Source organism: Corynebacterium sp. TAE3-ERU2, from assembly GCF_019209955.1.
Taxonomy (GTDB): domain Bacteria; phylum Actinomycetota; class Actinomycetes; order Mycobacteriales; family Mycobacteriaceae; genus Corynebacterium; species Corynebacterium megadyptis.
Genome location: NZ_JAHUTL010000002.1, coordinates 57,672 through 173,014 on the forward strand (window position 1 = coordinate 57,672; position 115,343 = coordinate 173,014).

Sequence of the window (115,343 nt, forward strand, 5' to 3'; positions counted from 1 at the left end):
AAGACACCATCAGCGAGTATGAGCGCTTCCTCACCGGCACGGACACCGATTCCATTGCCGATCGCACCTTGCAACGGCCGGCGCTGGCCGATCCCGATTGCACTGACCCGGATATTGAAGAGTTCCACCACGAGTACTCCACGGCCAAGCGCTTCCTTAATCGCCTGAACTCCAAGCTGGAAACCCACGATACGATCCCGCAACTGGAGTCTTTGCTGGCGATCACCGATCGTCGTGCTGCCGCGCTCGAGGAGCGCTATCAAAGCGCCCGGCGCGCCGCACTTCGTCTCGGCCACGACTACAGCTAATCCTTACTCCTCCACTGGGTCTTCGCCGTCAATATATCCCCACTGGCGCAGCAGCGCTTGTGCCTGCTCGAGCGGATTGTCTGCGGCGTCGATCCAGGTGATACGCGGGTCGCGTTTAAACCACGAGCGCTGGCGGCGCACATAGCGGCGGGTGGCGCGCACCGTGTCTTCATAGGCCTGCTCGGCAGTGATCTCTCCGCGCAGATGCGCCAAGACCTGGGCGTAGCCGATCGCCCGCCCGGCCGTCGAGCCGGCAATAAGCCCGCGCTCGCGGAGGCTGCGGACCTCCTCAATGAAGCCGTGGTCAAACATCTCGTGGGTGCGCTGCTCGATACGCGGGCCCAGCCAGTCCATATCGACCGCTAGCCCCAGAAGGTGCGTGCCCCACCGCGGCGGATTGTCCTTCGGCGGCTGGGAGGCGGCATAGGGCTTGCCGGTCAGCTCGATGACTTCAAGGGCACGTACATTGCGCCGCGGGTCATTCTCTTCGATGATCTCCGCTGCCGCGGGATCCACGGCGCGCAGCCGCTCATGCATGCCGGCAGGGCCGATCTCTTCTTGCAGCGCCATATAGCGGGCCCGCACCTGCGGGTCGGTGGGCGGAAACTCCCACTGATCCACCACCGATTGCACATACATCATGGAGCCACCCACCAAGACCGGGACTGTTCCGGAACTCCGGAGATTCTCCACCACCCCGCGCGCGATCTCGCCGTATTCGGCCACCGAGGCGGTGTGGGTGACATCCCAGATATCGAGCAGGTGATGGGTGATTCCGCCGCGCTCTGCTGGGCTGAGCTTGGCGGTTCCTATATCCATTCCGCGGTAGAGCTGCATGGAGTCGATATTGACCACCTCGCCGCCGAGCTGCTGGGCCAGGGCGATACCGAGACTCGACTTGCCGGAGGCGGTGGGGCCAACAATGGCGAGGGGGGTGCACTGGCTCATGCGGCCATCTCCCACTGCGCCACGAAGCGGCCTACCCCGCCGGTGGTGTCTTCTGCGAGTAGCTGCTGCACCGTGGCCTGCTCACGCAGCGTCCACAACTGCCTCCAGGGCCGCGGATCGAGCACCCCAGCTTCAGAGAGAGCAGAGTAGTGCCACTGCTCGGGGGCATCGCCGCGAAGCAGCTCACGCACATAGCTTTGGGCATCCTCGGCCTCGGGGTGGAAGCCGCCGGGGGCCCGCTCGGTCAATGTCACGGGGCCATCGGCGAGCACGATCACCAGCTCGGCGTCGACAAGCGCCTCTATCTCCTCGGCACAGGCAGTGATCTTCTGTTCTTGCTCCCCCAGCAGGAGGCGGGCGATGATCTCGCCTAAGAGGTGTCCGCCCTGGGCGCGCGGCAGCTCCACCCCAGGCGCCCAGGCGCTGAGCGAACCGGTGAGCTCGGTGCGGCATTCTGCGGCCGCCGAGCGCACCACAGCGATGCTATCGACAGCGGCGGCGCGCGTGTCCAGGATGCTGCGGGCCGCCTGGCGCAGGCGCGCTGATCCCTCATCATGGGGAGAGACCCCCTCGATCAATGCTGGGGAGGAGGGAATGACCACGATGTGCCGCACAGACAACTCCAGACCTTGACTGATTTTTCCTCGGAAATTTAGCTTAAACCATAGGTGCCGCCACCTAGGGTTCTCCCCTACGTGCCCCCAGCAGAGGTGCTAGGGTTTTTGTCAGTTCGTGTTTATTGGCAGCCGTGCCGCGCGGCAGCGTTACAGACTTATAAGGATTCCTCACGCCATGACTACTCCCCCGAGCCCCACACCAGGTCCGCGTCCAGGCCCCCGCCCCGGCGTCACCCCCGGAGCCATGCCGGGAGCCACGCCCGCGCCGCGCCCCAGCGCGGTAGCACGGCCGGCGGCACCGCATGCTGTGCATATCCCGAAGTCGGATCCGTCCCGCTTCGGCCGCATCGACGAGGACGGCACTGTCGTGCTCATCACCAAGGCCGGTGAGCGCGTGATCGGCTCGTGGCAGGCCGGTTCCTCCGAGGCCGGTTTGGCCCACTACGCACAACGCTTCGCCGATCTTGCCACCGAGGTCGAGCTGCTCGAAGCCCGCCTCAAGGCGCATCCGGACGATGCCGCCAATATTCGCACCTCGGCGGCCGCGCTCCGGGAGTCCCTGCCCGAGGCCACCGTGATCGGCGATGTGGACAATCTCGATGATCGCCTCGCGGAGATCATGAACGAGTCCGTGGAGGCCGGTGAGGAAGCCAAACAGCGCAAGGCCGAGCGCCGCGCTCGGGCCATCGCCCGCAAGGAGGAGCTCGCCGCCGAGGCAGAGAGCATCGCCGCGGACTCCACCGAGTGGAAGGCCGCCGGGGATCGCCTGCGCGCCATCTTGGATGAGTGGAAAACCATCCGCGGTATTGATCGCGCCACCGATGATGCGCTGTGGAAGCGCTACTCCAAGGCCCGCGATAGCTTCAACCGCCGCCGCGGCTCGCACTTCGCGGAACTCGACCGCAACCGCGCCGCCGCCCGCCGCACCAAAGAGGCACTGGTGGCCAAGGCTGAGGAACTCAAGGACTCGACCGACTGGAACGCCACCGCTGGGGAGTTCCGCGAGCTGATGAAGCAGTGGAAGGCTGCCGGACGCGCCCCGCGCGAGGTAGATAATGCCCTGTGGGCCTCCTTCAAGGCCGCCCAGGATCACTTCTTCCAGGCCCGCAATGCCCTCAATGAGCAGCGGGACAAGGAGTTCCAAGCCAATGCCGAGGCCAAGGATGCGCTGATCGCGGAATACACCCCGCTGATCACCCCAGAAAAGGACCTCGAGGCCGCCCGCGCCAAGCTGCACGAGCTGCAGGAGAAGTGGGAGGCTATCGGCTACGTGCCGCGGGCGAAGATCCGCGAGTACGACTCCAAGATCAAACAACTCGAGGACAAGGTGGCACGCGCCGCTGATGAGCAGTGGCGTCGCACCGACCCCGAGGTGCAGGCCCGCGCCCAGCAGTTCCTCGACCGCGTGGAAGAGTTCACTAACCAGGCCGCCGAGGCCGAGAAGGCCGGCAAGACCAAGGACGCCGAGAAATACCGCGCCCAAGCCGCCCAATGGCAAGAATGGGCCGATGCCGCCACCCAGGCGGTAGACAACCTCTAGGCCCTCAAGCAGCGCTTCTTAACCCCGCCACCCACGAGACAGCCCACCCGGCTCTCTCGTGGGTGGTGGTCTTTGTGGCGGCAGGTGGCCGCCATGCAGCAGGCATGGGCCCACCGTTTAAGCTGGGTGGACGATGACTGTCTATCATTTCTCCCCCATCACCGCCCTGCCGCGCACCGATGCGATCAATACCAACCTCAAAACCCTCGCGCTGAGCGACGGTTTCCGGGCGCAGATGCTCGCCGGCACCGCTGATCGTTCCCTCTCCGTGGAGCGGCTGTGTTCCTGTCTCATCCCCGCCCCCGATGCGCGCAGCACCATCCTGCTGCTCAGCGCCGATCACGATCTGCAGCTCAGCCCCGCTGCCGCGCTGGATAACAGCGTGGCCCTGCCCACGGCCGCTGCGGGCGCGGCAGAGGCGGACACGGCTACGGCGCACGCCGTGGATGAGGTGGTGGATTTTAGCTATGGCATCATCGTCTCCCTGCCGCTGCTGGAAGACGGCTGCGCCGCCACCGTGGAGCTCATCGCCGATGTGGAGGAACTCGTGCTGCCCGGCGAGGAGATGAGCGAGCAGCAACGCCAGCGCTACTACTACGCACTCGAGCTGGCGCGGGTATTCGCCGCGCGTGCCGAACGCAGTCTGCTCACCACCTGGCTGGAGCAACCGCCCGTGGATACCGGCGATGATCAGGCCTCCACTGAGCTCCCCTATGCGCAGCTATTGCAGCACGCCGGGTTCTCCCCGGTGCTGCACACCGTCCAAGGCTATGTGCCGCTGCCCGTCACCGCGCCCACTGCGGCGAGCTGGGAGCGGCTGCACTCCGCCCTAGCTAAGGACGGCAACGACGCGCCGGTGCGCTTCGAGTACTTCTGCGATGAACTACCCAGCCATATGCGACAGCAGGTCACTGAGCTTTATGCGCTGGCGGATAGCGACGCGCCGCGGCGCGACTTCGTGGGAGAAAACGAGCGCTGGGACCGTGGCCGCTTAGATGCGATCACCCGCCTCGCCCAGGAAAACGGCACCCGCACCCACTTCGGTCTGCTCCTGAGCGGCCACGGCGAGGCGAGCAGCGTGCTGGCCTTAAGCGTGATCGCCCAAGCCACTGGTTCCCGCGAGGATGTGGCCGAGCAGAACGTCACCGTCACGGCGCGCTCGGTCCGCGGCTGTGGGGCGGGGCTGCTGGTGAAGCAGGAACTGCTGCGCACGCTGCATGCGAAAGACCCGCGGCTAGCGCGGGTCTATACCTCTGTGGAGGTGTCTAATAAGCCGATGCTGGCGGTGAATACGGCGTTGGGCTTCCACCCGATTAGTCGGGCCTCGGCCTATCAGCGTCGTCGCGCGCTGAGCGCCTAATCCTCAGCCTCGGTGGTGTCGGTGTTGCGGGGGCGGTGGCGCTCCGAGGCCTTCTTGCGGCGATCATCGACAAAAAGCGGGCTGTCCTCATAGCGGGAGAAGCGCCGCCCCACGCTCGCCTCACGCTGGGCATCGGCCACGGGATCATCCGAGCCGGCTTCGCGGCGGGCATCTTCAATATCGAGCTGTTCTTCGCTGCGGCGGAAGATCAGCCCCGTCATGATCAGCAAGAATGCGATGGCCACGATTCCGCTTAAAGCGGCACCAAACTCGGTGCCCGAGGAGCCCTCGGCGCGCAGCCGGGTCTGCCCCATCCAGATCATGAACATGGCCGCGGTGCCCGTGATGCCGGCGAATACCCAGTTGATGTAGGTCAGCAGCATGCTTCGCGACGCCACCACCGCGAGGTTGACCACCACCATCGACACCAGCCCCAGAATCACAAAGAGGCGTTCAAGCGGGGTGGCTCCAAATTCGAGGGCCTGATCGTTCATCACCAGAATGTCGAAGCCATTGGCTTTGCCGGTGAAGGGAAGGATAAGGGTGATGAGAAACAGCACGAAAACGGCGATCAGGCTGATCCACGTGGAGCCCATGTCCACCTTTTTCGCTGCCTGCTTCTCAAGGCCGGCGAGATCATCGGCCGAGAGTAGCTTCTTCTCGGCGGGGGTGTTCGCTTTATCCACTAGGGGTTCATCTCCACTGTGTAGTCGATTCCATCCACGTGCGCGACCACGTGGTGTGGCCTGCAGATACTAGAACGGAGGGCGCAGCGGGGTTGCCGGTGCGCACTCCCCACATATTGTAGGCGAGACTCGTCTCCAGCCCTAGGACGAGGGGCGGATACCCGGCAGGCCGAGGCCCACCCCCACTGGCTCGGTCGTGGGCCGCTTCCCGATCTCGGACATGTCGCCTGCCTTGGTGCGGCGGTGGCTCAGCACGCCGGCGTCGGCGAGCAGGAAGTGCGGCGCGGAGTCCGTGACGGTCACCGTCACCACATCGCCTGGGCGGATCTGTTCTGCCATATCCTCACCCTGGGCGTCGATGGGGCTAAAGTGCACCAGGCGGCCATCGCGGGCACGGCCCGAGACGCGCTTGGTGGCGCTGTTCTTCCGGCCACCGCCGGCCTGCACCAGCAGCTCTACCTCGCGGCCATGGAAGGCGGCGTTTTCCTCTTCGCTAATGCGCTCCTGCAGTGCCAGCAGCCGCTCATAGCGGTCCTGGACAATCTCCTTGGGGATCTGATTGGCCATCTCCGCAGCGGGAGTACCTGGGCGCGGCGAGTACTGGAAGGTATAGGCACTGGAGAAACGGGATTTCTCTACCACATCGAGAGTGGCTTGGAAGTCCTCCTCGGTTTCACCGGGGAAGCCCACAATGATGTCGGTGGTGATGGCGGCGTGCGGGATCTTCTCCCGCACCTCATCGAGGATGCGCAGGAACTTGCTGGTGCGGTAGCTGCGGCGCATCTTCTTTAACACCTCATCGGAGCCGGACTGCAGCGGCATGTGCAGCTGCGGGCACACCGTGGGGGTCTCGGCCATGGCGTCGATGACGTCGCTGGTGAACTCTGCCGGGTGGGGGCTGGTAAAGCGCAGCCGGTCCAGCCCTTCGATCTCCCCGCAGGCGCGCAGCAGCTTGGAAAAGGCGCTGCGATCGCGCTCGAGATCGGGGTCGACGAAGTTCACGCCATAGGCGTTGACGTTTTGCCCCAAAAGGGTCACCTCGGACACGCCCTGATTCACGAGGGCTTGCACCTCGGACAGGATATCGCCGGGGCGCCGGTCCTGTTCCTTGCCGCGGAGGCTGGGAACGATGCAGAAGGTACAGGTGTTATTGCAGCCCACCGACACGCTCACCCAGCCGGCATAGGCGGATTCGCGCTTCGCCGGCAGTACCGAGGGGAATTGTTCGAGGGCGTCGACGATCTCGACCTCGGCGTGGCGATTGTGGCGGGAGCGCTCCAGGAGTGTGGGCAGCGAGCCAATATTGTGGGTGCCGAACACCACATCCACCCACGGCGCTTTAGACACCACGGTGTCCTTGTCCTTTTGCGCCAAGCAGCCGCCCACGGCAATCTGCATGCCCGGATGCTTATCTTTCACCGAGCGCAGATTACCGAGGGTGCCATAGAGGCGCTGATCGGCATTATCGCGCACGGCACACGTATTAAACACCACGAGATCCGGGGTGGCGCCTTCTTCCGCCGGTACGTATCCGGAGTCTTCGAGCAGACCGGAAAGACGCTCCGAGTCGTGCACGTTCATCTGGCAGCCGAAGGTACGCACCTCATAGCTGCGGGCGGAGTCGGACACAAGGCTGGCTTTTACACTGTGCTGATTATGGGGGTGAGACACGGGTAGTCATTCTAACGATCTGGGTCGAGCCAACATAATGCGCCGATGGAGGGCCGATGGCCTCAAAGACAGACCACTCCAGAAGCACCCCTGCTATAGCGAGTAGATGGACGCCCCCGCAGGCCGGCGCCACAGCCATGAGGCTTTAGTCTTCGAGTTCTGCGATCCGGGCGTCGAGGGCGGCGATGGCAATACCCATGCTCATGTGTTGGGCGAAACCACGACGAGCGAGGGCGCCGACAATGCGGCGCAGGTACTTATTTCTTTCCGCGAAATCGGCGGGCGGCCGCGCAATAGAACGGGCTTTCTTTTCCGCCACGGCCTCGGCCACGCTGCGCTCATCGCTGTCATCGACCTGCTCCAGCGCCTCGGCGCGGGTATCGGCGGTGATTCCCTTATCTCGGAGTTCTCGGTTGAGGACGGCGCGGCTTTTGCCCTTGCGGTGGCGCTGCCGCACCCATTCCGAGGCAAAGAGGGCATCGTCGATGAGGCGTTGGGAGATGAGATCATCGATGACCGCGTCTACGACCTCGGGTGGGTAGTCATAGCCGAGTAGCCGTGTCCGCATCTCGTGTTCCGAGCGCATGCGGTGGTTGAGGAGAACAAGCGCCTTGGCGCGCACGGTCTGCCGTTCTTCTTCCGCGTGCTCGTCGAAGAGCCCGGGATTGCCCTCGCGCTCATAGCGTTCGAGGGCCTCGGCGAGCGCCCGCAGCTTAGCGTTTTTCTCCTCCCAAGACTCGGCGCTGTGCTGTGTCATTACTCTTCAGAGTCGTCTCCCAGATCGACATCATCAAAGTCCACATTGGGCACCATGTCCACCGGATCGTCGGTAAGCGCGTCATCGTCCTCGAGATTGGCGTATTTGCCCACCTTGAGCTTGCGCAGGATCTTATCCTCGATCTCATTGGCCAGCTCGGGGGTGTCCTTCAAATGCAGGCGCACCTTTTCCCGGCCCTGGCCGAGCTGATCGCCATCGTAGGTAAACCACGAACCGGACTTCTTCACGATGCCATTTTCCACGGCGAGGTCAATGATCGAGCCCTCGCGGGAGATACCTTCGCCGTAGATGATGTCGAACTCCGCCACCTTGAACGGCGGCGAGACCTTGTTCTTTACCACCTTCAGCTTGGTGCGGTTACCCACCGCATCCTGGCCGTCCTTCAGGGTCTGGATACGGCGCACATCGCAGCGCACCGAGGAGTAGAACTTCAAGGCCTTACCACCGGTGGTGGTTTCCGGCGAGCCGAACATCACGCCAATCTTCTCGCGCAGCTGGTTAATGAAGATCGCCGTGGTGCCCGCGCTGTAGAGAGCGCCGGTGAGCTTACGCAGTGCCTGGCTCATCAATCGCGCCTGCAGGCCCACGTGGCTATCGCCCATATCGCCTTCGATCTCGGCCTTCGGGGTCAGCGCGGCCACCGAGTCCACCACAATGATGTCGATAGCACCGGAACGCACCAGCATATCGGCGATCTCGAGGGCCTGTTCGCCGGTATCGGGCTGGGATACCAGCAGCTGGTCGGTATCCACGCCCAGTTTGCGGGCATAGTCCGGATCAAGGGCGTGCTCGGCGTCAATAAAGGCGGCGATACCGCCAGCGCGCTGCGCCTCGGCTACCGCGTGCAGCGCCACGGTGGTCTTACCGGAGGACTCCGGACCGTAGATCTCTACAATGCGCCCACGCGGGAAGCCGCCAATACCCAGCGCAATATCGATAGCGGTATTGCCCGAAGAGATCGCGCTAATCGGCGGGCGATTCTCATCACCCAGGCGCATAATTGAGCCCTTGCCAAAGTCCTTCTCAATCAGCGCCATGGCCGATTCGAGGGCCTTGGCCTTATCATTCGACGCACCCTTGGGGGTCTTCGACTTGGTCTTGCGTGCTGCCATTGTTGTCTTGTCTCCTGCTATCGCTTGGTTTTTTCATCGATGCGCCGTCTGGCGCCACGCTACCGGAGGGGTCGAGCCACCGATATCTTCTATAGACGTCTCCGGCTCCTGCAGCGGTTCCGCCACGCGAGTCTCCTCTGGTGGCACACTGGGCGGCGCGCTCGAGGATCACCCTAGCGCCCGCGTGCGACACTATCGAACAGATTACGGGCACACATGTTCTAATGCAACTTTCGTTATCCCAGTACAGCCCTTCTCGCCGCGCTAGTCATCCACACCCAATTGCCGTTCGGCTGGGACATCAAAATCCGCACACAGATGCCACCAGATATCACGCAGATCAGTGCCCTCTCCCTCCATGAGCTCGGCGGCAGTCTGCCCCCAGCGGCTGAGCACATGGGAACGCACGATCCACTGACCGTACTGCTGCCCGAACTCGTCTGTGACGAGCTTCAGGAATTGTGTTTCGCGCATAGCGCCCATCGTAACCCGCTCGACATTCTCGCCTACAGCGCCCCATCCAGTCCCGCGCGTTGTCGCGCCCCAGGACGGCGTCGATAAGCGCGAGGAAGTTCTTCGACCCCCATGTTCATAGGCGCTGTCAACGACTACAGTAAGACACACGTTTTGTTTCTTCTCAGGGGACACTCAGTCGCTGCCGCCTGCTGAGGGTGGCTGCGGTGTGCCGTGTCCGCTGAGATCCGCCCCCTATTGTGATTATGTTTTAAGGATTTCCCACTTATGGCCGCCTCTCCCTCCCGCTCTACAGTGCGCGATATCTCCTATATCGCGGTATTCACCGCGTTGATCATCGTCTTCGCGTTCGTCACTATTCCCGGCGCCGCCGGCGTGCCCATCGTGCTGCAGAACGCGATCGTGGTGCTCGCGGGCCTCGTATTGGGTGGTCGTCGCGGTTTCTACACTGCGGGGCTGTTCCTGCTCATCGGCATGCTGGGACTGCCGGTGCTGGCGGGCGGCCGTTCCACCCTCGCGGCGTTGGCGGGGCCGACGATCGGCTATCTCTTTGGCTATCTCTGCAGCGCGTTCATCGCTGGTGTTATCGCCTATAAGGCGCGGCCGCGCAATAAGAGCAACCTGGTGATCGCGGTGAGCTTCGGTGCCTTCGTGGGTCTGCTCGCCCAGTACCTGCTCGGCGCCATCGGTCTGTGGCTGCGCGGCGATATGGCCTTCGGTGAAGCCATCGTCATCCACGGCACCTTCCTGCCCTTGGACGCGCTGAAGTTCGCGGCCGCTGCCGCCATCGCCGTCGGCGTGCACTCCGCGTTCCCCGACATCATGGCCGAGGAGAAGCGCCGCCGCGAGCCCTCCCACACCACGATCTAGATGCCGCGCATCGTCTTTTCCTCCGCCAGCATCAGCTTTGATGGCGAGCGGGTGCTCGATCCGATCTCGGTGGAGCTGAAGGAGCAGCGCATCGGCATCATCGGCGCCAATGGCGGCGGCAAATCCAGCTTCATCCGGCTGATCAACGGCCTCGGCGAGCCCACCAGCGGGTCGGTGAGTGTCGACGGGCTCGAGGTCGCCACACACGGCAAGAAGGTACGGCGCAAAGTCGGCTTTGTCTTCACCGACGCCGAAAATCAGATCGTGATGCCCCGCGTGGAAGACGATATTCTCTTTTCTCTCAAGCGCCTCAAGCTCAGCTCGACCGAGCGTGATGCCCGCGTCGAGGAGGTTATGAAGCGTTTCGGGCTGAGCGACTATCGGGAGCACTCCCCGCATACGCTCTCCGGCGGGCAGAAGCAGCTGCTGGCTTTGGCTGCGGTGCTGGTGATGCGCCCGGAGGTGCTCATCGCCGATGAACCGACTACCCTCTTGGATCTGCGCAATCGCGAGCAGCTGCGCCACATTTTCGCCGAGCTGAGCCAGCAGGTCATCGTGGTCACCCACGATCTTGGCTTCATCCGGGACTTCGACCGCGTGCTGTGGATCGATAACCACACCATCCGCGAAGATGGCCCGCCGGCGGAGGTTATTGCCCACTATGAGCGCGCCATGATCGAGGGCTAAGCCCATGCGTTCGGTCCCGCTCAGCATCTACGTTCCCGGCCACACCCCCATGCACCGGCTGCCGGCGGCCGTGAAGTTCTTAGGCCTCATCGTCTTCGTTATCGCCGCCGCGGTGTGGGTCTCCTCCCCTGCCCGCGCCGTTATCGCCCTCGCGCTGGTCGCCGCCGGCTATCTGCTTGCCCGCATCCCCGCGCGCATCGCGTGGAATCAATTATGGCCCACACTGCCGCTCTTGCTACTTCTCGGCGGCTTCCAGTGGTGGCAGAACACGCTTATCGACGCCATCACGCTGGTTCTCCTGCTCTTCGCCTCCATCGCAGCCGCGGTGCTGCTCACCCTCACCACGACCATTGCCGAGATGATGCACTCGCTGGAGTCGATGCTCGCCCCCACCGCCCGCTGGGGTGTGCCAGTAGAGACCATTAGCTTGGCCATCTCGCTGACCATCCGGCTGATCCCGCTGCAGCTCAACGCAGTGAACGAGGTATTGGATGCCAGGAAGGCGCGCGGGGTTGATTTCTCCCTCACCGCGCTTGGCACCCCTGTGGTTATTCGTTCTATTCGCCGCGCCCGGGCCATCGCCGATGCCCTCTGGGCGCGCGGGGTAGGCGATTAATTCCTTCCGTAGACACACAAACGCTGGCCCGCACACATTCCGGTGTGTGGACCAGCGTTAATGCTTGGGGTTTAGCAACCCCCGTATGCCTTGTGCGCGCCCTGTGCGCGCCTCTCGCTGCCGCGAGGGCGGGCACGGGACGAGGAGTTATTCGCCGCGGATTTCTCGCATACGCTGCTGGATGGCGTCGTTGCTCACCGAGTTCGAGGAGGGGCGAGGCGACTCGATGGACTGCTGGGGAGAACCGGACTCGATGGCGTCGCCACGCATATCGGAGCGGATCTGCTCCAGCCGGGAGTGGCCTGCCATCTGTACACCGGCTGCTTCGACCTCGGCCATGCGGCCTTGGACGCTATTTTCTGCCAGCTCGGCGCGGCCCAATGCATTGGAGTAGCGGCGCTCGATCTTCTCGCGCACCTGATCCAGATTCGGGGTGTTGCCGCCAGCAGCCACGGAGTTCATGGACTCCAAGGACTCGGTGACCTTCTCCTGCATCTTGGCCTGCTCGAGCTGCGAGAGCAGCTTGGTGCGCTCGGCGACCTTCTGCTGCAGCACCATGGAGTTACGCTCCACGGCCTTCTTGGCCTGGGTGGCCTGCTGCAGAGCTTGATCGTGCAGCTTCTTGGTGTCCTCCACAGACTGCTCAGCGGTGACCAGCTGGGCGGCGAAAGCCTCGGCGGCGTTCTCGTACTCCGAGGCCTTAGCCTCATTGCCCTCGGCGCGGGCCTGATCGGCCAGCTTCAGCGCCTGGCGGGTATTGCCCTGGAGCTTCTCGATCTCGGAGAGACGACGGTTGAGCTGCATCTCCAACTGGCGCTGGTTGCCGATCACGTTGGCAGCCTGCTGCGAGAGCTCCTGGTGCTGACGCTGGGCTTCCTCAATGGCCTGCTGAATCTGAATCTTCGGATCCGCGTTCTCCTCGATCTTCGAGTCGAACAGCGCCATCAAGTACTTCCATGCCTTAGTAAAGGGATTAGCCATAACGCTTTCTCGTCAGCCTTTCTTGCCACAATGTGTATTCCTGCGCTGATTGTACGTCAGCAGGTATCGATCTGGCGCGCGCTCACAGCACTACGCACCACAGCGTCCATCGGTGTCGCACCTAGCTGGTATCGCTGAGCCTATCTGGCTCGGCGATAACTCTAGGCGCAGGGGGACGGTCTTACACTTTCGCCAAGTCCGCCTGCGCAGACTCCACTGCCATTGAGCCAGCGGCCTCGATGAGCACATCCGCGACACGGGTATCGAGTGCATAACAGACCGCAGCCAGCAGCTCGGAGGAGACCTCCTTGCGGCCTCGCTCCAATTCGGAGAGATAGCCTGGGGAGACACTGGAGGCCTCGGCGAGCTCGCGGAGGGTAATGCCCTTATCGGCGCGGAAGGACCGCAAGGCTGCCCCAAGAGCCTCGCGCAATAGCGGCTCCTCGGGACGCGAGGATGCCATGGTCTCCGCGTCTGCCGAGTCGGGGCGCACCCGAGGGGCGCCGAGCGGCTGATCTAAAAGAGCTGTGTAAGTTGCCATCACTTCTTCTAACGTCTCGTGGACACCTTTTGTTCCCCGCGCCATCATCGGCGCGGCACGCGGTGGTGGTTGTGCACCCACTGTAGTTGCTTCTCGTTCACCCCAGCGGCATAGCGTCGATATGCTCGCGGCCGAGGTCGATTGCCTCGGCCACCGCCTGCGCGCGAATCCCCTGCCTGCTATGGCAGCGCGGCGGCGACATCCGGCGCACCCGCACGGTGTGCTCGCCGCTGGCTACGGCCATCCATACTTCCCCGACGGAATGCCCATCTTGGCGTTCCGGGCCTGCCACGCCGGTGAGGGCGATGGCGATATCTGCCCCGCAGGCTGTGCGCGCTCCGCGTGCCATCGCGGCGGCACATTCCGGGGATATAGGGCCGAATAGGTCCAACAGCTGTGGGTCCACACCGGCGAGTTCGCTTTTCAGCTCAGTGGCATAGGTGACCAAGCCACCGCGAAGAACCGCAGAGGCGCCGCTGATATTGGCGAGCGTGCCGGCGAGCATCCCGGCACTCAAAGATTCACAGCAGGCCAGACTCAACCCGCGCCTCCGCAGCGCGTCGAGCAGCTCTGCGGCTGCGGCGTCGAGAGAGTCCACGCTCTTAATTGGCCTTGCGGCCGTCGATAATGTACTGCACACCTGTGACTACAGTCACCACCACGGCGGCCAGCATCACGACGAAGCTGGGGATATCCATCCACCCAGGCAGCGGCAGCAAATAGAGCCCCACGGCAATGGTTTGTAGCGCGGTCTTGAGCTTGCCGCCCTTGGAGGCCGGAACCACCCTGCCGCGTCGCAGCTGCACCATGCGCCAGAAGGTAATGCCCAGCTCACGCACCACGATGAGGATCGTGACCCACCACGGCAGCATGTCAATGAGATTGAGGCACACCAAGGAGGTGATCATCAGCGCCTTATCGGCGATGGGATCGGCGATCTTGCCGAATTCCGTGATCAGCCCACGTTTACGTGCGATGTCCCCATCGAGCTTATCGGTGAACATCAACAGGGCGAACATGATGAATGCGGCCCATTGCCAGCCATTATTCTGGCCTTGACTCGTCAGCACCAGCCACGCGAAGGCGGGCACGAAAATGATGCGCAGCGATGTCAATACATTCGGCAGATTGAAATTCGAGGGTCGCTGCACGGAGTTAGCTGCTGGGGTGCTGTTGCTCGGGTCCTTCACGCCTTCAACCCTACCTTGCGACCTATAATTTGAAACCATGAAGGTTTTCGCAGTGGAATACTCCTACTCCCCCAGCTCCGAGAAGATCGCCGAGATTCGGCCCGTACACCGCGAGTTTCTCGGCGATCTCAAGCAGCAGGGAAAGCTCATCGGCTCCGGCCCCTACACCGACGGCGAGGGTGGCGCGCTCATTCTCATCGCGCTCGAGGATGAGGCGCGTATCGACGATGCCCGCGCGCTCATGGACCGCGACCCCTTCTACACGGGCGGCGCACTGGAGTCCCGTTCCTTTAAAACATGGAACCCCGTGCTCAACGTCTTCGATATCTAGCGTGAGCTAGTCTCGCCGCCCTGCTCGGGCGCGGCCTCTACGCGGGCACGGCGCTGCGCGGCATCGCCGGTGGCGCTGTCCTCGTGCTTGCCCAAGAGCTTGTCTGTGGAGATAGCCACCGCGCCCTGGGCCTCATCGCGCTTGCCCTTGATCCAGGACGCAACAATGGTCAGCACCAACACGCCCACGATGAAGGCCAAAGACACCCAGGTGCCGATCTCGGGCACGTGCACATCCTCGCCGCCATTGATGAAGGGCAGGTTGTTTTCGTGCAAGGCGTGCAGGATGAGCTTCACGGCGATGAACGCCAAGATGATGCCCAGACCATAGGCCAGGTAGACCAAGCGATCGAGCAGGCCATCGAGCAGGAAGTACATTTGCCGCAGGCCCATCAAGGCCAAGGCATTGGCGGTGAAGACGATATAGGCCTCGTTGGTCAGCCCGTAGATGGCGGGGATGGAATCGAAGGCGAACATCACGTCGATAAAGCCGATCGCCACCAGCGCCATCGCCATCGGGGTAAAGAAACGCTTGCCGTTGACGCGGGCGGTCATCTTATCGCCGTTGTAGTCGTCCGTCATCGGAATGAAGCGGCGGGTGAAGCGGATAATCGCCATGTCCGCAGGATCGGTCGGTGGTGCATCCTTCGCCTCTTCCCACACGGTTTTGATCGCCGTGTAGAGCAAGAAAATACCGAAGAGGTAGAAGATATCCGACCAGGCATTAATGGCGGCCGCGCCCAGGAGAATGAATACGGTGCGGAAGACCAACGCCATGGCGATACCGAAGAGCAGCACTTTTTGTTGGTACTTGCGGGGAACATTGAAGGTGCCGATGATCAGCGCGAACACGAAGAGATTGTCCACGCTCAATGCTTTTTCGGTGACGTAGCCGGAGAGGAACTCCAGGCCGCGTTGGTGATCCCAGAACAGCCACACAAAACCGCCAAAAAGCATGGCGAGCACCACGTAGAAGGCGGTCCAAAAGCCGGCTTCTTTCAAGCTCGGCTCGTGCGGGGTTTTGACGTGGGTAAAGAAGTCGAATGCGATGAACGCAATGACAATCACGGCCGTGAGCACCCACACCCACAAAGGCACATGCATAGTGATTATCCTCCGGTGCGATAAGTAGTTACGTACCGGAGGTCTCCCCCACCGCGTAGTGGGCTGGTGGGACCGGGGCTGCTGCACGCCATCGCAGTGCAGCGGCGGCCGTGCTGACGATCACCACCATTTCAGGGGTACTCCCCTCCATGACGAACCCCACTATATACCAAAAACCCGCACACATTGATCTCCATGTGTGCGGGTGAGGTCCTAGAATACTCCGCCGGTGGGATTCGCCTCCACGGTCTTCACCTCGGGGCCGTCCTCCTCCTTCGGGGCTTCGGCGGGATCGGCGCCCTTGATCATCCACAGGATGGTGTCCAGCTCATCGGGCTTGACCAATACCTCGCGGGCCTTCGAGCCCTCGGAGGGGCCGACCACGCCGCGGGTTTCCATGAGGTCCATGAGCCGGCCGGCCTTGGCGAAGCCGATGCGCAGCTTGCGTTGCAGCATAGAGGTCGAGCCCACCTGGGCGGTGACCACCAGCTCCACGGCCTCGAGCAGATCCTCGAGATCGTTGCCGATATCCGGGTCGATATCCTTGCTGGCTTCCGCCGACTTATCGTCGGTGACGCCCTCGGTGTACTCCGGTTCGGCCTGGGCCTTGGCGGCCTCCACCACTGCCTGGACTTCCTCGTCGGTGACATAGGCGCCCTGGATGCGCTGCGGCTTGCCGGCGCCTTGGGGAATGAACAGGCCATCGCCCATACCGATGAGCTTCTCCGCACCGCCCTGATCCAGGATCACGCGCGAGTCAGTGAGCGAGGAGGTAGCGAAGGCCAGACGAGAGGGCACGTTCGTCTTGATCAGACCAGTGACCACATCCACCGAGGGACGCTGGGTGGCCAGCACCAAGTGAATGCCTGCGGCACGCGCTTTTTGCGTGATGCGCACGATACATTCCTCGATCTCCTTCGGCGCGGTCATCATCAGATCCGCGAGCTCGTCCACCACGCACACGATGTAGGGATAAGGCTCGATCACCCGCTCCGAACCCAGCGGCGCCTGGTACTCGCCGCTTTTGACCTTGCGGTTGAAGTCCTTGATATGGCGCACACGTGCCGACTTCATGTCTTGGTAGCGCTGTTCCATCTCATCCACCAGCCACTGCAGAGCGGCCGCCGCCTTCTTGGGCTGGGTGATGATCGGGGTGATCAGGTGGGGAATCCCCTCGTAGGGGGTGAGCTCCACCATCTTCGGATCCACCAGGATCAGGCGCACATCCTCCGGCCGGGCGCGGGTGAGCAGCGACACCAGCAACGAGTTGACGAAGGCGGACTTACCGGAGCCGGTAGAACCCGCCACCAACAGGTGCGGCATCTTCTGCACCGAGTGGGAGACAAAATCGCCCTCGATGTTCTTGCCCAAGCCGATAACCATCGGATCGGGATTGTCGTGGGTTTCTGGGCAGCTCAGCACATCGGCCAAGTGCACCATCTCGCGATCGGAGTTGGGCACCTCGATACCCACGGCGGACTTGCCGGGAATCGGGGTGAGCAGACGCACGTTATCGGTGGCCGCCGCGTAGGCCAGGTTGGACTGCAGGTTGGTCACCTTTGAGACCTTCACGCCTGGGCCCAGTTCCACCTCATAGCGGGTGACTGTGGGGCCGCGGGAGAAGCCCGTCACTTGAGCGTCCACCTTGAACTCATTGAAGACCTCGGTGATCGCCTCAATCATGCGGTCATTGGCCGCCGAGCGGGTCTTCGGCGCGCTACCTGCCACCAGTAGATCGGTGGAGGGCAGCTCATAGTCGCTGTCATTATTCGCCACCGGCGCCGGCTCGCGCGCCGGCTCCTGCCGCTTATTCAGCTCGCTGCGCGGTGTGGACGCCGGAATCGCCGCGGGGTCCACCGTCGAGGCCTCAGCCGCATCCGACTCGGGCGCGTCCGACTCGGGTGCAGCAGGCATTGAGGCAGCAGGTGTCGGCGCGGCAGGCTGCGGGGTCGCTGGACGCGGGCGAGACGCGGCGGTGCGAGCTGCGGCAGAGCGCCGCACCGCATCATGGGAGCGCTGTACGGCATCGTCGCTGCGCTCGGCTGCTGCGTAGTCCTCGTCCGCATAGTCATCCTCTGCCAGCTCGGGCTCTTCTGCCGGCAGCGGAGAGTCTGTGTCGATGGCCGCGAAGGAGCTGGTGGTGTGCGGATCACTCGGGGTGTAATCACGCGGCAGCACCGCGGTCGGCTCCGCCTCGCCCGCGGAATACTCGGGCTGCGGGGCCTGCTCGGTGTCCTCGGCGGCGGCAGTGTAGCGGGGGCGCGGGCTGGCGCTCGGGCGCGGGGCAGGCTGCTGCGGGCTGGCGGGCACACGGCGCGGAATCTCCGCGCTGTCTCGCTCGCGCTCGCGGCGGGGGCGATACAGCGAGGAGTCCTCCACCAAGGGGCTCTGTGCGGAAGGCTCGTCGAACTCGGATTCTGCAGCGGCGTCGATATCGAAGTCCTCCGATTCTCCGCGGCCGAGCTGTTCGCGGATCCACATGGAGCAGATATCCACGAATTCCCGCACGCTGATATCGGTGACGCGCAAGGCGCCGTAGATGATGACGAGCGTCAGAATCGGCACGGCCACATAGGAAGTAAAGCCTAGAGCCAGGACTCCGCCGAAAAGGGTGCCGATAATGCCACCGGAATCGGCGCGCCCCGCAGTAGTGGTGGGCTGGCCAGAGAAGATATGGATCTGCCCCAACATGCCCGCCACGATCAAGGCGGTGCCCACCAGCACACGCAGCCGATGGGTGGCCCTTGGGAAGGTGCCCATCATCACCACCACAGCTAGGGCGATCAGTGCGATCGGCAAGAGGTGCGCGCCGGCGCCGATAAGCCATTGGCTCGAGCCGGCGATGACACGGCCAACGGGGCCCGCCACGTTAAACCACATGCTGGCGGCGATCACCGCAGCCACGCCGATCAGGCTGAGGCCAATGCCATCGGAGTGACGCTCAATAAAGTCAGGGCCACCGGCGGTGTCTTTCGCCTCGGGTGCCTCCTCCGTATCCGGTTCGGAGGCGGTGGGCTCGGAGCCATAGGAGGAACGCGCGGGCCGCGGGCTCGCCGCATAACCGCTGGAGTCTGTTTCGTTGAGCGGGTAGGCCTCATGCGGGGTACGCGCCCGCCGCATCACGGTGGTCTCCGCCTCCGCTCCTTCGCCGGTATCGGCCTGCTCCGCCGCCTTCGCGGCTTTGGCGGCCTTACGCTGCTGGGAGCGCTCAGCCATACGAGCCTTGCTCTGGGCCAGCTTCGCGCCCATGCCGCGGGTGGCGTTCGCGGTAGCGCTGGCCATGGCGGATACCCCCTGCCCCACGGCCACCAGCGCACTGCCGGTGCGCTCGCCGGAGCTTTCCGCGGCGCGGTAGGCGGGGTGGGTGGAGGTCGTGACCACAGAGGTGGATCGGGTAGAACTGGCCGAGCGTGAAGAACGCCCAGTGCTCGAACTACGGCCTGGGCGCGAGGTGGAGCTAGAGGGGCGCTTCTTCTTCCTCCGGGAAGATCCGGTTTGGCTCGTGACAGTCATGCGTTTCAGTCTATCCCCTCGCACCCCTGTAGTCACAGCAGCAACACGGGCGTGGGGCCCGATCCGTGAAAAGAACTGTCACCCGCACCACCCCACTGGCGGCACCGGTGTTAGAGGCTTTTCTTCTTCACACCGGATTCATCACCAAGGATGCGCACATCTACCGGCTCGCGGCCGAAGAGCCACAGCACGATCTCGCCGATATCGCCAATCACGGTCACTACCTGATCCTCGGCGGAGGCGACCTTGCGCTTATCCCCCACCACGAAGCGCGAAAGCTCACTGGTGGTGGGAACACAGGCCACGGCCGAGCCCTTGGAGGAGACCATGGTGCGACCTAAGGTTTTGGCCACCTTGTAGAGCTCGTTTTCCTCGGCGGGACTCAGTTCCCGCTTGGTCCATCCTTCTTGGGCGCGGCGAACATCCTCGTGGTGTACGAAGTTCTCGGCGGTATTCATCACCGAGTCAAAGGGCTTGAGTAAGGTGGGCGGGCCGGCGGCCCACTCCTCCACGATCGTCTCATAGCCCTTATCTGCTAAAAGCTGCTCCACGGCGTCGTCGTGGGCGTCTGCTAATTGCGGGATCACAATGCCGCCGGCGGCGCGCACATTGGTCTCGCGGGCAAGCAGGTGCGCGGCTAAGTATTGGGTGTCCCACCCGGAGCAGAGAGTAGGAGCGGTGGGGCCGAGCTCTGTAAACAGCGCGGCGAGTTTCTGGCGTTCTGATTGAGAAAAAGACATACGCCCCATCCTAACCAGTTTCAGCTGGCTAGGACTGGGGCGTATCGCGTGCTCGCGCCTGAGCGCGGCTACTTTTTAGAGCGAGGGACGAGCGGCCTTGATGTCGTCGTCGTCAAGCGCATCGTCCTTCGAACGCATGGGGATGACGGTCGGCACGATCATCGGCTGGCGGCGCCACTTCTTCTCCACGAAGCGGGAGACGGTACGGCGCAGCTTCTGCACCATGCGGTAGGGGTCGCCTTCGCCTTCGCCGGCGAGATCGGTCATGGTGTTTTCCACCATCTCGGTGACCTCGCGCATCATGTCCTTGGACTCCTCGGAGAAGCCCTTGGCCTGGACGCGCGGCGTTTCCAGCAGCTGCCCGGATCGGTTGTCGATCACGGCGGTGATGGAGATCAGGCCGCCCTCGCCGAGGGAGGTACGATCGGCCAGCACCTCAGCGTCCACGTCACCCATGGTGACGCCATCGACGTAGAGATTGCCCACCGGGATCTGGCCCACAACCTTGGCGCGGCCCTGGTCCAAGTCCACGACCACACCGTTTTGGGCGAGCACGACGCGGTCGCGCGCCACACCGGTGGAGATGGCCAGTTCCTTATTGGCACGCAGGTGGCGCCACTCGCCGTGCACCGGCATGGCGTTCTTCGGACGGGCGGCGTTGTAGAGGAAGAGCAGCTCGCCGGAGTAGCCGTGACCGGAGGTGTGCACCTTGGCGTCGTGGCCGGTGATCACGGTGGCGCCGATCTGGGCCAGCATGTTGATCACGCCGAAGACTGCTTCCTCATTGCCGGGCACCAGCGAGGAGGAGAGGATGATGAGATCGCCATCGCGGACGGTGATCTGGCGGTGCTCGCGGCGGGCCATGCGCGACAGCGCAGCCATGGGCTCGCCCTGGGTGCCGGTGGTGATGAGCACAACCTTGTGCGGTGCCATACGGGAGGCATCGTCCATGGAGACGATGGTGCCCTTCGGCGCCTTGAGGTAGCCGAGCTTCTCGGCGATCTCCATGTTGCGGATCATGGAGCGACCATTGAAGGCCACCTTGCGGCCCGCGGCCACGGCCGCGTCCACGGCAGACTGCACGCGATAGACATTGGACGCGAAGGACGCGATGATAACGCGCTGCTTCGCCTCGGTCACCAGGCGCTTCAGCGTCGGCGCAATATCTGCTTCCGAACCGGAGACACCGGGGGTGGTGGCATTGGTGGAATCACAGAGGAACAGGTCCACGCCCTCGTCGCCGAAGCGAGAGATCGCGGGAAGATCGGTGGGACGACCATCCGTCGGGGTTTGATCCAGCTTGATATCGCCGGTGTGCAGCACCAGGCCGGCACCGGTCTTCAGTGCCACGCCCAGGCAGTCCGGGATGGAGTGGTTGACCGCGAAGAAGCGAAGATCGAAGGGGCCGCGCTTTTCGTGGGAGTCCTCGTTGATGATCGTCAGCTTCGGACGCTGGCGGTGCTCCTGGCACTTGGCGGAGATCAGCGCAGCGGTGAACTTAGAGGCCAAGATCTCCAGATCGGGCTTGAGCTTGAGCAGCCACGGAATCGCGCCGATGTGGTCTTCGTGGCCATGGGTGACCACGAGGACATCGAGGCGATCGAGGCGGGACTCGAGATACTCAAAGTCAGGGAGGATCAGATCCACGCCCGGCTCTCCCGAGGAGGGGAAGAGCACGCCGCAGTCGATGAGCAGCAGACGGTTGTGGTATTCGAAGACGGTCATATTGCGACCGATCTCGGAAATACCGCCGAGGGCGATGATGCGCAGCCCATCCTTCGGCTGCTTGGGCGGCTCCGGCAACGGCTGAGTGAGGTCGGCGCCCTGCATGGTGTGCACCACGGAGCGGCCGCCACGGTCGTTTCCGCGACCGCCGCGACGGTTATTATTGCCGCGGGAACCATTGCGGGAACCGCGCTTATTCGAGCCGTTGTTCTTGGAGTTCTTGCCTCCATTCCCGCCGTTAGAGTTGTTATTGTCCCGGTTATCGCCGCTCGCGGACTTCTTCGAGGAAGAACCGCCGGACTTGCCGCCAGTGGACTGTTTGCCGCCCTGGGAGTTCGATTTCTTCGAACCCTTCGAGTCGGACTGGGAGGACCCAGAGTTATCGGATTGGGAAGACCCAGAGTTGTCGGACTGGGAGGGGTTGGCTTCACCCGGGGCTTGGAATTCGACCTCGGGTGGTCCCGCCTTACGCGTCACCTTACGAGAGCGATTACGGGGTTCATTCATATTTATAAGACTCCAGCTTGTTCTAGATTATTTCGGAGCTCGGTCATGTCGTCGTCATTCGCGGGTATTTGCGGCAGACGCGGAGCTCCCACGTTAATTCCTTGCAGCTGTAATGCTGCCTTAGCCATGGAGACGCCACCCAATCGGCCTTGAGCGGCGACAAGGGGCGCGAGCGTTGCGTTGATCTCGCGGGCGCGTACAAGATCGCCTTCATCGAAGGCGGTGTACAAGTCACGGAGCTGTTGCGGTGCAACGTGCCCGATCACGGAGATAAAACCGCTGGCTCCAAGGGAGAGCCACGGAAGGTTGAGGGGATCATCGCCCGAGTACCATGCCAGACCGGTTTCGGCGATCAGAGTGGTAGCCCCAACGAGGTCGCCCTTGGCGTCCTTGACAGCCTGAACCTTCTCGTGCTCGGCTAGACGCCTCATAGTATCAGACTCCACAGGAATCGCAGACCGACCGGGGATGTCATAGATGCACACCGGCGCGTCGGTGCTATCGGCGATCGCGCGGAAATGCTGGTACACACCCTCTTGGCAGGGCTTCGAATAATACGGCGTGACCAGCAGAAGTGCGTCCGCGCCGGCATCCCGAGAGGCGCGCGCCAGCTCCTGCGAGGCGGCCGTGTTATTGGTGGAGGCCCCGGCCACAATGGCGATATCGTCGCCCACCTCGGCGCGGATTTCTTTAATAAAGGTGATTTTTTCTGCCTGCGTCGTGGTGGGCGATTCGCCGGTGGTCCCACCTAGGATGAGCGCATCCACGCCCCGAGACGTCAGATGAGCCGCGAGCTTTCGTCCGGTAGCCACGTCGAGGCGATTGTCCTCATCGAAGGGGGTGATCATCGCTACGCCCACGGTACCGAAGATATCGGTTCCGTTTTTCTCGGCAAATCCAGTGTTCATGCTGTATCTAGCTACTCTCTGTGTGTCGGGATCGTGTCTGCTTCCGCGGCGGAGAAAGGGAGTATATCGCCTGCCCCAAGCGTCTCCATTTTAGGACACGCCCACATAGGGGCTCGACGCCATGGGTGAACCATCGCTGAGGATGGCGATATCGAAATCCCCAAAGACCACGGGGGCGGCGTCCTTGAGTAATTCGAGGCAGCGCACGGCCACGGTCCGCATCTCCTCATCGGCGTGCTCGGTGGCGCGGGTGGCGATGAAGTGTCGCCATGCCCGGAAATTACCGGTCATCACGATGCGCGATTCGGTGGCATTGGGCAGCACCGCGCGCGCTGCTTGCCGGGCCTGCTTCTTGCGCAGCAGGGCATTCGGTTCGTCGGCGAGCTTCTCCTCTAAGGCGGCGAGCAGCTCATCATAGGCGAAACGGGATTCATCCATCGCCCGATCAAAGAGCCGCCGCAATTCGGGGTCGCGGTCGATCACGCTCGGCACCACCACCGTGGCCTGGTCGGGGTGCACGAAACGCTGCGAGAGCTGCGAAAAGGAGAACATGCGGTGGCGCACAAGCTCGTGGGTGCAGGCCCGCGAGATGGCGCGAATATACATCGTGGCCTGGGCGTGCTCGAGCAGCGCGGTATGCCCCACATCGATGATGTGGCGAATATAGGCCGCATTGCTCGCGGTGCGTGGATTCGGCTTATCGAAGCTCTCGTAGCAGGCCCGCCCGGCGAACTCCACGAGCGCCTCGGCTCCTTCTGCATCGGTGCTCCAGTCGATATCGCTCGGCGCCTGAAACGAGGTGCAGGCCACCAGCTGCACCGATAAATCCTTATGTGTTGCCACCTCTACCGTTCTTTCTTTTCTCGCTTATCGACGCATCCCTGGCTGCTATCGCCACTTAGAGCCCGAGGTAGTGCTCCAGTCCCACAGTGAGCCCAGGGTGCTGGGCATAGTTGCGTACGCCCACGAGCACACCGGGAATAAAGGAGGTGCGATCATAGGAGTCCTGCTTGATGGTCAGCGACTGGCCCTGGGTACCAAAGATCACGGTCTCGTGGGCCACGGTGCCGCTCATGCGCACGGCGTGCACCGGCACTCCCTGCACATCGGCGCCGCGTGCCCCCTCGAGGGACTGGGTGGTGGCATCCGGCTGGCTGTCCATACCGGCCTCGCGGCGGGCCTCGGCGATGCCCTCCGCGGTGTGGACTGCGGTACCCGAGGGAGCGTCCAGCTTGTTCGGGTGATGCATCTCAATCACCTCGGCCGATTCGAAGAAGCGCGCGGCCTGGCGGGCGAATTGCATGGTGAGCACCGCCGAGATGGCGAAGTTCGGGGCAATGAGCACCGAGGAGCTGGAGTTCTCCAGCCAGCCGCGCACGGTCTCGAGGCGCTCGGCGGTGAAGCCGGTTGTTCCCACCACCGCGGAAATATTGTGGGAGATCATAAACTCGAGATTGTCCATCACCACGTCCGGGGTGGTGAAATCCACCACTACCTCGGCTCCCGATTCGACGAGCTCGTCTAGGCTATCGCCCCGATCGAGTGCCGCGACCAGGCGCAGATCCTCGCTGTCCTCCACGCCTGCTACAACCGCCTGGCCCACGCGGCCCTTCGCTCCGAGGACGCCAACTGCAATGGTGGATTCTGCCATGATGTTCTTCCCTGCTCCTTGAGATAGCTAAAAGACTGGTGGGTTAATGTACCCCACCAGTCTAGGCAAGCGTCCCTGTTATGTGTGGGAGAACCTACCGTGCGCGCTCTCCACGATGCGTGCGCCCCAGCCCGGCATGGCGAGCAGGAACTCCGGCTGCGGGTAGCCGCGCTCCGCGGCGCGCTCGTTGATGGCCTCGACCAGCTCGGTTGCGGTGCGGATATCGATCAGCGCGATGGCCGAGCCACCGAATCCACCACCGGTCATGCGGGCGCCAAGCGCGCCGAACTCGCGGGCGGTATCCACCACCAGGTCGAGCTCCTCGGTGGAGACTTCATAGTCGTCCCGCAGCGAGGCGTGGGAGGCCCACATGTGCTCGCCAAAGCCCTGCAGGTTGCCGTCGACAAGCATCTGTACGGCCTCGGAGGTGCGCTCGATCTCACTGATGACGTGCCGCACCCGGCGGTGTACTACTTCCTGCCATTCTTCCTCCGTGCTGCCCTCGGGCACATTTTGTGCCGCCCACTGCTGGGCGACGGCGAAGGGATCCTCGACCTCGCGGAGGGTCGCAACGTGGGCGTGGGCGGTGACCCCGTCGATCACGGCGCGGCGGGAGGCGTATTGGCCATCGGCCAGCGAGTGCGGGGCGTTGGTATTGCACACCACCAGGGTGTAGCCGGCGGCACCGACGTCGAAAGGCACCAGCTGCTCGGAGTTGTCCAAGAAGTCGATGGCCAAGGCATTATCTTCCTGGGCAAGCAGGGAGATGCGCTGGTCCATGCCGCCGGTAGAGGCACCAACGACCTCATTTTCTGCGCGCATGGCGCACTCGACGAGACGGCGGCGACGACGCGGGGTCATCTCCATGCCCGCTAGGGCCATGGCGGCGGTGATGGCGGAGCATTCGATGGCCGCGGAGCTGGACAGGCCAGCACCGAGCGGAACATCGGAGACCATGGCCAGATCCATGCCCTGCTCCGGCAGAATGCCCGCCTCGATGGCGGCCCAGACCGCACCGATGACATAGCCGGCCCAGTTATCGGGATGCTTCGGGCCGACCTCATCGATCCGGCACTCCACCACCGCGGGATCGGCGCCAACGGAGCTTACGCGCAGCACATCGTCGGGGCGGGCCGCAGCGGCGATATAGGCGCGGTTGTGCAGCGCGAAGGGCACGCTGATGCCGCCGGCATAGTCGACGTGCTCGCCGATGAGGTTGACGCGACCCGGCGCAGCTACGACCACGCTCGGATCAGCATCGAAGATCTCACGGAAATGCTCCTTAGCGCGCTCAATGCCCTGCGGAGCCTCGAGGGTGTCCATCCACTGGACGCTCTGTGTCATTTACTTCTCCCCTGCCTCAAGAATCTCTCGGAAACGATCGGCAATGCGTTCAGGGGTGGTGTCCGAGATCCACGCCCCCATGCCGGATTCGGAGCCGGCCAGGAACTTCATACGGTTCGGGGAACGCATCATGGAAAATAGCTGCAGGTACAGGCGGCCATAGCGGCGGTCCTCGCCGATCGGTGCCTGATTCCAGCCTGCGATGTACGGGGTTTTCTCCACCCCGTCAAAGAAGTTGTCCACTGCCCCCAACAGGCGCAGATAGATGCGCGTGAGCTCATCCTTTTCCGCATCGTTGAGGCAGGCGAAGTCATAGGCCTCGGCGCGCTTGGCCATCACCATGACCTCCACCGGCCATTCTGCGGCGGCGGGCACGAAGGCGATGAAGTGCTCACCGTCGATGAGCACGCGGCGGCCACTGTCCTGCTCGGCGCTGATAATCGCGTCGAAAAGCGAGCCACCCTTGCTCTCCTCATAGGCCTTGGCCTGGGTGAGTACCGCTTGGGCGCGCTTCGGCAGATAGGGATAGGAGTAGATCTGGCCGTGCGGGTGCTGCAGCGTGACGCCGATTTCCTTCCCGCGGTTTTCGAAGGGGAAGACGATGCGCACGCCCTCGATCTCCGAGAGCTCCTTCGTGCGGTGTGCCCATGCCTCCACCACGGTGCGGGCGCGAGTAAAGCCGAGGTCCTTGAAGGACTTGCTGGGCTCGGGGGTAAAGCACACCACCTCGCAGCGGGCCTGGGCGGCACCGCGGGGATAGAGCTCGTTGTCATCGACATAGCCGGAAAAGTCCACATCCTCGGGGATGTGCAGCGATAGCGAGGGGAAGCGGTTTTCGAAGACCACCACGTTGTAGTCATTGGCCGGGATCTCGGTGGGGATCTCTCCGGGGGTGGTGGGCGCCAAGGGGTTTTCATTGGCCGGCGGCATGAAGGTGCGGTTCATACGGTGGGCGGCAAAAACCACCCATTCGCCGGTCAAGGGATCACGGCGCATCTCCGAGACCGTGCTCGCAGGGGGCAGCTCGCGGCTATCGTGCAGTTCGCGAGTAGCCTTCCCCGACACATAGTCCGGCTCGTCATCAAAGTAGATGAGCTCGCGACCATCAGCGAGACGGGTGCGGGTGATAGCCACCTCGGGGGACGCGGAGTCGGATACGCTCCTCGCGGTCTCGTCTGGCATTGCCATTGAACATTCACTTCCTTAAACGGAGAATTCGGCGACGCTCACAGCCACTCCCGTGAGCCTGCTCTGAGAGGGTGATGATGAAATTATGGAAAAGAAAAGCGTGTGTGGTGTGCCCTACCGCGGCCCGCACTGTACGCGCCGCGGCAGGATCTTCAACCGGGGCAGCCGAGCACACCAGTGGCCCCGGACTGTACCGCGAGGGACGATCGCCCCTCGCGGTGTGCGGTATTACTGGATGTCCTCGATGTCATCGGGGACGATGATCGGACGCATCTTCGCCCATGCGAAGAAGACGATGGCAACAACAGCCATCATAAGGCCGGTCCACAGGTTATAGGTGGCGTCCTTGGGCACGCCGGTGGAGGGATCCACACCGGGATCCAAGAGCAGCCAGGAACCCAAGAGGATCACAGCGTAGAGGCCGATAAGCCCGCCGATGACGTTGCGAATATCGAAGGCGCCAGCCTTGTGGGTATCTTTTTTAGCCATGGTTATTACTCCTTCCTTGATCTAGTGCTAGGCGAAGATCACGTTGAGCGCGATCACGAGAACCATGCAGAGGATACCGAGCGGCACCGTGCGGTTGTACCACGGCAGGCTGGCCTCAGCAGCGTCGGTGAGGTTCTCCTTCGGGGTCACGGACTTCACGAAGCCAACCAGCTCATGATCCGGCTTCGGCTTCGTCATCATGGAGACCACGATGGAGAAGGTGATGTCCACGATGAAGGCGATGGAGGCTGCCACGAACGCGGTGCCCTGACCGGGCAGGTTGAAGAAGCCCGACTCCACCGAGGAGAAGGTGGCGATGGCCCAGTAGGCCATGGCGGACAGAGTACCCATGACCAGGCCCACCCAGCCGGCGGTCGGGGTCATGCGCTTCCAGAACATACCGAGGATGAAGGTGGCGAACAGCGGGGCGTTGAAGAAGCCGAACAGAGTCTGCAGGTAGTCCATCACGTTGCCGAAGTTCTCGGCAATCAGCGCGGTGAACACGGCGATGAGGGTAGCCAGCACGGTGGCCATACGGCCGACCTTGGTGTAGTAATCATCCTGCTTATCTTTGACCACATAGCCCTGCCAGATGTCATAGCTCATCACGGTGTTGAAGGCAGAGATATTGGCAGCCATACCGGCCATGAACGCGGCGAGCAGACCTGCCAGTGCCACACCGAGCAAACCATTGGGCAGCAAATCACGCATCAGATAGAGCATCGCGTCATTCGGCTCGGCGCTGCCATTCATAATCGGGGTGACGGTGGCGCCAGCGATCATGCCGGGCACAACCACCACGAAGGGAACGAACATCTTGGGGAAGGCACCAATGATCGGGGTCTTCCGCGCCGAGGAGAGCGAATCAGCGGCCATGGAGCGCTGCACCTCCACGAAGTTGGTGGTCCAATAACCGAAGGAGAGCACGAAGCCCAGACCGAAGGTCAAACCGATCACCGAGACCACTGGGTTATCGAAACCGGAGATCTCCGTACCCGGCCAGGTGTGGAAGTGGCTTTCATTCTCCACAGCGTTCTTCAGACCCTGCCAGCCACCAATATTGTGCAGACCAATCAGGGTCAGCGGCAGCAGTGCGGCGATGATCACGAAGAACTGCAGCACCTCATTGTAAATAGCGGCCGAGAGACCACCGAGGGTGATGTAGCTGAGCACAATCACCGCGGCGATAACGAGGGTGACGATCAGCGGCCAGCCCAGCAGGGAGTTGACCACCTTGGCCAGCAGCAGCAGGTTAATACCGGCAATGAGCAGCTGCGCCACGGCGAAGGAGATGGCGTTGACCAAGTGCGCGCCGGGGCCGAAACGCCGCAGCATGAACTCGGGCACCGAACGCACCTTGGAGCCGTAGTAGAAGGGCATCATCACGATGCCGAGGAACACCATGGCCGGCACAGCGCCGATCCAGAAGTAGTGCATGGTTTGGAAGCCATACTGCACACCGTTGGCGGACATGCCCACGATCTCGACGGCGCCTAGGTTAGCGGAGATGAAGGCGAGGCCCGTCACCCACGCAGGCAGCGAACGGCCCGAGAGGAAGAAGTCGATGGAGCTCGACACGCGCGAGCGGGCGGCCCAGCCGATTCCGAGAACGAAGACGAAATATAACGCGACGATCGCGTAATCGACCCACGTGGCATCAAGCCGGAGCGCGGATTCAGCGACGATCATGTTGCTTTCTCCTTGGGTTGGTTGGTGGCTCCGCGAGCATTCTTCCGCAAAGCCTGCTTGGTTATGAGTGTCTATATTCAGTTAAAGAGCTTCTAGCCTGCCGCGATGGCGAAGTTGATGCTCAGGCTTTCTTCGGGATCTAACTCCGCCGCCCCGTGGGAGCGGAAAGCGTTGACCGGCGCCGACATCGGTTCCACCGCCAGGGCCCGCCCCACTCCGGGATAACCGCAGTCATAGGCGGGATCAGCCGTAAAGACCTGCAGCCACGGGGTGCGCATATCCGAACGCAGCACCACCGATGCATCGCTATCGCGATGCCGCAGGATGACTTCATAGGCAGAGGGCTGCTGGGGCTTGTCGACGCTGAAGCAGTGATCGAAGAACACCCCGTCCATTGCGATCCCCGTGGCCACATCCCCGTCCAGGCCGAGGTGAGTGGTCGCCGTCATCGGCCCCGCGGGAAGATTGCGTGTCGTTTCCAGGGGCAGATAGCTGCCACAGGGAAGGGTGAGTTCGCATTCGTCCAGCGGCGCACCGTGGGCGGTGATATACGGGTGGAAGCCCACGGCTACGGGCGCAGTGTCATCGCTGGCATTGCGCACTCGATACGCACAGCTCAATCCGGTGTTCTCATCAAGGCTCCAGGTCACGCTGTGGTGCAGCGCCCAGGGCCAGCCTTGGTGCTGGCCATCGTGCAGCTCGAGTGTGACGGACGCCTCGGAGCTGTCCACGCACTGCCACTCTTGGTAGTGCACGAAACCGTGAATAGCGTTAGTGCGCTGCGGTTCGGTGATCTCCAATTCATGGGTGGTGCCGTGGAAAATGAAGACTCCGCCGTCCACTCGGTTGGGCCAGGGGCTCAGAATATTGCCGGCATTCATCGGCGCATCCTCACCTGCCTCGTACCCGATGAGCAAGGGAGCGCCTCGATAGCTCAGGGTACGCACTCCCCCACCTCGCGTGGTGATCGTTGCGGTGTAATCGCCGGCTGTGAGGGTGATATCGCGGGTGGTCATGAGTGCGCGTCCCTTTCCGTGCATTGTGCGGGGAGCGTTGCCGCTCCACCGCGCCACTAGCTATGAGGTACCACACACACCTACAGGCACAGGTAATAATCAACAGCCTGTGAGTATGTGTGCTTCTGCACTCATGCTACGCCCACTTTTGCGGAAATGAACACCATCAATTCACCGCCATCTGAGAGCCCATGTTCCACTCTCCGGCCTCCTTATAAGCCCTGACCTGCGCGATAAGGGAGACATTTACGCACATCAAGCCCAACATCAGACGACCTACCTTCCTAGTTCGTGGCTAAGCTCACAGCCGCAACGTGCCCGCTTCCCTCATGTGGGGTTGCTTGGGGTAACGATCAGGGAATGCAGCCACTCGGGCGTGGTTATATCCTCTCTCACACTGGTCTTATCGTTGCCTCATCTGTGCCTGCAGCGGGCTGAAGCGGGCAGACATAGGCAACGCCCCGCAGTACACACCTAGGTGTGCTGCGGGGCGTTGTTATTTGAGCACTACGCGCCCGAGCGTCGGGCGCGGAGATCAGAGCTTAGCTCTCCTCGACGGGGATCAAAGAGATCTTGCCGCGATTGTCGATATCGGCGATCTCCACCTGGAGCTTGTCGCCCACATTGACCTCGTCCTCAACCTTCTCGATGCGCTTCTTGCCACCGAGCTTCGAGATGTGCACCAGACCGTCACGGCCCGGCAGCAGCGACACGAACGCACCGAAGGGGGTGGTCTTGACCACGGTGCCGAGGTAGCGCTCGCCCACCTTGGGCAGCTGCGGGTTCGCAATGGCGTTGATCTTCTCAATCGCCTGCTCCGCAGCCTCACCGGAGGTGGCGGAGATGAAGACCGTACCGTCTTCCTCGATGGAGACGTCTGCGCCGGTGTCCTCAGTGATCGAGTTAATCGTCTTGCCCTTGGGCCCGATGATCTCGCCGATCTTGGACTGCGGCACCTTCACCGAGGTGATACGCGGTGCGTAGTCGCTCATCTCATCAGGCTCATCGATCACATCGGCCATCGTGTCGAGGATGGTCAGACGCGCGTCGCGAGCCTGGGAGAGGGCGTCGGCAAGCACAGAGGACGGAATACCATCCAGCTTGGTGTCGAGCTGCAGCGCGGTGACGAAGTCGGCGGTGCCGGCCACCTTGAAGTCCATGTCGCCGAAGGCATCCTCGGCGCCGAGGATATCGGTGAGCGCCACATACTCGGTGGAACCCTTGACCTCGCCGGAGACCAGGCCCATGGCGATACCCGCGACGGGTGCCTTCAAGGGCACACCAGCGTTGAGCAGCGAGAGCGTAGACGCACATACCGAACCCATGGAGGTAGAGCCGTTGGAGCCCAGCGCCTCGGAGACCTGACGGATGGTGTAGGGGAAATCCTCGCGGGAGGGGATCACCGGGATCAGGGCGCGCTCGGCGAGCGCACCGTGGCCGATCTCGCGGCGCTTCGGCGAACCCACGCGACCGGTCTCGCCGGTGGAATAGGGCGGGAAGTTGTAGTGGTGGATATAGCGCTTGGAGGTAGTGGGAGTCAGCGAATCGATCTGCTGCTCCATCTTCAGCATGTCCAGGGTGGTCACGCCGAGGATCTGGGTTTCGCCACGCTCGAAGAGAGCGGAGCCATGGGCGCGCGGAATGAGATCCACCTCCACGCTGAGGTCACGGATGTCGGTGACATCGCGGCCATCGATGCGGAAGTGCTCGGCCAGGATGCGCTGGCGCACGATCTGCTTCATCACCGCGTTATAGGCGGCGCGGATCTCCTTCTCCTGATCCTCGAAGCGCTCGCTCAGCTGCTCCTCGATCTCTTCCATGTGCTCATTGGTGGCCTCGTCGCGCTCCTGCTTACCGGAGATGGTGAGCAGCTTGTTGAGCTTCTTGGCGGCCTTCTTCTCCACGGCCTCGAAGATCTCCTCGGAGTACGGCGGGAAGAGCGGGAACTCCTGGGTCTCCTTGGCGGTCTCCTTCGCCAGCGCCTCCTGGGCGCGGCAGAGAACGTCAATGAAGGGCTTGGCGGCCTCGAGGCCCTCGGCCACAACCTGCTCGGTGGGGGCCGGAGCGCCATCGCTGATGCGCTCGACCACGTTCTCCGTGGCGCCGGCTTCCACCATCATCACGGCCACATCGTCGACATTCTTGCGTCCCTGCTTGCGGGTGACGCGACGACCAGCAACCACCAGCTCGAATACGGCGGAGTTGTGCTGCTCATGGGTGGGGAATGCCACCCATTGGCCCTTGGGATGGTCCTCGTCCACGACGAGAGCCATGCGCACGCCGCCCACGGCGCCGGAGACCGGCAGACCGGAGAGCTGGGTGGCAGCGGAGGCGGCGTTGATAGCCACCACGTCGTACATATCCTGCGGGTTCACCGACAACACGGTGACCACGATCTGTACCTCATTGCGCAGGCCCTTGACGAAGGTCGGGCGCAGCGGACGGTCAATGAGACGGCAGGCCAAGATGGCCTCGGTGGAGGGGCGGCCCTCACGACGGAAGAAGGAACCGGGGATGCGACCTGCAGCGTACATGCGCTCTTCCACATCCACGGTCAGCGGGAAGAAGTCGAAACCTTCGCGCGGCTGGTTGGATGCGGTGGAGGTGGCCAGCATCATGGTCTCTTCATCGAGATATGCGGTCACGGAACCATCAGCCTGGCGGGCAAGCTGTCCTGTTTCGAGCCGGATCTCGCGGGTACCGAAGTCGCCATTATCGATGGTGGCAACTGCTTCGATGATTCCGAAGTCGGTGTCTTTATTAACGAATACGTCGCGCATGTGTGCTTGCGAACTCCTCTTATAACTAAAAATGGAGGCGGTCATCGGTGCCGCCTGAGTGGGTGTCTATAACGGTGACTTAGTCTAGCAGTTCCGCAGCACATGGCGCATAAAAAACACCACCTTCTCGACACACAAGGACGAGAGGTGGTGAGATGAGGCGGTAATCACCTCAGATGCACGACGCTTAGCGACGCAGACCCAGGCGAGAGATCAGGTCACGGTAGCGATCGATGTTGGTGCGCTGCAGGTACTGCAGCAGGCCCTTACGACGACCAACGAGCAGCAGCAGACCACGACGGGAGTGGTGATCGTGCTTGTGGCTCTTCAGGTGCTCGGTGAGGTTGCGGATGCGGTAGGTGAGCAGGGCAACCTGAGCCTCGGGAGAACCGGTATCGGTCTCGTGCAGACCGTACTCGTTCAGGATTTCTTTCTTCTTTGCGGTATCCAATGCCATGAGGGGATCCTCCAAAAATATTTCAGTCCGCAGTAAAAAACAGGCACCGCCCTCCCATTAGGAGGCCGGTGGGCGTGACTGTTGCAGACCACAGTCACAACCAACCCGAGAAATATTAGCAGTCGATAGGTTCGGAAACAATTGCGCGGGTGGCGGCCACATCCGAACGAATGGCAGCGAGCAGGTCCTCAATCCCGTTGAACTTCTCCATGCCGCGCACAAAATCCACAAATTCCACCCGCACCTGATGGCCATAGAGATCCGCCTCGCGGTCGAGCACGAAGGTTTCTACGCTACGGCGCGGATCCTCGAAGGTGGGATTATTCCCCACCGAGATCGCCGCGGGATAGCGCACCCCGCAGCGCATATCGCCGGGGTTGGGAGTCGAGTCCAGCACGGTAAAATACCCGGCATAGACGCCATCGCCGGGCAGGGCCTGGCTGGCCGGGAAGTAGAGATTCGCGGTGGGAAATCCCAGTTCCCTGCCGCCGCGGCCGGCACCGCGCACGACCTCGCCCTGCACCGCGAAGGGGCGGGTCAGTGCGGCGTTGGCCTCGCGGATCTCGCCGCGCTCGAGCATCCCGCGGATACGGGTGGAGGAGATCGGCAGACCCGCTTCATTCAACAGCGGCAACACCGCTACCTCGACGCCGTATTTCTCCCCGAGCTCGCGCAGCGTGTCGGTGGTGCCGGCGGCCTTATGCCCGAAGGTGAAGTTCTCCCCCACCACCACGGCCTTCGCGCCGAGCTTCTCGACGAGCACGGTGGTGAAAAACTCCTCGGGCGAGAGGTGCGCGAGGGAGGCGTCGAAACGCAGCGCCAGCAGATGGTCGATATTCAGCGCGGCTGCGATCTCGGCACGGTCATATACAGTGCCGAGCAACGGCGGCATCTTATCTGGGCGCACCACGGCCAGCGGATGCGGATCAAAGGTCACGAGCACAGAGGGCACGCCGTTGTCTCCGGCAAGGGCCGCGGCGCGGCGGAGCAGGGTTTGATGTCCGCTGTGAATGCCATCAAAAACTCCGATGGTGACCACGGAGGCGTCGAGCTGTGCGGGGACGTTATCCAGACCATGCCAAATATTCACAAGTGTATAGGGTACGGCATAGGCTAATACGCATGTCTTTCCCCCAAGAGAAGATCCCCTCCCCCGCTCAGCTGGCCGCTGCCGCAGACCCCCTCGCCACCTCGGGACTGGTGGTGGTGGACAAGCCTCAGTCCATGACCTCCCACGATGTGGTGGGTCGGCTGCGGCGGATCTTCGGCACCCGCAAAGTAGGCCATGCCGGCACTCTTGACCCGATGGCAACCGGGGTATTGGTGGTCGGTATCGAACGCGGCACCAAGTTCCTCGCGCATCTGGTGGCGGATACCAAAACCTATGACGCCACCATCCGCTTGGGGGCATCGACCACGACCGATGACGCCGAGGGCGATATTCTCAGCCAGCACGATGCCTCCGCGATCAGCGATGAGCAGATTCACGACGGTATCGCGCAGCTTCGCGGGGAGATTATGCAGCGCCCCTCCTCCGTCTCGGCGATCAAAATCAATGGCCGCCGCGCCCACGAGCTGGTGCGCGAGGGAATCGAGGTAGAGATTCCTGAACGCAGCGTCACTATCTATTCTTTCGTGGTGCATTCCATCGAGCGCCAGGATAGCTGGGTGGATATCCGCTGTTCGGTGCACTGCTCCTCGGGAACCTATATCCGCTCCCTCGCCCGTGACCTCGGGGCCGGGCTGGGTGTGGGTGGTCACCTCACGGCGCTGCGTCGCAGCACCGTTGGCCCCTTCACCCTCGACCACGCCCGCACCTTGGAGGAGCTCGAGGATACGCCCGAACTGTCCTTGAGTCTGGATCAGGCCATGGCTGTGAGCTTTCCCCCGCTGCCGCTGAGCGCAGCGGAGGCGCGGGATGTGAGCATGGGGAAATGGCTCTCCCCGCGCGGGCTCAAAGGCGTGCACGCGGCAATGGCCCCGGATGGCCGAGCGATTGCGCTGCTGAAAGAAAAGGGCTCGCGCTTATCGACGGTATTCGTCGCCCGTCCCTCTACTCTCTAGCGCAGCTCGTTGGCGGCTAGACCACGGCGATGGCGGCGATGATGAAACCCTCGCGGATCTCCCAGCGGCCCGTCATGAAGGGCACCGGGGTGGGGCGGGCCAAGAGATAGGAGATGAAGGTGCCATCGCTGCGCACATCGATCTCGGCTTGATCGAAATCGAGCCAGCGGTGCGTGAGCGGAAACCACGCCTTATACGTGGCCTCCTTGGTGCAAAAGAGCAGGCGGTCGGCACACGGTATGCCTTGGGATTCCAGTTCATCGAGTTGGGATAGCTCACTGGGGCGGGCGATGGAGCCGAGCACTCCCCGCGGCAAAGAGGCCGCGGGTTCGGCATCAAGGCCCATGGACTTCACCACCAGCCGCGGCGCCACCACTGCAGCGCGTAGCCCATCGGTATGCGTCATAGATCCCGAGACCGCCGCCGGCCATAAGGGCACGCCGCGCTCGCCGCGCAGGATCGGTGCCCCGGAGTCGCGCCCGAGCTTCTTGAGCGCCTGGTGGGCGCACCAGCGCGCATCGCCGAACTCTGCTTTCCGCACCGTCACCGCGTGCGCCACCAAGGCCTGCTCGAGGGGGTGGAGCTCGTGGTATCGGCTTAGATCGGCGCTGCTGCGATCCACCTGCATGGAACAAAATTGGGCGGCTGCGGGGAAGAGATCGGGACTACACTGCATCCGCGTCCACCTCCAGCACCGGATAGGGCCATGGCGCGCTGGCGGGCCGGTTTTTCCACTCGCGCGGATAGCCGAGCGAGGTTTCAATATGCGGGACCCCGTCTACCACTATTTCCCCCGGCAGGTGCAGATGACCGTAGATCACCTTCTCCGCGCGATAACGCACCGGCCAGGTGCGGGTGTGGATCGTGCCGCACCACAGCGATATCTCCGGCCAGGCCACCTGGTTGAGCGGCTCAATCACCAGCGGCCAGTGGTTGATCAAGATGGTGGGGCCGGTGACACGGCTAAGTCTTTTAACCGAGTAGGCCAATCGATCCCAGCACCACGCGCGGATATCCACGAAGGGGGCAATGGCGAACTCGTCGGTGAGCATCACCTGATTGTCTCGGGCGCGCTGCACCGCCTCCTCGGCGGTGAGCCCCGGCTGGCGGAAGGTGTAATCGTAGAGCGTAAAAAGCGGCGCGATGGTGCGCCCAGCGAAGACGGGATAGGGGTCCTCGGGGGTGAAAATATCGCGGGCGCGGCAGCCGGCCACCAGCTCGGCGTATTTCTCGCGGCCCACCACGGCATCGGTGGAGCGGCAAAACAGCTCGTGGTTGCCCGGCGCCCAGATCACCTCTTCAAAGCGCTCCTTGAGCTGCTCCAGGACCGCCAGAATATCGGGGGTGCGTTCGGCCACATCTCCGCCAACGATGAGCCAGTCGCTGGGGCTCGTGGGCTGGATGCGGGCGATCATCTCTGCATTCGCTTTGACCGCGGCATGCAGATCCGCGACAGCCCACAGGGTGGTCATTGCCGCACCATCACCTTTCTCCACACCGGATCTCTTCCCGCTCGGGGTTGCTTGTATTCCCTCACTATACGGCGTTATTGGCCCACTTCATGGACGTGAAACGCCAGAGCACCGCGACCATGCGGATGAAGATAAAGGCCAAGAGTCCGCACCATACGCCGGTGAGCCCAGCCTCGAAAAACAGCGAGAGCCACACGCCGGGCAAAAAGCCCAGTACCACCGAGGCGATGGTGGCATTGCGCAGATACACCGCATCGGCGGCACCCAGCAGCACCCCATCGAGGGCGAAAACCACACCGCCGCCGATGATCATGAGGATAAGAATCCACCACGGCCACTCCATGGCGGCAAGCACGCTGGCGTCCTGGGTGAATAGCCGCGGGATGAAGCGGAATCCGAGCGCAAAGAGCCCCGCCAGCACTGCGGCCACAGCGGTGGAGTACAGCACCACCAGCCGCCCCACTCCCCTAGCTCGGTAGACCGAGCCCATGCCGAGCGCCGCACCGGTCAGGGTTTGGGCGGCGATCGCCAGCGAGTCGAGCACTAGGGTGAGGAAGTTCCACAGCTGCATCATCACTTGGTGCGCGGCGAGGGAGGCCTCGCCGAAGCGGGCAGCGACCCCGGCGGCGGAGAGAAATGCCACTTGGAAGGACAAGGAGCGAATAATGAGATCGCGCCCGAGCACCAGCTGGTGCCGGATCACCTGCGGGCGCAGCGCCCAGGAGCCCTCATGGGAGCGAACTAGGGCGAGTAGGAAGCAGGCAGAGGTGAGCGCCAAACCGGTGAGATTGGCCCACGCCGAGCCCACGAAGCCATAGGCGTGCACCAATATCGGCACGAGGATCGCGGCGGGGATGACGCCGGTGAGGGTGAACCAGAGCGGCGCGGTGGTGTTCTGGATGCCACGCAGCCACCCATTGCCGGCCATAGTGATCAGCAATAGCGGGATGCCGAAGCTGGCGATGCGCAGCCAGAGCGTGGCCTCGGCGGCCACCGAGTCGCTGCTCGAGAGCCAGAGGGTAAACCAGGGGGAGCCGAAGAACATGATGGCGGCCAGTGCCGAGCCGACCAGCAGCGCCACCCAGGTGGCCTGCACCCCTTCGGCGACCGCTTCCTTCTTTTTGCCCGCCCCATAGAGCCGGGCGGCGCGGGCGGTGGTGCCATAAGAGAGAAAGGTCAGCTGGGTGGTGACCACGGAAAAGAGCGTGGTGGCGGCGCCGAGCGCGGCCAATTCGGTTTTACCCAGCCGGCCCACGACCGCGGTATCGAGCAGCAAGTACAGCGGTGTCGCGGCGAGCACGCCTAGGGCGGGCAGCGCCAGCGCCAATACGGTACGGATACTCACCTTGCCTGCGGCGGCGAGGCGTTCATGCTCCTCGGCGCTAGTCGGGGCGTCCTCCCCTGCCGCGGCGCGGGAGGAGCCGGTGCATTCGGGGGAATCGGTGGAGTCGAGACTCACTGCAGTAGATAATCCTTCATCAGCGTCCAACAGTCTTCTTCGGTGCCAGTCATGCTCAGCCCAGCGGCGTGGATATGCCCTCCGCCGCCGTGGCGGCGCGCCAGCGCTGCCACGTCGATCTGCTCCGAGCGCAGAGAGAGGTTCCAGGTGCCGGGTTGTTGTTCTTTGGCCACCACACATACCGCAGCATCCTCGAGGGCGTGCAGCAGTGTCACAGCCCGTTCCGCCACGAAGGGCGGAACCGTACTCAGCTGCGCATAGGGCGCCAGGAGAATGGCGGCCCGACCCAGCGGGGTGTCCACGGCCTCAACTCCCGCCAGCAGCCTGCCGAGCATCTGGGTTTCTGCCACGGTGGAGCGATCCATGAGATCCGCGGTGATCCTTCCGGTATCGATCCCACTCTCGGCGAGCGTGGCGGCAAGCAGCAGCCGCGAGGTGGCATCCTCGTTGCCGCCCCACGCGAAACACCCAGTATCGGTGACCAGCCCCGCATAAAGGGCATGGGCCAGCGTCTCGGTGAGCTCCACACCCGCCCGCTGGGCGAGCAGCCAGATCACGGCGGTGGTGGAATCGGCCCGGGGAGCAATAAGGTTCACGCCCTGCACCCCAGGGTTGTGCTCGTGGTGATCGATCATGATCCGCGCCCACTCACCGCTGGCGATCTCCTCGGCATAGCGGCCGGCACGGTGCAGATCGCCGCAGTCGACGACCACCACGCAGTCCGTATCCGCTGCGATCGGCCCCTCCCAGGAGATATCCGCGCACCGGGGAATGCTGCTGAGGTTGCGCGCCACCCCGCCGGGGTGGTCAATATAGCCGCGCGCCCGCGCCCCTACAGCCTCGGCCACCTGCATGAGCGCAGATACCGAACCAACGGCATCGGCATCCGGGCGCACATGCCCCACCACGGCCACGGATCGGGCAGAGCGCAGCGCAGCTAGCGCCGCGTCCAGATCGTGGTTGCGGAAATCAGTATCGCGCACGCCCAGCCGGGCGGGGCTGAGCATCGTGGCAGCAGATGTGGTGGCGGGAGGTGGCGTCGATAAGCGCGAGCGCGGGGAGGACACCTTTTACTCCTCGGCCTCGCGGTAGGGGTTCTCGCCACCGGCATAGTTTTTGCCCTCGGAGAGCTTGTGCAGCTCCTCATCGCGCTGGCGGGCCTTGGCCAATAGCGCCTCGAGGTGGGCGCTCGCCTCCGGCACCGTGTCGAGCTCGAAGGACAGACGCGGGGTAAAACGCACGCTCAGGGCGTCGCCAACGTATTTACGCAGCTGGCCGCGGGCGCTCTCGAGGGCCTCGGCTGCCTCCTCGTGATTCGGCTCGGTATCGATGGTGGCGCCACGGACCGTATAAAACACCGTGGCATCGTGCAGATCACCGGTCATGCGGCAATCGGTAATGGTGACATACTGCAGCCGCGGATCCTTGATGCGGAATTCAATCGAATCGGCAACAATCGTGAGAATTCGCTTCGCCATCCGGCCGGCGCGTTGCTTATCAGCCATGGTGATTTTTCCCTTTCTTCGTTGTGTATGTTCCCGCCCAGCCATGCGATGCGGCGGTGGCGGGAGACCCCGTTATTCTATCGTGCCGCCTGGACACTGTGACGACGAGCGGCGGCACGCCAACAGCCCTGCCACCTCAGAAGGCGACAGGGCTGTGTATGGCACATACTCACCAGCGGCGAGTAGACGGGGTCTTAGGTGCGGGGCACCTCGACCTCTTCGAATACCTCGATGATGTCATCGACCTGGATGTCCGGATAGGACAGCACCATACCGCACTCGTAACCGGCGGCGACCTCGGTGACATCGTCCTTCTCGCGGCGCAGCGACTCGATAGTGGCCTTGTCGGTCACCACGTTGCCGTCGCGGATCAGGCGCACCTTGGCATTGCGACGCACCTTGCCGGATTCCACCATGCAGCCTGCGATGAGGCCCACGGAGGATGCCTTGAACAGCTGGCGGATCTCCGCACGACCGACCTCGCGCTCCTCGTAGATCGGCTTGAGCATGCCGCGCAGGGCTGCCTCCACCTCTTCCAGAGCACGGTAGATGACGGTGTAGTAACGGATATCCACGCCCTCGGCGTTGGCTTCCTCGGTGGCCTTGCCTTCGGAACGAACGTTGAAGGCAATGATCACGGCGTTGGAGGCGGCAGCCAGCGAGACGTTGGTTTGGGTGACAGCACCCACACCGCGGTCGATGATCTCCAGCTGGACTTCGTCGTCCACCTCGATCTTCAGCAAGGCGTCTTCCAGAGCCTCCACCGAACCGGCGTTGTCGCCCTTCAGGATCAGGTTGAGGGTGTTGGTTTCCTTCAGCACCGCATCCAGATCCTCGAGGGAGATGCGCTTCTTCGCACGAGCCTGCATGGCATTGCGACGACGGGCGTTACGGCGGTCAGCGATCTGACGTGCCATGCGGTCATCATCGACCACCAGCAGGTTATCGCCGGCACCGGGAACAGAGTTCAGACCCTGCACCTGCACGGGGCGAGACGGACCCGCCTCTTCCACGTCGTTGCCGTACTCGTCCACCATGCGGCGCACACGACCATAGGCGTCGCCAGCCACGATGGAATCGCCGACGCGGAGGGTACCGCGCTGCACGATCACGGTAGCCACCGGGCCGCGGCCGCGGTCCAGGTGCGCCTCGATGGCCACACCCTGGGCATCCATGTTCGGGTTCGCGGTGAGCTCCAAGGAGGCGTCTGCGGTGAGCAGCACGGCCTCGAGCAGTCCATCAATATTGGTGGCCTGCTTCGCGGAGATGTCCACGAACATGGTCTCTCCGCCGTAGTCTTCCGGAACCAAACCGTATTCGGTGAGCTGGCCGCGGATCTTCTCCGGGTTTGCGCCCGGCTTATCGATCTTGTTCACGGCAACCACGATCGGCACATCAGCAGCCTTGGCGTGGTTGATGGCCTCCACGGTCTGCGGCATCACGCCGTCATCCGCTGCGACCACCAGGATGGCGATATCGGTGGAGCTAGCACCACGGGCACGCATGGCGGTGAACGCCTCGTGACCCGGGGTATCCAGCAGGGTCACCGTGCGATCCTGGCCCTCAGCCTCAACATCGACCTGGTAGGCGCCGATGCCCTGGGTGATGCCACCGGCCTCACGACGGGCTTCATTGGACTGACGGATGGTGTCCAACAGGCGGGTCTTACCGTGATCGACGTGACCCATGACGGTGACCACCGGCGGGCGCTTCTCCAGCAGGGAGTCATCGCCCTCGTCCTCACCGAACTGCAAGTCGAAGGACTCGAGGAGCTCGCGGTCCTCATCCTCCGGGGAGACGACCTCAACCTTGTAGTTGATCTCCTCGCCCAGCAGCTGCAGGGTCTCATCGGAGACAGAGGCCGTAGCGGTCACGATCTCGCCTAGGTTGAACAATGCCTGCACCAGCGAGGACGCATCGGCACCGATCTTCTCGGCGAAGTCGGACAGCGAGGCGCCGCGGGCCAGACGCAGGGTCTTGCCGCCGCCATCGGGCAACCGCACGCCACCAACGACGTTCGGTGCCTTCATTGCCTCGTACTCATTGCGCTTCTGCCGCTTCGACTTGCGGCCCTTGCGCGGTGCGCCACCGGGACGACCGAATGCGCCTGCGGTACCGCCACGACGGCCACCGCGTCCGCGGAAACCACCGGGACCACCGGGACCGCCGGGGCCACCATGGCCGCCACGGCCACGACCGCCACCGCGGTTACCCGCAGCGGAGCGCGACGGCATCTGGCCGGGGCTCGGGTGGTTCGGCATCATCGCCGGGGTGGGGCGACGACCGCCACCCTGACGCTCCTGACCGCCCTGCTGCTGGCCGCGGGGCTTGCCGCGACCCGGCTTGGCTCCCGGCTTTGCACCGGGCTTGCCGCCGCCCTGGCCCTGACCCTGCTGGCCCTGGCCACCACGGTGTCCACCCGGGCGCGGAGCCGGGTTCGTGCCCGTGGAGAAAGGATTATTGGCTACGCGCGGCGCACGGCCACCCGGCTTCGGGCCGGGCTTGGGGCGCGGACGCGGCTTCGGCATAGCGGAGTCGGCAGCAGGCTTGTGCTGCGCAGCTGCGTCCTCGCCGCCCTTGGTGTCGTTCTGTGCGCCCTGCGCAGCCTGGAAGCTGGGCTTGGGAGCGCCGCTGGCAGCGGGCTTCTCCGCCGCAGCGGGCTTCTCCTCGCCGGGGGTCGGCGCAGGCTTCGCAGCCGGCTTTGCACCGGGCTTGGCGGCAGGCTTTGCGCCGGGCTTCTTGGCGCTTGTCGACGCCGCCGCAGCCGGCTTCGGAGCCTTCTCGGCAGCGGTGTCGGCGGGCTTTTCCGCAGCCTTCTGGCTAGCGCCTGGCTTGGCAGCCGGCTTCGCACCGGGCTTAGCGGCAGGCTTGGCACCGGGCTTTGCGGCGCTTGTCGACGCCGCCGCGGCCGGCTTCGCAGCCTTCTCGGCGGGCTTGTCGGCCTCGGCGCCGGAGTCGGCGTTCTGCGCTGCGTAGTGCGCGCGCATCTTCTTAATTACCGGCGGCTCGATTGTCGACGATGCAGTCTTTACAAATTCGCCCTGCTCTTTGAGCGTGGCGAGTAGATCTTTGCTCTTGATACCGAGCTCTTTCGCGAGCTCATGTACTCGTAGCTTTCCTGGCACTTCTCTCCTCGTGGTTTGTGCAGAGGCGAGCGGCCGGGAAAGTGTTCTTCACTAGGAGGTGAAGTGTGTCTTTCTTAGGGCCTGCTGCCTCTACGGTTGCGTGTGGACGTTCATCGCTGATGCTTCATCGTGTGCTCATCAGTGTTCGAATCTTCCTTCTGTGTCATCCCGCTGCTCACATTGGCTGTGTGGGGATCCATTCGGTTCCCCGAGCGATGCAATGTAGGTGCGAACGGGTTGTGTATCCACCGAAGCGGATACCCGTAGGGCGCGCGCAAAGCTGCGCCGCTTGCAGGCGAGCTCATAGTGAGCCAATGAGGGTTGAATCCACGCCCCTCTCCCCGGCAAGACAGCCGCGGGATCGGCAATGATGCGCGAGGCATCGGCGGGATCAACAACCACGCGCAGTAACTCGGACGCGGGAAACAGGCGACGGCTAGCAATGCACATCCGCTGTGGGGTGTGTGCTGCGTTCGACTGCGTCATCCGGCCCTTTCTTGTGGCTGCTGCGATGGTTAGCTCCTCTGAGCTCTGCTTCTCACGTCCCGTGCGGCGATCCGGTTTTTGGGCACAAAAACCCACCGGCTGTCACCACACGTTTGTGAGCCGAGAACAAGTGTACGCGAAAGCAGCCGAAATGTTTAACAGAACCTTAAAGCGGCCCCACGTTCAGCTGTGGTTGTTCCACATATGCCGCTGAGTTGTGGGGCCGCAGTGAGCTCGCAGTAGGCCTCGCAGTGGGCTCGCGCCGTTGCTGTGCCGCCGCCGAGCCAGCCGGGCTCAACGCCCGCTCGGTCGGCGAGCTCGGCGCGACGCTCTCGACACTCGCCCGCTATTCCGCGTCCGAGTGGATGTCGATCTTCCACCCAGTCAGGCGCGCGGCGAGGCGAGCGTTTTGGCCTTCGCGGCCGATGGCCAAGGAGAGCTGATAGTCCGGCACCACGACGCGGGCGATCTGGTTTTCTAGATCGGTGATCTCCACGGAGACCACCTTGGACGGTGCCAGCGCGTTACCCACATAGTGCTGGGGGTCTTCCGAGTAATCGATGATGTCGATCTTTTCCCCGCCCAGTGCCTTCATGATGTTGTTCACGCGCTGGCCGCGCGGACCGATGCAGGCGCCCTTGGCGTTGAGCCCCTTCACGGTGCCACGCACCGCCACCTTGGAGCGGTGGCCTGCCTCGCGGGCGATGCTGACGATCTCCACGGCGCCGTCCTCGACCTCGGGGATCTCCAGCTCGAAGAGCTTACGCACCAGTTCAGGGTGGGTCCGCGAGAGGTTGATCTGCACGGCACGCGGCCCCTTGGACACGCCCACCACAAAGCTTTTGACGCGATCGCCGTGCTTGAGGTTTTCGCCCGGGATTTGCTCGGCGGGGATGAGAATACCGTCGTGGCCATCGGCCTCGGTGCCCAGCTGCACCACCACGATGCCCTTTTCATTGGCGCGCGCATCGGCCTGCACCACACCGGAGATGACGGTGCCCTCGAAGCGGGTGTATTCGTCAAAGACGCGGTTGGCCTCTGCCTCGCGCAGCCGCGCCACAATGGCATTGCGCACGGCCAGGGCGGCGGTGCGGTTGAAGTTCGCTGGGGTGTCGTCGCGTTCGGACAGGACGGTGCCGTCCTCGTCACGTTCAGTGAGGATCACTGCTACCTTGCCGCTTGCAGTATCGATGTCCACCCGAGCCTGTGTGGACTCGTCCATGGGATAATTCTGCCGGTAGGTTTCGAGCAGAGCGTCGGCAATCGTCGACAGCAATTCCGAAACCGCAATTCCCTTGTCCTTTTCGATGGCGCTGAGCGCCTGGACATCAATGTTCACTTGTGATCCTCTCGCCACTGCAGGGCATCTTCATACGACATATCGGCAAGTTCCGCCTCGGCAACAGGAGCCTTGGCGAACTCAATTTCTACCACCGCGCGATCAATATCGCCCAATCCTAGCGCGTGCACCTCAAGCTCACCTGCTTTCTTGCCGGCCTTTTTCGCCTGCTTCGCGGAGAGCTTAGAGATCACGATCACCGAGTCCTGCTCTGCCGACAGCGCGCCCACGCGCCCCCGCAGCTGCACATCACCCTGGGTGATGCTGATCAGTCGCCCGCGGTTGCGGTGCCAGTGGCGCGGCGTCGTCAAGGGCCGATCCACTCCTGGGGTGGACACCTCGAGGGTGTATTCCTGGGCGCCGAAGGAAATCTCCCCTGCTACCTCGGCCGCGTCGAAGGCCGCAGAGAACTCGCCTGCGGCGACCTCCACCGCCTCGAGGCTGGGCACCTCGGCCTCCATGCCGGCGCTGTCGGCGGCATCCACGATGATCGCGATCACGGACTTGGCGCCAGCGCGGTTAATCTTGATCTCCTCCACAGCCATCCCGTGGGCGTGGGCTACTGGAGAAATAAGTGAGTGAAGTGCATCTTTAGAGGGAAAAGCCATGCTCGCAAGCATACAGGTATGCTTCTTAGCCATGAATCCTATGAGCCGCAGGCAGTTTCTTCTCGCTACCTCAGCCCTGTGGGCTGGGGCGACACTGGCCTCGTGCGCCCCGTATCGCTCTGTTGATCAGGGTCTTAAGGAGCTCGCTATCGGAGCGGAGGCTGATGCGGAGGCACAACCGCCGATCGCCGAGATGCGCCATACTCACGCCAGCATGCTCGTGGAGGAAAATAACCGCCGCTGCGGCATCGACGAGCAGGGGTCCTCGCCCGAGCGCTGCTCTGTGGAGGCGCTGGATGCGGATGCGATTGCAGAACGTGCCGCCACGGTCTCTGCCGAGCTGTCCACGGCCCTGGCTGATTCCGCCCGCGCCACGTTCGACGCGGTGTCCACGATCGAATCCGACTCGTGGATAGTCCTCGCCAGCATCTATGCCGATCTGGGCACTCGGCTCTACGAGGAGGATCCGGACAAGGCGAAGGATATGCTGCGGCTCGACGCCATCGCGGCCGAGGATGTGGCGTTGAGTAAACAAGAAAAGTCGGCCCTGCTGGAGATGATCGCCTTCCACGAGGCTGCGATCTATGGCCTCGGCACGGCGGAGGCGTTTGCCGATAATCAGCAACACGCCCAGCTTTTTGCAGATCTGGGCACCGATCACCGGATGATTGCGGTTGCGCTCACGCAGATCGCGGCCGCCAATGGTCTCCAGCCCGACACTGCTCCGACGAGTTATCAGATGGAGGGCTATGAGCAGATGAGCGATGCCGCCAGCGCCGATATTTTTGTGCGCCAGCTCTGCGATAATGCCCGCGGGATGTGGGATCATTTCCTGCTTGAGGCCTCGCATTCCACTGCCGCGCAGTGCGCCGCGCAGGCCATTGGCCAGGTGTCCGTGCACTCTCATCGGGCGGCCGCGATCGGCATCTAGGCCAAGGCTTATCGACGCCTCCCCCACCCCTGATCCCCGCGGTTGCCAGCACAACTGTGGGCAGATACACGACAGCCACCATCCTGCATCACTGCGGGATGGTGGCTGTCGGGCGCTAAGGGTTTAGTTCTCGCCCTCGGTGGAGCCCTCGAACTTCTTGTCGATGGCGTCGCGGGCCTTGTCTACCTTGTCGGAGTGCTCGTTGCCGAGCTTATCCTTGGCCACCTGCTCGCCCTTGTCGAGAACGTCCTTGCGCTTGTCGTCGTCGCTCAGGAATTCCTTTGCCTTATCCATGATTCCCATGAAGTTTCACACCTTTCGATTGTTGTGATTTGTGTTTACTCGCATAATGCTAACGAATCTCGGGTGCGGGCGTGTAACTGGCCCCGCGCTCAGTCGTGCCCTGAGAACGTCACGCGGCCACGACGCCCCACTGCTGAGAGCGCGGGGCGGCGTGGCCAGTGGTGAAACGAGTTGGCGGAATAGCCCTTAGGAAGCGCGGCGGCGCAGTGCTACCAAGCCGGCGCCGGCGGCGGCGATGACGAGGCCGCCGAGCGTTACCATGCCGACATTGGCACCGGTGTTGGCCAGGGCCGGGCCGGAGTGGGACTCATGGTTGTGATGACCGTGCTGATCCTTGTGGTTGTGCTCGTTCATCGGAGCCGGAGTGGCCGAGGACTCGTCCATGTGCGAGTGACCATCGTGCATATCACCCTTGCCATCCTTATCGGCCGCATCGCCGTGGTCGTGGCCTTCAGCGTCTTCGTGGTCGCCGTGCTCGGCATCGTCCTGACCATTGGCATCGTCCTGGCCTTCAGCGTCTTCGTGGTCGCCGTGCTCGGCATCGTCCTTACCATTGGCATCGCCCTGGCCTTCAGCGTCTTCGTGGTCGCCGTGCTCGGCATCGCCCTTACCATTGGCATCGCCCTGGCCTTCAGCGTCTTCGTGGTCGCCGTGCTCGGCATCGCCCTTACCATTGGCATCGCCCTGGTCTTCAGCATCGTCGCTCGCGTCATTGCTACCTGCGGCGTCGTCGGTGCTGTCGGAGTTGTCGCCTTCCTCAGCAGCGCTGCCGTTATCATCTCCCTCGTACTCGCCGCCGGTGGCAGGCTGGTTAGTGCTATCGGAGGAGGACGAGGAGGACTCGCTAGAGGTCGACTGGTCAGCGTCGCCTTCTTCGGCGGCGGCGATACCGCCGGAGAGCATCAGGCCCGAGGCGGCGAAGGCTGCCATGCCGACACGCAGGCTACGGCCGACGGTGGTGCTGCGAGAGAGGGAATTCAGAGACATAAATAGCGTCTTTCTTATCGACGTAGCTGGCGGTCTCGGGAGGTAGATCGAGTGCACGCTACGGGGTTGGGTGGAGACAATGGGTTCAGCATGTGAGCGGTACCGATAGAGCACCGCTCCAGTGCAGAAACTCCTAGTGTGCAATGTTAGTTTCGCTACCGAACCTACACAAGGGCATTGGCCCCCAAACAGGGGCCAATACGTACTAGTTGGTGCGGGCGCGACGCTGCTTCTCGGCCGCGATATAAAACTCACGATCGTCGAGCTGTGCCGCGGCCTCGCTATCGACGATGACGGTGCAGTTCGGGTGGAACTGCAAAATGCTGGCCGGGCAGTGCGCCGTCACGGGCCCCTCCACCATCGCGGCCACTGCCTCTGCCTTGGAGGCGCCGGTCGCAAGCAGCACCGGATGCTGGGCGGCACGGATCGTGGCCAGGCCTTGGGTGATGGCCTCCACGGGGACCTCCTCTTCGGAGGAGAAGAAGCGGGCATTATCGCGCACCGTCTGCGGATGCAGGATCACGCGGTGGGTCGGAGAGTCGAAGGCGGAGCCGGGCTCATTAAAGCCAATGTGCCCGTCCGAGCCGATGCCCAGCAGCTGCAATTGCACCTCGCCAGCACGCACTGCAGCCTCATAGCGGGCAGCTTCCTCCGCGATGGACTCGGCTTGACCATTGGGGCTAAAGACGCGGGAATCATCGATGTCCACGTGCTCGGCAAATTCTCGCCGAATGGTGCGGTAGTAGCTATTTTCGTCAGAGCGATCGATACCGATGTATTCATCGAGCATGTAGACACTCACATCGGCAAAGCTGATCTCGCCCGCCTGGTGGCGAGCAATGAGCTCCTTGTAGGTGGCAATAGGGGTCGAGCCGGTGGCCAGCCCGATGGAAACCTTCCCCTTGCCCTGCACGGTGTCGGCAATCATGTCGGCAGCGATAGTGGCAACCTCAGCAGGGGACTCGGTGATAATTACGCGCATAGCGTCCCTTTCTTATCTACGCGCGCCGGCATCCTCAGTCCTCATCCGCGGTAGCAGTCACCACGAATAGGATGGCCGCGGCGCGCGGCCTCACTGTGTGCTGAGGATCTCCGCTCCCCTGCCCCACTTGTGCCTGCGGGCACCGCCCGCGACAGCGATATGAATAGATCAAGGGTGGCATGGGAAGAGATCCCATGCCACCCACATTACACACTCATCAGACGTCGTATCTACGCCGGAGGCCGTCTGATTTTCTCCCGGCCTCCTGCCCTCTAACGACGCCCCTGCGTGACCAGCTCGACGAGGTGATCAACCACTTCGTCCACGGCGATGTTCTCGGCCTCGCCACCGCGCGGCCGCACCTCGATGGTGCCCTCCTTGTAGCCACGACCCACCACGGCCATGAAGGGCATACCCAACAGCTCGGCGTCCTTAAACTTCACGCCAGCGCCAATCTTGGGACGGTCATCGAAGAGCACGTCGATCCCTCGGGTCGACAGCTCCTCGGCGAGCTTCTCCGCCGCTTCTGCCGCCTCGGCATCCTTGTTGGCGATCACCACATGCACCTCGTACGGGGCCACAGACACCGGCCATTTCAGGCCCTTCTCGTCGTGTGTCTGCTCGGCGATCACGGCAAGCAGGCGGGACACGCCCACGCCATAGGAGCCCATCGTGGGCACCGCACGCTTGCCATTCTCATCCAAAATCTGCACATCGAACGCCTCGGTGTACTTGCGGCCCAGCTGGAAGATGTGCCCGATCTCGATACCGCGCTCGAGGGTGAGCACACCCATTCCCTCCGGCGCGGGGTCGCCCTCGCGTACCTCGGCTGCCTCCACATAGGCATCCACCTCGAAATCACGGCCCACTGTCATGTTCACGCTGTGGTGGCCCTCCACATCGCCACCGGTGATCCATGAGGTGCCGCGCACGACGCGCGGATCGGCGTACACGCTCAGTTCATGCTCGTTGAGTGCGCGCGGGCCCACATAGCCCTTCACCAAAAACTGGTTGTGCGCAAAGTCCTTGTCCTCGGCGAGCTCCACCTCGGCAGGCTCGAAGCTGGCGGCCAGGCGACCCATGTCCACCTCGCGGTCGCCAGGCAAGACCACACCCGCGAGGCGGGGTTTCTCGGCGCCGGGGTCCATCACGCGCACCACGATGCACTTGAGGGTATCGCTGGCCTCCACCGCACGGCCCTCAATAGTGACGCCCTGTGTATTCGCCCACTCCACGAGCGCGGAGATGGTGGTGGCACCAGGGGTCTCGTGATCCTCGGCGGCGGGGGCTGCCGCGGGATCGCGTTCCTCGCCGGCCGGGGTCACCACGGCCTCGACATTGGCGGCATAGTCACCTTCGGTGGCGCAGACAAAGGTGTCCTCGCCGGTGGGGCTAATAGCAAGGAACTCCTCGGAGGCCGAGCCGCCCATCGCGCCGGAGGTCGCAGCACAAATCACATACTCCACGCCCAGGCGGTCGAAAATGTTTTGATACGCCCGGCGGTGCAGCTGATAGGACTCCTCAAGCCCAGCATCATCCATGTTGAAGGAGTAGGAATCCTTCATAATGAACTCGCGCCCGCGCAGGATACCGGCGCGGGGACGCTCCTCATCGCGATACTTGGTCTGCACCTGATAGAGGATGACGGGGAAATCCTTATAGGAGCTGTACATGTCCTTGACCGTGAGGGTGAACATCTCCTCGTGGGTCGGCCCGAGCAGCATGTCCGCGCCCTTGCGGTCCTTCAAGCGGAAGACATTATCGCCGTATTCGGTCCACCGGTTGGACTGCTCATAGGGCCCGCGGGGCAGCAGGCCGGGGAAGCGCAGCTCTTGAGCGCCGATGGCGTTCATCTCCTCGCGCACAACCTTTTCGATCTTGTCCAGCGCGCGCACTCCGAGCGGCAGCATGGAGTAGATGCCCGGCGCATTGCGTCGGAGGTATCCGGCGCGCACCAAAAGCTTGTGGCTGGGGACTTCAGCGTCGGCGGGATCATCGCGCAACGTGCGCAAAAAGAGCTGAGACAAGCGTGTAATCATGGTGCCCGATCTTACTAGCTACACTCAGGGGCGTGCTCATTGTGCTCCCACCCTCTGAAACCAAGTCCTTTGGCGGCGATGGCGCGCCGCTGTCGCTCGACTCCCTCGGCTTCCCCGAACTGACTCCCCTGCGCCAGCAGATTATCGATGATCTGCGCGCTCTTGACGCTGCGGAGGCACGCGAGGCGCTGAAGTTGAAAAACAACTTTGATGAGGAGTTCGCCGCTAATCAGCAGCTGTGGACCTCCCCCACCACCCCGGCGCTGAGTCGCTACACGGGGGTGCTTTTCGACGCCCTCTCCCCGGCTACTCTCCCCCAACCCCGGTGGAGCCGACTGGCTGTGGGCTCAGCGCTCTTTGGCGTCGTGCGGGGACAGGATCCCATCCCCCATTACCGGCTGTCTGCGAGCACGAAGGTGCCGCGCCAGGAGGATCCCGCCGCCGCTGCACCAACGATGAAAAAGCGCTGGGGTGCAGCCATCACTGAGGCCCTGGCCGGTGTGGAGGGCCTGGTGCTGGACTTCCGCTCGGGGGCGTATCAGAATCTTGGCCCGCTCTCCTCTGCGGCCACCGTGCGCGTGGAAACCACCGCGGGCAAGGTTGTGAGCCACTTCAATAAGCACTACAAGGGCGAACTGGCCCGCGTGCTCTGCCTGCACGATGCGGAACCGGACACCCTCGATGAGGTCATCGAGATCGCCCGGGGCGCTGGTCTTTCTATCAGTCTCAGCAGCCCGACGCAGCTGACGCTCGTGGTGGATCGCTAGGCGTTCGGCAGGGTGAGTCCTGCCACCTCGCCGATCACCAGCACTGCGGGCGGGGCAATGCCCTCCTCGCGGATAGAGGCGCCCAGCGTCGCGAGCGTGCAGCGCAGCACTTTTTGCTCAGCGGTGGTGCCTTCTTGAATCACGGCTGCGGGGGTCTCGGGGCTGCGGCCATCGGCCATCAATCGTTCTGCGATGGCCCCGGAGTTTTTCACGCCCATAATCACCACGAGGGTGCCGCCGGTGTGCGCCAGTGCCGTCCAATCGTTAAGCGAGTTGGGGTTATCGGGGGCGAGATGCCCCGAGATCACGGTGAAGGAATGCACCATCCCACGCTGGGTTACGGGGATATCGGCGGCGGCTGGAACAGCGATGGCGCTGGTTACTCCCGGCACGACGGTGCACGCGATGCCGGCTTCGGCACAGGCCTGTGCCTCTTCGAAACCACGGCCAAATACATAGGGGTCGCCGCCTTTGAGCCGCGCCACCTTCTTCCCGGCGCGGGCGTGGGTCACCAGCAGCTCATTGGTTTTTTCTTGGGCTACTTGCCGGCCATAGGGCAGCTTTGAGACGTCGATGATCTCTTTGGTCGAGACATCGCAGAGTTTGTCTAATTCGGCGCTCGGGCCGAGGTGATCGGTGAGGATCACATCGGCCTCTTGCAGGGCATGCATGCCGCGCACCGTAATCAGATCCCACGCTCCGGGTCCGCCACCAATAAGAGTCACTGTCATGAATTGTGAGTGTAGTGGCCTTAGTGGGCAAAAATCGATTTAGCGATGCCTGCCCGCAGTGCGCACAAAGTTCTCGATCGCGTGGGGAACGCTGGCGGGATGGACGTGGAGATAGGAGGCGTGGATCGTTGCGGACACGAAGCCTTCGGCCACCGCGGCGCCATCCCAGCCCCGCCAGCCCCAGGCCGGATGGAACCCAGGTGCGGTCTCCTCGGCGAGGGCGGTGTGGTGAAACTCGTGGCCGGTGACTCTGTGGCCGACCTCGTAGAGCACCGAGGACTCGAGCGCCACGGCTTCCCGATACCCCAGTTTCAAGCGACGGCCCATGGCGCCATGGGTGCCGATCGCCCCCACCATGGGATGGGCGTCGAGGGTTTTGAGCAGCCACAGCAGTCCCGCGCATTCGGCGTGGACCGGTTTGCCGGCGGCGATGTGCTCGCGCACCCCAGCGGTAACGCTATGCCGGGCGGCGAGCTCTTCCACATGTTCCTCGGGAAATCCGCCGGGCACAATGAGCCCTTCGCACTCGGGGAGTTCCTCGTGCAAGGGATCGAATTCCAGCACCTCGGCGCCGGCGGCGCTCAACAGCTCGGTGTGCTCGGCATAGGCGAAGCTGAACACCGGCCCCGAAGCCAGAGCGATACGCGGGGCGCTGTCCACGGCGTGGACCTCTGCGGCCGGATCCCAGGCGGGACCGGTATAGGCGCAGGAGGCCAGCTCGAGAATGGCATCGATGTCCACGTAGTTCTCGATCATGTCGGCCATGCGCTCGACGGATTCGACGGCGGCACCGCCCCGCTCAGCGGCGGTCACGAGTCCGAGGTGACGGGACGGTACTTCCACCTTGTCGATACGCGGAATGATGCCCACCACCGGCACCCCTGTGTTTTCGATGGCGCGGCGACATACCTCGGCGTGGCGGTCGGTGCCTGCCTTGTTAATGATCGCCCCCGCAATGCGTACATGGGGGTTGTGGATGGCGAAACCGCGCACAATCGCGCCGGCCGATTGACTCATGCCGCGGACATCCACGACGAGGATCACGGGCAGCCCGAGCGCGGCGGCGATCTCAGCGGTGGAACCGGCGCCGGCGTCTTCTGGGGAGTCGGTGATGCGGCCATCGAAGAGCCCCATCACGCCTTCCACCACGGCGATATCGCAGCCGGCGGCACCATGCGCATAGAGCGGGCCGATGCGATCGACGGAACACATCACCGAATCAAGGTTGCGGCCCACGCGCCCCGAGGCCAGGCCGTGATAGCCGGGGTCGATATAGTCCGGCCCCACTTTGAACGGTGCGACCTTCATGCGTCGGGCCAGCGCCCCCATCAAGCCCGTGGCAATGGTAGTTTTGCCCGTGCCCGAGGCCGTGGCCGCGATGCACACACCGGGCACGCTTACCATTCGATCCCCTTCTGGCCTTTGCGGCCTTGGTCCATCGGGTGCTTGACCTTGGTCATGGTGGTGACCAAGTCCGCTACCTCGAGCAGGCGTGGGTCGGCGTCGCGACCCGTCATCACCACATGCTGAGTACCGGGACGAGTGCGTAGTGTCTCCACCACATCCTCGACGTCGATCCATCCCCACTTAATGGGATAGGTGAACTCGTCGAGCACGTAGAGATCATGGGTTTCATTGGCTAGGCGGCGCTTGATTTCCTCCCAGCCTTCGCGGGCGTCGCGGGCATGATCTTGTTCATCGCCGCGCTTTTTCGCCCAGCTCCAGCCCTCGCCCATCTTGTGCCACTCCACGAGCGGCTCATCGCTGAGCTCGTTGAGGCGCAGGAATACCGATTCTTCCCCGACCCGCCACTTGGCGGATTTCACGAATTGGAAGACGCCGATCTTCCAGCCTTGATTCCAGGCGCGCAGCGCCATGCCGAAGGCGGCGGTGGACTTTCCTTTACCTTCCCCGGTGTGCACCGCGGTCACCGGCAGCATGCGTCGTTGCCGGGTGGTGAGGCCATCATCGGGAATATTTTTCGGATCAACTTTGCCTTGGGGCATCGCGTAGGGCTCACTTTCGCACAGGGGGTGTATCTCTGAGCCATAGTAGCGAGACACACCCCACCGTCCTGCCGCGGGGTGGTCCGCCCCACCCCTTTAGAGCGACTCGATGGCGCCGGCGACGTTATCGGAATTGAGCTCTGCAAGCTGCACGCAGGGGGCGCGCAAATGCTCCGCGAGGGTGCGCGCGAGCCCCAGCCGCACTCGGGCGGAGACCTCGCAGTCGATCACGATGGACCCGCTGAGCCCCTTGGCCGCGATAGCATCGGCGGCCGCATAGGCCTCTTTCATCCCATAGTTACCGGTGGCTCGGCCGTCGCTGAGTACGACCATGATGGCGCGGCGGCCCGGTTCCTTTCGTGCTTGGCGGGTGATGAGCTCATCGGCCATCACCAGCCCCTCGGCCAGCGGGGTGCGCCCTCCGACACGGGCGGATTCGAGACGACGCCGCGCCACATCAATGGAGCTGGTCGGGGGCAGCAAAAGCTCAGGTGCGCGGCCACGCACGGTAATCACCGCCACCTTGTCGCGGCGGATATAGGCGTCTTTCAAGATTGATTCCACCGCACCGGTGACCGCCTCGAGGCGGGTGTGGCCAGCCACCGAACCGGAGGCGTCCACCACGAAGACGATGAGATTCGATTCCCTGCCCGCCTTGATGGAGGAACGCAGATCCTCCGGCCGCAGCTCCAAACGCCCATTACTAATGGTGGCGCCGCGTTCGGCGGCCGCCATAGCGGTGGCCACCACATGTACTCCCCTGCCGTGGGTGGTGGAGCGAATCACCGCGCCTTCACTCGATAGCGCCTTGGAGCGTCGGCCCGGATTGGCTTCCTCGCCCATGCCCCGCCGGCGCAGTGTTCTAGCGGAGAAAGGGAGCGCCCATCGAGGCGCTATCACCCTTTCCATCGCCGCGCTGCGGCTGCTCCTCCTGCGGCGTCTCCTCGGGCTCCTCCTGCTCCGGCGAGGAGGGCTCCTCTGGGCTCTCGGCAGGCTCCTCCTCCTGCGGCGGTTCGGTGTTCTGCTCGGGATCGGGGTTGTCGTTGATGGCCTCGTCGAGTTTCTCGTCCAGCTCCGAGTCATCGATTCCGGGATCATCGAAGGGATTGCGGCGCTTACGGTGCGGCAGCGCCAGCTGGGCGGCCACGCGCACGTCCTCGTCCTCCACGATCTCGCTGCCACGCAGTGCTGCATGAGCGATAGCGGTGCGGGCGATCACGATATCGGCGCGCATGCCATCGACATCGAAGGCGGCGCAGAGCTGGGCGATGCGCGCCACCTGCACGGTAGGCAACTCCACCGTGGCCACGGCGGCGCGGGCCTGATCCAGCTGCTCTTTGAGTGCGGTTTCCTGCTCCTGCCACTGGGCGGCAAAACCGTGGGGGTCGTTTTCATAGGCCAAGCGGCGGGTAATGATCTCCCCGCGCACGGCCGGGTCTTTTGAGCCGGTGACTTCCACCGCCAGCCCGAAACGGTCGAGCAACTGCGGACGCAGCTCGCCCTCTTCAGGGTTCATGGTGCCCACCAGCACGAATTTCGCGGGGGCGCTATAGGAGACGCCATCGCGCTCAATACTGACCCGCCCAGTAGCGGCGGCATCAAGGAGTGCGTCCACGAGGTGATCGGCGAGCAGATTAACTTCGTCTACGTACAGAATGCCGCCATCGGCCTCGGCGAGCAGACCGGGCTTGTACTCGGCTTTGCCGGTGCTCAGGATGGTCTCCACATTGAGGGATCCCACCACGCGATCTTCGGTGGCACCGAGGGGAAGGTTCACGAGGGAACCGTCGAGAAGCGGAGCAAAGCCACGCACCATGGTGGTCTTGGCGGTGCCTTTTTCTCCGCGCACGCACACACCCCCGATCCCTGGTGAGATGGCGTTGAGAAGCAGGGCCAGCCGGAGCTGTTCCTGCCCCACGATCGCGGTGAATGGAAAACCAGGAACGGGGGTGTGTTCAGTCACATTAATCCTCGAGCTTGAGTGTCTTTTGGGTACGCTCCCACGTCTCCTCGAAGAGCTGCGGGTTCGCCGCCAGCTTAACACCGTAGGAGGGAACCATATCCTTAATCTTCGGTCCCCACTCCACCATGCGCTCGCCGAAGCAGCGCTCCAGCACCTCGAGCATGGCTGCCGGGGCGATGGACGCACCCGGGGAAGCGCCGAGAATACCGGCGATCGAGCCCTCGGAGTTATTGATTAGCGAGGTACCGAACGCGAGAGTGGAGAAGGACGGACCGGCGACCGGCTGGATAGCCTGGACGCGCTGGCCGGCGGTGACCAGCTCCCAATCCTCATCACGGGCAGTCGGCATGTACTCACGCAGCGACTCCATGCGCGCCTTCTGATCCTTGAGCAGCTCGGTAATCAGGTACTTGGTCAGGCCCATCTCCTGCACGCCCACGCCCACATAGGACAGCAGGTTCGTAATGCGGATGGACTTGAACAGATCCAGGTTGGAGCCGGTCTTGAGGAACTTCGGGGTCCAGCCCGCATAGGGGCCGAAGAGCAGGCCGCGCTTGCCGTCGATCACGCGGGTATCGAGGTGCGGCACCGACATCGGCGGGGCGCCCACAGACGCCTTGCCATAGACCTTGGCGGCGTGCTGCTCGATCAGCTCCTCATTGGTGCAGCGCAGCCACTGGCCGGACACGGGGAATCCGCCCCAGCCGCGAATCTCAGGAATGCCGGACTTCTGCAGCAGCGGCAGCGCCATGCCACCGGCACCGACGAACACGAAGTTCGCGGTGATCACGGAGGTATCACCGGTGTGCACGTTAGTGGTGGTGATCTTCCACTTCTTGCCATCCTGGCTGAGGTTTTTCACCTCATGGCCGTAACGCAGCTCGGTGCCGGCCTCCTTCAGCCCCTCGATGAACTGCTTGGTTTGGGCACCGTAGTTGATGTCCGTACCAGCGGAGGTCCAGGAGATAGATACCGGCTCCTTGGCGAAGTCACGGCCCTGCGCCATCAACGGCAGCTTCTCGGAGAAGACATCCTCGTCATCGGAGTATTCCATGCCCGGGAAGAGCGGGTGATCCTTGAGCGCGTCGAAGCGCTTCTTCAGATAGGCCACCTGGTCCTCGCCGTGGGCGAAGGACACGTGCGGCACGGGATTAATGAACTCGCGCGGATCCTTGAGAATCCCCGTGTCCAGCTGGTGCGACCAGAACTGGCGCGACACCTGGAACTTCTCGTTGATGTTGATGGCCTTGTCGATATCAATACGCCCCTTGACCTCAGGGGTGTAGTTGAGCTCGCACAGGGCGGAGTGGCCCGTTCCTGCGTTGTTCCAGGGGGAGGAGGACTCCTGAGCTGGGGCGTCAAGCCGCTCCAGAATGAGCTGGCTCCACGAGGGCTCCAGCTGCTTCAACATTGCGGCGAGGGTGGCGCTCATGATGCCGGCGCCAACAAACGCTACATCCACTTCATCGCGTACCTGGGCAGTAGCTGCCTTGGAATCTGACACGTCAGTCCAACTTCCTTAATTCTCTATCTACGGTGCTCTCACGCGTTGTGCATTGTCTCTTAGGTCGCGCACAGAATTCGGCCCGAACTACCCACTTCCACAGAAACGACGGGCAGCGAGCAGACACAGCAGAACGGGCGCGACCCCTACAAACGCCTCGCAACCACCGCCACTCGAGACGGGTGCATACGGTGCGCGGGTGCGTTTGTGCTGGTTCAAGTTTACGCGCCTACGCAGGCCAACAAACACTCTTTTGGAGGTCCTACCACTACTCTTTCCGTGCTCGGCCCGGCGCGACGCGTGTCGACGCAGCAAAGAAGGCACCATCACGCTGGCGTTTTCACAGCACGCGCTCAGCATTGTTCACCGACCCTAAGCACAGGGAATTGTATGAATCCACCTCTTATTTACCCCCAAAAGAGCGAAACTGGGCGCGCCCTGTGCCCCCACCTTTTTGATTGTGTGGGCTATACATCGCGCCATGATCGGCGCCGCAGGCGGTGACCAGGCGTGCTTAAGCAGCCCAACGCGGCCGCACCCGCCGCTGCGTGCTCACCTGCCCCATCGTCTGTGCTTCGCCGCCGAGCTAGGCGCGTAAAGTTGGCCGCGCGAGAATGCTCCATGGCCAAGAAGGTGAGGTATGAAGCGAAGTGAGCGTCGATAAGCCTCTGCAGTGGCGGCCCGATCGTTTGGGCGCGGACTATGAGTATGCACTGTGCGAGCTCGGGCCCGATCCCGATGGAGAAAGCCCTGTATGTGCGGCACTGGTGCGCCATAAGAGCCAGCATGAACACGCCGCAGTAATGGTGCATGGGATGACTGACTACTTCTTCCACGATCATGTGGCGCGCTATCTCGACTCCCGCGCAGTCACCACCTATGCCGTGGATCTGCGCAAATGTGGCCGCGCGCTGCGCGAAGGACAGACGCCCCACCATGTCAGTGATATTCGGCTGTACTGCGAGGATCTCGAAGCCGCTCTGCAACCGGTGGTGGAGGCGCATTCCAGCGTCAGCCTCATCGCACACTCCACTGGGGCGCTGGCGGTGGCGGAATGGCTCGCCCAAACCACTCTGCCCGTGGACTCGGTGATTTATAACAGCCCCTGGTTGGAGATGCTTGGCCCGCCGTGGCTGCGCACCCACGTTCCGCGGCTCGCGGGGGCGATCACGCGACTGCGCCCCGAGGCACTACTGCGCCAGAAGCCCGATCCCAGCTACGGCACGTCCCTGCACCGCGACTATGACGGCGAATGGGACTACGATCTCCAGCTCAAGCCACTGGCAGGTTTCCCGAAACGTCTCAGCTGGCTGCAGGCGGTAGCGCAGTCCCAGCAACGACTCGCCCGCGATGAGCTACGCACCCAGATCGCGAGCCTGGTACTCACCGCCGAGCGCAGCGGTGAGGGAGATACGCTCGCCGACGCCCACAGCAGCGATATCGTTTTAGAGGTCGCCGATATCTGGGCGCGGGCCCCGCACCTATCGAGTGTGCTGAGTATCACCGCGCTGCCGCAGGCGATGCACGATGTGTACCTGTCCGCCCAGCCCACACGCACCCAGGCGCTTGAGCTCACGGTGGACTGGATGCGCCGCCATCGCAGGCACACGTCCTAGCGCACACCAGCTCAGAGAAGACGCGACAGCGCCCAATTGACACGAGCACTACTGTTGGAGAACGACAACTCGTATTCACCAACTATGACCCGTGTATGAAGGAGTTTTCCCCTATGGCTACTGCCGCGGACAAACACTATGACCTCGTGATTATTGGCACCGGCTCCGGTAACTCGATTCCCGGCCCGGAGTTTGAGGATAAGTCCATCGCGATCGTGGAAAAGGGCGTCTTCGGCGGAACCTGCCTCAACGTCGGCTGCATCCCCACCAAGATGTTCGTCTACGCCGCAGAGCAGGCCCGTGCCGCCGCCCACAGCGAGCGCTATAACCTCGATACCCAGTTCAACTCCGTGGATTGGCCGGCCCTACGCGAGCGCGTCTTCGGCGAGCGCATCGATAAGATTGCCGCCGGCGGCGAAGCCTATCGTCGCGGCGACGAAACCCCGAATATCGATGTCTACGATGGCCACGCCCGCTTTGTGGACACCAAGACCATCGCCACCGCGGATGGCGATACCCCAGTAGTGATCTCCGGCGAGCAGATCGTGCTGGCCGTGGGCTCGCGCCCGCAGATCGTGGCGCCCTATGCCGGCACGGATTTCCGCTACTACACCAACGAAGACATCATGCGCCTCGAGGAACTTCCCGAGTCCATCATCATTCATGGCGGCGGGTTCATCGCCGCCGAGTTCGCGCATGTCTTCCACGATCTCGGCGCCAAGGTGACCGTGATCAACCGCTCCCCGCGCATGATGAAAACCCTCGACGAGGATCTCACCACCTACTTCACCGAGGTGGCCGAAAAGACCTGGAATACCTATCTGGGCCACGACATCAGCGAGGCCACAAACACTGAGGATGGGGTTCGGGTGACCCTCGACGATGGCACCGTGCTCGAGGCCGATGTCTTCCTCGCCGCCACGGGACGCGTGCCCAATGGCGACCAGCTCGACGCCGAAAAGTCCGGCATCGAACTCGACGGCCCCCGCATCAAGGTGGACGACTACGGCCGCACCAGCTGCGAGGGCGTGTGGGCGCTGGGCGATTGCAGCTCCCCCTACCTGCTGAAGCACGTGGCCAATGCGGAGATGCGCGCCGTGCGCCACAACCTGCTGCACCCCGAGGATCTGCGCCCCATGCCGCACGAGAACGTGCCCTCCGCCGTGTTCACCCATCCGCAGATCGCCACCGTGGGACTGACCGAAGAGCAGGCCCGCGAGAAGGGCTATGACATCACCGTCAAGATCCAAAAGTACGGCGATGTGGCCTATGGCTGGGCGATGGAAGATGAGTCCAACTTTGTGAAACTCATCGCCGATCGCGCCACCGGCCAGCTGCTGGGTGCGCACTTTATCGGCCCCGAGGCCGCCACCCTGATCCACCAGCTGATCACCGTCATGACCTTCAAGCTGGATGTGCGTAAGGTCGCCACCGAGCAGTACTGGATCCACCCCGCGCTCCCCGAGCTGGTGGAAAACGCACTGCTGGGATTGGATTTCTCCTAGCTTCTCGCCCCGCCTGAACGGCGATAGCAGCGGCAGCCGAGCGCCGCACTCCCCCGCAGCACAGACGCCTGCGAGGGGTCACTGCCGCGCCCGTGCCTGCCGCTTTTCTCTCTTCTCCCCCACGGCGTAGAATCCATAAACCATCGTGTCTGCACCAGAATCTCGTCACCCCGCATCCGTGGCCACGCTCAGCCTCGCTGTAGCTGTGACCATAGCTTTGTCTGCCTTGGGCACGAACTTCACGCATCAATCGCTGTGGTACTCCGGTCTCGCCGCCGTGACCATGGTGGTGTGTTCCGGAGCCATTGGGCTCCTGGCCATTCGGCGTTTCGTGTACCAGCATGTGCCGATCCGGTGGCCCCACCTATTGTGCGGCGCGGGCGCGGTGGTGAGTTTGATCAGTGGCTGCGCCACCCTCGTGGTCCGGCAGCTGGGCTCGCCGACGATTCACTCCACCGTGACCCTCGCCTCCTTTTATGCCATGCCCGTGGCGGCCGTGGCCTGTGCCCTCGGCGGATTCTTGCTCCTGCCGCGGCGCTGCGTTCCCGCGGTTTTTGGCATCATCAGCGGTGCTTTAGCCACCGGCTATATCTCGCTCGGCGAGGATACGCTGCTCACCCGCTCCGGGGTGGTGGCCACCGCTGTCGCTACCCTCGTGCTGAGTGTATGGAGCATTGTGGATCTGCGCGGCTATCGCTCCCGCGGCGCCTGGCCACTGCGGCTCGCGGCCGCCATCATCGCCGCGGTGATGACCTACGCCATCGTCATCGCTGCCACCCCCAGCAGCTGGTGGGCCAGCTATGCCCCACCCCAAGCTCTGGCCCTGAGCTATATCGCCGCCGCAGCACTCGGGCTCAACGGCGGGCTCTCCTATCACGGGCCGCAGCAGCGCCCACACGACGCCGCCTAAGAGCTGGCAGCGCCCGCTCGCCTTAGGCCCTGCGGCTTAGGCCCAGCGGCTTAGACCCCGAGATCCGCGCAGAGCTGCGCCAGATCCCAATGCTGCTCGACCGTATCGGCGATGAGATCCAGCTGGCGCATCCGCTCTGCGGCAAAGGAGGTATCGGCACTGACCACAAACCCCGGCTTGCCGGCGGTCTGCGCCACCCAGGCGAGAAAACCGCGGCGGGTGGCATCGTGTTCGAGCAGGCCGTGCACATGGGTGCCGCGGCATAACGCGGTGGCACAGCCCTCGCCATTAAGCCAGGGCTGCTCGGCATTAGCCACCACCCGCCCGTGATGGATCTCGTAGCCGCCCTGCGGGGTGCGAGTGAGGGTTTTGGTCTCGTGGAACTCGATGGTGGCGTCGAAAAGCCCGAGCCCTGCAGCCTCGCCGGGGCCTTCGACCCCGTCGGTGATGTGGCGGCACATCATTTGGAAGCCGCCGCAGATACCGAGCGTCGGGCCGCTGCGCTGCACGATCGCATCTGCCAGCCCGCTGCTGCGCAGCCACTGCAGATCCGACACCGTGGACTTCGAGCCGGGCAGCACCACCAGATCGGCGGAGGCCACCTCATCCGGATCGACGCTCCAGGTCACAGTCACGCCCGGTTCACAGGCCAGCGCCTCCACATCGGTGGCATTGGACACCCGCGGCAGCCGCACCGCCGCAACCCGCAGCCGCTGGGTGCCCAGGGCCGTGGTGGGAGGCCCAACGGGCGCACCAATCACCGATTGCAGGGAGTCCTCCGCATCCAGCCACAGCCCGTGAATATAAGGCAGCACCGCCACGGTGGGAACCCCGGTGCGTCGCTGCAGCTCCTCCAGCCCAGGCTCGAGCAGGCTCTGGTCCCCGCGGAACTTATTGATCACAAAGCCCTTGATACGGGCCCGGTCTGCGGCGGAGACAATCGCGTGGGTGCCATAGAGATGCGCCAGCACTCCCCCACGGTCGATATCGCCCACCACATACACCGGCAGATCCGCGGCCTCGGCGAGGCCGAAATTGGCCACGTCTGTGGCGCGCAGGTTGATCTCCGCCGGCGAGCCGGCTCCCTCGCAGACCACGATGTCATAGCGGCTCTCGAGGTCGCCGAGTGCTGCCGCCGCAACCTCACGCAGCTGGAGGCGGTGCTCCACATAGGAGGTGGCCGATACCTGCCCGCGGGCGGTGCCGCGCACCACCAGCTGCGAGGTGCGATCCGATCCGGGCTTGAGCAGGATGGGGTTGAAGTCCACATGCGGCTCCAGCCCGCAGGCGGCCGCCTGCATGGCCTGGGCGCGCCCAATCTCCCCGCCGGTGGGGCACACCGCCGAGTTATTGGACATGTTCTGTGCTTTGAAGGGGGCCACCGCATAGCCGCGGCGGCTCAGCGCCCGACACAACCCGGCGGCGATAATGGATTTCCCGGCATCGGAGGTGGTGCCGGCGATCAGTAGAGCTACCACGGGATTTCTTCTGTGTCTCTAGTCCTCGTCTCTAGTCCTCATCGGGCAGGGTGAGGATCTCGTTGCCATCCTCGGTGATCACGAGGGTGTGCTCGAACTGGGCGCTATAGGCGCCGTCGGTGGACTGCACTACCCAGCCATCGTCCCACATCTTGTAGTCGAGGCCGCCGAGGTTGATCATCGGCTCGACTGTCAGCGTCATGCCCGGCTCGAGCACATCGCGATAGGCCTGGGAATCGTAGTGCAGCACCACGAGCCCATTGTGGAAGGTCGGGCCCACGCCATGGCCGGTGAAATCACGCACCACGGAGTAGCCGAAACGCTTGGCATAGGATTCGATGACCCGGCCGATCACATTGACCTCGCGGCCCGGCTTGGCCACCTTAATACCGCGCATCATTGCTTCTTTGGTGCGCTCCACGAGCAGCCGGTGCTCCTCGGAGACATCACCGGCGAGGAAGGTGGCATTAGTATCGCCGTGCACACCATTTTTGTAGGCGGTGATATCCACGTTCACGATATCGCCGTCCTGGACCACGGTGGCGTCGGGAATGCCATGGCAGACAATCTCATTCACCGAGGTACAGCAGGATTTCGGAAAGCCGCGATAGCCGAGCGTGGAAGGATAGGCGCCGTGATCGCACATATACTCGTGCGCGATCCGATCCAGGGTATCGGTGGTTACTCCAGGAGTGACGGCCTTACCCACCTCACGCAGGGCATTCGCGGCGATCTTGGAGCTTTCGCGCATCGCCTCGATGGTCTCGGGGGTCTGCACATAGGGTTCGCCAATGGCCTCCTGCACCTCGTCCTTCCACGCGTATTCCGGACGCTCAATATGATCCGGCACAGCACGGATAGGAGTCTTGCGGGCAGGTACTTGCAAACGGGGGCGTTGAGTCATGCCCCTTATACTAGGCCCGTCGCCAACGCTTATCGACGCCGCCCTCCATCAGCACTGCCGTGCCCCTGGCGGCTCACGCGCAGGGGCTGGTGAACAACGTCGGTACAGAGTGGGTTTAGCTCACCGTCACAGAGGGCGAACCGGACTCGGTCTCCTCCATGGTTTCGGCGATGCGGGTGGCTTCCTCAATCAGGGTTTCCACGATCTTGGATTCGGGCACGGTCTTCACTACCTCGCCCTTAACAAAGATCTGGCCCTTGCCGTTACCGGAGGCCACACCGAGATCAGCGTCGCGGGCCTCGCCCGGGCCATTGACCACGCAGCCCATGACGGCCACGCGCAGCGGCACCTCGAAGCCCTCCAGGCCTGCGGTGACTTCCTCGGCCAGGGTGTAGACATCCACCTGGGCGCGACCGCAGGAGGGGCAGGAGACGATCTCCAGCTTGCGGGGGCGCAGGTTCAGCGATTGCAGAATCTGATCGCCCACCTTGATCTCCTCCACCGGGTCAGCGGAGAGGGAGACACGAATGGTATCGCCGATACCCTCGGCGAGCAGCGCGCCGAAGGCCACCGAGGATTTGATGGTGCCTTGGAAGGCCGGACCGGCCTCGGTGACACCGAGGTGCAGCGGGTAGTCGGTCTGCGCAGCGAGCTGGCGGTAGGCCTCCACCATCACCACCGGATCATTGTGCTTGACCGAGATGGCAATATCGCCGAAGCCGTGCTCCTCGAAGAGGCCGGCCTCCCAGACCGCGGACTCCACCAGCGCCTCCGGGGTGGCCTTGCCGTACTTCTCCAAGAAGCGCTTATCCAGCGAGCCGGCGTTCACGCCAATACGGATGGGGATGCCGGCCTCGCCGGCGGCCTTCGCCACTTCTTTGACGCGCCCATCGAATTCGCGAATATTGCCGGGATTAACGCGCACGGCCGAGCAGCCGGCGTCGATCGCCGCGAAAATGTATTTCGGCTGGAAGTGAATATCTGCCACCACGGGAATGGGTGATTTCTTCGCAATGGCAGGCAGCGCCTCCGCATCCACCGTCTTGGGGCAGGCGATGCGTACAATATCGCAGCCAGACGCTGTGAGCTGGGCGATCTGCTGCAGCGTGGCGTTAATATCGTGCGTCTTGGTGGTCGTCATCGACTGCACGGAGATGGGATAATCGGATCCCACGCCCACATCGCCCACCATGATCTGGCGGGTTGTGCGACGTGGCGCGAGGGTGGGCAGCGGGGCATCCGGCATGCCGAGACCGATCGGGGTACTCACAGAGAGATTCTCCTTTAAGAGATTTTTTGGGCTTTGGATGTTGATGTTATCAGCCGAATAGGCGCACAGGGTTGACCACATCGGCGGCAATGATCAGCACACCGATGCCCATCAGCAGCGCCCACATCACCACAATGAGCGGCATGAGGGCCGCGTAATTGGCCGGCCCCGCCGGGGCGAGGCCGCGCATCCGGCGGATGGCGTCGCGAAGCTTCTCATAGAACACGATCGCGATATGGCCGCCGTCGAGCGGCACAAAAGGAAGCAGGTTGAACAGCGCGAGGAAGAAATTCAGGCTGGCGAGCATCATGGCGAAGATCGACCACTGCGAGCGCTCCACGAGCTCCCCGCCCACCAGGGATGCACCCACCACGCTCATGGGCGAATCCATCTCCCGTTCAGCGCCGAAGATGGACCGAGCCACCCCGGGCAGCTTGGCGGGCAGCGAGGCCACTCCCTGCCACGTGGCATGCAGCATCGCTCCGGAATAGTGCAGGGTGGCGGGTACCGCCTCGAGGGGGCCATAGCTGAGGTAGAGATCAGGGATCGGCGCATTGACTACCCCAATCACGCCCATCTCCTGGCCCTCCACTGTGCGGGAATCCACGCGCACATCCAGATCGACGGGGCGGTGATCGCGCTCCACCTGCACCGTGATCTCTTCGCCGGGGCGCTGCACCACATAGTCGCGCACATCGGTGAAAGTGGCCATGGGCTGCCCATCGATCGCGCGGATCGTATCGCCCGGGCGCACGCCCGCCACAGCAGCCGGCCCCTCGCGTACCTCGCCGACCCGGGCGCTGAGATCCGGATCGGGATTCGGCAGCCCAGCGGTGGCGGCCACCAGATACAGCGTGAGCAGGCCGAGGACCAGGTTCATCAGTACCCCGCCGAGGAGCACAAACACGCGCTGATACCAGGGCTTGTACACCATGGCGTAAGGGCGTTCGTCCTCCGTGACGGGATCCACCGAGGTCATGCCCGCAATATCGCAGAACCCGCCCAAAGGAATCGCTTTGAGACCATATTCGGTGTGGCCTTTGCGGAAGGAGAACAGCGTGGGGCCGAAACCGATGAAGTAGCGCCGCACCCGCATACCGCAGGCGCGCGCCGCCAGTAGGTGACCCAACTCGTGCAATGCGATCGTGATCGCAATACCGAGCGCGAAAAGCACCACACCCATTGTGTAACTCACGATTCCACCGCCTTCTGCCTCGAGCTAACCCCTCGCATACTACAGCGCGGTCGCGCAAACTATCCAGCTAGCGCTCGCGGCTGCGAATCTCCTGCTGTGCCAAGGAGCGCGCCCTATCCTCCACGGCCAGCACATCCGCGACGTCACGGGGCGGAATCGCGAAATCCTCCGCCTTATCGACGATCGCTGCCACCACATCCACGATCTGCGGGAAGCGAATGCGCCCCTGCAAAAACGCCTCTGCGGCTTCCTCATTGGCGGCGTTATACACCGCGGGAACACTACCGCGGCGCGAGGCGACATGGCGGGCTAGCTCCACAGCGGGGAAGGCGGCATTATCCACCGGCTCGAACTCCCACGCGAAGGACTGCGAAAAGTCCAGTGCGGGCTGCGCATCCTTGACCCGCTCCGGCCATGCCAGGGCATGAGAGATCGGCAACTTCATCGACGGCGGGGAGGCCTGGGCAATGGTGCAGCCATCGACGAAGGTGACCATGGAGTGAATGATCGACTGCGGGTGCACGGTGACATCAATGAGCTGCGGGTCGATATCAAAAAGATAGCTGGCCTCGATGAGCTCGAGTCCTTTATTAATGAGGGTCGCAGAGTTGAGAGTGTTCATCTGCCCCATCGACCACGTGGGGTGTGCGGCGGCCTGCTCGGGGGTGACCTCCCACATGCGCTCTCGGTCCCAGCCGCGGAAGGGGCCACCCGAGGCGGTCAAGACGAAGCGGGCGACCTCCTCGCTCCTGCCGGAGCGCAGGCACTGGGCCATCGCCGAATGCTCCGAATCCACCGGCACCAGCTGCTCGGGGGCGGCGGCCCGCAGCACAATATCGCCGCCAGCGACGAGCGACTCCTTATTGGCCAGCGCCAAGCGTGCCCCCGACTCCAGCGCGGCCAGGGTGGCCCCCAGCCCGAGGGAGCCCACGAGACCATTGAGCACGGTATCGGCCTGCTGGCTGCGCACCAGCTCGGCGGAGGAATCCGCACCGGAGATCACCGTTCCGCCAAGCGCCTCCGAAGCTGTCTGCGCCGCGGTATCATCCGCGATGGCCACCTGCTCGGGCGCCAGTCCGCAGCGGCGGGCTTGCTCAATGGCGAGCGTGACAGAGCGGCCTCCACAGGACAGCCCCACGAGCTCAAAGCGATCGGGATTCGCTTCAATGATCTCGAGGGCCTGTGTGCCGATAGAACCTGTACTTCCTAAGAGGATGACGCGAGTCTTCATTCCTTTATTCTTGCACTCGCACCACGAGCGCGGCTGCGGACACCACCAAGAAGCTCTGTGCCCTGCGGCCAGCTGCCTCTCCCCCGTGTGCGGCTAGCACGAAAGCACAGCTGTGGAGGGCCCGCTGCTGCGACACGGGGCGAGCAAAACAACTTCCATGAAACCTAAGAATGTGCAAAGATAGACGGAGAACTTTAAGCGTTTACTAAGAAGGAGAAAAGACTGTGTCTGGCGCTTCCCACCACATCGAGCCGGAAGTCTACAACGGCGTAAGCACCCTTGACGAGCCCTCGGCGAAGTGGGGCTGGCACGATCTCGGTTTGGTTCCCACCCAAATTGCTGGCTGGGTTTCCGTATTCTTCCTCCTCGGCTACAACTTCGGTAACCACAAGGGCCACGTGGAAACCATCTGGTTGTTCCTGCTCGCCGGTCTGGTGGCTATCGGGCTGCTCCTTCAGCTCTTCGCCCCCAAGCTCAACCAGGTGCGCACCGTGACCGCCCATAACAAGCCGGAGGGCCACCAGGAGCCGGTGTGGACCTACCAGCAGCACGCCATGACGGGCAAGTACGCCGAGCTGAGCGACTCCGAGCTGCGCGCGCTCAACATTGATCCCTCGACCGTCCCGAACCGCACTGCTGTAGAGAAGTAAGCACGGCGCTGTTCAGATTGCTGGTCTAAGGACTCCCTCCTTCACACAGCACACACAATCCCCCACGCACCCAGCAGGTGCATGGGGGATTATTGCATTGCTAGCCCGTGGGCTGGCTGGCGCGTGAGCTAGCTGGCCCGCTCCTCTGCGGCGAGCTGACCGCAGGCGGCGGCAATGTCTTGGCCGCGGGTATCGCGCACCGTACAGGGCACGCCCTGGGCGATCACGCGGCGCACGAACTCATCCTGGCGCTGTTTGGGTGCGGCATCCCACTTGGATCCTGGAGTGGGGTTCAAGGGGATGAGGTTCACATGCACGCGCGAGCCTAAGGCCTGGTGCAGCTTCTTGCCCAGCATGTCCGCACGGAAGTCCTGATCGTTGATATCGCGGATCAAGGCGTACTCGATGGACACGCGGCGACCGGTCCTGTCCGCATAGTAGCGGGCGGCGTCGAGCACCTCGGCCACGGACCAGCGATTATTCACCGGCACCAGGCTATCGCGCAGCTCATCATCCGGGGTGTGCAGACTCAGCGCGAGGGTGACGCTGAGATCTTCCTCAGCCAGCCTCCGGATCGCCGGCGCCAAGCCCACGGTGGAGACGGTGACATTGCGCATGGAGATTCCGAAGCCTTCCGGCGCCGGGCGGGTGATCTGCTTGACCGCGCTCAGTACGCGCTTGTAATTGGCCAGCGGCTCGCCCATACCCATGAACACCACATTGGTCAGGCGGCCACCCTCCTGCTGCATGGTGGCCGCCGCCCGACGCACCTGATCCACGATCTCACCAATGGAGAGATTGCGATCCAATCCGCCTTGGCCGGTGGCGCAGAAGGGGCACGCCATTCCGCAGCCGGCTTGGGAGGAGATACACAGGGTGGCGCGGTCGGGATAGCGCATGAGCACCGACTCCAGCAGCGTGCCATCATTCAGCCGCCACAGAGTTTTTTGGGTGGCACCCGCATCGGCTTCGGTGACGCGCACCTTGGACATCAGCTCGGGAAAGAGCGCGTCCTTGACCTTCTGCCGGGCGGACTCGGGCAGGTCGGTCATCGTCAGCGGGTCGGCTTCGAGCCGCCCATAGTAGTGACGGGCAATCTGGTTGACGCGGAACTTCGGCAACCCCAGCTCGGTAATAGCGGAGATGCGCTCCTCGGGATCGAGATCGGCGAAGTGCAGCGGCGGCATGCCGCGCTGCGGGGCTTTGAACTGCAGGCGAACGGGTTCAGACATAGTAGGCCCCATTGTTTCACGAGGAAGGAGGCCCGTGGAAATCCACTATACTGACGGTGTTTAAGATTTCCTCGAGATTTATTCTCTTGTCCACCTGCACGATCTTTATACCCCGCACGAGGAGACATCCGTGACCACCCCCGCTGAGCCCACTCCCAGCTCCGAGCCGCACCCGCGTATTAATGACGACTCGATCCTCGGCTCCTCCCACCCCACCCGCGCCCACGACGCCGTAGCCGAGCGCGCTGAGAGCTCCACTGCCCCAGCCCGCCGCGAGGATCACGCGCCGGAGCAGCACAGCGAGGCGGATAGCTCTGCGGACGCGGAGAAGAAGCCGGCCAAGCTCAACCGCACTCTCGCCTCCTCTACTTGGGCGGCACTGATTATCGGCGCCCTGCTGCTCATCCTGTTGCTGGTGTTCATCATGCAGAACCAGCAGGCGGTGGAACTGCAGCTCTTCGCATGGACCTTTGAGTTCCCGGCCGGCGTGGGCTTCTTGCTCGCCGCGATCGCCGGCGCGCTCATTATGGCCTTGGCCGGAATCGTGCGCATGTTTGAGCTGCGGCGCCAAGTAAAAAAGGCCCGCCAATAAGCAGCCGTCGTTTTAATTGCCAGCGGGGCGCTCTCACGTTTGAGGGCGCCCCGCTGTTTACTTCTGCCCCTGCCTTGCGGCGGGCGGTAGAACGCTAGGTTTTAGGGACGCTTCTTGGTGGAACGGCGCACCATCAGCGCCCCGAGCAGACCGATAACCAGACACAGCACGGCCGCATAGAGCGATACCTTGGTGGCCTCGGCGAAGACGCGGGCCAGGGGCGCAATGACCTCCTCGGGTGCTCCCTGCTGGCGCAGGCCGACCAGCGTACCACCGGCGGAGCTGCGCATGGCCTCGGCTAGCTGCGCTTGGCTGCCGACGAAGTCTGCGGACCGCCACGCGAGGGCGGCAGAGAGGGTGGCACCGGCCATAGCGGCACCTAGGGCGGAGCCGATCTGGCGCACGGTGGACTGGGTGGCGGATGCTTGGCCGGACTGGGCAACGGGGATATCGCCGAGTACCAGCGAAGTCAGCTGCGCCGAGGCGAGGCCGAGGCCAATGCCATAGACCACCAGGGCGAAAACCACGAGCCACAAAGGCTGTCCTACCCGTTCCTCGGCGGCGAGCTGTAGCGTGCCGAAAACCTCAAGCCCCAAGCCCACGAGCACCACACCCGGAGCGCCGATTCTGGCTGCCAGATGGCGGGCTGCGGCACCAGAGAGGAAGGCACCTATCGCCATCGCGGCCAGCACGAGCCCCGTAGCTAGGGCAGACAGCCCCGCCGAGGACACAAGATAGAGCGGCAGTACAAAGACGAGCGCGAACTCGCCCACCGCCACCATCAAGGCGGTGAGGTTTCCCCAGGTGAAAGTGGGATAGCGGAACATGCCGAGATCCAGCAAGACCGACTGCTGGCTGCGGGCACGGCGCAATTCGGTGGCAACGAAGCCACTCAAGGACGCCGCGGCAATCACCAGCGCGATACCAGCGGCAGAGGGCCAGTCCTGCGGCCACTGCGCGGAGCCGAGGTGAAAGTCCGAGATGGCTGTCCACCAGCCCAGTTTGGGCCCTTCAATGATGCCGAAGACAAGCGTGCCGAAGCCGATCGCCGAGAGGCTAAAGCCGAGAACGTCTCTCTCCCCCGTCGGCTGCTGCGCAGCGCCGCTGGGCTCGGCGGCGGTATCGGGCACCCACGCGAGTGCTGCGCCGACGAGGACGAAGGCCAGAGGAACGTTGACCCAAAAGATCCATTCCCAGCCGGCGTATTCGGTGATGACACCGCCGAGCAGCGGGCCGAGTGCGGCGGCGCCGCTCATCACCGCGCCCCACACGCCGAAGGCTGCCGCGCGATCCTTGCCGCGGAACATGGCGTTAGTGGTGGATAACGTCGATGGCAGAATGCAGGCTCCACCCACGCCCTGCACCACGCGGGCCACAATCAGCGTGGAGACGGAGCTAGAGAGTGCGGCTAGGATCGAGCCGCTTGCGAAGATACACAGCCCGGCGAGGAAAAACTTACGCCGGCCGTAGCGGTCGCCGAGGCGTCCGGCGGCGAGCAGCAAGGCGGCGAATACCACCGAGTAGACGCTGCTGACCCACTGGGCTTCCGAGAGATCAAGGTTGAGTTCGCGAATAATCGTGGGCATGGATACGCCCACGATGGTGCCGTCGAGCACAATGAGCGCCAGCCCCACGGCGAGAATGATGAGTGCGCGCCACTTATGCGGGGTGGCGGTGTGCTCCTCCGCAGGAACTGCCTCATCTATAGAGTTATGTGCCATCATGGTGCTTCAGCATAGTCGCCGCTGCTACACCGATTTATGTTCACCTGCATCGACGGCCATCACACACGCGCGCAGCAGCCACGCAGCGGTGGTGTGTGCGCTTCGGTATTAGACCACTGCGGCTTCTACCGCGACGGTGGAGAGCACCAGCCATGTCACCATGGCTGCAGGCAGCATGCCGTCGAGGCGATCCATCAGTCCCCCATGACCGGGCAGAAGCGTAGACATGTCCTTGATGCCGAGTTCGCGTTTGAATTGGGATTCGACGAGATCACCAAGCGTTGCGCAGATAACGAGCCCGAAGCCTAGGAGAATGCCGGCCCAGATCGAACCGGAGAGCAGCAGGGTGACGCAGAGGGCACCGGTGATCGTGCCGAGGACGATCGAGCCGGCGAAGCCTTCCCAGGACTTCTTGGGGCTCACCGCCGGCGCCATGGGATGCGAGCCGAAGAATACGCCGGCGGCGAAACCACCGACATCGGAGGCGACCACGCACAGCATGAAGGTGACCACGTACCACTTGGGGTCCGCCGGCCCATCGTTGAGTCTGGAGATGAGCGCGGCGAAGGTGCCGAACATGGGGATCCAGGTGAGCACGAAGATGCCCATGCTCATATCCCGGAGATAGTTCTGGGGGGCGGTGCTGCGGCCACGGTGAAAAAGCCGGCCAAACATCAGCGCGAGCACCGTGGTGACATAGGCGGCGGCCATCCCGTCAACCCCGAAGGGCCAGGACAGCCAGACCATCCCTTGGCCACCGATGATCAGCACCCAGTGCGGGACCACATAGCCGTGCTCGCGGAGGCGGTGCACCACTTCCCAGGTTCCGCCGGCGACGGCGAGCGCCACGAGTGGATACCAGCCATAAGGGATGAGGAAGATGCAGGCGAGCACGAGGGCACCGAGGCCCACTCCCACACCGATGGCGGTTTTGAGGTCACGGCCCGCCTTGTTTTTCGGCTTCGGCAGGTGCTCCCCGCTGAGACCAAGGGGATTTTTGATCAGCTCGCCCCGGTTCTTCTCTTCCACTGCCCCTCCAAAGTGTGCAGTTAACGCGCTGAGCGCCACGCACTACCCGCCGGTAGGGCCGCAACGCTCAACAGGAGGACACACCGGCGCTGCACTGGCCTCTTAGCGTGGCGGCGACTCGGCGATAAAGCGCTTCGGGGTGCCCTCAGGATTGTCCTGCGAGGTGAAGGCCTAAACCTCCATCAGCTCGCTTTCCTTGCGCTCGACGTGCTCGTCCACCTTGGCCACGTGCTTCTGGGTGATCTTATCCAGCTGCTGCTCCGCGGATTTCACTTCATCCTCGCCGGCGTCGCCATCTTTTTGAATCTTCTTCAGGTGCTGGTTGCCATCGCGGCGGATATTGCGGATGGCGATCTTGGCGTCCTCGCCCTTGGATTTAGCCAACTTCACCATGTCGCGGCGGCGCTCCTCGGTCAGCTGCGGAATGGTCACGCGCAGCACCTGGCCGTCGTTGGTGGGGTTTACGCCCAGATCGGAGTTGCGGATGGCGTTTTCGATCTCGCTCATCAGGCTCTGCTCATAGGGCTTGATCAGCAGCATGCGCGGCTCCGGAACGGAAATGGTAGCCATCTGGGTAATGGGGGTCATCGCCCCGTAATACTCGGCCATCACGCCGTTGAACATTGCGGGGTTCGCACGACCGGTGCGGATAGTGGTGAGGTCCTCGCGGACATACTCCACAGATTGCTCCATACGGCCTTCGGCGTCGAAGAGGATCTCGTCGATCATCTCACTCATGGTGTAGTTCTCACTTCTCTATATGTGGGTGCGCGGACGTCCGCGCGGTAGGCGTTCACTAGAGCGAGCAACAGACCGACCCCAGCGCCGCGGCAGCTGAGGCGGTCTGCTACTCACAGGTTCATCGTCCCAATCTATCAGGATTGGACGAGAGTTCCGATGGACTCGCCCTTGATGGCGCGGGCGATATTGCCCTCCTGCAGCAGATTGAACACGAGAATCGGCATGTTGTTGTCCATACACAGGCTAAACGCGGTGGCATCGGCCACCTTCAGGCCACGCTCGATCACTTCGCGCGGGGTGATCTGAGTAAAGAGTTCGGCGTCGGGGTTGGTGCGGGGATCATCCGAGTACACTCCGTCCACGGCCTTAGCCATGAGTAGCACCTCGCAGTCGATCTCCAGGGCTCGTTGCGCGGCGGTGGTGTCGGTGGAGAAGTACGGCAGACCCATGCCGGCGCCGAAGATCACCACACGGCCCTTGTCCAGGTGGCGCTTGGCGCGCAGCGGCAGGTAGGGCTCGGCCACCTGCGCCATGTTGATGGAGGTTTGCACCCGGCAGTCGATGCCGGCGCGCTCCAGGAAGTCCTGCAGGGCGAGGCAGTTCATCACGGTGCCGAGCATGCCCATATAGTCCGAGCGGTTGCGGTCTAGGCCGCGCTGTTGCAGCTGGGCGCCACGGAAGAAGTTGCCGCCGCCGATGACCACGGCAACCTCCGCCCCCTCGCGGGCGACACTCGCGATCTGCTGCGCCACGTTTTCCACCACATCGGGATCGATGCCCACGGTGCCACCGCCGAACATTTCACCCCCGAGCTTCAGCATGACGCGCTTATATCCCTCACGAGTGGCACCCTCGGCCATAGTTGTCACCTTTCGTCGACGCGGTTGGTTCGTTTGCGTATTCTACCCGCCGCCCCAATAACATGCTCCACGCACTCGGCTTATCGACGCCACCCTCGCTCTTCCTGCTCTAAGGACAAGAAAAAACCTGCACCCCGTGGCTACGGGATGCAGGTCTACTCGGCGCTCAGCGCCTGGAGATTAAGAGGAGTGCTGGCCAACCTCGAGACGAGCGAAGCCGGTGAGCTTCACGCCTGCCTCGTCCATGACCTGCTTGACGGTCTTCTTGTTGTCAGAAACAGAAGCCTGGTCCTCCAGGACGACGTCCTTGTAGAAGCCGTTCATACGACCCTCCACGATCTTGGCGATAGCCTGCTCCGGCTTGCCCTCTTCGCGGGTGATCTTCTCCTGGGTAGCACGCTCGGACTCGACGATGTCGGCGGGGACCTCGTCGCGGTTGAGGTACTGCGCCTTCATGGCGGCAACCTGCATAGCGGCGGCGTGAGCGGCCTGCTCGGCAGCCTCGCCCTCGCCGGTATAAGCCACCAACACGCCCACTGCCGGCGGCAGGTCGGCTGCACGCTGGTGCTTGTAGACGGCGATGTTCTCGCCCTCGAGGGTGACAGCGCTGGACAGCAGCAGCTTCTCACCGATCTTGGCGGAGAGCTCCTGGATAGCCTCGCCGGCGGTGGAGCCGTCCAGCGGTGCGTTGTTGAGCTCCTCAGCGGAGTTAGCCTTCACAGCGGCAGCGGCGTCAGCCACCTTGGCTGCGAATTCCTTGAACTCGGCGTTCTTGGCCACGAAGTCGGTCTCAGAGTTGACCTCGATCATCGTGGAACCGGAGACGGCAATCAGGCCCTCGGCGGCGGTGCGCTCGGCGCGCTTGCCCACGTCCTTAGCACCCTTAATGCGCAGCAGCTCGACAGCCTTGTCGAAGTCGCCATCGGTCTCAGAAAGAGCCTTCTTGCAGTCCATCATTCCGGAGCCGGTGAGCTCGCGGAGCTTCTTAACGTCAGCGGCGCTGTAGTTCGCCATACGTGACGATCCTCCTTGGTTTTGTTGGATGTTTAGTTGTCCACAACACGTGCGTTGCGGTCCCGCAGTATTCACGGGCCATCGCCCACTAACCCTAGATGAGAGCATGCCGCTCTGCAGTGAAGTGGAGTGGGCGTCGATACGCACTGCGAATGATGTGGTGTTATTCAGGGCGAATAACACAGCCCCCACCGCACAACCAACGACAGTGAAGTTGTATCGCAGTGCGAGTGAGGGCTCTGTGTGAGTGTGAGCTCGGTGAATTTACTTCTCTTCAGCCGATGCATCGGCAGCTGCCTCAGCAGCCTCGGATGCCTCAACCTTCGGTGCAACCTCTTCGCCGGCCTCAGCCTTGGGGGCAGCGTCCTTGTCCCCAGCGGCTTCCTTGGCTGCGGCGAGCTCGCGCTCTTCGCGTGCCTGCTTACCAGCGATCACGGCCTCGGCCACGATCTTGGTAAGAACGTTGATGGAGCGGATGGCGTCATCGTTACCCGGAACCGGGAACTGGACCTCATCGGGATCGCAGTTGGTGTCCAGGATGGCAACGACCGGGATGTTGAGCTTCTTCGCCTCAGCAACGGCGATGTGCTCCTTGTTGGTGTCTACAACCCACATGGCAGAAGGGATCTTCTTCATGTCGGCGATACCGGTGAGCACGCGCTCCAGCTTCTGACGCTCACGGGTGAGCATCAGGATCTCGCGCTTGCCGCGGCCCTTGTAGCCGTCCTCGGCCTGGTCCATGGCCTGCAGTTCCTTCATGCGGTGCAGACGCTTGGACACGGTCTGGAAGTTGGTGAGCATACCGCCCAACCAGCGGTGGTTGACGTAGGGCATGCCAACGCGCTCGGCCTCGTTCTGCACAGCCTCCTGGGCCTGCTTCTTGGTACCGACGAACAGGATGCTGCCGCCGTGAGCCACAGTCTCCTTGACGAACTCGAAAGCCTCGTCAATGTAGGTCAGGGTCTGCTGCAGGTCGATGATGTAGATGCCGTTGCGCTCGGTGAAGATGAAGCGACGCATCTTCGGGTTCCAACGACGAGTCTGGTGGCCAAAGTGCACACCAGCATCGAGAAGCTCGCGCATGGTTACAACTGCCATGGGAATGCTCCTTTTCTGGGAAAATCTAGATTCGGTTAGTGTCAATTGTGCAGGTTTTTATCCTGCACCCTAGCGGCCACTTTTCGCCTCACTGCACCCCGCACCTCACGGCGTGGGGACCATGCAGCTGTGGCGGCGCCCTTTAAGGCAAGGGCACACGCGACCGCGCGTAGTCAGTAGGCCCGTCGGTGCATACGCAGCCGATGGACACACTGCTGGCTAAACATTAGCCCACGATGTGCGTGGGAGCAATTCCGTCTTTCTTTGCCGCAATCATGCGTGTGCACAGCTCAGCGGCGAAATCGTCACATGCGTACCACTATGCACAGATCGCGCCCATTCGAGAGGCGATAGAGGGAATCTCTCGGGCGAATCCCCCACCCTCGTGAACATGACTCGTTTTCTTGTTGTTCTGGCCGTGATCGCGCTGCAGGTTGTCACCGCACCGGTGGCCGTTGCCTATGTGGACCCCACTACGGGCCTAGCCCACGCCTCGCGCGTGATTCGGCCCTTTGCGAAGCCCGCCCAGAATTGGCTCCCGGGCCACCGCGGGGTAGATCTAGCTGCCGATATCGGCGCGGCAGTCCGGGCCGCCGATGAGGGCGTGGTGGCTTTCGCCGGGGTGGTGGCCCGCACCCCTACCGTCTCGATCGATCATCCAGATGGAGTGCGCACCACCTATCAGCCCGTGCACTACACGGTACGGCACGGTGATCGGGTGCACGCTGGGGAGATTATCGGCAGACTCGCCGCCCCCACCACCCACTATCCGGGACTGCAGTGGGGTGCACGCCGCGATGGCGAGTACATCAATCCTTTAAGCCTTCTCTCCCGGCCTACGATCCGGCTCAAACCCATTCGCGGGGCGGGCCCTTGATTAGTCCGCGCGCGGATGGGCGTGGCGGAAGACCTCGTGCAATCGCGCCGTGGAGACGTGGGTATAGATCTGCGTGGTCTGCAGGGAGGCGTGTCCCAGTAGTTCCTGCACTTCTCTTAAGTCCGCTCCCCCATCGAGCATGTGGGTGGCGGCGCTGTGCCTAATCTCGTGCGGACTGAGCGGCGCCAGACCGGCCTCGAGGGTGAGCGCTTCGACGACGCGCCGCACTTGGCGCTGATCGATGCGCTTGCCGCGCACGCCCACAAAGAGTGCCGTCTCCTTAGACTGGGCGAGCTGCGGGCGACCCCGCTCCAGCCACTCGCGGAGCGCGCGGCGCGCGGGCGCCCCAAAAGGCACCACCCGCTGCTTATTGCCCTTACCCGTCACCGTGGCCTTCCCCGCCGGGATATCCAGATTCTCTCTATCGAGTGCGCACAGCTCGGCCACGCGCATACCGGAGGCATAGAGCAGCTCCAGCAGCGCCCTATCGCGCAGCTGCACCGGGGTGTCGGTGGGCAAGTCGCTCAATAGCTCCTCGGCTTGGGCAACGCTGGCGACGGTAGGTAAATGACGCCCCGGTTTCGGGGTGTGGAGCTTATGGCCCACATCCGTCGAGATATAGCCAGCCTTGTAGGCCCAGGTAGAAAAGGAGCGCAGTGCGGCGGTGCGGCGGGCCATGCTTGCCCGCGAGAGTCCTTGCTCGAGCGCCTCGGCGAGCCATAGCCGCATGGTGCTGAGACTAAAGTCTGACCACGTGCGTAGTCGAGAAAGATAGCCCACAAGATCGGAGCGATAGCCACGGACGGTGGCGGGAGATCGATCACCGACATAGGAAAGGTGATCGCAGTAGTCGTCAAGAGCGACAGTGAATGCTGGAGTCATAGTATGAGAACACGCCAGCGGAGACGTCGCGACAGGAGTATTCGACGTCTCCGCTGAGCGCTGATGTTCACCCATAGTGCACAGCTTAGCTATTAGCGGGAGTCAGCCCGAACCCGCTAACTTCTAACTTAGGCTGCCCTTGTATCGTAAGTTAAGGCATACCTAATGCGCAACCCCTTGGCTAAAACTTTTTTATTTTATTTTTCCGGAAATCCTCTTTGCCCAGTTCACGCCGTCTCTATGGGCGAGTCCGCGGCGCTGCAACTCCACTAAAAGATGCACTGTCAGCGCCACACTGAGCCCAGCACTCTCCGCCACCTGGGCTGCCGTGCGGCTCTGATCGCTACGGCAAGGCAGGCTGTCATAGACCTTGAGTTCATTGCGGCTGAGTTGCTGGATCGGGTCGCTGGGAAAGTCCAGTTCGCACTGCCCATCCACATCGACCTCCCCGATCCTGCCCACCAGCCCCATGATGTCGGCCGCACTGACAACCAATTGCGCATCGCCGCGCTTGATCTTGTCATGGCAGCCAAGGGAGCCGGCCCCGGTGATGGGGCCGGGCACCGCCATGGCTACTGCCCCGAGCCCCTGTGCCCAAGCGAGTGTATTCAGCGCGCCGGAACGCCAGCCGGCTTCGACCACCACAGTGCCTGCGCTCAGCGCTGCCACCAGCCGATTGCGGGTAAGGAAGCGATGCCGCGCCGGCGGGGTCAGCGGCGGGTATTCACTCACCCAGCAGCCACCGGAGTGCACGATGCGCTCGAGCAGAGCCTTATTTTTCGCCGGATAGCAGCGCCCCGCGCCGTGGGCGCCGACGGCGACGGTGCATCCCCCAGCGTCGAGGGCCGCAGTATGAGCGGCGGTGTCTACCCCCAGCGCGGCGCCGGAAATGATGGTCCAGTGTTGCTCGGCTAACTGGCGGCTGATCTCTTCACTCGCGCGCTGCCCATAGGAGCTCATGGCGCGGGTACCGACGATCGCCACCGAGCGTGCCACCGCCGCAGAGAGATCGCCGCCGCGCACCCATAGGCCATGGGGTGCGACAGCATCGGCCGCATAGCTTCGCAGATGCTCCGAGGTGCCGGAGGCGGCAAAGCCGAAGGCGCGATCGAGTTGTTCCCGGGGCCACTCCGGATCATCGGGGCAGATAAAGCGGGTCTGCAGCTGCTCAGCCTGCCGCAGTAGTGCGTGTTCTTCACAAAAGTGTGCGCGCCGCTCGGTGCTGCGGGAAAGCTCACCCACCCACTGCTCCCCGTGACGAATGCCGGCCGCTATTTTTTCTGGGCTGTGCCCTGCTGTGAGCAGCGCGTGCAGGGGCCGAGAGGGGCCTTCGAGAACGTAGTTGAGATACACCCAGGCGTGGAGGCGTTCGGAGTTTGTCATCGCTGGAGTTTTCCTTCCTCGATGCGCAGTTCTAGGGCGCGGGCCATGTGGTCGAGGGTGGGCCGCGCGGCGGCTCCGGGACCAGTGTCGTCGAGGTCTCGGAGCGTCCACGCCAGCCGCAGGGCCTTATCCACCCCACGTTGGGAGATCTCCCCCGCACTCAAAAAGGCCCCCACATAGGCCATGGCTTCTTCATCCGCGGCATAGTGGCGTCGCAGCAGCGGCGCGGGAATCACAGCATTCGTGCACCCGTGCGGGTTCACCGAGGCCCAGCGCCGGGCCGCAATCTCCCGCGCGGCGGCGACGCGCTGGCGCACGATATCGGAATTTTCGGAATTGTTATCGCTGAGCACCCCGCCCACCCGGTGGGTGCGGGCGATCACGTCGATGCGATCGCGGATGGGGCCGGAAATATTGTTCAGATACCGGGCGCGGGCGGCACCGCTGCAGGTACACGCGGAATCGCTATCCGCCCCGCAGGCGCAGGGGTTAGCGGCAAGGACGAGCTGGAACCTGGCGGGCAGGGTGACGACCTTGTCGCTGCGGTTGAGCACCACGGCGCCATTTTCCAGCGGCAGGCGGAGACTATCCAGTACGGATGCGGCGATCGCATTTGCCTCATCGAGAAAGAGCACGCCGTTATGGCTTAAGGAGATGGCACCAAGTTTGACCTTGCCAGAGCCACCACCGATCAATCCCGCGCTACTGATGCTGTGGTGCGGGGCGATCAGCGGCGGCCGGGTGATGATGTCCTCGCAGCCGTGGGTGGAGACAGAGTGCGCCGCCGTGGTCTCAATCTGTTGGTGCCGGCTCAAGGGCGGCAGGATCGAGGGCAGCGCTGCGGCCAGCATCGATTTGCCGGAGCCGGCCGGCCCCACGAGAAAAAGGTGGTGTCCCCCAGCGGCGGCCACCTCCACGGCATGTTTCGCTTCCTTTTGGCCGGCGATATCCGCAAGATCGACCGCGGAGCGGCTCGGCTGTGCGGTGTGCTCGGTGGGGCTTATCCGCTCGAGCCCGCCGCTACCAGTGATCCAGTCATAGACCTCGCGGAGGGTATCGGCCACTAGCACCGTGGGGGCATCGATGAGTTCGGCCTCCCGTGCGTGGGCGCGGGGAATCACCACCGTTTTCACCCCTACCTCGGCGGCTGCGCGCAGCATAGGAAGGATGCCGCGGCAGGGTTTGAGCTGGCCATCGAGGCCGAGCTCGCCGAGGAACATGGTGTGTTCCAGTGGCGTGGCAGTGCGCGCTCCCAGTATCGCCATGGCGAGGGCGAGATCGCATTGGGCGCCGGACTTGCGCACATTCGCCGGTGAGAGATTCACGATAATCCGTGTCTTGGGCCATGGCAGATCGCTATTTTTCACGGCGGTGCGGATGCGGTCGCGGGCCTCGTTAATGGCCGCATCGCCCAGACCGACTATGTCTGTGCGCGGCAGGCCGGGGCCAATGTGGGCTTCCACCGTCACGCTAAAAGCCGTGACGCCATCGAGGGCAGCGGAGATCGTCTTAGCGAGCGCCATGGTCCACCCCGCTGAACAATTCCACGCCCGCGGGGCTGATGAGCACGACATCGAAGCGGATCGGGGTATAGGGTTTGCGCTCAAGCCAGCGCAGCGCCGCGCGCTGCATGCGGTGTAGTTTCCGGGCGGTCACGGCCTCCGCCCCACCGTAGTGGGTGCCGGTGCGGGTTTTGACCTCCACAAACACGATGGTGCCGTCGAGATCTTCCACGATCAGATCGATCTCGCCGCATCGGTAGCGCACGTTGCGGGCCACCACGCGGGCACCGGTGGATTCATAGAGACGTGCGGCGTGCTCTTCTCCGGTGCGGCCGATCCGCGCGTTGTGTGTGGAGGAGGCCGGGGCGGGCCGCGGCGGGCGCTGGTGTGGGTGTAAGGAGCCGTCGCTGGACGTAGCTAGTGTCATCGAATTCTGCCTTCAGGTGTCGATATCAGGGGCACAGGTCAAGGCATCGCCTCGTTGTGGCGGGGATGCGCCCCTAGTGTGATTCCCAATCGAGCACTCGGCAGAAAAAGAAGAAAGATAAGAAAAAATCTGTGGATAGCGGGGTTCGCTATCCACAGAAGGCAGTACTACTCGCGGCCGCCGAGGCTATGAGCACGGCGGCGGCTCAGCTGTTAATCGATCATCATCATCTCTGGCTTATCCAGCTCTTCGATATTGACGTCCTTGAAGGTGATGACACGCACGAAGCGCACGAAACGAGCGGAGCGGTACATATCCCATACCCACGCATCGGACATGCGCACCTCGTAGTAGACCTCGGCGCCTTCGGTGTGCGGGATCAGCTCCACGGCATTGGCGAGGTAGAAGCGGCGTTCGGTTTCCACTACATAGGAGAACTGGCTCACCACATCGCGGTATTCGCGGTAGAGGCTCAGCTCTACTTCTGCTTCGTAGTTTTCCAGCTCTTCGGCGCTCATCGCGTTTCCTTCCACGTGCTACAAGCTTCCTGAATGTTTCTGTAACTATAGCGATGAACTGGGCTGGGTCCTTTGAGGCGCACCGCATCCATGTGGAGTTTCGTGCCATAGCCCTTGTGCCCGGCCAGTCCATAGCCGGGATAGCGCTCATCGAGCTCGAGCATGAGGGTGTCTCGTTCATGCTTGGCCAATACGCTGGCCGCCGCGATGCAGCGCGCCGCGGCGTCGCCGCTGATCACGCGCAAGCTGGGCCGGGCGAGCCCGGGCACGCGGTAGCCGTCGATAAGCACAAATCCAGGGGCGATATCGAGGGCGTAGATGGCGCGCCGCATCCCGGAAATATTGGCATGTTGCAGGCCGCGGGCATCGATATCGGCGGCGGAAATGTGGATCACTGACCACGCCAGGGCGTGCTGTTTAATCAGCGGCGCTAGCCGGGCGCGGGCGGCCGGGGTGAGTTTCTTGGAATCGGTGACCTCCGCTAAGGGGCGCAGGGGCCGATCGGGGAGCACGCAGGCGGCGATGGTGATCGGGCCGGCGCAGGCTCCCCTCCCCGCTTCGTCAACGCCTGCGACTGGACCAAGGCCGGCTGCGGTGAGCTCTGCCTCGTAGGTGCGCAGGTATTTCTTTTTCCGCACGCTGCTGTGGGGCGGTGGGCTAGTCGACGCCGCCGATGCGGGACAGTGGCAGGATGATGAAGCGCACCTTGCCGATGATATTCTCCTCGGGCACCGTGCCCTGGTGCTGATCGCCGAGGTGATAGCGGGAGTCGGCCGAGTTGGTGCGGTTATCGCCCATCATGAAGTAGTGCCCCTCCGGTACCTCGACGGGGCCGAAGTAGGCGCCACCGCAGGCATCGGAGCCATTGGCGCTATCCACCGGATAGGTCGGGGGATCAAGCACATAGGAATCATCCACCTTCGTGCCGTCGACCATCACGCCGGGATCGCCTTCTTGGCAGGACACGGTCTGTCCACCGGTGGCAACGATGCGCTTGACCATGTCATTCTCATCTGGGGCGACCACGCCCACAAACGCGCCGATATTCTGCAGGCCGCGGATGAGGGTATTCGACGAGCGGGAGGACACGAAGTTCTGGTTCCACGACTCCGGGCCCTTAAACACCACCACATCGCCCTGTTCGGGCTTGGTGAAGTCATAGGTGAGCTTGTCCACCACGATGCGGTCCCCCGTGCACTCGGGGCAGCCGTGCAGGGTGGGCTCCATCGACGCCGAGGGAATGAGATACACCCGGCCCACGAAGGTCTGGAGCACGAAGACGATCACCAGAGTCACGGCGATGACGAGAGGAATCTCGATGTACCACGGCTTGCCGCCATCGTCTTCCTCATCCTCCGCGTCCTCCGCGGCAGCCGTGTCTGCCGCGGTGGTGTCCTCGGCGGCTGTGGCTGCTGCGGTGTCCTCGGCGGCTGTGGCTGCCGCGGTGGTGTCCTCGCCGTGTTGGGGCTGAGGCTGATCCGAGTGAGCGGAACTGCCGGCTGCGGCATCCTTCGACGCAGCCGGAGGCGTCGGCGAGTCGGAAGGGGTCGCGTCTAGCTCGTGATCGGGGCGCTCAGTCATAGGGATAAATACTAGCAGCCGGACGCGACAGCCCTAGCCACCGCAATCCGGCGCTGCGCAGAGCCAAAAAATGCAGTCCGCACCCGCCCCATGGCCTGCTCCGCGCTGCCTTATGCTGCGGGCACGGGGATAAAAACAGACCGGCCGCCGCCCACCACGAAGGGGGACGACGGCCGGTGTCAGAGGCGACGCGCTAGTACTAGCGGCGCTCCTTGATCTTGGCAGCCTTACCGCGCAGGTTGCGCAGGTAGTAGAGCTTCGCACGGCGGACCTTACCGCGGGTGATCACGTCGATGTGATCAATGTTCGGGGAGTGCACCGGGAAGGTACGCTCCACACCGATGCCGAAGGACACCTTGCGGACGGTGAAGGTCTCGCGGATGCCACCGCCCTGGCGACGGATCACAACGCCACGGAAGACCTGGACGCGCTGGTTGCCGCCCTCGATGATCTTCACGTGCACGTCCACGGTGTCACCGGGACGGAAAGTCGGGATATCGTCGCGCAGCGATGCTGCATCTACCTTGTCGAGAATGTTCATGAAACAATCCTTTGAATCTTGTGCTGAATAGAGGAACCTAGCGGCTTTTCCCCACGTGCCGGGGCGCTCGGCTGGTTCGTATCCGAGACAGTGACAGAAGCTGCCATCAATGAGGCAGACAACTTTCGAGATTATGCCATGCTCAGCCAGCAATAACAAATGATCGCCACGGCGTATTCTCCATGCGTGGCGCGCCCGCCAGCCCCCTTTGCTCCTATACTTCTATGGCATGAGGTCCCAGCTGCCCCGTAGACCGTTCCTGATCGCCTATCTGCTGCTGCCGCTGGCAATTATGCTGCCGGGACTGGCGTGGGTTCTGCTCGCGCTGCTGCCCGAGCTTCCCGCGACCATCGCCACGCATTGGGGCCTGACCGGCCCGCCCAATAACTTTGGTTCTCCGCTGTCGCTGATTCTTATTCTGGCGGGGCTCTTCGGCCCCCTTGCCCTGCTCTTGGGCGGACTAGCGGTACGGCGGCGGGTATGCGGCCTCGGCGGGGCGGCGGTGCTGTCCTCTGGTTTTATGCTGGCGCTGCTCCTCGATGTCCTGCTGCCCCAACGCGGTCTCGATGAGACAGAGCTCGCGACGGTGCACACGGCGTGGCTGCCGGGTGTGATCACGATGCTGCTCTCGGTGTTTCTCGCAGCGCTACTCCACGGCTGGGTGCGCCGCCAGACAATCGCGGCGCTGCACGTCGAGTCTGCGCCCCGTGTCTGGGAAGACCCCACCCGCCGCATCCCCTGGGGAACACTCCTCCTCTTGCTGCCGTCCCTGCTGCTGGTGCTCATCTCCCCCGCCACCATGATCTTCGTCCTCGGGATCATCATCACCACCGCGTATCTCGGCAGCCGCACGCGCATCGAGCTTGACGACGCCGCCCTGATCCTCCGCTCCCCCGAACTCATGGTGTTTCCCTACTCGGAGATACAGCAGGTCGAGACTATCGACCACGTCGGCTTCTGGGATTGTGGCGGCTATGGAATCAACCAGAATGGCTCCGATCTCTACGTTATCCTCGGCCCCGGCAATGCGGTGCGCGTGCAGCTGCAGCAGCAGCGCGCGACCATCGTGGTACCCGAGGGGCAGGCCGCAGAGATCGCCGCGGAGATCAACGCTCGGCTGAGCGAAACGAGCAACGCGAGCGACTAGAGCGCGTACACTAATCCCCATGCGCGGGTGCCTCGTCGCCGCACTGGTGAGAGGCTGAGAACACACCGCTAGAACCTGCTGTGGTTAGCACCGACGAAGGAAGCATGCCTATGGGCGACACCGTTGATTATCGCTGTTATCTGGTCACCGCCGCCGACGATCCCGTGCGGGTCGTGGACACGGCGGTGCGCTGCGCTCGCGCCGGCGCGGGCGTCGTGCAAGTGCGCTCGAAGCCTATTTCTGCCCGCGATCTCTATCATCTTTCCTGCGCCGTGGCCCACGCTGTGCACGAGGTGGCACCGACAACGCGCACGCTCGTCGATGACCGCGTTGATGTGGCCCTGGCGGCCCGTGCCGCGGGCGCGCCGATTGCGGGAGTGCACCTCGGCCAAGACGATATCCCCGTCCGCGCCGCCCGCGCCCTGCTTGGCCCCGACGCCATCATCGGGCTGACCACCGGCACCCGCGAGCTTGTCGCCGCCGCGAATGAGGTGGCCGATGTGATTGATTACATCGGCTGCGGGCCTTTTCGGCCCAGCCCCACCAAGGATTCCGGTCGCGCCCCCATTGGTCTTGCCGGCTATCCGGAGCTGGTAGAGCTCTCCACCCTGCCCGTGGTGGCCATCGGCGATGTCCAGCCCGGCGATGCCGCCGATCTTGGCGCCACCGGGGTGGCCGGCGTCGCGCTGGTGCGCGCCCTGCACCATGCTCCCGATCCCGGCGCGGCCGTGCAGCAGGTGCTGCAGGGGTTGAGCCATGTCTAAGGTGACGATCATTGGCGCCGGCATTGTTGGTTTGAGCACCGCTTTTAGTCTTGCGAGCCGCGGCCATCAGGTGCGGCTTTTCGATCCCTCCCCTGCCTCGGGGGCCACCCATTATGCGGGCGGGATGCTGGCCCCGGTGGCGGAGGTGCAGTACCGCCAAGAGGCTCTCTTTCCGCTCATGAAGGATGCGGCTCGGTATTGGCCGGAGCTCGTGGCGGAGCTTTCCGCACACACCGAGCTACCGCTGGGATTCGATGATGCCGGCACCCTAGTGGTGGCCGCCGATCACGCCGATGGCCAGCATGTGGAAGAGCTCGCGCTCTATCAACACGCTTTCGAGATGCGCGCCGCTCGCATCACTACCCGCCAGGCCCGCAGCGAGGAGCCGGCGCTGAGTCCGCGCCTGACGGGCGCGGTGAGCATCCCTGGGGATTTTCAGATCTATCCTCGCGTCTGCGCCCGCGCCCTGCTTGATGCCTGTCGCACGCTCGGGGTGGAGCTTCATTCCGAGGCGGTGACTCATCTCGACGCCGCGGAGCGCGTGCAGGCTTTGCACACCAGCGCCGCCACCTATGCGGTGGAGGAAAACGAGCAGGTGATTCTTGCCGCCGGGCTGGGCGTGGGGGAAATCACCGGCTGGGATAATCCGGTACAGCTGCGCCCAGTCTACGGCGATATTCTGCGGGTGCGGGTGCCTGCTCACCTGCAGCCGTTGTGCACCAAGGTGATACGCGGCTTCGTGGAGGATCGCCCCGTCTACATCATTCCGCGCGCCGTGGATCAGACCATCGCTATTGGCGCGAGCACCCGCGAGGATCATCTGCAAGAGCCCAAGGTGGGGGCGGTCTATGATTTGCTTCGCGACGCCATCCGCATCATGCCCGGCCTGGAGGAATGCGAGCTTATCGAGGCAGCCACCGGCGCCCGGCCCGGCTCGCCGGATGATCTGCCCTATCTGGGCCGCGCCCGCATGGGAAATCTCATCGTCTCTACCGGCTATTTCCGGCACGGTATTTTGCTCAGCTCCTGGGCGGCGCGCCGCACAGTCGAGCTCGTCGAAGGCGGCGAGCCACAGGATCTCGAGCACTGCAATCCTTATCGGCACGAACGACCCAGCACGTTGTGAGGAGTACATCCACCCCTATGTTCACCCTGACCATCAATGATTCGCCCCAGCGCTTCTCCTCACCGATCACCGTGGCCGAGCTCGTGCGGCAGCACACCGGCTCCGCAGAGACCGCGGGCATCGCCGTGGCCGTGGACGCCACCGTGGTGCCGGCCGCGGAGTGGGCTGGGCATATGCTCTCCGCCGATCACACCATTGATATCCTCACCGCCGCCCAAGGAGGCTAGTTTTTTATGCTGCGTATTGGCGCACACGAGTTTTCCTCCCACCTGATCATGGGCACCGGCGGGGCCACCTCCCAGGACATACTGGAGCAGGCGCTTCTCGCCTCCGGCACGCAGGTGACCACGGTGGCTATGCGACGCCACGCTGGGCGCACCAACACCAGCGGGGAGTCCATTTTCGAGCTGCTTTCCCGACTGGGGATCGCCACCTTGCCCAATACGGCCGGTTGTCGCACCGCCCGTGATGCCGTGCTCACCGCGCGCCTCGCCCGGGAGGCCCTGGGCACGGATCTGATCAAGGTGGAGGTGATCGCCGATGAGCACACCCTGCTGCCCGATGTGGTGGAAACCCTCGATGCCTGTGAGCAGTTGGTGCTCGATGACTTCACGGTGATGGCCTATACCTCGGACGATCCGGTGGTGGCCCAACGCTTAGAGGATGTGGGGGTGCATGCCGTGATGCCGCTGGGCTCCCCGATCGGCACGGGACTGGGCATTATCAATGAGCACAATCTCGAGCTGATCTGCTCCCGCGCCCAGGTGCCGGTGCTGCTCGATGCGGGGGTGGGCACGGCCTCGGATGCCGCCCGCGCCATGGAGCTGGGCTGCGCAGGGGTGCTCTTGGCCTCGGCGGTCAACCGCGCCCAGGATCCGGTGGCCATGGCCACCGCGATGAAACTCGCCGTGCAGGCGGGCGCCCATGCCCGCGCCGCGGGACGGATCCCGCAGCGCCGCCACGCCCAAGCCTCCTCCTCGTTTGAGGGCCTGGCCAGCTGGGCGGACACCGTCCTCTAGGGCTGCGCGCAGCCCGCTTCGCCTAGAACCCGGCGCGTTTGAGCGCCTCGGCCATGGAGCCGTGGTCGCTGCGGCGCTGCGCGGAACCGGTGGAGCGGCGCTGCCCACCGCCCCGCTTGCCACCAGAGCGCCGCCGAGGCTTCGCGGCAGACCCAGATCCACCTGCAGCTGGGGTGGCTGGCTGCGAGGCGTCGTCGTCAAGCCGCAAGGACAGTGAGATGCGCTTGCGGTCTACATCGACATCCAGCACCTTCACCCGCACCACCTGTCCGGAGCGCACCACCTCGTGCGGGTCGGAGACATAACGATCGGCCATCGCCGAGACGTGGACCAGGCCGTCTTGGTGGACGCCCACATCCACGAAGGCACCAAAGGCCGCCACGTTGGTCACCGTGCCCTCGAGAACCATGCCGGGAGTGAGATCGCTGATTTTTTCCACGCCCTCCTTGAAGCGGGCGGTGGCGAACTCGGGGCGGGGATCGCGGCCGGGCTTGTCCAACTCGGCGAGGATATCGCTCACCGTGGGCATACCGAAGCGATCATCCGCGAAATCGGCGGGTGCCAGGCGGGAGAGCACGCGGCTATTGCCGATGAGCTCGCCGACGCTTAAGCCCGTGGACTCGGCCATGCGGCGCGCCACAGAATAGGCCTCGGGGTGCACGGCCGAGGCATCAAGGGGGTCTGTGGCCCCGTGGATACGGAGAAAGCCCGCGGCCTGTTCGAAGGCCTTGGGGCCGAGCCGCGGCACCTTCTTCAGCTGTGCCCGCGAGCGGAAAGCGCCCTCCTGGTCGCGATAGTGCACGATATTCTGCGCCACCGTCGAGGAGATCCCGGCGACGCGCTCCAGCAGCGGCACCGAGGCGGTATTAACATCCACGCCCACGGCATTCACCGCGGCCTCCACGACTCCATCCAGGCTGCGGGCCAGCGCCACCTGGTTCACATCATGCTGGTATTGCCCCACGCCGATGGATTTCGGGTCGATCTTCACCAGCTCGGCCAGCGGGTCCTGCAGCCGGCGGGCGATCGAGACCGCCCCGCGCAGCGAAACATCCATCTCCGGAAATTCCGCGGCCGCCAATTCGGAGGCGGAATACACCGAGGCCCCCGATTCAGAGACCACCACTGGGGTGGGGCGCGTTCCGCCCGCCGCGGCGATCATGTCGGCGATCTCGTGGGCCAGCTTGTCGCTTTCGCGGGAGGCGGTGCCATTGCCCACCGCAATCAGCTCCACCCCATGCTCGGCGCACAGCCCGGCCAGCTCGGCGCGGGCGGCGTCCCAGCGGTTCTGCGGCTGGTGCGGGTAGACGATCGTGGTGGCGAGCACCGCCCCGGTCGCCGAGACCACCGCCACCTTCACGCCATTGCGGTAGCCCGGGTCCATCCCGAGCGTGGCCCGCTGCCCGGCCGGAGCGGCGAGCAGCACATCGCGCAGATTAGTGGAAAAGACCTCCAAGGCGCCCTTTTCGGCGACCTCCTTCAGCCGCATGCGCGCATCCAGCGAGGCCGAGACATAGAGCTTCGTGCGCCAGGCGAAACGCACCGCCTGCTTCAGCCAGGCGTTCTGGGCCACCGGGATATCCATGGCGGCGGCCACCATGGCCTCATAGTCGGCATCCTCGCCCGCCTCGATCGTGAGATTGAGAACGCCCTCCTTCTCCCCGCGCAATAACGCCAGGATGCGGTGGCTCGGCAGGCTGCTCAGCGGCTCGGAAAAGTCGAAGTAGTCCTTGTATTTCGCGCCCTCGCCTGCCGCGCCCTCCACGACGCTGGCGCTCATCACGCCCTGGCGAAAGACGCGCTCGCGCACCTCGCCCACCAGATCGGCGTTGAGGGCGCAGCGGTCGATGAGGATGGCGCGGGCACCGTCGAGGATCTCCTTTTCCCCGGGATAGTCTGCGCTGGCATAAGCGCTGGTATCGATCGGCTGGGTGGGCGCGGCCAGAATAGCGTCGAGAAGCGGCTCGATTCCGGCGGCCCGTGCCTTGTCCGCCTTGGTGGTGCGGCGCTTCTTATAGGGAAGATAGAGATCCTCTAGGCGCGCCTTGGTGTCCACGGCCTCGATCTGGGCCCGCAGCGCCTCGGTGAGTTTCCCCTGCTCCGCGATGGCTGCGAGCACGGTCTCTTTGCGCTCGGCAAGTTCCCGCAGATAGCTCAGCCGCTCGGCGAGGACGCGCAGCTGAGAATCGTCGAGCCCCTCGGTCACCTCTTTGCGATAGCGGGCGATAAAGGGCACGGTATTGCCTTCATCTAAAAGCGCGATGGTGGCTTCTACCTGCCTGGGCTTCAGCCCCAGTTCTTCAGCGATAGTGCGAGCAATCATTCGCGCTAGTTTAGCAATCGCAACCGCCTGCGCGCGGGGCTGGTGGACCGGGACGAGAACGCGGGGTGAGACAGCCGCGCTGCCGAAGGGGCATGATAAAAGCTATGTACTACGCCGATCTGCACGTCTTCTGCACCCCTGATGTCCTGCGCGCCGCGAGCGAGCTAGTCCCCTCCCGCATCGCCGAGCTGGTCTCGCTGCACACCGAAGCAGTGTCCTTGTCCTGCGAGCCGGATAATATGCTGCTCAACGAAGCGGGCGGACGGCCGGGCACCCTCTACCGCGTGGTGGTGCATGCCGCCGAGCCGCTGCGCACAGAGCAGGTGATGAGCTGTTTCGCCGAGGATACTCTGTGGTACGGCTCCAGCGGCACCGGGGAGATCGATCCGGGCGTGAGCGCGGCCTGCGCCTGGCGCTAGTGCTGGTCCTCCGCCGGCCACTGATCCACAAACGAGGCATTATCCGAGTGATCCGATCCCCCGGGCAGATATTGCTGCATGTGGAGGAACTCGAGATGCCGATCGTAGAGATCCAGGAGATTCGAGATCAGTTGCTGGCGGGTATAGCCATAGACGTCATAGCCCAGCGAGCCGCTCTGCGAGAACACCTCGAGCCGGTAGTAGACGGTCTCGGTGGTGTGGGCGAAGCCGGGGCTGAGCTCACGCACGGGATAGACCTGGTAGCGGAAGGACTTCTCCTCGGTACCGAAATCCACCAACAAGTCGAGCTGGTTGATCCCCGTTCCCTCTACTTCTGAGGTGGTCAGCAGCGCATCGATGCCCTGTTCCCGCATCTGGGTGGCCACATCTTCGAGTGCGGGGCGGGCGATTGTGTCCACATACTCTTGGCTGCGCTGCTGATCCGGCCAGGTCGAGGCGCGTTGAATGCGGCTGCGCCAGTCCTCCTCCGAGTTCCTGCCGGTGCGCGAGGAGATCGCCGAGTGCAGGGCCACCTTGCGGGACTGCTGCTCGAATACCTCGAGGCGCAAGGACTTGCTCAGACCAAACATCAATAGATACACCACGATGGCGAAGGGAATGCCCATGACGATCGTGGCGGATTGCAGCGCGGAAATACCGTTGATCTGCAGCATGGTCACGGTCAAAAGCCCCACCACGGCCACCCAGAACACGCGCTGCCACTTGGCGCCATCCTGTTGGGAGTCAGTGACATGCGAGGCGAAATTGCTCATCACCAGCGCCCCGGAGTCCGCGGAGGTGACGAAGAACAGCATGCCCACCAGAAGCGACAGGGCCACCATGACGGAGCCGTACGGGAGGGCGTCGAGAAGCACGAAAAAGCCCTGCTGCGGATTGTCGTTGGTGAGCAGGCCGAATTCCGTATCGCCGCCCATCACCCTATCGAGGGCGGTATTGCCGAAGATGGAGGCCCACAGCGCGGTGAAGGTGAAGGGCACAACCAGGGTGCCCACGATGAACTGGCGCAGCGTCCGGCCGCGGGAGATACGCGCCAAGAACAGTCCCACAAAGGGAGCCCATGCCACCCACCATGCCCAGAAGAACAGGGTCCATGTTTGCATCCACTCCCCGGTCTGCGCCGGCGTCGTGGAATAGGCAAAGGAGCTAAACGTCCAGTTCGGCAGCTTGGTGAGGTAATCGCCGATATTTTGCATCATGGCGTCGAAAAGAAAGGCCGTCTTGCCCGTGACCAAGACGTAGACCATGAGCAGCAGCGCCAGATAGACGTTGATCTCGGAGATGCGCTTGATGCCCTTATCCACCCCAGCCACCGCCGAGACGGTTGCGGCGAGGATGGCCACGGTCACCAGACCAATCTGGGCGGCGTGCCCCTCGGGAATGCCGAAGAGGAACTGCAGCCCGAAATTCAGCTGCACCACACCGATGCCGAGCGAGGCGGCCACACCAAAGACCGTGCCGAGCATCGCGGCGATATCCACGGCGTCTCCAATGGGCCCGTGCACCCGCTTGCCCAGAATCGGATAGAGGGCGGAGCGAATCGCCAAAGGCATATTGAGCCGGTAGGCGTAGTAGCCGAAGGCCATGCCAAGCAGCGCGTAGAGCGCCCAGCCGGACATGCCGTAGTGGAAGAAGGTCCACACCACCGCATCGCGGGCAGCAGCGTTGGTTTCTCCCGCTCCCTCGGGCGGGCCATAGTACTGGTTAATAGGCTCCGCCACCGAGTAGAACATCAATCCGATGCCGATACCGGCCGCAAAAAGCATCGCGGACCAGGAAAAGAGCGAGTACTGCGGCTTGGCATGATCCGGGCCAAGTTTGATAGACCCAGCCCGCGAGCAGGCGATGAACAGCATAAATATCAGGGCGGCCGCCACGGTGAGAATGAGGAACCAGCCGAAATTGGCGGTGATCCAGCCGGTGACGGTGTTGAGGGTGGATTCCGCGGAATCCTTATTTACCAATCCCCAGATGGACACCAGGATCACACCGATACCGGAGGTGATGAACACTATCCAATTGGGTTTCGGTGGCTGGCCGCCGCTATCAAAGGTGCCCGCCCTATAGGTGCCCACGATGGCGCGGCGGTTCGTCGGCTCCTCGTGCGGCTGGCTGCTCTGCTTATACGTTCTTGGGGTATGGCTCGAAGACATCTCGCGACTCTCGTTATCGATGGCGTTGATCTCGTGCACGCCCACACCCGCACTGGTGCTGCAAGCCCCCGCCCCGCCTAGCGACGCAGGAGCACGCACCACCTCCGCGCGACACCACAGAGTCCTCTCCGGTGCGCCGCTGCTGCGGGCGTATGGCGAATAACAGTGTAGACCCCACCGCCGACATCAGGTTGAGAGGGCAATATTATCGTCGCAGCGCACCGGCGCATGTTAAAGATTCAGCTCCGCGAGAAAGGCGCGATCAGCGGCGCTGAGCTCCACGTGCTCGAGCAGATCGGGCCGACGCTCCGCGGTGCGCTGCAGCGCCTGTTCCCGCCGCCATCTCTCCACCCGGGCATGATCGCCGGAGAGCAGCACCTCGGGAACATCCAGTCCCCGCCAGCTCCGCGGCTTGGTGTAGCTCGGCCCCTCCAGCAGGCCGGTGGAGAAGGAATCATCCTCGTGGCTGTTCTTATTGCCCAGCACCCCGGGGATCAGCCGCACGATCGCCTCCGCCATCACGAGCACCGCCACTTCCCCACCGACCAGCACATAATCACCGATGGAGACTTCTTCGACTCGATAGCGCTGGCGGGCATCCTCCACCACGCGCTGATCGATGCCTTCATAGCGGCCGCAGGCGAAAACGATATGCTTCTCCCGCGACCAGCGCTCAGCATCGGCTTGTTGAAAAGGCCGCCCTGCCGGGGTCGGCACGATGAGCAGCGGCCGCTGCTCCGCCACCGTCTCATAGTCCTGCTCCACCACGGCCGGCCCGCGCACATGCCGCTGCGCGGAACTGAGCAATTCCACCTCGGCGGCAGGGCCGGTACCGGCGGCGACATCATCCAACGCCGGCCCCCACACCTCCGGTTTCATCACCATTCCGGGGCCGCCACCGTACGGGGAATCATCCACCGCCTTGTGATTGCCGCTGGCCCACTGCCGCAGATCATGCACACCCACCTGCACGATGTCGTGCTCAATCGCCTTGCCAATCAGGGCGTGGCGCAGCGGCTCCACATAACCGGGAAAAATGCTGAGAACATCGAGGCGCATCAGAGATCCAACAACCCTTCCGGCGGGGTCAGCGTGATGCTGCCGCCCTCCAGATCCACCTCGGGCACAATCGCCTCGACAAAGGGCACCAGGCTCTCGCCGCCGCTGCTGAGCCGAATATTCAGCAGGTTATGGGCCACACCGCGCTCGACGCTCAGCACCTCGCCGATATGTGCGCCATCGACGTAGACGCGCAGGCCCTCGAGCTCATGATCGTAGAAGCCCTCGTCCTCGTCCTCCTCGCGGGGCTCGGCGACAAAGCGCATGCCGCGCAGACTCTCGGCCGCGGTGCGATCGGCAATCTCTTTGAACTTCACCAGCAGCCGCCCCTTATGCACCCTTGCTGCCGCGATGGTGAGCTCAAGGGTTTTTCCAGTTTGCTGCCCCTCGAGCACCTCGCCGATAGCGAAGCGTTCCTCGGGAACATCGGTGGTGGGGTCGATGATCACTTCTCCCTTAATGCCGTGGGATTTGATCACGCGCCCAATCTGCAGCTTCTCATCCATGATTGTGTAGTTTAAAGCCCTTTCTGCCGTGGGTGAACTAGCGCCCATGGCATGCCCCGCAGCAGTGCTGCTGCAGCATGAGAAAACCGCACCACGCTTGCCCTGTGCACGATGTGCGGGGCGCGGTGCGGTTGGCGTCGATAAGCGCGCAGAGTTTACTCTGCAGCCTCCTCAGCCTCGGCCTCCTTGGCAGCCTCTTCCTCAGCCTTCTTCTTGGCCTCGGCCTCAGCGGCGTCCTTTTCTTCCTTGGCCTTGCGCTTCTTCTCGGTGATGGCCTCGGCGGTCGGGCCGTTGTTGGCCTCGGAGAGGGCCTCGTTGAACAGCTCCAGCTTGGACTTCTTCTCCGGGGCAACCTTCAGGGTGCCCTCGGCGCCCTCGATGCCCTTGAACTTCTGCCAGTCACCGGTGACCTTCAGCAGGGCGAGAACCGGCTCGGTCGGCTGGGCGCCCACGCCCAACCAGTACTGAGCGCGCTCGGAATCGATGCGGATGACCGAGGGGTCCTCCTTGGGGTGGTAGATACCGATGTTCTCGATGACCTTGCCATTGCGGCGGGTACGAGCATCAGCCACAACCACGCGGTACTGCGGGGTGCGGATCTTACCGATGCGGGCGAGCTTAATCTTGACAGCCATGTATGGCTCCTTTTCTTCTTGTCACTTAGGCAGTACAGACGCGCCTACACAGATGGTGGGCGCCGGTTCAACCCTTGGATTTACCTGCGGGTGACACCATGGGGTCGCCAGGCGAGACGTACTCGGGGACTGGCAGTTACCGCAGACAACTCGAAGAATACTACCCGAGCCCCTAGACAGACACAAGCCGCTTCTAGGCACCGATCCTCTCCACCCGCGTCCCCACAACGCTGGTGTCTTTTCGTCAAACGCGCCCGCGGTCGGTAGGCTAAACAGTCGATATCAGCCCCCTGCCACAGGCTTAGACCTTGTCACTGTATATTTTTTCGGTCGGCTTAAGCTGGGCGGAAAAGATGAGCATCTAAGGAGTCGAGTTCACCCAGTGTCTGAGAGCAATGCGCTGAAATCGGTGTCATATCGCTACGACCTCGACGGTTTGCGCGGTGTCGCCATCGCCTTTGTGGTGATCTTCCACGTGTTCGTCGGCCGCGTCTCCGGCGGCGTCGACGTCTTCCTGCTGCTATCCGGCTACTTCTTCCTCGGCTCGCAGCTGCGCTACGCCGAGAAAATGCGCGCCTCCCTGAACCCCTGGTGGCCACTATGGCGCACCATCCGCAGGCTGGTGCCCGCACTGGTGGTGGTGCTCGTCTCGGTGGCGGGCTTGGTGTGGTGGATGGTGCCCTCGCTGAAGGAGGGCACACTGGTCAAGCAGCTGCTCGCCAGCCTGCTGTACTACCAAAACTGGGAGCTGGCCGCCCAGGACGCCGACTATAACGTGGCCTCGGATAGCGTCAGTCCGCTGCAGCATTTGTGGTCCATGTCCGTGCAGGGCCAGTTCTATGTGGCGGCTATCCTGCTCTCCCTCGGCCTGCTGGCGCTGCTCAAGCTACTGCGCTTGCGCCGCACTCGGGTATCCACCGTGGCGGGCCCCATCCTCATTCTCATCACCCTGGCGTCCTTTATTTATGCGTGCATTCTGCACAACCAGGATCAGGGGCTGAACTACTATTCCACCTTCTCCCGCGCCTGGGAGCTCACCCTCGGCGCCGTCCTGGCTATCTATGGGCACCGGATTCAGCTGAATGAGAAGCTCCGCTCCGTCCTGGCCGTGCTGGGTCTGCTCATGGTGCTCAGCACCGGCCTGCTTTTCGACGGCGCGCAGGTCTTCCCCGGTCCGTGGACGCTTTATCCCCTCGGCGGTGCCGTGTTCATCATCCTCGGCTCCGGCCCGGTATCGACTCTGCTCAGCCGCCGCAGCATGCGCTGGCTGGGCGATATCGCCTATTCCCTTTATCTCTGGCACTGGCCGCTGTTGATCCTCTCGGTGATCTACTTCGATCTCACCGAGCCCAGCATCGTCCTCGGCGTGGCGGTGATCGCGCTGTCCGTGGTGCTGGCCCATCTCACCTACACCTTGGTGGAAAAGCCGCTGCGCCAGCACCGCTCCCGCCCGATGAGTGATGAGTATGTGGCGTGGAGCGCCTTCCAGGCGATGCAGAATAACTCGGCGGCGCGCCTGCGAGGACTGGGCGGCGCCAGCGTGGCCACCGTGTTCATCCTCCTGCTGTCCATGGTGCCGGCCTATAACCAGCAGCTCAGCAACGCCGAGGAGCAGACCCTGGACCCGCAGCTCTATCCCGGGGCGCTGGCGCTCAGCGGGGCGGATGTGCCACAGGATGTGGACCCGCAGCCGGATCCAGAGCTGATTGGGGATCTCTACCCACAGATCGGCTGGGATCGCTGCATGGCCTTTTCTTCCCAGCCTCCGGCCTACTTCCCCACCACCGCCTCCAATCCCGATGGCGAGGATGGGCCCTGCGCCTATGGCGAATTAGAGAACTTCAACAAAACCATCTACTTGGTCGGCGGCAGCCACGCCGAGCAATATTCCTCGGTGCTCATCGAGATCGCCAAGGAAGAGGGGTGGCGGATCATCCCGCAGCTGCGCCAGGGCTGCCCGCTCTTTTTGCAATACGAGGGCGAATACGGCCCGGAGAATACGTGCGCCCGCTATAACCACAAGTCCCTAGATCTGCTGCTGGCAGCCCAGCCGGATCTGGTGCTCTCCACCTCCACCCGCCCGCAGTTCTTGAGCGGCGAGGGCCCCGACCATGTGCCCTTTGATTATGAGCGGGTATGGGAGGTGCTGGACGAGGCCGGTATCCCCTTCTTGGGCCTGCGCGATAATCCCTGGGGCTGGAATGAGGACGGTACGCCCTTCAACCGCACCCAGTGCATGGCCCAGGGCAATAGCGCTGAAGAGTGCGGCGTGGACCGGGACCTCGTCTACGCAGAGGAGGATCCCGCCAAGGAGATCCTGGACGGCTTCGACAATATGCGCTCGGTGGATACCGCTGATTGGTTCTGCGAGGAGGACTTCTGCCCGCCGGTGATCGGCAATGTCTACGTCTATCGCGATCGCAACCACATCTCGGAGGCCTATGCCTACACCCTGAAGGAGAAGCTGCGGGCCGAGCTGAAAAAGATGTTTGCCGATATCGATCCCGAGAAGCTCGGCGATCCGGACGCCACCCCCACCACCACCTTCTTCGACGAAAGCGATCCGGTGAACATGCGCTAGGCGCCCGCGTCCTAAGCGCGACGGACACATAGACAACAAGCAGGCGGCCTGCCTTCCTCCTTCGAGGGGAAGCGCAGGCCGCCTGTGGGTTATCGGGCCGCAGCAACAGCCGCGGCCCGGGCTAGCTATTTGCCTTTACCGAAGTCCAGCTTGCTCAGGTCAATATCTTCCATGCCCTTCGGCATCTTCGGCATACCGGGGAAGCCACCGCCCATGCCGCCCATTTGCTGCTGCAGCTTCTCCAATTCTTCTTGGGAGGGCATGCCGCCACCCATGCCGGGCATCCCGCCCATTCCGGGCATGGCGCCCCGCTTCGGCCCGCGGTTTTTGCCCTTATTGGTGCGCTTGCCCTTCTTATTCTTGCGCCCCTTCGGCTTCTTCTTCGTGGCCGAGCGGCCGCCGCCCATGCCCGGCATGCCGAATTGGCCGGCCATCTTGCTCATCATCTTCTTCGCCTCAAAGAAGCGCTCCACCAGCTGGTTCACTTCCGAGACGGCCACACCGGAGCCCTGGGCGATGCGCTTGCGGCGGGAAGCGTTGAGGATCTTCGGGTCCTCGCGCTCGGCGGGGGTCATGCCGCGGATGATGGCCTGGATGCGATCGAGCTGCTTCTCATCCACCATGTCGGCCATCTGCGACATCTGGGAGCCTCCGGGCAGCATCTTCAGGATGTTGCCGATCGGCCCCATGCGGCGGATCATGAGCATCTGATCGAGGAAGTCCTCCAGGGTGAGCTCGCCAGTGCCCAGCTTGGAGGCGGTTTTCATCGCCTCTTCCTGGTCCAGCTTCTGCTCGGCCTGCTCGATCAGGGAGAGCATATCGCCCATGCCGAGGATGCGGCTGGCCATGCGCTCCGGGTGGAAGACATCGAAATCTTCGAGCTTCTCGCCGGAGGAGGCGAACATAATCGGCTTGCCGGTGACCTCACGGATCGACAGCGCCGCACCACCGCGGGCATCGCCATCCAGCTTGGTCAGCACCACGCCGGTGAAGTCCACGCCATCGCGGAAGGCCTCGGCGGTGTGCACCGCGTCCTGACCAATCATGGCGTCGATGACGAAGAGCACTTCGTCCGGGTTCACGGCATCGCGGATATTGCGGGCCTGCGTCATCAGCGTCTCGTCGATACCGAGACGACCAGCGGTATCCACGATCACGATGTCGTGCTGGGCCCGCTTGGCCTCCGCAATACCCTGGCGGGCCACATCCACGGGGTCGCCGTGGGAGGTGCCCATCTCGTGCTCGCTGCCGAGGGCGGTGCCGGGATCGGGGGCGAAGGTGGGCACACCGGCGCGCTCACCGACGATTTGCAGCTGCTGCACGGCGCCGGGGCGCTGCAGATCGCAGGCCACCAGCATGGGGGTGTGCCCCTGTCCGGCGAGGTGCTTGGCCAGCTTGCCGGCCAGGGTGGTTTTACCAGCACCCTGCAGACCGGCGAGCATGATCACCGTGGGCGGGTTCTTGGCCAGGTTCAGTCGGCGGGTCTCGCCACCGAGAATGTCAACGAGTTCCTCATTGACGATCTTGATCACTTGCTGCGCCGGGTTGAGCGCCTTAGAAACCTCCGCGCCGGTTGCCCGGGACTTGATGCGCTTGATAAAGCCGCGCACCACACTCAGCGAGACGTCCGCCTCGAGCAGCGCCAACCGGATCTCGCGGGCAGTGGCATTAATATCAGCTTCAGTGAGCTTGCCTTTGCCGCGTAGATCCTTAAGCGCCCCTGTGAGCCGGTCTGATAGTGATTCAAACACGAAAAGTTTCTCCCCTAGATGTACGTCTTGTCTCGCTATACATTACCTATACCGGATTTATGCTAGCCGTTGAGCAGGCAGCGCGTCACGTCACGTTCGATCTGCGCGGAGTCATACTCGCCGGCGAGACAAAACTGGGCAACGCAGGTTGCACCGGGCCGGCGCAGGCTCAACCACTCCACCTCGGGCAGCACGCTCAGTAGTGTGCCGAGGATGCCGTGCACATCGGGCGCTCGCACCTCCACGGTGCGGCCATACCAATAGGTGGCCACCATGGAGGTCTGCACCTGCGGCGGGGTGGTGTGCACTCCCGACTTATAGGACTGCACAAAATGCTGAATGTCGAGCTCCGTGCCGAAACGCGGCCGCGCCTTCAGCGCCACGCAGTCGCCATTGACGCCGGCTTTACGCAGCCGCAGGCCGCTGGCATGAACGGTGGCCAACAGCGTCATCAGCTGGGCGCGGTTCGGAATACGCGCCAGGATCCGGTAGTGCGCGCCGCGACGCACGACTTCGATGGTGTCTACCTGCTCAATCTGCGGCGGCTGCGGCACCACACAGGTGAGCATCCGCTCGGCATTGCGCACAAGAATGTCCATGCCATAGGCCAGCGTGGAGCTATATACCCCCGGCCCGGTGCCGCGCGCATCTGCCTTGGTCAACAGCGCCAAAAGGTTGAGAATGAGCTGATCGTAGTGCACCGCATCCAGCAGCTTATCGACGCTGTCCTCGCTACTCACATCCGTGGTGGTGGCCAATTCCGCAAGCGTGGTGTGCTCGAGCACCAGGGTGCGCAGCACCTCCACATCGGCCGCGGCGAAACCCATGCGCTGGGCTTGTGCCACCACCATCTCCGCGCCCACGATGGCGTGCGGCCGGCCGCAGCGCTTGCCCATGTCGTGGAAGAGCGCGGCCAGAAGCAGCAAGTCTGGGCGTGCCGCCGCAATGGTTTCGCTGGCGCAGTTTTCCACCACGGCTATGGAGTGACGGTCGATGGTGTGAATATGCGTGGGTTCTTTGGGCATGAGACCCCGCACTCTCTCCCACTCCGGCACGAGCGGGCTGAATAATCCGAAGCGGTCCATGGACCGCACCACCTCGAGGGTGTGCTCGGGGCTGGAGAGAACGGTAAAAAAGTCCTCGACTGAGGGCTTCGGCCACGGCTCCGGCAGCGGCGGGCAGGTGCGCAGCGAGGACCACACGGCCGTGGACACCCGCAGCCCGTAGCGAGCGGCTGCGGCGGCAACGCGCAGCGGCAGACCCGGATCCTCGAAGTTGGTATCGCGCGCTAAGGAGACGTGATCGCCCTGGGCAAAAACATCTAAGTCCACCGGCTGGCGGCGGCTGCGGGTCAGCGGGACGCGGGTGATCACATCGCGGGCGCTATCGAGAGCCCGGGTCAGGGCCACATCCACATTGTGGGCGGCCTCGGCGATGGCGCTGGAGAGCTCATAGCGATCGGCAAAGCCGAGCTTATCGGCCACATCCACGGCGAACTCGGGGTCGAGGACATCGCGGTGCCGATGGGCGGCGGTGTGCAGCAGCGTACGGGCGTCGATAAGCAACCGGCGCTCGCGGGAAAGATCCGGGGCGTCCACGAGATTGCCGAGGGCGAGCGCGCGCAGCAACTCGATATCGCGCAGCCCGCCGTGACCGTTTTTCAGATCCGGCCGAGTCATGGACACGCACGAGCCCGAGCGCCGCCAGCGCTTAATGGCCTCATCGGCGATGTGATCGAATTTGCGCGGCAACACTTGCCGCCAGCGATGCCGCACCGCGCGGATGGTAAAAGCGGTGAGCTCCTCATCGCCGCTGACATGGCTAAGATCCAGCAAAGCGAGGCTGGCGCTGGGTTCGCTGGCCAGCACCGAGAGGCAGTCGGCGGTGGTGCGCACGCTGTGGTCGAGGGCGATGCGCGAGTTCCAAATGGGATACCACACCTCGGAGAGATCGCCGTCGAAATCATCGGGAATGAGCAGCACTAGGTCGAGATCGGAATGCGGCGTCATTTCTCCGCGCGCGAAGGAGCCGGTGGCCGCGAGAGCGCAGCCCGGGGGCACCTGCACCGTGGCTACCGTCTGGTGCACGGAATCGAGGGTGTCGCTGCGAAACACAGCGGCGGTATGAGAGAGCTTCATAGTCATCAGCATAAAAACAGCCCCCGGTACCCAATGCACGTGGGCCCGGAGGCTGGAGAAAAGAGCGGCGTGAAGTTACAGGGCGTCGGAGCCGCGCTCGCCGGTACGCACGCGCACGAGCTGCTCGATCGGGCTCACCCAAATCTTGCCGTCGCCGATCTTGCCGGTGCGGGCGGCGCTGGCGATGGTGTCGAGAACCTCGTCGAGCTGGGAATCGTCCACAATGGTCTCGATTTTGATCTTCGGCACGAAGTCGATGGCATACTCGGCGCCGCGGTAGACCTCAGAGTGGCCCTTCTGCTGGCCATAGCCCTGGGTTTCGGTCACGGTCATGCCCAGCACGCCGATCTGGGAGAGGGCTTCTTTAATGTCGTTGAGAGTAAAAGGCTTAACGATGGCGGTAACAAGCTTCATGGGACAGTCACTCCTTGGAGATAGCGGTAGCGGGTCTTGGCGCCGAGCTGTCATCGATGGGCCTCGTATGAGGTCGATGCGCTCCGCGCCGTCGCCGTGCACGCGGCGCCAAGGCCGCGTGGATAGGTTGTACCTACAAAGTGTAGTTATTTCTCATAGTCTGCGTCGGCGGCACCGGATCCGCGATGGACTCCGGTGCCACCTACCGGGACTGAGCTAGAAGCGCATCGAGGAGGTCTCGTAGGCGGTCTCGCCGTGGATGCGGTAGTCGATTCCGGTTTCCTCATCGGTTTCTTCAATGCGCCAGCCCATGGTGCTGCGAATAATCAGAGCCATGACCACGGTGACCGCGGCGGAGACAAGCATGGCCGCGAGTGCCACTGCGAACTGCACCACCAGCAGTTTGAAGCCATCGGCACCGCCGCCATAGAAGATGCCGATATTCGTATCCAGCAGCGCCAGGCCGATGGTGCCCCATAGGCCAGCGACTAGGTGCACACCCACCACATCGAGGGTGTCATCGAGGCCGAAGCGGTACTTCCAGCTCACTGCCCAGGCCGCGAGTCCACCGCCGACGGCGCCGAGAACGAGGGAGCCCACGGGATCGAGAGCACCGGCGGCCGGGGTGATAGCCACCAGGCCTGCCACCACGCCCGAGGCCGCACCGAGGGAGGTCATGTGGTGATCGCGGATACGCTCCACCACCAGCCAGCCCATAATGCCGGCGGCGGCAGCGGCGGCGGTATTCATCCACGCCAGACCGGCCAGACCATCGGCAGCAAAGGCGGAGCCGGCGTTAAAGCCGCACCAGCCGAACCAGAGCAGACCGGAGCCGATCATCACCATGGGCAGGTTGTGCGGGCGGTGCACGTGGCGCGGGAAGCCCCGACGGCGTCCGCTCACCACGGCCAGCACCAGCGCCGCAGTGCCCGCGGCAATGTGCACCACGGTGCCGCCGGCGAAGTCCACCGGCCCGATGAGAGCGTCTTCGCCCTCGGTGCCGAACATCCATCCAGCGATGGAGTGGGAGGATTCAGAGAGCAATCCGCCGCCCCACACCATGTGCGCCAGCGGGAAATAGGCAAAGGTGACCCACAGGCCAGCAAAGACCAGCCAGGAGGAGAACTTCACGCGCTCCGCGATGGCACCACTGATGAGGGCCACGGAGATCACGGCGAAGGTCACCTGGAAGGCGACGTCGATAATCGCCGGATACCCGGCGTCACTCATCACGTAGGCGCCGGCGCCATCGGTCATCACATTGCGCAGGCCGAAGTCCGTGAAGGGATCGGCCACAATGCCGGCGAGGTCCTTGCCGCCATAGGACATGGACCATCCATAAAGAATGAAGATGGGGATGACCACCCCCATCGCCCCAAAGGACATCATCATCGTGTTCAGCACGGACTTCTGGCGGGACATTCCGCCGTAGAACATGCTGAGTGCAGGAGTCATGAGCAACACCAAGGAAGCGGACATGAGCATCCAGCTTGCGTTTCCCTCCATGTTTTCTTCCTTTCTTGCTGCTGTGTCTCGTTATCGTCGGGTGTGTATCACCAACAAAAAATAACTATAGGACAATAGAAAAATAAATTCTATTGCTCTATAGAAAGCGGTACCCCCTCATAGGAAAACCGCCCCTATCTGCACAGATAGGAGGCGGTAATCATGCGGTCGCGGGGGTAGCTCTAGCCCAAGAGTGCGTCGACGAAACTTTCCGGCTCGAAGGGCGCAAGATCATCTGCTCCCTCGCCCAAGCCGACGAGCTTCACCGGCACACCCAGCTCTTCCTGAACTTGGAACACGATACCACCCTTGGCGGTGCCGTCGAGCTTGGTAAGAACCACACCGGAGATATCCACAACATCGCGGAAGGTGCGCGCCTGAATCAGACCATTCTGGCCCACGGTGGCATCCAGCACCAGCAGCACCTCGTCCACCTCGGCCTTCTTCTCTACGACGCGCTTGACCTTGCCCAGCTGATCCATCAGGCCCTGGGAGGTGTGCAAACGCCCAGCGGTATCGATGAGCACCACATCGGCGTGCTGCTCAATGCCCTGCGCCACGGCGTCGAAGGCCACCGATGCCGGATCGGCGCCTTCCTTGCCGCGCACGGTGGTCGCGCCCACCCGGGTACCCCAAGTATCCAGCTGGTCGGCGGCGGCCGCACGGAAGGTATCGGCGGCACCCAGCACCACGTTGTGCCCCATAGACACCAGCACGCGCGCCAACTTGCCGGTGGTGGTGGTTTTACCGGTGCCATTGACACCCACCACCAGCACCACGGCCGGCTTGCCCTCATTGGGGATGGCGCGAATGGAGCGATCGAGCTCCGGCTGGCAGGCCTCAATGAGGGTCTCGCGCAGCATGGCCCGCGCCTCCTGCTCACTGGAGACACCACGGGCGGCGATCTTCTCCCGCAAATCATCCACGATCTTCATCGTCGCCGTGGAGCCGAGATCCGCCATGATCAGCGTGTCCTCGATCTCCTCCCAGGCATCCTCATCCAGATCACCGGCGGAGAGAATACCCAGCACAGACTGGCCGATCACATTCTGCGAACGCGACAAGCGACCACGCAGCTTGCCCAAACGGCCCTCGGCGGGCGCGATGTCCTCGCGCTCGACCTCGTCCGGCTCGGGCTCCACCACGGCGGTATCGGACTCCTCCGCCGCCGCAACAGCAGGCTTATCGACGCCCGATCGCTGCTCAGCATCGTCCGCGGCGGGAGTCTCGTCCTCGGCGGCAGTCTCGGCCTCGGGCACGACCGGCTGCTCATAGCTCTCGGACGAGGCGGACTGGGTCAGCGGCGCCGGCCCGTCACTGACGCTGCGGGCCTGATCCTCCGCCTCAGCCGGGGCGTCCTCCACGGGGGCGGGCGCCGGCTGCTCGGTGGCCTTTTCGGCCTCCACGCGATCGACCTCGGCGTCCTCGACGGAGCTGATCTGCTCCGCCGCGGTCGTGGGCGCGCTATCAGCCGGGGCCTCAGGCTCGGCCGGGATTTCGCTATCAGTCGGAGCCTCGGGCTCGGTGGCCGGAGTCTCGGCCTCGGGCTCGGCGGGACGCGGCGGCTGCGCCACAGCGTCCTGCTCTACCCGATCAACCTCGCCCTCCTCGACGGAGCTAATCTGCTCCTCCGCCGCACTAGGCTCGCTCGGCTCCGCTACAGGCTCCTGCTCAGGAGCCGCGGTGGGCTCGGGCTGCGGAGTCTCCTGCGGGGTGGTAGAGGGTTGCGGGCTATCGAGGCGTTGGCCGTCGAGAAGCTCGGGCTCCTTCTTCTTTGGGGTAGAACCGCTACCGGCGGCGGGGGCGAAGTTAAAGCCGCCCTGCGCCTGATAGTTACCGGATTTCTCCTCGCGGGTGAGCTCCTTGGTCTCCTCCTCTTCTTTCTCGAAGGAGACAGTCTTGGCCTGCTTGCGCTTCAAGCCGATCACAATGAGCGCGATCAGCAGCAGCAGAACAACAACAACCGCCGCAATAATATAAGTGGTATTCATAGCGTCAATCCTCACTAGTGGGTCTGTATTGGGATATCCCCGTCCACGTTAGTATCTCTAGCTCGCCAGCGACGGGTACTTTTCTGCCAGTACCATCGCCTCGCTCGAGACCACATCGCCGGTCACGAGATCCGGCACCACGGTGGCCATCTCCGCCCAGCCCGGGCCCACCTCATCCAATAGCTTGGACTTGCCCAGCATGTCGTGGGCGTGCATACGCGCCGCGAGAGCGAAAATCATGGACACCACCGGTGCCAGCGCCCATAGATCCTGCGGGTTGTCGGTATCCACGCCATCCAACTTGTCGAAGCGGATGCGCGCCGAGTTATAGAGTCGGCGCTGCGCGCCCTTGATACCGCGCATCAGCGTCAGGGCAGGCTTGATCAGCTTGTGCCGCACCAAGATCTCAGAGAGCTGCTCGCGGTGCTTGAAGGTTTCAAATACCGCCATCAATCGCGTGGAATCCGCCATCATCGGCCCCGGCACGATCTCCGCTTGGGAGAAGAACATCTCCAGCAGCATCTCCTGCTGGGCTGGATCCATGTGCGCGATCTGCACCGTCGAACGATCAATGCAGGCGGTGTCCAAGGTGGCGTCGCGGCCGGTGCTCAGCGTCTCCACCAGGCGCTTGCCGGCGGCGTCCTCCAGCTGCTTCATCACGGCCCGCAGCCGCTGTCGCGTCTCGGGGCTTATGGTCTCTTCCTCGAGGGCTGCTGCCAGCTCCGGCAGACCAGCCAAGGTGCTGAGCACACCGATCCACGCATTGCGGTGAATCTCCGTGGCATCCACGGTGGACTCGGTCCCCTCCTGCGCCCCAGACATCGGGGTGGCCACCAAGCCAGAGGAGACCACACAACCCGGCTGCAACTCACTGGGCACCAGCGAGGAGGCCAGCCCTGATAGGGCCTGCTGCGGATGGGTACGCACCACCGCAGTGATGGCACGCCGCATCGGGGTATCGCCGCTTTCCTCGGAGGCGAGGAAGTCCCAGAGCATCGGCATAATCGCGGGATCATCGGGAGCGGAGTCGGACTCGCCGGCAAGAAACGCGGAGAACTCAGTAAAGCCCGCCGAGCCGCTGCGATAGTAGCCCTCCTGGGCGATGGTCGTTGCCGTGTCTGCTGGAGTGCGCGCGGGACGCTGCACGCTATAGGGATCCGAGGAAAAGAGCTGAATGGCTAGGTCACCGGCACCCCGATAGGCCTCCGGCAGCGGGGTCTGGGCGTCGATCTCGTCGATCGTGCTCGCCAGCGCCCACGGCGCCGTCAACGGCCAGATCCAGGCACCCACGCGATGATCGCTCGGCAGATCGCTGCAGTGCAGGGTATCGTCGACAAGCTCAACCCCAGAGGTCAAGGGAGCAGGGTTGATATCGGCAAGGCCGACGGAGACCTTCCGATCCACGGCCTTATCTACCCACTCCAGATCCATACGGCCGGCGGGCATGGCGTTCATCGAGCCCACAAGGCGCGACATATCCGCAGCGAAGGTGTAGTCATCGAGGCGCGTCATCTTCGCGGTGCGCAAGGGGGTGCCGTGGTTATTCCGCACGGAAATACTCGGCTGGCTCACCCCACCGCCGGCGGGCACGCGCAGGCGCACCATGCCCTGCGGATCAAACTCGGTGGGCTGGACGCGGGCGCGGGTGGTGCGCCAGGAGGCCGGTTGGGTCTGCAGCGGCAGCTCAAAGAGCAGCCGCGGCGGGGTATAGCGCAGCGGCAGCTGATCGCCTTCCTCGGTGGTGATGGCGAAATCCACGCCCGCGGCGTCGGCGGCCACCTCCACCCGAGAGGGCACCACAGCAAAAGGTTTCTCGCCGTGGCTGATGCGCAGCGTCGCCGGCGAGAGCCCACCCTGGGCAGGGATACGGAAGGTCAGGGAACCACCGGCCACCTCGCTGTCGGTGTGCAGCCCCTCCACCAGGGCGCACTCGTGGCGGAAGGACTCATTGCGGGGGCCGCGCAAACGAATGAGGTACTCCCCCACCCACGGCGACTCCCACGCGGAAGGATCGAAGATATCGAAGACGCCGCCCTCGGCGGGCACCTCCAGCGGCTCGGCGGGGGCCACCTCCATGCCTTCCTCACCGATACCGGCAAAGGCCGAGATGGTCAGATACCAGGTTTCTGCCTGGCCCGATACCGTGGGCGGGAACTCCGCCAGCAACGATTCGGAGTGCACCGGCAGGCCGCTGGTGGTGCGCACGCAGGCGGCGGCTGGAGAGGGATCGCGGAAGATCACGCGCTGGCGGGCATCCACGCAGCGCACATTCTGCTCACCGGCGCCCTCGCGGTCGATCTTCAGGCTCGCCGCATCGGAGGTATCTACCCGCACGCACTGCCACTTATCCCAGCCCTCAACCGCTACCGTGTCGATGATCGGCAGGTCGCGGCCGGTGACCACGTCCACCACCTGGGCATCGTTCGGGCAGACTACGCACAGCTCCGGATAGTGCAAGGAGGCCTTGTCGGTGACATTCGCGCCCTTGGGGGTAAAGATCAGGGCGGGATCCTCCGAGTCGATCACCGGCACCACCCAGTTCAGCTCGGTGGTGACATCGTGGATGGCGATCTCGCGGGTCTGGTGCTCCACCGCGATATCGAGCGCCTGAGAATAGGGGCGCTGCTCGCCCCAGGGGCGGCCGGTGCGGTAGACGGTGGTGGTGCCGTCGATAGACACCCGCCATTGAATCTCCTCATTCGGCTGGTTCACCACCTTTTGCTCCGGCAGGCGCAAACACACCTTCCGGCGGGCGGCGTTCCACATGATGCGGGGGCGCAGCTCGCGGGTGCCCACGCCCACGGCATGCTGGCGGTCCTCGGTGCCCACCGGGCGCTCGCGCAGCTCGGCGATCACATGCTCGGCCACGGGCTGCACCATGGCGGGGCTTGGCCACTCGTCACTACGCACCCGCCACGTCGCGCCTTGGGAGGCGGTGAACTGGCGGAAGGTCTCCACCGCATGCAGCACCTCCGCAAGCAGCTCGGGGGCGGCCTGGGCCACCGCGGCCGTGACAGGAAGCTCCTCCGCCTCCGCCAAAAAGGCCACGTCTACCTCGCCATCCTGGGCGTCGAGCAGCTCGAGCAGCCCGGGGATCTCGGCGGCAGTCACACCGACGTGGGCGGCAAGCACCAGCACCGGAGACTCCGCCATGCCCTCGGGCACGGTGGTCTCGGTGGCTGCGATCACCCGGCGCGCCGCGCTATCGGCGGCGGCCACCATGTCCTCGGTGGTCGGCAGCGCCATGCCGGAGAGGTATTCGATGAAGAAGCTCTCGGCGTCAATCATCGTGGAGGCGCGGTTGAGCAGGGTGGCCAGCGCGAGGTTCGGCGAGGAGACCATAAGCTCCTCTAGCTGGGCGCCATCGGCGAGCTGCCGCGATAAAAATGCCCCGTAGAAGCGCTCGATGCGCTCAAGGGCATCCGAGCTCAGTGCCCGGAGCGGAAAGGTGGGGGTGTGTTCGAACTCCTGCTTGAGTTCCAGCTCGGTGCGGAAGGCCCACCCGAGAAGAAATTCCGTGGAGGAGGAATCGGCGGCTGTGTTGGTTCTACTACCGGCGCCGGTGCTCATAAGTTGGTGTGGTCCCCTTCTACTGCTTGATCACATACTGTGCGGTACTCGACGCAGCGCGTGGCATGCCTGCGCTAAGAGTCTTAGCGTAGTCCACGTACCAAGCCAGTTCAGCACGACTCCCACTTGCCGGTGCGGCCGCGCCCGTAGCAGCTAGGTCGTGGGCTCGCCTACGGCGGGATCGACGCTGCGGGGCTCGCTGTGCGGGCTCATGCGCTGCGAGAGCACCTGGGTGACGCCATCGCCGCGCATGGTCACTCCGTAGAGCACGTTGGCGATGTCCATGGTGGGTTTTTGGTGGGTGATCACGATCAGCTGCGAGGTTTCGCGGAGATCCTCAAATAGTGCGATGAGGCGCCGCAGGTTGACGTCGTCAAGCGCCGCCTCGACCTCGTCCATGACGTAGAAGGGCGAGGGCCGGGCTTTGAAGATCGCGACGAGCAGTGCCACCGCGGTCAGCGATTTCTCGCCACCGGAGAGCAGCGAGAGTCGTTTCACGCGCTTGCCCGGCGGGCGGGCTTCCACATCGATGCCGGTGCCGAGCATGTCGGAGGGGTCGGTGAGCAGCAGCCGTCCTTCGCCCCCGGGAAAGAGGGTGGCAAAGACGGTGGGGAATTCCTGTTCCACGTCCCGCCATGCCTCGGTGAACAGGGTGAGGATCTGATCGTCCACCGATTCGATCACATCCTCCAGATCCGCCCGGGCCTGTTCCACATCGGCCAGCTGGGAGCTGAGATAGTCATAGCGCTCCTCCAGCGCCTTGTACTCCTCAAGGGCCAAGGGATTGACCTTGCCCAGGGCGGCCAGCTGCTTTTCTGCCTGCTTCAACTCGCGGGTGGTGGCGGCGCGATCAAAGCCTGGGCCGGGGGCGTGCTCGCTGCGCAGCGTCGCAGCATCCACTCCAGTCTGCTCGCTGAGCTTGACGACGCTTTCCTCCAGCCGCACCCGCGCTGTGGACAGCGCCATCTCCGCCTCGTGGCGGGCATCGCCGAGGCGCGAGGCTTTGTGGGTCGCCGCGGACAGCTCCTCGCGCGCCTGGCGGGCGCTGCTGACCACCGAGGCCTTGCGCTGCTCCAGCTCGTGGCGCTGGGTGGACACGGCTTCCCGTGCCGCCGCCACCCTGTTGCGCATCTGTTCGCTCAGCTCCGCCACCACGGCGGCCAGGCGCGTCTCCTGCTTGCGCTTTTCCAGCCGCGCCTCGTGCCGGGCGCGCTGCTGCTCGGCCTGCATCGCCTGCGATTTCAGTGCCGCGGCCCGGCCGAGGGCTGCGTTTTCGCGCTGCTCGAGCTGGCCCAGCCGCAGCCGCGCCTCGGTGTCCATGGAACGCAGCTGCTCCACATGCGCAGCCAGGTTGTCTTTCTCGGCGCTGGAGACCTCGGCGGGGCTGTCCTCATCCTCCGCCGAGGCCAATAGCTCCGAGACGGTGCGATACTCCTCGCGCGCCTGCTCCAGCTCCTTGCTGGCCCTATCGAGCCGCTCATAGAGGGTGGTGTGCTCCCGCTCCTGATTATCGGTGGCCTTGATGAGCCGATCGACCTCGGCGGCCTTGGTTTTATCCACCGCGTCGAACTCGCGCAGCGCAGCGGTGGTGGCGGCCACGTTCACGCGGGCATCCTCGGCGGCCTTCTTGGTGCCGCTGAGGGTGCCGGCCATATCTTCGCGGCGGCGCAGCAGAGTGGCCAAGGTGGCCTCGGTATCACTGATCTGCTGGGCGATCTCCACGCTGGTGGAGCCCACAGCCTCCGCATCGCCACTGCCGCTATCAGTGATGAGCCAGCCATGCCCCAGCACCGCCCCGGCAGGGGTGACCGCGCGGAGCCGCGGATCGGATTCCACCAGCGCCCGCCCGGCGTCGATATCGGGCACGATCACCACATCCACCAGCATTCGCGTCAGCGCCGAGGACACCACGGTGGATAGCTCCACCTCATCCAAGAGCCAGCGATGCGGGCCGATATCGGCATCAAGGCGCCAAGGATGGGCCTCGCCGCTGGCGATAAACGCCGTGGCGGTAGTGTTCTCGGCGGCGAGCCGGGCCCGCAGCTCGGCATCGGGCAGCTCGCCCACGAGCGCCTCGGCGTGGCAGCCCAGTGCCGCCGCCACTGCCGGGGCGAGGGCGGTATCAACCCGCACGTGTTCGGCGAGCTGGCTATAGTCTGCGGCGACATCCGCAGCCAGTGCAGCACGGGGACGCTGCTGGTTTAATACCTCTACCTTGGATTCCAGCCGGGAGATGGCCACGTCGAGTTCGCGGTGCTCGGCGCTGACCTCCTCGAGTCGCTGCTCGGCGGCGTGGGCCTCGGCCTGCGCCTGGCGGGAGTCCTCCACCAAGGGGGCGCGTTGCAGCGTGGTGTGCTGCAGAGCCTTCTTCGCCTGCGCGAGCTCCTTGTTCAACTCGTCGAGGGAGCTGGCAGCCTGGCGCACCTGTTGTTCGCGTTCCTCGACGCGCCGTTCGGCGGCGGCGATGGCTTTGTGCGCGCTATCGACGCGCTCGACCAGACGCGCGACCCCGGCCTGGTGATCGGCGATGGCGGCGATACGGGTACGGTGCTCGCGTTCGGCGCGCTCGTAGTTCTCCCGTGCCGTGGCCAGCTCGCCGGAGATCTCCTCGAGTTGGGCGGCCGCCATCTCTTTGTCTTCCGAGAGCTCATAGGCTTCTTCCTCGGCCAGCTCGGCTTTCTCGCGTATCTGGGCGGCATCCGGGCCCTGATAGGCCTCCTCGGCGGCACGGCTGGTGCGCTCCCGGGCGATGCGTAAAGTGGCGTCCACCCGCTCGGCGAGAGAGGACAGCTCGAACCACAGGTTCTGGGCCTGCTCAAGCTGCGGGGTCACCTCGTCTACCGCGGCGTCCCATTCAGCGGCAGCGGCCTGCACCTGCTCCAGATCCGCACGTGCCTGGGCGTGGCTATCGATAGCGCGGCGGTGGTGCACTTCCGCATCGGCGCAGGCGGCGTCCAGGCGGGTGATGGTATCGCCGGCCAGTTGCAGCCGGTTGTGCCGCACCGTCGCCTGCACCGTGGCGGCCTTCTGCGCCGCCTCGGCCTGACGGGCCAGCGGGCTGAGCTGCTTGCCCAGCTCCTCGGTGAGGTCGCGCAGGCGATCCAGGTTGGACTGCATCCCGACCAGTTTGCGCTGCGCCTTTTCCTTGCGGCGGCGATGCTTGAGCACCCCGGCGGCCTCTTCGATATAGGAGCGGCGCTCCTCCGGGCGGGATTCGAGAATCTCGGCCAGTTTTCCCTGTCCGACGATAATGTGCATCTCTTTGCCGATGCCGGAATCACTGAGCAGCTCTTGAATATCCATCAACCGGGCGCGCGAGCCGTTGATCTCGTATTCGGAGGCGCCATCGCGGAACATGCGGCGGGTGATAGAGACCTCGGAGTAGTCGATGTCGAGGGCACCGTCGGAGTTATCGATCGTCAGCGTCACCTCGGCGCGGCCGAGGGGCTTGCGCCCGCCGGCGCCGGCGAAAATGACATCGTCCATCTTGCCGCCGCGCAGGCTTTTCGCGCCCTGCTCCCCCATCACCCAGGCCAGCGCATCCACCACATTGGATTTGCCGGAACCATTGGGCCCCACGACAGCACAAATGCCGGGCTCGAACTTCATGGTGGTGGCGCTGGCGAAGGACTTAAAGCCCTTCATAGTCAGCGACTTCAAATACACCTTGAATTCCTCCCGGCATGGCCCCAGCTCGCGCTCCTCGCTAGGCAGCGGCGCTGGGCTGCCCATCCACGAACTACCCCGATAGGCAGCACGCGGAAGGGCCAGCGTGCGATGATCACCGCACAGATTTTAGCGGGTGTGAAAACCGCTCGCCCCGCGCGGGTCGGTGTAGTGCGGGATCACCGTCTCCACCGAGCCGGGCCGGTGATGCTTACTGGGCTGCTCACTCAGTCGCTGCACCAGCTCTGCCACGGCCGTCTCCGTGCCTTCGGCCACCACGCAGACCCGCCCGTCCACGAGGTTTTTCGCATATCCAGCGAGCCCGAGCTCTTTCGCATTTTGCAGGGTCCACCAGCGAAAACCGACGCCTTGGACGTGGCCGTGCACCCAGGCTGTGACCCGCGTGCCGGCAGCGTCTGCGGTGTGGGAGGCGTCAGGCTCGCTGCCGGCCGCTGCTGCTGAGGAGTGATCCTGCGACGGGCACATTGATTAGAAATCCTTTGCCTTTTCTTCGCGGTGGGTCAGCGGATCGGAGCCGTCCCAGCATTCCATGCCATCCCAGCCGCGCAGGCCGGGCACATCGTCGCGGTGGAAGACGGGGTTCTGGCCCTTGGCTCGCTGCTCGGAGAAGTTCTTGAGCACGGCCACAGCCACGCCGCCGAGCGGGATGATGACCACCAGGTTGATCGTGGCCATCAAACCGGAGAACACATCGGCCAGCGACCACACCAGCGGCACAGTACCCAGCGCGCCACCGAAGACGCACAGGCCCACCACGACGCGGTAGATGGTAAGCGCCTTCGGCGACTTGGTGAGGAATTCGATATTGGACTGGCCATAGTAGTAGTTACCGATCACCGAGGAGAAGGCCAGGAAGATGATCACCACGGTGAGGAAGTGGATGCCCCACGTGCCGACGGTGGAGGCCAGCGCGGTTTGGGTGAGCTCGATACCGCCATCGCTGGCCGCATAGTCGCCGCGGGAGAGCAGGATGATGAAGGCGGTGATGGTACACACCACGAGGGTGTCGAAGTACACGCCCAGGGTCTGGATCAGGCCCTGCTTAGCGGGGTGAGAGACACTCGCGGTCGCCGCGGCATTGGGCACCGAGCCCATACCGGCTTCGTTGGAGAACAGGCCGCGCTGCACGCCCCTCATGATGACTGCGCCGAGGGTGGCTCCGGCGAACTCGCGGATACCGAAGGCGTTGAGCACGATATTTTCCAGCATGCGGGGCACCTCGGTGATATTCAGCGCCACCACGATGAAGCCCATGAGGATATAGGCCACGGCGATCACCGGCACCACCACCTGAGTGAAGCCACCGATGCGGCGAATGCCGCCGAAGATCACCACGTAGGTCGCCACCGCCATGAGGGCGCCGACGATCATCTTGGCCGCCATGGTGTCCATACCGAAGGACAGGGTGACGGCCGCGGCGATGGAGTTGGACTGCACCGCATTGAACACGAAACCATAGGTGGTGACGATGGCGATGACATAGAGCAGCGCCAGCCAACGGGCCTTGAAGGCCTTGGTGATGTAGTAGGCCGGGCCGCCGCGATAAGAATCCTCATCGCGCACCTTATATACCTGCGCCAAGGTGGACTCCACAAAGGCGGTGGCACCGCCGAGCAGCGCAAATAGCCACATCCAGAACACCGCACCCGGACCGCCAGTGGCGATAGCGATGGCCACACCGACGA

At 63.6% G+C, this 115,343-nt stretch carries 102 protein-coding genes and 1 riboswitch (2 of these 103 cut by a window edge); of the genes, 23 read left to right on the forward strand and 79 right to left on the reverse strand.

The window, feature by feature from the left end:
- Positions 1 to 308, forward strand: partial view of a hypothetical protein gene (locus KRX12_RS03215; RefSeq protein WP_151528596.1) — the 3' portion only. Its footprint begins 205 nt before the window's first position; 308 of the gene's 513 nt are visible here — the last part of the coding sequence; the start codon falls outside the window, past its left edge; the stop codon is at positions 306 to 308.
- A 3-nt stretch (positions 309 to 311) separates the two neighbouring features.
- Here KRX12_RS03215 and miaA read toward each other — a convergent pair whose 3' ends face one another.
- Complete coding sequence (gene miaA / locus KRX12_RS03220; protein WP_218363409.1) at positions 312 to 1,256, reverse strand: tRNA (adenosine(37)-N6)-dimethylallyltransferase MiaA; 945 nt, start codon at positions 1,254 to 1,256, stop codon at positions 312 to 314.
- Positions 1,253 to 1,876 carry a hypothetical protein gene (locus tag KRX12_RS03225; protein ID WP_218365736.1) on the reverse strand — a complete coding sequence of 208 codons (624 nt, stop codon included), beginning with the start codon at positions 1,874 to 1,876 and terminating at the stop codon, positions 1,253 to 1,255. The genes miaA and KRX12_RS03225 overlap by 4 nt, the downstream gene beginning before the upstream one ends.
- Positions 1,877 to 2,048: 172 nt before the next feature.
- On the opposite strand from KRX12_RS03225, the gene KRX12_RS03230 reads away from it, so the two are divergent.
- Both KRX12_RS03230 and KRX12_RS03235 read left to right on the forward strand, forming a co-directional pair.
- The gene (locus tag KRX12_RS03230) at positions 2,049 to 3,413 is read left to right on the forward strand and encodes a DUF349 domain-containing protein (protein ID WP_218365737.1); all 1,365 of its coding nucleotides are present in this window, start codon (positions 2,049 to 2,051) and stop codon (positions 3,411 to 3,413) included.
- Between the two features lie 133 nt (positions 3,414 to 3,546).
- Positions 3,547 to 4,773, forward strand: coding sequence for a hypothetical protein (locus KRX12_RS03235; protein ID WP_218365738.1), 1,227 nt, complete (start codon positions 3,547 to 3,549; stop codon positions 4,771 to 4,773).
- On the opposite strand, the gene KRX12_RS03240 is transcribed toward KRX12_RS03235, so the two are convergent.
- The 5 genes from KRX12_RS03240 to KRX12_RS03260 form a co-directional block, all read right to left on the reverse strand.
- Positions 4,770 to 5,459, reverse strand: coding sequence for a hypothetical protein (locus tag KRX12_RS03240; protein WP_218363413.1), 690 nt, complete (start codon positions 5,457 to 5,459; stop codon positions 4,770 to 4,772). The genes KRX12_RS03235 and KRX12_RS03240 overlap by 4 nt on opposite strands.
- A gap of 141 nt (positions 5,460 to 5,600) precedes the next feature.
- On the reverse strand, positions 5,601 to 7,130 hold the full coding sequence (gene miaB / locus KRX12_RS03245; RefSeq protein WP_370625528.1) for a tRNA (N6-isopentenyl adenosine(37)-C2)-methylthiotransferase MiaB: 1,530 nt from the start codon (positions 7,128 to 7,130) through the stop codon (positions 5,601 to 5,603).
- Positions 7,131 to 7,275: 145 nt separating this feature from the next.
- The gene (locus KRX12_RS03250; protein WP_218365739.1) at positions 7,276 to 7,887 is read right to left on the reverse strand and encodes a regulatory protein RecX; all 612 of its coding nucleotides are present in this window, start codon (positions 7,885 to 7,887) and stop codon (positions 7,276 to 7,278) included.
- The gene (recA, locus tag KRX12_RS03255) at positions 7,887 to 9,020 is read right to left on the reverse strand and encodes a recombinase RecA (protein ID WP_151528588.1); all 1,134 of its coding nucleotides are present in this window, start codon (positions 9,018 to 9,020) and stop codon (positions 7,887 to 7,889) included. The genes KRX12_RS03250 and recA overlap by 1 nt, the downstream gene beginning before the upstream one ends.
- Positions 9,021 to 9,284: 264 nt before the next feature.
- Positions 9,285 to 9,494 carry a DUF3046 domain-containing protein gene (locus KRX12_RS03260; RefSeq protein WP_218363417.1) on the reverse strand — a complete coding sequence of 70 codons (210 nt, stop codon included), beginning with the start codon at positions 9,492 to 9,494 and terminating at the stop codon, positions 9,285 to 9,287.
- A 267-nt stretch (positions 9,495 to 9,761) separates the two neighbouring features.
- On the opposite strand from KRX12_RS03260, the gene KRX12_RS03265 reads away from it, so the two are divergent.
- The 3 genes from KRX12_RS03265 to KRX12_RS03275 are packed head-to-tail and all read left to right on the forward strand — an operon-like array spanning position 9,762 to position 11,667.
- Positions 9,762 to 10,364 (forward strand): biotin transporter BioY, encoded by a 603-nt coding sequence (locus KRX12_RS03265; RefSeq protein ID WP_218363418.1) that lies wholly within the window; start codon positions 9,762 to 9,764, stop codon positions 10,362 to 10,364.
- Positions 10,365 to 11,051 carry an energy-coupling factor ABC transporter ATP-binding protein gene (locus KRX12_RS03270; protein ID WP_218365740.1) on the forward strand — a complete coding sequence of 229 codons (687 nt, stop codon included), beginning with the start codon at positions 10,365 to 10,367 and terminating at the stop codon, positions 11,049 to 11,051.
- Between the two features lie 4 nt (positions 11,052 to 11,055).
- The gene (locus KRX12_RS03275; RefSeq protein WP_218365741.1) at positions 11,056 to 11,667 is read left to right on the forward strand and encodes an energy-coupling factor transporter transmembrane protein EcfT; all 612 of its coding nucleotides are present in this window, start codon (positions 11,056 to 11,058) and stop codon (positions 11,665 to 11,667) included.
- A gap of 147 nt (positions 11,668 to 11,814) precedes the next feature.
- Here the strand turns inward: KRX12_RS03275 and KRX12_RS03280 are convergent, their stop codons facing one another.
- The 4 genes from KRX12_RS03280 to pgsA form a co-directional block, all read right to left on the reverse strand.
- Complete coding sequence (locus tag KRX12_RS03280; RefSeq protein WP_218363421.1) at positions 11,815 to 12,648, reverse strand: PspA/IM30 family protein; 834 nt, start codon at positions 12,646 to 12,648, stop codon at positions 11,815 to 11,817.
- Between the two features lie 181 nt (positions 12,649 to 12,829).
- On the reverse strand, positions 12,830 to 13,189 hold the full coding sequence (locus KRX12_RS03285) for a helix-turn-helix domain-containing protein (RefSeq protein WP_151528582.1): 360 nt from the start codon (positions 13,187 to 13,189) through the stop codon (positions 12,830 to 12,832).
- A 97-nt stretch (positions 13,190 to 13,286) separates the two neighbouring features.
- The gene (locus KRX12_RS03290; RefSeq protein WP_218365742.1) at positions 13,287 to 13,787 is read right to left on the reverse strand and encodes a CinA family protein; all 501 of its coding nucleotides are present in this window, start codon (positions 13,785 to 13,787) and stop codon (positions 13,287 to 13,289) included.
- 4 nt (positions 13,788 to 13,791) lie between these two features.
- Positions 13,792 to 14,418: a CDP-diacylglycerol--glycerol-3-phosphate 3-phosphatidyltransferase gene (gene pgsA / locus KRX12_RS03295; RefSeq protein WP_255549004.1), complete on the reverse strand. Its 627-nt coding sequence runs from the start codon at positions 14,416 to 14,418 to the stop codon at positions 13,792 to 13,794.
- On the opposite strand from pgsA, the gene KRX12_RS03300 reads away from it, so the two are divergent.
- Complete coding sequence (locus tag KRX12_RS03300) at positions 14,417 to 14,710, forward strand: YciI family protein (protein ID WP_218365743.1); 294 nt, start codon at positions 14,417 to 14,419, stop codon at positions 14,708 to 14,710. The genes pgsA and KRX12_RS03300 overlap by 2 nt on opposite strands.
- Here KRX12_RS03300 and KRX12_RS03305 read toward each other — a convergent pair.
- The 15 genes from KRX12_RS03305 to KRX12_RS03375 all read right to left on the reverse strand — a co-directional run bounded on the left by KRX12_RS03305 (position 14,707) and on the right by KRX12_RS03375 (position 34,910).
- Positions 14,707 to 15,813, reverse strand: a complete 1,107-nt coding sequence (locus KRX12_RS03305; protein WP_255550062.1) for a TerC family protein — start codon at positions 15,811 to 15,813, stop codon at positions 14,707 to 14,709. The genes KRX12_RS03300 and KRX12_RS03305 overlap by 4 nt on opposite strands.
- Positions 15,814 to 16,026: 213 nt before the next feature.
- A complete protein-coding gene (locus KRX12_RS03310) occupies positions 16,027 to 19,326 on the reverse strand; it encodes a DNA translocase FtsK 4TM domain-containing protein (RefSeq protein WP_370625529.1) in 3,300 nt (1,099 codons plus the stop codon).
- Positions 19,327 to 19,436: 110 nt separating this feature from the next.
- Entirely contained in the window at positions 19,437 to 20,066 is a 630-nt protein-coding gene (locus KRX12_RS03315) for a TIGR03085 family metal-binding protein (RefSeq protein ID WP_218365744.1), read from the reverse strand.
- A 75-nt stretch (positions 20,067 to 20,141) separates the two neighbouring features.
- Positions 20,142 to 22,298 carry a ribonuclease J gene (locus KRX12_RS03320; RefSeq protein ID WP_218365745.1) on the reverse strand — a complete coding sequence of 719 codons (2,157 nt, stop codon included), beginning with the start codon at positions 22,296 to 22,298 and terminating at the stop codon, positions 20,142 to 20,144.
- Between the two features lie 2 nt (positions 22,299 to 22,300).
- Positions 22,301 to 23,206 (reverse strand): 4-hydroxy-tetrahydrodipicolinate synthase, encoded by a 906-nt coding sequence (gene dapA, locus KRX12_RS03325; RefSeq protein WP_151528575.1) that lies wholly within the window; start codon positions 23,204 to 23,206, stop codon positions 22,301 to 22,303.
- 90 nt (positions 23,207 to 23,296) lie between these two features.
- Positions 23,297 to 24,049 carry an FAD-dependent thymidylate synthase gene (gene thyX / locus KRX12_RS03330; protein ID WP_218363425.1) on the reverse strand — a complete coding sequence of 251 codons (753 nt, stop codon included), beginning with the start codon at positions 24,047 to 24,049 and terminating at the stop codon, positions 23,297 to 23,299.
- A gap of 55 nt (positions 24,050 to 24,104) precedes the next feature.
- Entirely contained in the window at positions 24,105 to 24,857 is a 753-nt protein-coding gene (gene dapB, locus KRX12_RS03335) for a 4-hydroxy-tetrahydrodipicolinate reductase (protein ID WP_218365746.1), read from the reverse strand.
- Positions 24,858 to 24,935: 78 nt separating this feature from the next.
- Positions 24,936 to 26,201 (reverse strand): galactokinase, encoded by a 1,266-nt coding sequence (gene galK / locus KRX12_RS03340; RefSeq protein ID WP_151528572.1) that lies wholly within the window; start codon positions 26,199 to 26,201, stop codon positions 24,936 to 24,938.
- The gene (gene galT / locus KRX12_RS03345; RefSeq protein WP_255549007.1) at positions 26,202 to 27,389 is read right to left on the reverse strand and encodes a galactose-1-phosphate uridylyltransferase; all 1,188 of its coding nucleotides are present in this window, start codon (positions 27,387 to 27,389) and stop codon (positions 26,202 to 26,204) included.
- A gap of 228 nt (positions 27,390 to 27,617) precedes the next feature.
- Positions 27,618 to 27,878 carry a cell wall anchor protein gene (locus KRX12_RS03350; protein WP_151528570.1) on the reverse strand — a complete coding sequence of 87 codons (261 nt, stop codon included), beginning with the start codon at positions 27,876 to 27,878 and terminating at the stop codon, positions 27,618 to 27,620.
- Positions 27,879 to 27,905: 27 nt separating this feature from the next.
- The gene (locus KRX12_RS03355; RefSeq protein WP_218363426.1) at positions 27,906 to 29,567 is read right to left on the reverse strand and encodes a sodium:solute symporter family protein; all 1,662 of its coding nucleotides are present in this window, start codon (positions 29,565 to 29,567) and stop codon (positions 27,906 to 27,908) included.
- Between the two features lie 92 nt (positions 29,568 to 29,659).
- Positions 29,660 to 30,583: an aldose epimerase gene (locus tag KRX12_RS03360; RefSeq protein WP_218363427.1), complete on the reverse strand. Its 924-nt coding sequence runs from the start codon at positions 30,581 to 30,583 to the stop codon at positions 29,660 to 29,662.
- A gap of 542 nt (positions 30,584 to 31,125) precedes the next feature.
- Complete coding sequence (locus KRX12_RS03365; protein WP_218365747.1) at positions 31,126 to 33,363, reverse strand: polyribonucleotide nucleotidyltransferase; 2,238 nt, start codon at positions 33,361 to 33,363, stop codon at positions 31,126 to 31,128.
- 187 nt (positions 33,364 to 33,550) lie between these two features.
- Positions 33,551 to 33,820 (reverse strand): 30S ribosomal protein S15, encoded by a 270-nt coding sequence (gene rpsO, locus KRX12_RS03370; RefSeq protein WP_151528566.1) that lies wholly within the window; start codon positions 33,818 to 33,820, stop codon positions 33,551 to 33,553.
- Between the two features lie 115 nt (positions 33,821 to 33,935).
- Positions 33,936 to 34,910, reverse strand: a complete 975-nt coding sequence (locus tag KRX12_RS03375) for a bifunctional riboflavin kinase/FAD synthetase (protein ID WP_218365748.1) — start codon at positions 34,908 to 34,910, stop codon at positions 33,936 to 33,938.
- Between the two features lie 32 nt (positions 34,911 to 34,942).
- Between KRX12_RS03375 and truB the strand changes: the two genes are divergently transcribed.
- Positions 34,943 to 35,884: a tRNA pseudouridine(55) synthase TruB gene (gene truB, locus KRX12_RS03380; RefSeq protein WP_218365749.1), complete on the forward strand. Its 942-nt coding sequence runs from the start codon at positions 34,943 to 34,945 to the stop codon at positions 35,882 to 35,884.
- A gap of 16 nt (positions 35,885 to 35,900) precedes the next feature.
- On the opposite strand, the gene KRX12_RS03385 is transcribed toward truB, so the two are convergent.
- From KRX12_RS03385 to rimP, 9 genes are all read right to left on the reverse strand, one after another.
- Positions 35,901 to 36,560: a 4'-phosphopantetheinyl transferase gene (locus KRX12_RS03385; protein WP_218363431.1), complete on the reverse strand. Its 660-nt coding sequence runs from the start codon at positions 36,558 to 36,560 to the stop codon at positions 35,901 to 35,903.
- Positions 36,550 to 37,356 (reverse strand): metallophosphoesterase, encoded by an 807-nt coding sequence (locus tag KRX12_RS03390; protein ID WP_218363432.1) that lies wholly within the window; start codon positions 37,354 to 37,356, stop codon positions 36,550 to 36,552. The genes KRX12_RS03385 and KRX12_RS03390 overlap by 11 nt, the downstream gene beginning before the upstream one ends.
- Before the next feature lie 64 nt (positions 37,357 to 37,420).
- Entirely contained in the window at positions 37,421 to 38,701 is a 1,281-nt protein-coding gene (locus KRX12_RS03395; RefSeq protein ID WP_218365911.1) for an MATE family efflux transporter, read from the reverse strand.
- A gap of 110 nt (positions 38,702 to 38,811) precedes the next feature.
- The gene (locus KRX12_RS03400; protein WP_218365750.1) at positions 38,812 to 39,882 is read right to left on the reverse strand and encodes a DHH family phosphoesterase; all 1,071 of its coding nucleotides are present in this window, start codon (positions 39,880 to 39,882) and stop codon (positions 38,812 to 38,814) included.
- A 3-nt stretch (positions 39,883 to 39,885) separates the two neighbouring features.
- A complete protein-coding gene (gene rbfA / locus KRX12_RS03405) occupies positions 39,886 to 40,320 on the reverse strand; it encodes a 30S ribosome-binding factor RbfA (protein WP_218365751.1) in 435 nt (144 codons plus the stop codon).
- A gap of 194 nt (positions 40,321 to 40,514) precedes the next feature.
- On the reverse strand, positions 40,515 to 43,445 hold the full coding sequence (gene infB / locus KRX12_RS03410) for a translation initiation factor IF-2 (protein ID WP_218365752.1): 2,931 nt from the start codon (positions 43,443 to 43,445) through the stop codon (positions 40,515 to 40,517).
- A gap of 138 nt (positions 43,446 to 43,583) precedes the next feature.
- Positions 43,584 to 43,931 (reverse strand): YlxR family protein, encoded by a 348-nt coding sequence (locus KRX12_RS03415; RefSeq protein WP_218363437.1) that lies wholly within the window; start codon positions 43,929 to 43,931, stop codon positions 43,584 to 43,586.
- Between the two features lie 346 nt (positions 43,932 to 44,277).
- Positions 44,278 to 45,270: a transcription termination factor NusA gene (nusA, locus tag KRX12_RS03420; protein ID WP_151528556.1), complete on the reverse strand. Its 993-nt coding sequence runs from the start codon at positions 45,268 to 45,270 to the stop codon at positions 44,278 to 44,280.
- Positions 45,267 to 45,878 carry a ribosome maturation factor RimP gene (rimP, locus tag KRX12_RS03425; protein ID WP_218365753.1) on the reverse strand — a complete coding sequence of 204 codons (612 nt, stop codon included), beginning with the start codon at positions 45,876 to 45,878 and terminating at the stop codon, positions 45,267 to 45,269. Before rimP ends, nusA begins: the two co-directional genes overlap by 4 nt.
- Before the next feature lie 40 nt (positions 45,879 to 45,918).
- Here rimP and KRX12_RS03430 point away from each other — a divergent pair, with 40 nt between their 5' ends.
- Positions 45,919 to 46,809, forward strand: coding sequence for a hypothetical protein (locus KRX12_RS03430; protein WP_218365754.1), 891 nt, complete (start codon positions 45,919 to 45,921; stop codon positions 46,807 to 46,809).
- A gap of 123 nt (positions 46,810 to 46,932) precedes the next feature.
- On the opposite strand, the gene KRX12_RS03435 is transcribed toward KRX12_RS03430, so the two are convergent.
- The 4 genes from KRX12_RS03435 to KRX12_RS03450 form a co-directional block, all read right to left on the reverse strand.
- Entirely contained in the window at positions 46,933 to 47,112 is a 180-nt protein-coding gene (locus KRX12_RS03435; RefSeq protein WP_151528553.1) for an antitoxin, read from the reverse strand.
- A 186-nt stretch (positions 47,113 to 47,298) separates the two neighbouring features.
- Complete coding sequence (locus tag KRX12_RS03440; RefSeq protein ID WP_218365755.1) at positions 47,299 to 48,099, reverse strand: LPXTG cell wall anchor domain-containing protein; 801 nt, start codon at positions 48,097 to 48,099, stop codon at positions 47,299 to 47,301.
- A 205-nt stretch (positions 48,100 to 48,304) separates the two neighbouring features.
- Entirely contained in the window at positions 48,305 to 49,081 is a 777-nt protein-coding gene (nagB, locus tag KRX12_RS03445; RefSeq protein WP_218363440.1) for a glucosamine-6-phosphate deaminase, read from the reverse strand.
- Between the two features lie 272 nt (positions 49,082 to 49,353).
- Positions 49,354 to 51,120, reverse strand: coding sequence for a proline--tRNA ligase (locus tag KRX12_RS03450; RefSeq protein ID WP_218365756.1), 1,767 nt, complete (start codon positions 51,118 to 51,120; stop codon positions 49,354 to 49,356).
- Between the two features lie 32 nt (positions 51,121 to 51,152).
- On the opposite strand from KRX12_RS03450, the gene yaaA reads away from it, so the two are divergent.
- Positions 51,153 to 51,887 carry a peroxide stress protein YaaA gene (gene yaaA, locus KRX12_RS03455; RefSeq protein ID WP_218365757.1) on the forward strand — a complete coding sequence of 245 codons (735 nt, stop codon included), beginning with the start codon at positions 51,153 to 51,155 and terminating at the stop codon, positions 51,885 to 51,887.
- Here yaaA and cobA read toward each other — a convergent pair.
- The 6 genes from cobA to mqo all read right to left on the reverse strand — a co-directional run bounded on the left by cobA (position 51,884) and on the right by mqo (position 58,091).
- Entirely contained in the window at positions 51,884 to 52,618 is a 735-nt protein-coding gene (gene cobA, locus KRX12_RS03460) for a uroporphyrinogen-III C-methyltransferase (protein WP_218363443.1), read from the reverse strand. The genes yaaA and cobA overlap by 4 nt on opposite strands.
- Before the next feature lie 39 nt (positions 52,619 to 52,657).
- On the reverse strand, positions 52,658 to 54,022 hold the full coding sequence (locus KRX12_RS03465) for a cobyrinate a,c-diamide synthase (protein ID WP_218363444.1): 1,365 nt from the start codon (positions 54,020 to 54,022) through the stop codon (positions 52,658 to 52,660).
- Complete coding sequence (gene cobO / locus KRX12_RS03470) at positions 54,016 to 54,624, reverse strand: cob(I)yrinic acid a,c-diamide adenosyltransferase (protein WP_151528546.1); 609 nt, start codon at positions 54,622 to 54,624, stop codon at positions 54,016 to 54,018. Before cobO ends, KRX12_RS03465 begins: the two co-directional genes overlap by 7 nt.
- 96 nt (positions 54,625 to 54,720) lie before the next feature.
- Positions 54,721 to 55,467, reverse strand: a complete 747-nt coding sequence (locus tag KRX12_RS03475; protein WP_151528545.1) for a VWA domain-containing protein — start codon at positions 55,465 to 55,467, stop codon at positions 54,721 to 54,723.
- Positions 55,468 to 55,486: 19 nt separating this feature from the next.
- On the reverse strand, positions 55,487 to 56,587 hold the full coding sequence (locus KRX12_RS03480; RefSeq protein WP_218365758.1) for an AAA family ATPase: 1,101 nt from the start codon (positions 56,585 to 56,587) through the stop codon (positions 55,487 to 55,489).
- Position 56,588: 1 nt separating this feature from the next.
- Positions 56,589 to 58,091, reverse strand: a complete 1,503-nt coding sequence (gene mqo, locus KRX12_RS03485) for a malate dehydrogenase (quinone) (RefSeq protein WP_218365759.1) — start codon at positions 58,089 to 58,091, stop codon at positions 56,589 to 56,591.
- Between the two features lie 650 nt (positions 58,092 to 58,741).
- Here mqo and KRX12_RS03490 point away from each other — a divergent pair.
- The 3 genes from KRX12_RS03490 (at position 58,742) to KRX12_RS03500 (ending at position 62,122) form a co-directional block, all read left to right on the forward strand.
- Entirely contained in the window at positions 58,742 to 59,707 is a 966-nt protein-coding gene (locus KRX12_RS03490) for an alpha/beta hydrolase (RefSeq protein WP_218363449.1), read from the forward strand.
- Positions 59,708 to 59,820: 113 nt separating this feature from the next.
- Positions 59,821 to 61,212, forward strand: coding sequence for a mycothione reductase (mtr, locus tag KRX12_RS03495; RefSeq protein WP_218365760.1), 1,392 nt, complete (start codon positions 59,821 to 59,823; stop codon positions 61,210 to 61,212).
- Positions 61,213 to 61,357: 145 nt separating this feature from the next.
- Positions 61,358 to 62,122 carry a hypothetical protein gene (locus KRX12_RS03500; RefSeq protein ID WP_218365761.1) on the forward strand — a complete coding sequence of 255 codons (765 nt, stop codon included), beginning with the start codon at positions 61,358 to 61,360 and terminating at the stop codon, positions 62,120 to 62,122.
- Positions 62,123 to 62,172: 50 nt separating this feature from the next.
- On the opposite strand, the gene KRX12_RS03505 is transcribed toward KRX12_RS03500, so the two are convergent.
- The 5 genes from KRX12_RS03505 to dxr all read right to left on the reverse strand — a co-directional run bounded on the left by KRX12_RS03505 (position 62,173) and on the right by dxr (position 68,200).
- A complete protein-coding gene (locus KRX12_RS03505; RefSeq protein ID WP_218365762.1) occupies positions 62,173 to 63,600 on the reverse strand; it encodes a cobyric acid synthase in 1,428 nt (475 codons plus the stop codon).
- Between the two features lie 31 nt (positions 63,601 to 63,631).
- On the reverse strand, positions 63,632 to 64,504 hold the full coding sequence (gene map / locus KRX12_RS03510) for a type I methionyl aminopeptidase (protein WP_151528538.1): 873 nt from the start codon (positions 64,502 to 64,504) through the stop codon (positions 63,632 to 63,634).
- 115 nt (positions 64,505 to 64,619) lie between these two features.
- Positions 64,620 to 65,750: a flavodoxin-dependent (E)-4-hydroxy-3-methylbut-2-enyl-diphosphate synthase gene (gene ispG, locus KRX12_RS03515; RefSeq protein WP_151528856.1), complete on the reverse strand. Its 1,131-nt coding sequence runs from the start codon at positions 65,748 to 65,750 to the stop codon at positions 64,620 to 64,622.
- Positions 65,751 to 65,823: 73 nt separating this feature from the next.
- A complete protein-coding gene (locus tag KRX12_RS03520; RefSeq protein WP_218365912.1) occupies positions 65,824 to 66,972 on the reverse strand; it encodes a M50 family metallopeptidase in 1,149 nt (382 codons plus the stop codon).
- Between the two features lie 64 nt (positions 66,973 to 67,036).
- Positions 67,037 to 68,200, reverse strand: coding sequence for a 1-deoxy-D-xylulose-5-phosphate reductoisomerase (dxr, locus tag KRX12_RS03525; protein ID WP_151528536.1), 1,164 nt, complete (start codon positions 68,198 to 68,200; stop codon positions 67,037 to 67,039).
- A gap of 224 nt (positions 68,201 to 68,424) precedes the next feature.
- On the opposite strand from dxr, the gene KRX12_RS03530 reads away from it, so the two are divergent.
- Positions 68,425 to 68,850, forward strand: coding sequence for a DUF2631 domain-containing protein (locus KRX12_RS03530; RefSeq protein ID WP_218363454.1), 426 nt, complete (start codon positions 68,425 to 68,427; stop codon positions 68,848 to 68,850).
- Positions 68,851 to 68,978: 128 nt separating this feature from the next.
- Here KRX12_RS03530 and rlmN read toward each other — a convergent pair whose 3' ends face one another.
- Entirely contained in the window at positions 68,979 to 70,082 is a 1,104-nt protein-coding gene (gene rlmN, locus KRX12_RS03535; protein ID WP_218365763.1) for a 23S rRNA (adenine(2503)-C(2))-methyltransferase RlmN, read from the reverse strand.
- Positions 70,083 to 70,212: 130 nt separating this feature from the next.
- On the opposite strand from rlmN, the gene KRX12_RS03540 reads away from it, so the two are divergent.
- Entirely contained in the window at positions 70,213 to 70,674 is a 462-nt protein-coding gene (locus tag KRX12_RS03540) for a lipopolysaccharide assembly LapA domain-containing protein (RefSeq protein WP_370625531.1), read from the forward strand.
- Between the two features lie 101 nt (positions 70,675 to 70,775).
- Here KRX12_RS03540 and KRX12_RS03545 read toward each other — a convergent pair whose 3' ends face one another.
- The 6 genes from KRX12_RS03545 to rpsB all read right to left on the reverse strand — a co-directional run bounded on the left by KRX12_RS03545 (position 70,776) and on the right by rpsB (position 77,140).
- Positions 70,776 to 72,398: an MFS transporter gene (locus KRX12_RS03545; protein WP_218365764.1), complete on the reverse strand. Its 1,623-nt coding sequence runs from the start codon at positions 72,396 to 72,398 to the stop codon at positions 70,776 to 70,778.
- A gap of 108 nt (positions 72,399 to 72,506) precedes the next feature.
- Positions 72,507 to 73,427 carry a phosphatidate cytidylyltransferase gene (locus KRX12_RS03550; RefSeq protein ID WP_370625131.1) on the reverse strand — a complete coding sequence of 307 codons (921 nt, stop codon included), beginning with the start codon at positions 73,425 to 73,427 and terminating at the stop codon, positions 72,507 to 72,509.
- 171 nt (positions 73,428 to 73,598) lie between these two features.
- Entirely contained in the window at positions 73,599 to 74,156 is a 558-nt protein-coding gene (gene frr, locus KRX12_RS03555; RefSeq protein ID WP_218363670.1) for a ribosome recycling factor, read from the reverse strand.
- A 146-nt stretch (positions 74,157 to 74,302) separates the two neighbouring features.
- Positions 74,303 to 75,028: a UMP kinase gene (gene pyrH, locus KRX12_RS03560; RefSeq protein ID WP_192796087.1), complete on the reverse strand. Its 726-nt coding sequence runs from the start codon at positions 75,026 to 75,028 to the stop codon at positions 74,303 to 74,305.
- 180 nt (positions 75,029 to 75,208) lie between these two features.
- A complete protein-coding gene (gene tsf, locus KRX12_RS03565) occupies positions 75,209 to 76,042 on the reverse strand; it encodes a translation elongation factor Ts (protein WP_151528531.1) in 834 nt (277 codons plus the stop codon).
- A 264-nt stretch (positions 76,043 to 76,306) separates the two neighbouring features.
- The gene (gene rpsB / locus KRX12_RS03570) at positions 76,307 to 77,140 is read right to left on the reverse strand and encodes a 30S ribosomal protein S2 (protein ID WP_151528530.1); all 834 of its coding nucleotides are present in this window, start codon (positions 77,138 to 77,140) and stop codon (positions 76,307 to 76,309) included.
- 391 nt (positions 77,141 to 77,531) lie between these two features.
- Between rpsB and KRX12_RS03575 the strand changes: the two genes are divergently transcribed.
- Complete coding sequence (locus KRX12_RS03575; RefSeq protein WP_218365765.1) at positions 77,532 to 78,017, forward strand: murein hydrolase activator EnvC; 486 nt, start codon at positions 77,532 to 77,534, stop codon at positions 78,015 to 78,017.
- Here the strand turns inward: KRX12_RS03575 and KRX12_RS03580 are convergent, their stop codons facing one another.
- From KRX12_RS03580 to rplS, 8 genes are all read right to left on the reverse strand, one after another.
- A complete protein-coding gene (locus tag KRX12_RS03580) occupies positions 78,018 to 78,899 on the reverse strand; it encodes a tyrosine recombinase XerC (RefSeq protein WP_218365766.1) in 882 nt (293 codons plus the stop codon).
- Positions 78,900 to 79,091: 192 nt separating this feature from the next.
- The gene (gene dprA / locus KRX12_RS03585) at positions 79,092 to 80,282 is read right to left on the reverse strand and encodes a DNA-processing protein DprA (RefSeq protein WP_218363459.1); all 1,191 of its coding nucleotides are present in this window, start codon (positions 80,280 to 80,282) and stop codon (positions 79,092 to 79,094) included.
- Positions 80,279 to 81,805: a YifB family Mg chelatase-like AAA ATPase gene (locus KRX12_RS03590; RefSeq protein ID WP_218365767.1), complete on the reverse strand. Its 1,527-nt coding sequence runs from the start codon at positions 81,803 to 81,805 to the stop codon at positions 80,279 to 80,281. The genes dprA and KRX12_RS03590 overlap by 4 nt, the downstream gene beginning before the upstream one ends.
- On the reverse strand, positions 81,792 to 82,211 hold the full coding sequence (locus tag KRX12_RS03595) for a YraN family protein (RefSeq protein WP_218365768.1): 420 nt from the start codon (positions 82,209 to 82,211) through the stop codon (positions 81,792 to 81,794). Before KRX12_RS03595 ends, KRX12_RS03590 begins: the two co-directional genes overlap by 14 nt.
- A 212-nt stretch (positions 82,212 to 82,423) precedes the next feature.
- Positions 82,424 to 82,729: a DUF2469 domain-containing protein gene (locus KRX12_RS03600; protein WP_151528524.1), complete on the reverse strand. Its 306-nt coding sequence runs from the start codon at positions 82,727 to 82,729 to the stop codon at positions 82,424 to 82,426.
- The gene (locus KRX12_RS03605; protein WP_218365769.1) at positions 82,726 to 83,367 is read right to left on the reverse strand and encodes a ribonuclease HII; all 642 of its coding nucleotides are present in this window, start codon (positions 83,365 to 83,367) and stop codon (positions 82,726 to 82,728) included. Before KRX12_RS03605 ends, KRX12_RS03600 begins: the two co-directional genes overlap by 4 nt.
- Before the next feature lie 19 nt (positions 83,368 to 83,386).
- A complete protein-coding gene (lepB, locus tag KRX12_RS03610; protein ID WP_255550063.1) occupies positions 83,387 to 84,310 on the reverse strand; it encodes a signal peptidase I in 924 nt (307 codons plus the stop codon).
- A gap of 199 nt (positions 84,311 to 84,509) precedes the next feature.
- Positions 84,510 to 84,851, reverse strand: coding sequence for a 50S ribosomal protein L19 (rplS, locus tag KRX12_RS03615; RefSeq protein ID WP_018019112.1), 342 nt, complete (start codon positions 84,849 to 84,851; stop codon positions 84,510 to 84,512).
- Positions 84,852 to 85,080: 229 nt separating this feature from the next.
- Here rplS and KRX12_RS03620 point away from each other — a divergent pair, with 229 nt between their 5' ends.
- The 5 genes from KRX12_RS03620 (at position 85,081) to KRX12_RS03640 (ending at position 88,907) form a co-directional block, all read left to right on the forward strand.
- Positions 85,081 to 85,998, forward strand: coding sequence for a DUF1648 domain-containing protein (locus KRX12_RS03620; protein WP_218363463.1), 918 nt, complete (start codon positions 85,081 to 85,083; stop codon positions 85,996 to 85,998).
- Positions 85,999 to 86,011: 13 nt separating this feature from the next.
- A riboswitch (TPP riboswitch) is annotated at positions 86,012 to 86,117 on the forward strand.
- Positions 86,109 to 86,762, forward strand: a complete 654-nt coding sequence (locus KRX12_RS03625; protein WP_218365770.1) for a thiamine phosphate synthase — start codon at positions 86,109 to 86,111, stop codon at positions 86,760 to 86,762. It overlaps the preceding riboswitch by 9 nt.
- Positions 86,755 to 87,888, forward strand: a complete 1,134-nt coding sequence (gene thiO, locus KRX12_RS03630) for a glycine oxidase ThiO (RefSeq protein ID WP_218365771.1) — start codon at positions 86,755 to 86,757, stop codon at positions 87,886 to 87,888. Before KRX12_RS03625 ends, thiO begins: the two co-directional genes overlap by 8 nt.
- Positions 87,889 to 87,905: 17 nt before the next feature.
- Positions 87,906 to 88,115: a sulfur carrier protein ThiS gene (thiS, locus tag KRX12_RS03635; RefSeq protein ID WP_218365772.1), complete on the forward strand. Its 210-nt coding sequence runs from the start codon at positions 87,906 to 87,908 to the stop codon at positions 88,113 to 88,115.
- Between the two features lie 6 nt (positions 88,116 to 88,121).
- Positions 88,122 to 88,907, forward strand: coding sequence for a thiazole synthase (locus tag KRX12_RS03640; RefSeq protein ID WP_218365773.1), 786 nt, complete (start codon positions 88,122 to 88,124; stop codon positions 88,905 to 88,907).
- Positions 88,908 to 88,929: 22 nt separating this feature from the next.
- Here the strand turns inward: KRX12_RS03640 and KRX12_RS03645 are convergent, their stop codons facing one another.
- Complete coding sequence (locus KRX12_RS03645) at positions 88,930 to 91,230, reverse strand: Tex family protein (protein ID WP_218365774.1); 2,301 nt, start codon at positions 91,228 to 91,230, stop codon at positions 88,930 to 88,932.
- A 92-nt stretch (positions 91,231 to 91,322) separates the two neighbouring features.
- Between KRX12_RS03645 and KRX12_RS03650 the strand changes: the two genes are divergently transcribed.
- Positions 91,323 to 91,649, forward strand: coding sequence for a hypothetical protein (locus tag KRX12_RS03650; protein ID WP_151528516.1), 327 nt, complete (start codon positions 91,323 to 91,325; stop codon positions 91,647 to 91,649).
- On the opposite strand, the gene betT is transcribed toward KRX12_RS03650, so the two are convergent.
- From betT to rpsP, 4 genes are all read right to left on the reverse strand, one after another.
- On the reverse strand, positions 91,646 to 93,820 hold the full coding sequence (betT, locus tag KRX12_RS03655; RefSeq protein WP_218365914.1) for a choline BCCT transporter BetT: 2,175 nt from the start codon (positions 93,818 to 93,820) through the stop codon (positions 91,646 to 91,648). The genes KRX12_RS03650 and betT overlap by 4 nt on opposite strands.
- 231 nt (positions 93,821 to 94,051) lie before the next feature.
- The gene (gene trmD / locus KRX12_RS03660; RefSeq protein ID WP_218365775.1) at positions 94,052 to 94,879 is read right to left on the reverse strand and encodes a tRNA (guanosine(37)-N1)-methyltransferase TrmD; all 828 of its coding nucleotides are present in this window, start codon (positions 94,877 to 94,879) and stop codon (positions 94,052 to 94,054) included.
- Positions 94,879 to 95,385: a ribosome maturation factor RimM gene (rimM, locus tag KRX12_RS03665; protein WP_218365776.1), complete on the reverse strand. Its 507-nt coding sequence runs from the start codon at positions 95,383 to 95,385 to the stop codon at positions 94,879 to 94,881. The genes trmD and rimM overlap by 1 nt, the downstream gene beginning before the upstream one ends.
- Positions 95,386 to 95,540: 155 nt before the next feature.
- The gene (gene rpsP, locus KRX12_RS03670) at positions 95,541 to 96,020 is read right to left on the reverse strand and encodes a 30S ribosomal protein S16 (protein ID WP_151528513.1); all 480 of its coding nucleotides are present in this window, start codon (positions 96,018 to 96,020) and stop codon (positions 95,541 to 95,543) included.
- 382 nt (positions 96,021 to 96,402) lie between these two features.
- Between rpsP and KRX12_RS03675 the strand changes: the two genes are divergently transcribed.
- Positions 96,403 to 98,601 (forward strand): acyltransferase family protein, encoded by a 2,199-nt coding sequence (locus KRX12_RS03675; RefSeq protein WP_218365777.1) that lies wholly within the window; start codon positions 96,403 to 96,405, stop codon positions 98,599 to 98,601.
- 125 nt (positions 98,602 to 98,726) lie between these two features.
- On the opposite strand, the gene ffh is transcribed toward KRX12_RS03675, so the two are convergent.
- The 9 genes from ffh to KRX12_RS03720 all read right to left on the reverse strand — a co-directional run.
- Positions 98,727 to 100,352 carry a signal recognition particle protein gene (ffh, locus tag KRX12_RS03680; protein ID WP_218363473.1) on the reverse strand — a complete coding sequence of 542 codons (1,626 nt, stop codon included), beginning with the start codon at positions 100,350 to 100,352 and terminating at the stop codon, positions 98,727 to 98,729.
- Between the two features lie 62 nt (positions 100,353 to 100,414).
- Positions 100,415 to 102,490, reverse strand: a complete 2,076-nt coding sequence (locus KRX12_RS03685) for a [protein-PII] uridylyltransferase (protein ID WP_218365778.1) — start codon at positions 102,488 to 102,490, stop codon at positions 100,415 to 100,417.
- A gap of 75 nt (positions 102,491 to 102,565) precedes the next feature.
- Positions 102,566 to 102,904: a P-II family nitrogen regulator gene (locus tag KRX12_RS03690; protein WP_151528509.1), complete on the reverse strand. Its 339-nt coding sequence runs from the start codon at positions 102,902 to 102,904 to the stop codon at positions 102,566 to 102,568.
- A 216-nt stretch (positions 102,905 to 103,120) separates the two neighbouring features.
- Positions 103,121 to 104,410: an ammonium transporter gene (locus KRX12_RS03695; RefSeq protein ID WP_218365779.1), complete on the reverse strand. Its 1,290-nt coding sequence runs from the start codon at positions 104,408 to 104,410 to the stop codon at positions 103,121 to 103,123.
- A 182-nt stretch (positions 104,411 to 104,592) separates the two neighbouring features.
- Positions 104,593 to 106,401 (reverse strand): signal recognition particle-docking protein FtsY, encoded by a 1,809-nt coding sequence (gene ftsY, locus KRX12_RS03700; protein ID WP_255550064.1) that lies wholly within the window; start codon positions 106,399 to 106,401, stop codon positions 104,593 to 104,595.
- 57 nt (positions 106,402 to 106,458) lie between these two features.
- Positions 106,459 to 109,971 carry a hypothetical protein gene (locus KRX12_RS03705; protein ID WP_218365780.1) on the reverse strand — a complete coding sequence of 1,171 codons (3,513 nt, stop codon included), beginning with the start codon at positions 109,969 to 109,971 and terminating at the stop codon, positions 106,459 to 106,461.
- Between the two features lie 153 nt (positions 109,972 to 110,124).
- Positions 110,125 to 113,637 (reverse strand): chromosome segregation protein SMC, encoded by a 3,513-nt coding sequence (gene smc, locus KRX12_RS03710; RefSeq protein WP_218365916.1) that lies wholly within the window; start codon positions 113,635 to 113,637, stop codon positions 110,125 to 110,127.
- A gap of 129 nt (positions 113,638 to 113,766) precedes the next feature.
- Positions 113,767 to 114,123, reverse strand: a complete 357-nt coding sequence (locus tag KRX12_RS03715; protein WP_218363477.1) for an acylphosphatase — start codon at positions 114,121 to 114,123, stop codon at positions 113,767 to 113,769.
- Positions 114,124 to 114,126: 3 nt separating this feature from the next.
- Positions 114,127 to 115,343, reverse strand: partial view of a sodium:alanine symporter family protein gene (locus KRX12_RS03720; protein WP_218363478.1) — the 3' portion only. The gene runs 244 nt beyond the window's last position; the window shows 1,217 of its 1,461 coding nt (coding positions 245-1,461); the start codon falls outside the window, past its right edge; the stop codon is at positions 114,127 to 114,129.

Bases quoted from the DNA above. Each gene is read 5' to 3' on its own strand.
- KRX12_RS03600 (WP_151528524.1), bottom strand. From the start codon at position 82,729: ATGAGCGCCGAAGAGCTGGAAAACTACGAAGCAGAAGTAGAGCTGAGC.
- KRX12_RS03390 (WP_218363432.1), bottom strand. From the start codon at position 37,356: ATGACCACCCTGTGGGCTGTCGCGGATCTGCATGCCGCGGTCAAAGCG.
- KRX12_RS03435 (WP_151528553.1), bottom strand. From the start codon at position 47,112: ATGGGAATCATGGATAAGGCAAAGGAATTCCTGAGCGACGACGACAAG.
- KRX12_RS03465 (WP_218363444.1), bottom strand. From the start codon at position 54,022: ATGGTAAGCGTGCCCGGTGTGTGCATCGCGGCCACGGCCTCGGGCACG.
- rplS (WP_018019112.1), bottom strand. From the start codon at position 84,851: ATGAACATTCTCGACAAGGTAGATGCAGCATCGCTGCGCGACGATATC.
- KRX12_RS03310 (WP_370625529.1), bottom strand. From the start codon at position 19,326: ATGACTGTCACGAGCCAAACCGGATCTTCCCGGAGGAAGAAGAAGCGC.
- nagB (WP_218363440.1), bottom strand. From the start codon at position 49,081: ATGCGCGTAATTATCACCGAGTCCCCTGCTGAGGTTGCCACTATCGCT.
- dapB (WP_218365746.1), bottom strand. From the start codon at position 24,857: ATGGCAGAATCCACCATTGCAGTTGGCGTCCTCGGAGCGAAGGGCCGC.
- KRX12_RS03235 (WP_218365738.1), top strand. From the start codon at position 3,547: ATGACTGTCTATCATTTCTCCCCCATCACCGCCCTGCCGCGCACCGAT.
- KRX12_RS03385 (WP_218363431.1), bottom strand. From the start codon at position 36,560: ATGCAGTGTAGTCCCGATCTCTTCCCCGCAGCCGCCCAATTTTGTTCC.
- KRX12_RS03650 (WP_151528516.1), top strand. From the start codon at position 91,323: ATGATAAAAGCTATGTACTACGCCGATCTGCACGTCTTCTGCACCCCT.
- rimM (WP_218365776.1), bottom strand. From the start codon at position 95,385: ATGGATGAGAAGCTGCAGATTGGGCGCGTGATCAAATCCCACGGCATT.
- KRX12_RS03305 (WP_255550062.1), bottom strand. From the start codon at position 15,813: ATGCATGTGCCTTTGTGGGTGTGGGTGCTCACGGCCGTGATTGTCATT.
- pgsA (WP_255549004.1), bottom strand. From the start codon at position 14,418: ATGGTTTCAAATTATAGGTCGCAAGGTAGGGTTGAAGGCGTGAAGGAC.
- galT (WP_255549007.1), bottom strand. From the start codon at position 27,389: ATGGCAATGCCAGACGAGACCGCGAGGAGCGTATCCGACTCCGCGTCC.
- miaA (WP_218363409.1), bottom strand. From the start codon at position 1,256: ATGAGCCAGTGCACCCCCCTCGCCATTGTTGGCCCCACCGCCTCCGGC.
- KRX12_RS03275 (WP_218365741.1), top strand. From the start codon at position 11,056: ATGCGTTCGGTCCCGCTCAGCATCTACGTTCCCGGCCACACCCCCATG.
- KRX12_RS03625 (WP_218365770.1), top strand. From the start codon at position 86,109: ATGGGCGACACCGTTGATTATCGCTGTTATCTGGTCACCGCCGCCGAC.
- KRX12_RS03315 (WP_218365744.1), bottom strand. From the start codon at position 20,066: ATGTCTTTTTCTCAATCAGAACGCCAGAAACTCGCCGCGCTGTTTACA.
- KRX12_RS03705 (WP_218365780.1), bottom strand. From the start codon at position 109,971: ATGAGCACCGGCGCCGGTAGTAGAACCAACACAGCCGCCGATTCCTCC.
- lepB (WP_255550063.1), bottom strand. From the start codon at position 84,310: ATGACTGAGCGCCCCGATCACGAGCTAGACGCGACCCCTTCCGACTCG.
- dapA (WP_151528575.1), bottom strand. From the start codon at position 23,206: ATGAACACTGGATTTGCCGAGAAAAACGGAACCGATATCTTCGGTACC.
- rpsP (WP_151528513.1), bottom strand. From the start codon at position 96,020: ATGGCTGTCAAGATTAAGCTCGCCCGCATCGGTAAGATCCGCACCCCG.
- ftsY (WP_255550064.1), bottom strand. From the start codon at position 106,401: ATGAATACCACTTATATTATTGCGGCGGTTGTTGTTGTTCTGCTGCTG.
- rpsB (WP_151528530.1), bottom strand. From the start codon at position 77,140: ATGGCAGTTGTAACCATGCGCGAGCTTCTCGATGCTGGTGTGCACTTT.
- thiO (WP_218365771.1), top strand. From the start codon at position 86,755: ATGTCTAAGGTGACGATCATTGGCGCCGGCATTGTTGGTTTGAGCACC.
- KRX12_RS03595 (WP_218365768.1), bottom strand. From the start codon at position 82,211: ATGACACTAGCTACGTCCAGCGACGGCTCCTTACACCCACACCAGCGC.
- KRX12_RS03300 (WP_218365743.1), top strand. From the start codon at position 14,417: ATGAAGGTTTTCGCAGTGGAATACTCCTACTCCCCCAGCTCCGAGAAG.
- rpsO (WP_151528566.1), bottom strand. From the start codon at position 33,820: ATGGCATTGGATACCGCAAAGAAGAAAGAAATCCTGAACGAGTACGGT.
- KRX12_RS03285 (WP_151528582.1), bottom strand. From the start codon at position 13,189: ATGGCAACTTACACAGCTCTTTTAGATCAGCCGCTCGGCGCCCCTCGG.
- KRX12_RS03355 (WP_218363426.1), bottom strand. From the start codon at position 29,567: ATGATCGTCGCTGAATCCGCGCTCCGGCTTGATGCCACGTGGGTCGAT.
- KRX12_RS03645 (WP_218365774.1), bottom strand. From the start codon at position 91,230: ATGATTGCTCGCACTATCGCTGAAGAACTGGGGCTGAAGCCCAGGCAG.
- KRX12_RS03695 (WP_218365779.1), bottom strand. From the start codon at position 104,410: ATGGAGGGAAACGCAAGCTGGATGCTCATGTCCGCTTCCTTGGTGTTG.
- KRX12_RS03690 (WP_151528509.1), bottom strand. From the start codon at position 102,904: ATGAAGCTTGTTACCGCCATCGTTAAGCCTTTTACTCTCAACGACATT.
- KRX12_RS03365 (WP_218365747.1), bottom strand. From the start codon at position 33,363: ATGCGCGACGTATTCGTTAATAAAGACACCGACTTCGGAATCATCGAA.
- rbfA (WP_218365751.1), bottom strand. From the start codon at position 40,320: ATGGCTGATAAGCAACGCGCCGGCCGGATGGCGAAGCGAATTCTCACG.
- KRX12_RS03430 (WP_218365754.1), top strand. From the start codon at position 45,919: ATGAGCCGCAGGCAGTTTCTTCTCGCTACCTCAGCCCTGTGGGCTGGG.
- KRX12_RS03685 (WP_218365778.1), bottom strand. From the start codon at position 102,490: ATGAAGCTCTCTCATACCGCCGCTGTGTTTCGCAGCGACACCCTCGAT.
- KRX12_RS03715 (WP_218363477.1), bottom strand. From the start codon at position 114,123: ATGTGCCCGTCGCAGGATCACTCCTCAGCAGCAGCGGCCGGCAGCGAG.
- KRX12_RS03270 (WP_218365740.1), top strand. From the start codon at position 10,365: ATGCCGCGCATCGTCTTTTCCTCCGCCAGCATCAGCTTTGATGGCGAG.
- KRX12_RS03475 (WP_151528545.1), bottom strand. From the start codon at position 55,467: ATGGGCGAGGAAGCCAATCCGGGCCGACGCTCCAAGGCGCTATCGAGT.
- KRX12_RS03250 (WP_218365739.1), bottom strand. From the start codon at position 7,887: ATGACACAGCACAGCGCCGAGTCTTGGGAGGAGAAAAACGCTAAGCTG.
- KRX12_RS03440 (WP_218365755.1), bottom strand. From the start codon at position 48,099: ATGTCTCTGAATTCCCTCTCTCGCAGCACCACCGTCGGCCGTAGCCTG.
- mtr (WP_218365760.1), top strand. From the start codon at position 59,821: ATGGCTACTGCCGCGGACAAACACTATGACCTCGTGATTATTGGCACC.
- KRX12_RS03545 (WP_218365764.1), bottom strand. From the start codon at position 72,398: ATGATGGCACATAACTCTATAGATGAGGCAGTTCCTGCGGAGGAGCAC.
- pyrH (WP_192796087.1), bottom strand. From the start codon at position 75,028: ATGGCCGAGGGTGCCACTCGTGAGGGATATAAGCGCGTCATGCTGAAG.
- KRX12_RS03415 (WP_218363437.1), bottom strand. From the start codon at position 43,931: ATGACGCAGTCGAACGCAGCACACACCCCACAGCGGATGTGCATTGCT.
- recA (WP_151528588.1), bottom strand. From the start codon at position 9,020: ATGGCAGCACGCAAGACCAAGTCGAAGACCCCCAAGGGTGCGTCGAAT.
- dxr (WP_151528536.1), bottom strand. From the start codon at position 68,200: ATGAAGACTCGCGTCATCCTCTTAGGAAGTACAGGTTCTATCGGCACA.
- KRX12_RS03265 (WP_218363418.1), top strand. From the start codon at position 9,762: ATGGCCGCCTCTCCCTCCCGCTCTACAGTGCGCGATATCTCCTATATC.
- KRX12_RS03260 (WP_218363417.1), bottom strand. From the start codon at position 9,494: ATGCGCGAAACACAATTCCTGAAGCTCGTCACAGACGAGTTCGGGCAG.
- tsf (WP_151528531.1), bottom strand. From the start codon at position 76,042: ATGGCGAACTACAGCGCCGCTGACGTTAAGAAGCTCCGCGAGCTCACC.
- betT (WP_218365914.1), bottom strand. From the start codon at position 93,820: ATGTCTTCGAGCCATACCCCAAGAACGTATAAGCAGAGCAGCCAGCCG.
- KRX12_RS03230 (WP_218365737.1), top strand. From the start codon at position 2,049: ATGACTACTCCCCCGAGCCCCACACCAGGTCCGCGTCCAGGCCCCCGC.
- KRX12_RS03450 (WP_218365756.1), bottom strand. From the start codon at position 51,120: ATGATTACACGCTTGTCTCAGCTCTTTTTGCGCACGTTGCGCGATGAT.
- dprA (WP_218363459.1), bottom strand. From the start codon at position 80,282: ATGACAAACTCCGAACGCCTCCACGCCTGGGTGTATCTCAACTACGTT.
- rimP (WP_218365753.1), bottom strand. From the start codon at position 45,878: ATGGCTTTTCCCTCTAAAGATGCACTTCACTCACTTATTTCTCCAGTA.
- KRX12_RS03350 (WP_151528570.1), bottom strand. From the start codon at position 27,878: ATGGCTAAAAAAGATACCCACAAGGCTGGCGCCTTCGATATTCGCAAC.
- frr (WP_218363670.1), bottom strand. From the start codon at position 74,156: ATGATCGACGAGATCCTCTTCGACGCCGAAGGCCGTATGGAGCAATCT.
- cobA (WP_218363443.1), bottom strand. From the start codon at position 52,618: ATGACAGTGACTCTTATTGGTGGCGGACCCGGAGCGTGGGATCTGATT.
- truB (WP_218365749.1), top strand. From the start codon at position 34,943: ATGTCTTTCCCCCAAGAGAAGATCCCCTCCCCCGCTCAGCTGGCCGCT.
- KRX12_RS03360 (WP_218363427.1), bottom strand. From the start codon at position 30,583: ATGACCACCCGCGATATCACCCTCACAGCCGGCGATTACACCGCAACG.
- galK (WP_151528572.1), bottom strand. From the start codon at position 26,201: ATGACACAGAGCGTCCAGTGGATGGACACCCTCGAGGCTCCGCAGGGC.
- KRX12_RS03320 (WP_218365745.1), bottom strand. From the start codon at position 22,298: ATGAATGAACCCCGTAATCGCTCTCGTAAGGTGACGCGTAAGGCGGGA.
- KRX12_RS03280 (WP_218363421.1), bottom strand. From the start codon at position 12,648: ATGGCTAATCCCTTTACTAAGGCATGGAAGTACTTGATGGCGCTGTTC.
- ispG (WP_151528856.1), bottom strand. From the start codon at position 65,750: ATGCCGGATGCCCCGCTGCCCACCCTCGCGCCACGTCGCACAACCCGC.
- rlmN (WP_218365763.1), bottom strand. From the start codon at position 70,082: ATGTCTGAACCCGTTCGCCTGCAGTTCAAAGCCCCGCAGCGCGGCATG.
- trmD (WP_218365775.1), bottom strand. From the start codon at position 94,879: ATGCGCCTCGATGTTCTCAGCATTTTTCCCGGTTATGTGGAGCCGCTG.
- KRX12_RS03580 (WP_218365766.1), bottom strand. From the start codon at position 78,899: ATGACTCCAGCATTCACTGTCGCTCTTGACGACTACTGCGATCACCTT.
- KRX12_RS03640 (WP_218365773.1), top strand. From the start codon at position 88,122: ATGCTGCGTATTGGCGCACACGAGTTTTCCTCCCACCTGATCATGGGC.
- KRX12_RS03620 (WP_218363463.1), top strand. From the start codon at position 85,081: ATGAGGTCCCAGCTGCCCCGTAGACCGTTCCTGATCGCCTATCTGCTG.
- KRX12_RS03590 (WP_218365767.1), bottom strand. From the start codon at position 81,805: ATGGCGCTCGCTAAGACGATCTCCGCTGCCCTCGATGGCGTCACGGCT.
- thiS (WP_218365772.1), top strand. From the start codon at position 87,906: ATGTTCACCCTGACCATCAATGATTCGCCCCAGCGCTTCTCCTCACCG.
- cobO (WP_151528546.1), bottom strand. From the start codon at position 54,624: ATGCCCCAAGGCAAAGTTGATCCGAAAAATATTCCCGATGATGGCCTC.
- KRX12_RS03575 (WP_218365765.1), top strand. From the start codon at position 77,532: ATGACTCGTTTTCTTGTTGTTCTGGCCGTGATCGCGCTGCAGGTTGTC.
- map (WP_151528538.1), bottom strand. From the start codon at position 64,504: ATGACTCAACGCCCCCGTTTGCAAGTACCTGCCCGCAAGACTCCTATC.